Raw genomic sequence first — 115,343 nt, forward strand, 5'->3', positions numbered from 1 at the left:
CCACGGTCCACACCAATGACGCGGTCGGCGCGATCACCCGGATGCGTGACATGAAGGTGGAGCCGTTTCTGCTGGCTTCCACGCTGAGGGCGGTGATTGCCCAGCGGCTGGTCAGAAAATTATGCGAACATTGCCGTACGCCGATCCAAGCCGATGGCAGCCTTGCCTCCCTGCTGGGCTTTGACAATGGCACGGTGGTCTATCGTGAGACCGGCTGCGAGCATTGCAACCACACCGGCTTCCAGGGACGGATCGGGGTGTTCGAGGCCATCCGCATCGACGAGACCCTGCGCAAGCTCATCAACGACGGGGGTGATGAGGCCGCGATCAACGCCCATGCGTTCCGGAACCAGCCCCATCTGGGTGTCGCGGCGAGAGCCCTTGTTCGTGAAGGGTTGACCACAGCCGAAGAAGCTATCCGCATCTCCCGGCGCGACAGCGAGGCGGTCGATGCCTGAATTTTCCTATACTGCCATCGACCCCAAGGGACGACAAAAGACTGGACGGCTCGCCGCGGCCAGCGATGACGCGGCCCGGGCCAAGCTGTCCGAACGGAATTTCTATGTGGTCCGGATGGAACCGGCCAAGGGTAAACAAAGCAAAGCATCCGCTGGATTGCTGGGGCCAAAAAAGCTGACATCCAAGGAACTCACGCTGTTCACCCGGCAATTGTCCTCGCTGGTGCAGGTCAGTCCGCTCGAGGAAGCACTGCGGATCATCGGCAACCAGAATGAAAAGCCGCATGTGCGCGAACGGATCGGGACGGTTCATGGCGGAGTGATCGAGGGGCAACGCCTTTCCGAGGCAATGCGCCGCGAGCCGAAAAGTTTTCCACCGCTTTATCGCGCGATGATTGCAGCAGGCGAAACCTCGGGGACGCTGCCCGATATCACCGAACGTCTGGCTGACTTGCTTGAACGGCAGGCCGAGCTGCGCGGAAAATTAATTGGCACATTGGCCTATCCGGCTGTGCTGGCTCTGGTTTCGATCATCGTGGTCGCGCTGCTGATGATCGCGGTCGTGCCCAAAGTTGTCGAGCAATTTGACGATGTGAACCAGCAACTCCCGATGATCACCCGCATAGTCATCGGTATATCGAGCTTTCTGGCGGACTGGTGGTGGGCGATTGCGCTCCTGATCGGGGTCGCCTTGCTGATCGGCTGGCGTGCGCTCAAGGAGCCCCGGATCAAATATGGCTTCGACGGCTTTCTGCTGCGCTTGCCGTTTTTCGGGCGATTGCTACGGGATTTGCACGCGGCGCGTTTGGCGCGAACCCTGTCGACGATGGTGGCCAGCCGTTTACCGATTATCGAGGGATTGCGCCTAACGACCAATACGATCAACAATAGCGTGCTGCGCAAGGCTTCGGAAGATATGGTCGAGGCCATCCGCGGTGGCGGGAGTCTTTCCAGCGCACTTAAAAATACAGGCGTGTTTCCCCCCATGCTGGTCTATATGACCTCCAGCGGCGAGGCATCGGGACAGCTTGATGACATGTTGGCGCGGGCGGCGAGCTATCTGGAACGGGAATTTGACAATTTCAGCTCCACGGCCCTGTCGTTGCTCGAACCGATCATCATTGTGGCTCTTGGCGGGTTGGTCGCGCTGGTGATATTGGCGATCCTGTTGCCGATCTTGCAACTTCAGAATCTAGCCGGACTATAGGACGGAAAAAGGAATAATCATGACGACGGAAACGGAAATTGTGGCGGAAGATCTGGAGCCGGAAGCGAAACGGCGCCAAAAGCGCAACGGCTTCACGCTGGTCGAACTGATGGTGGTGATCTTCATTCTTGGCTTGCTGACAACAATTGTGGTGATCAATGTGCTGCCCAGTCAGGACCGGGCGATGGTTGAGAAGGCGCGCGCCGATATCGCCACTCTGGGGCAGGCGCTCGAAATGTACCGGCTCGACAATCTCAGCTATCCCGGTTCATCTGACGGATTGCAGGCGCTGGTTGCACCGCCCGCGTCGCTGGCGACCACCGCACGCTACCGGCAGGGCGGCTATATCAAGAAACTGCCGGAGGACCCTTGGGGGCGACCTTATCAATATGACAATCCCGGCCGCCAGGGTCCGGGTTATGATCTTTATTCGTTGGGCGCTGACGGTGCTCCGGGCGGCGAAGATGATAACGCCGATATCTACGCTGAATAAGACCGGAAGCGCGTGACCCGTTCCTTTCTTCTGACGGCCTTTCCGACCACGGATGACGAGGCACTCTATTGGTGGCACGTCGTCGATGGCAAAGTGCGCGCATGGGGATGTGATCCGGACCCGGTCATGGCTTCGCAAGCCGAGGCACAGGAAGAGCCGCCTTTGGATCTTGGCGTAATTTCTCTGCTCCCGTCATATCTGACCACGATTGCCGGTCATGAAGCGATCAGTGGCACGACCGAAAATCAGGCGCTTGCCGCCGCCGTTCTGGCAGCGAAAGCCGGGAGCCTCGATAGTGAAAATGTCCATATTGTTTCGACGATCGATAACACGGGTGCCGTAGTCACGGCTTCTGTCGGGCGCGATATATTGTCTGCCGGTCTTGTCCGATTGCAGGCACTGAATATGGATCCGGAGACAATTATTCCGTTGGGCTGGTTGCTGCCGGTTTCTGAAAATGGGCCGCTATCTGCGGATTTCGGATTTGACCGGGTGGTCCGTGCCAATAATATCATCGCGACCGACGATCCCGCGCTTACCGATATATTGTTCGCCGGTCAGGCGATCACGCCCATTACCGGTGATGCATTTGACGCCATGCTGGCTGATCCCGCCAACAAGAGCGATCTCAATTTCCGGTCGAGGATGTTTGCCAAGAAAACCAAGCGGACGATGGGTGCGGTACAAAAGCGCCGGCTCGGCTGGATGGTGGCCGCGCTGATCATATTATCGCTGGCCATTCCTTTGGTGCAACTGGTCCAATATCAATGGGCGGCCAATAGTGCTGATGAAGTCGCTCTTGCCCGGGCTTCTGCCGTCGTCGGTGCGGTCGAGAATCCGGATGTTGCGGAGCGGGCGCTCGACCAGCGGCTGATCTCCGAAAATCGCGGAAATATCATGTTTCCTGTCCCTGCGTCAGCTCTCTTCTCGGCTATTCAGCATGTACCCAATGTGTCGATTACCCGGCTGGGTTACGGCGAAAACGGGATCGTTTCGGCGACATTGTCGGGAATCCGGGCCGAAGATATCAATCCGGCCCTGATCGCGATTCAGGATGCCGGTTTCGTTATCACCGCGACTTCGCGAACCGATGCGACGGGTTCGGTGCAGGCAGATATTACGGTGAGGGCACCATGATCGATACTGCGAGAAACTGGTTTGTCGGCCTGAGCCGGAGAGAACAGATACTGGTCGGGATTGCCGGTTTGCTGTTGACCGGACTGGTCGGCTATTATGCCATTGTACAGCCGATGATCGGATCGATGACGGCGGCTGAGCAGCGATATATTGATGCGATTGAGCGGCAGGCCCGGATCGAGGCGAAGGTTGTCGCTCTCCAGCAGCCGCTGGACGGCGACACCACCAAATTTCGCGGTGCAATTGATATATATGTCAGCCAGAGCGCCGGAGAGACCGGGATTGCCGTGGGTTCGGTCGATCCACAGCCGGACAGCCGGGTCAATATGGTGGTGGAATCGGCCAAGCCTACGGCACTTTTTGGTTGGCTTGCGCGGATCGAACGCGAGGGGGTTGCGGTGGAATCGCTTAGCGTCAATCCGGCTGATAACGGGACCGTTTCAGCGACGCTGACCCTCCGGTCCCAATAGCGAAAATTTTGTTGGGGCGCGGTTATTGGGCCGGTTCGACATGACGCTGCTTGGACGCAGGGAACATCACGCCGCCGTCATCTGCTGACATGACTTCCGGTTCCGGAAGATCGGCTTTCGCCACTTTCATCGCCTTCTGGACCCATTCGCCATTTTTATTGCGAATATAGGCAGGTGCGCGCTGGACGTTCCACACCAGCCCCATTTTCTCCCACAGATAGATGATCTGGCCGTTCAGATCGAACTCCCACCATGCGACTTGCGATGACGCGGCGCGCGGGTGCTGGTGATGGTTATTGTGCCAGCCGTCGCCAAAGGTCATCCACGCCATGAACCAGTTGTTGCGCGACCCGTCCTTGGTTTTGAACCGCTGCGAGCCGAAGACATGGCCGATGCTGTTCACGCCCATGACGAAATTCAGGAAGAAGAAGTTGCGGAAGAAGCCGCCAATCAGGATGGTGCCGATAATATGCTCGGGTCCGCCGAAGGCCAGTGCCCACAGGGCCGGCAATATGATGCTCGAGAAGATGGCGATCGACCAGCGATGCTTGTGACACCACAAGACTTGCGGGTCGTCGATCAGCCCCTTGCCGTAAACGTTCATGTCCGACGTCGTGTTGTCGAACAGCCAGCCAAAATGGGCAATGCCAAGCCCCTTGAGTTTCCCCATTTTCTTGCCGTGGCCGTCGATATAGGGGCTGTGCACGTCACCCACATGATCGGAAAAGGCGTGATGGCGGCGATGGTCGGCTGCCCATTTCAGCACCGAAGCCTGACAGGCCATTTGCGCCATGATGCCGATGGCGAGGCGCATTTTTGGTCCCGCCTCGAATGCCTTGTGGGTGAAATAGCGATGATAGCCGATGCCGACACCCATATTGATCAGCGCAAAGCCGAACAGGAAGGCAGACCATTCGACCCAGCCCGTGGCATGGGTGAGGGTCCAGTAAAGCGCGCCGATAGAGCCCAGCACCATCGTGGAGAGCAAGATGCCATATTCGATGCGCTTTGCCCGCGCAGCCGGGCCGCCAATGATGACGCCATGCTGGGGGTGTTGCTCCGATGGTTGGAAATCATCGGGTTGAATGTCGCTAAATGCACTTGCCATCGACCAAAATCCTCGAAGCTTCACTCGAAACCCTAGGATATAGGCTTATTACAATGATTACAATTGTCTTAACCATTAGCCATTGAAGCAAGAAAAGCCATTGAACTAGCGGGACCTTCCGGCCCGATCTGTCCCGTTTCAACCGAATTACGGTGCGCCTTGTCCCGCTGCTGCGGCTATTCAGGAACGAGAAAGCGGCCTGGTCGTTGTCTGGCTGTTCCACTCAGTACGAAGGAGAATTTCGATGATATTTCGCAAACTGATGATTGGTATGCCTGCCGCTGCTCTGGCTGTGGCTCCCGCAATGGCCATGGCGCACCCGTCCGGTAATCAGGACCACGAGCCGATCCTGACCCGGCCGATTGGCGACAACCCCGATAATTACTGGTATGATTATCTCACCGATATCCGCGAAGCGGAACATGAACTGAAGAAGGATTTGCGCCGTGCGACCGACGAGGAAGACCGGCGGGATGCGCTCGAGGAATATCGCGCGGAAATTGCCGATGCGAACAAGGATTATAAAAAAGAAATGCGCGAACGCGGCTATCATGTCGGCCGCGTTACCGTAGGCAAGTGAATCCTGACCGGAACTAGTCGTCGCTGACTCGTTCCCGCGCGCTGCGGTTGGTCCTCGGTGAATAGCGAGGGCCTTCCGCGCGCGGTGGTCGGGATGCGTTGTCCGGCTGGTTTGCTGATGGCGGCTGAGCTTGCGGTTGCTCGGTCGCTATCGGTGGGCGCCGGTCGGCTCGCCTTGGCCGATCACTGCGGTTGCGAACGGGGGCGGCCTGATCCGTGCGGTCTCGACGCGGGGCTCTGCTTGCGGGACGGCTGTCCTGTCGGTCGCGAGTCCCTGGGCGAGCACGTGGATTGTCACGATAGTTGCGCCGCCTCGGGTCCCGTGCACGATCGCCGCGCTCATATCGTTGGTCACGCGGCACCGCGCGTCGTTCCGGAATGCGATCGCGCTCTCTGACATGGTGCCCGCCAAATTCTGCGCGCTGTCTGGCCCAATGGCGCCGGTGATAGTCGTGCATCGCGTGGCGTCTACCGCCGCGATCGAAAATATAGATGCCATAGCCGGGATAATAATATTGATCGTACCAGCCACCGCTGAAGCCGATATCGGCAAAGCCATAACCATAGTCACATGCATAATAATCATCGAACGGGGCATAGGGATCACAATCATAGCCACGATTGTTGACATAGCCGTCGCCATAGTATCCGGCGCCGCCGTACATGCAGCCGCCAACGCTCAGCAATGCACTCGCAGCTATTGCTGGTTTCAACAGCCGAAACATCGAAAAATTGATCATGGTCTTCATCCTCAGAACCACTCCCTGTGGCATCGGCCATGCAGGGCGTGATTCTTTTCCTGTTGGTGATACGGATAGGGCGGCGCGATTGAATAGCTTATGAATGGAGTAGCTTGCTGACATTGATGAAAGTAGCTAGTAAGTTACTGATAGCTTAGATCAGGAGTGCTCCCGTGGCCACTATAGCAGCGAAATCGCATGGATATCCTTATCAGGAAAGCGCCAACCCGCATTGGGTGACGCCGCCCAGTGAAGAGCAATTGGCGCATATCCCAGGCGAGCAGGGCTTGCCGATATTGGGGACGACGCTGAAGGTCATCAAGGATCCGATCGCTTTCGGCCAATATATGTTCGAACGTTATGGCTCGGTCTATCGCACCTATAGTTTCGGCAAGCAGAATGTCATGCTGCTCGGGGCCGATGCGACCGAACTGGTGATGTTCAACAAGGACAAGATTTTCTCCAGCGAACAGGGCTGGGGACCGGTGCTCAACAATCTCTTCCCGCGCGGGTTGATGCTGATGGATTTTGAGCGGCACCGGGCTGACCGCAAGGCGCTTTCGGTCGCTTTCAAACCCGGCCCGATGAAGCATCATTGCGAGGTTCTGGGGGACGGCATATTGGACCGTGTTGCCGACTGGAGCGGCACCGGCTTCAAATTTTACCCGGCAATCAAGTCGCTGTCGCTTGATACGGCGGCCAGTGCTATTCTGGGTATTCCCTGGGGTCCGGAAGCGGACAAGATCAACAAGGCCTTTGTTGACGAGGTGCAAGCGTCTGTTGGTATTGCGCGCGCGCCGATCCCGTTCACCAAGATGTGGAAAGGCGTGAAGGCACGCGAATATCTGCTCGAATATTTCACCCCGGAAGTGAAAAAGCGGCGCGCGAAGGGTGGCGAGGATATCTTCACCCAGATTTGCCTTGCTACCCATGAAAATGGCGAACTGCTGACCGAGGATGAAGTCGTTGATCACATGAACTTCCTGATGATGGCGGCGCATGACACGATCACCTCTTCGGCGACCAGCATGACCTATCTGCTGGCCAAGCACCCGGAATGGCAGGACCGGTTGCGCGAGGAATGCCTGTCGGTTGCCCCGGCCGGGAGTATTTTGACTATCGAACAGCTGGGCAAGCTGGAGCTCACCGAAATGGCGTTCAAGGAAGCACTCCGCCTGATTCCGCCGGTGCCGAGTATCCCGCGCCGCGCACTCAAGGATTTTACCTTCCGTAACTATACCATACCGGCCGGCACGAATATCGGCATCAGTCCGCAATTCGTCCACAAGATGGAAAAACACTGGCCTGATCCCGACAAATTTGATCCGCTGCGTTTCACACCGGAAAACAGCGCCGGTCGCCACAAATATGCATGGGTCCCCTTTGGCGGTGGTGCGCATATGTGCCTGGGCCTGCATTTCGCCTATATGCAGATCAAAATCCTGATGCACGCGATGTTGACCCAGAATCGCGTTGTCCTGCAGGATGGGCCAGAATACGAACCGGACTGGCAGGTATTTCCGATTCCGCAACCGAAGGACGGACTGCCGGTAAGGCTTGAGCGCCTCTAGTCACAAGGCCGGGCCGAATGGGCTGTGCAGGGCTTTGAGGGTTTCGGGAGAGAAGAGTTAAACAGGGGAAGCATATATGAACATCTTTCGCATTGTCATCCTATTGATTGGGATGATCCCGCTGTTTCTGGGCGTTACCGGTATCATTTTCGGCGCGGCGGACCATGCCGGCGGGGAAGCAGTCAGTGCCGCTCTCGATAGCCAGTATCGCTATCTCGCCGGGGTCTATGTGGCGGTCGGAGTGATGATCTTCTGGTCAGCCAGTGATATCAGGGGGCGGGCAAATTTCCTGCGCTTTGCCATGCTCGGCTGGTTCATCGGCGGCCTCGCCCGGGTGGTTTCCTGGCTGACGGTAGGTGAGCCGGCAAGCTGGCAGGTCAGCGGCATGATCATCGAACTGGCCGTGCCGATTTTGCTGCTATTATGGCAGCGGCGGGTTTTGCGGCGCTAGGAAAAATATGCGGGGAACCTGGCCTTGATGATCGCCACCAGATCGGGTTCCATGAACCTGTAATTGTCCGGAATGGCGAGATTGCGCACTGGCCTGTCTTTCAGCATCGTACCAAATTTCCGGGTGATCTTTTTCTTGTGACCGGTTTCCATCACATAGATTTCGTCAGCCCATTCAATCAGGTCACCGGACAAGGGCGTTTCCGCATCATTGTTCGTGCCGGCAGAAATGGCTGTCACTCTATCGACCCCGTTCAGCACGGCTTCGGCGGTCGGGCTGCGCAACCGGTTGCGGGAACAGACAAACAAAGGCTTCGTTTGTCCGCCGCTCACTTTGCCAGCATGTCCTTCAGATAGCCGCCGGTGTAGCTGCCCTTCACCTTGGCGACCTCTTCCGGCGTGCCCTGCGCGACAATTTCGCCGCCGCGCACGCCGCCTTCGGGACCGAGGTCGAGAATATGGTCTGCGGTCTTGATGACGTCGAGATTATGCTCGATCACGACCACGCTATTGCCCTGTTCGACCAGCCGGTGCAGCACCTGCAGCAGCTTGCGGACATCCTCGAAATGCAGGCCCGTCGTCGGTTCGTCGAGAATATAGAGCGTCTGCCCGGTTGACCGCTTCGACAGTTCCTTGGCCAGTTTCACCCGCTGGGCCTCGCCGCCGGACAGGGTGGTCGCCTGCTGGCCGACCTTCACATAGCCCAGCCCCACTTCATAGAGCATCGCCATCTTGTCGCGGATTGGCGGGACCGCCTTGAAGAAGCTCACCGCATCCTCGACCGTCATGTCGAGAATATCGGCGATCGACTTGCCCTTGAATTTCACTTCGAGCGTCTCGCGATTATAGCGTTTGCCGCCGCATTCCTCGCAGGTGACGTAGACGTCGGGCAGAAAGTGCATCTCGATCTTGATCAGCCCGTCGCCGCGGCAGACTTCGCAGCGGCCACCCTTGACGTTGAAGCTGAACCGGCCGGGCTTGTAACCGCGCGCCTGTGCCTCGGGCAGGCCGGCGAACCAGTCGCGGATATTGGTAAAGGCACCGGTATAGGTGGCCGGGTTTGACCGCGGGGTGCGGCCGATCGGCGACTGGTCGATATCGATGACCTTGTCGCAATATTGCAGGCCGGTGATCTTGTCATGCTTGCCGGCGATCACCCGCGCGCCGTTCAGCGTCCGCGCCGCTGCGGCGTAGAGCGTGTCGATGGTGAAAGAGCTTTTGCCTGAGCCGCTGAGACCGGTGACGCAGGTGAAGGTTCCGAGCGGGATCGAGGCGGTGACATTCTGCAGATTATTGGCGGTGGCGCCGTGCACGGTCAGCTTCTTGCCATTGCCCTTGCGCCGTTCGGTCGGCACCTCGATTTCCCGCGTCCCGTTGAGATAGGCAGCTGTCAGCGATTTTTTCGATTTCAATATCTGTTTGAGCGTGCCTTCGGCAACGACCTCGCCGCCGTGGACGCCGGCACCCGGCCCCATGTCGACGACCCAGTCTGCCGTGCGGATCGCATCTTCGTCATGCTCGACCACGATCACCGTATTGCCGAGATCGCGCAGCCGCTTGAGCGTGGTCAGCAAACGGTCATTGTCGCGCTGGTGCAGGCCGATGCTGGGTTCGTCGAGCACATAGAGCACGCCGCTCAGGCCCGAACCGATCTGGCTGGCCAGGCGGATGCGCTGGCTCTCGCCGCCGGACAATGTGCCGCTGGTCCGGTCGAGATTGAGATAGTCGAGCCCGACATTGTTGAGGAAACCCAGCCGCTCGATGATTTCCTTGAGAATCGGTTCGGCAATCTGGCTCTGGGTCTTGTCGAGCTTGGCGCCCAGACCTTCGAAAAATTCCAGTGCATCACCGACACTCCGCCGGGTCGAGATGGAAATATCCTCTCCCGCGATCTTCACCGCCAGCGCTTCCGGCTTGAGCCGTGCGCCGTGGCAGGTTTCGCAGGGAGCGGCGGCCTGAAACTTGGCCAGCTCCTCCTGCATCCAGGCGCTTTCGGTCTGCAGCATGCGGCGGTTGAGATTGCCGATCACGCCTTCGAACGGCTTTTTCACTTCATAGGATTTGCGCCCGTCCTGGAAGCGCAATGTGACGGGCAATCCCTGCGTCCCGTTGAGGATCACGTCGCGATGATGTTCGGACAGTTCGTTCCATGGTGTTTCGAGATCAAATTCGAAATGCCGCGCCAGACTGCCCAGTACCTGCATGTAATAAGGCGAGGGCGGGTTGGACTTGGCCCAGGGCACGACCGCGCCCTGCTTGATCGACAATGCCGGATTGGGAACAATCAGCTGGGTATCGAAATGGAGCTTCTCGCCAAGACCGTCGCAGGACGGGCAGGCGCCCTGCGGGGCGTTGAACGAGAAGAGGCGCGGGGCGATTTCCTCGATCGTGAAGCCGCTGACCGGGCAGGCGAAGCGTTCAGAAAAGACGATCCGGTTCGGTGGCAGGCCGGTGCCCTTCATTTTCTTGGTGGTGGCCTCCGGCTCCGGTTTGAATGCGGCGCTGGCTTCGGCAACTGTGTTCCCGGCCAAAGCCTCCTCAACTGTCCCGTCCGCGAGATCAACAAAAGCCAGCCCGTCGGCCAGCCGCAATGCGGTTTCGAAACTGTCGGCCAGACGCTGCTCCAGCCCTTCGCGCACCACCAGCCGGTCGACGACCACCTCGATGTCATGCTTGTATTTCTTGTCGAGCTTGGGCGTTTCCTCGATATCGTAAAATTCGCCATCGACCCGGACCCGCGTGAAGCCGGCCTTCTGCCATTCGAGCAGTTCCTTGCGATATTCACCCTTGCGCCCGCGCACCACCGGGGCAAGCAGATAGAAGCGGGTCTTGTCCGGCAGGGCCATCACCCGGTCGACCATTTGCGAGACGGTCTGGGCGGTGATCGGCAGGCCGGTCGCCGGCGAATAGGGCACGCCGGCGCGGGCCCAGAGCAGGCGCATATAGTCGTAAATCTCGGTCACCGTCGCGACGGTCGAGCGCGGATTGCGGCTGGTGGTCTTCTGCTCGATCGAGATCGCCGGAGACAGGCCCTCGATATGCTCGACATCGGGCTTCTGCATCATCTCCAGAAACTGCCGCGCATAGGCGCTGAGGCTCTCGACATAGCGCCGCTGCCCCTCGGCATAGATGGTATCGAAGGCGAGCGACGATTTGCCGGAACCGGACAGGCCGGTGATCACGATCAGCTTCTCGCGCGGCAGCTCGATATCCACGCCCTTGAGATTATGCTCGCGGGCGCCTTTTACTTTGATGTGGGTCAGACTCATGAGCGTGCTTTGCCGAAGATGCCGGAGAGAGTCCAGCGGGTGGGGGGATGGGCGTGAGCGCTCTATATGTTCTGTTTATGTTCGGTTTTCAAGGGGGGAGTTTTTGGGGGAGCGTGACGCGGGTCACGGGATTCTCAATCCCGAACAATTAAACGTCGTTTGAAGCAATCACAATTGCAGGAGGTATCCAATGACAGTATTCAGACTACTGACCATCACCCCAGTTTTAATAGCTACAACAGCGTGTTCTACATTGGAGAGTGTGAGGCCAGACATTGAAGCGCGACCAGTGCCGAGCAGATTAGATGAGACCGCATACATCAATGCACTTCGAGATGCATTTGAAGTAATTGACTCTGAAACCAATGAGCTGTGTTTTGATGGCAGTGGTTTGAAGCCATTTAAAGACAAATCTGCCCAAGGTTATTCCAACACAGCGTATAATGAAGAAAAGTTAAAAGCGCCACGATGTCTCAAATTCAAACAGGTTTCTGAAGATGAAAGAGAGGCCAAGATGAGCCAGTATATGTTGGCGGGGTTTGGCTTAACTGACCTATATTGTCAGCGGTTCTTTACAATAACAACGGCGTCAGAACGAAATCGAAGATTTGGCGAGAGCTCGGCGAATAGTTTAGATGTACTTGTTAATTCGGTGCTGACGTTGTCGAATGCTGGAAATACAGCGATTGGTGTCACCAACTCGGGATTTGGACTGATCGACAAGACATTTGAAGGATACGATGCAGCATATATGGTTTCTCCAGATATGGCTAACGTGCAGAAATTGGTATATTCCGCACAGAGTGAATATCGAGAGCGAGCTTTAAATTCGAAAGCGACAACTTTTCCTTCTGGCTACGGAGGAGCAAGATCAATAATTGAACGCTACGCAAATTTTTGTACATTTAATGGGATGAAAGCACTTCTGAATGAGTCAGTCAAAAATAAGATTGATGAGATTGACTCCTCGCTGCAGCAAAACCGCGATTCTGGAGATGAAGGAATAGAAGCAAATGGACCCAATACAGAGGTGAAGAAGAAAAACATCGAATCACCGATTCCCTAGATAAGATTATTAATATTGAGGCCGACGTTCCCGTCGAACCCGCCCAAAAGCCTCCCGATAGCGCTCAAAAAACCCGACCATCTCGGGCGACCGCTTGCTCTTCATGTCGCAGAAGAACTTCCGGTTCCAACCCTTTGCGGTGCCCAGATGGATCATCGCGTAGACATAGGCCAGCAACCCCGCTGAAAACGCAAAGGCCGCTCCCATGCCCGCCACCGCCCACACGACTGCCGCCACCAACGGATAGGCCAGCACCGGGAAACTGATCGCCTTGCGGTAATTGAATATGCCTTTGCTCTCTCTTGTCGGCAGGCCGAATTTTCCGACCAGTGTCGAGGTGAAGGGCAGGCGATTGTGGACGATCGCTGCCGGGATCTTGACCCACCAGGGCACGGGCGCCAGCAGGATAGTGGCGAGCGCCAGCAGTTCGAAAAACGGATAGCGGATGACGAGCAGCGCCAGCACCTTGTAGTCATGATATTGCTTCGCGGTGTGCTCGATCAGCTCGCCGACACCCTCTACCGCGTAACGGCCCTTTTCGCGGAAGCGGAAGACGTTGTTCGGGAACATATAATATTTCATCAGGCCCTTGATGCCCGGCGTATCGCTGCGCTTCGGCCGGATATCCAGCAGCCTGGCAACCTCGTCGGTAAAGGTACCGTACCAGACGAGATGGTCGGTCTTTTTCTCCGGCCTTCTGGCATAATAGGTGGCGTTATAGTCCGCGATCCTCTGGTCGATATTGCCGCAAATCTCGTCGCGGAAAGCCGGTTCGGTGATCATCCTGTGGGTCAGCAGGCATTGCATCTCGCTGATATTGTTGAGCCCGCCGGTAAACGGGCGGGTGAAACCGATGGTGTAGATATTGGCGAGCTTGGGGGAAACGACCCCGAGAAATTGCTCGCGGGTACGGTAGGCAAATTGCTCTCCATCGACGCTGCCCCGCATCCGTATCTCCGGGATGTTGGGCACTTCCTGATCGCCGTCGATGATCAGGTCAAAGCTGGTGGTCTCGTGGCCTTCGCTCAGTGTCATGGCCTCGCGGTCGATGGTGGTGGTACCCTTGTCCCACAGCTTCACATGGCCATGTTCCAGAAAGAAGGGCAGATCGTTGATCAGATAGCCGTCGGCGATCTTCTGCTCCAGCGTCTCCTCGCAATAGAGCTTGTAGACATCGATCGGCCAATATTTGATCGCGATATGGCCATTTTCAATCGGTGCCCTGGCCTTGAAAAAGCTGCGGATATCCTTGTGCGGCCGGATGCTCTTCGGGTGGCGCACGCCCAGGCTGTTGCGGTCGAAAATTTTGGCGAACCAGTGATGGATCAGGCCGTGGATATAGCCACCGTCGATAAAGGCGCGATAGCTCCATTTGCTGATTTCAGAAAAATTATGGCATTCGAGCTGGTCGAGCGGCACGAAGCGTGGCCCGTCATCCAGCGGCGAGAAGGTGGCGAACATCTTGTCGAGCATGATGAAGCCATTGGTGACCAGGTGGACCTTCGCACCATAAGCGACCAGTTTCGCGATCAACAGGTTGGAACTGTCGCCGGTCGAGGTGATCACCACGCTCTTGCCGGCATAGCTTTCGTCAATCCTGATCTGCTTGAGATTGGCGTTCATCTGCCGCCGGAAGGCGGTGGCGACAACGACATGGCTGGCGCGGAACTGCTCGCCGCTCTCGAGATGGACGATGCTGTGATCCGCATGATTGTCGATGCTGTCGACCCGGCCATGATGGATATTGTCGGCGTAGCGGGCCGCATATTTCTTGTGGATATCGTAAAATTCGCGTGCGGTCGGAAAACCGTCGGTGAAATTCTCGCCCTGCTCCCTGAGCATTTCGACCAGCTCGAAGGAATAGACGCTGCTCTGCAGCGAGCTCACCAGATCGAAATCCATCGCATCGGCCGCTTCCAGCTGCTGCCAGATCGGCAACATTTCCGACACCATCAGCCAGCTTGTACCGCTGGCCTCCAGTTCGCGGATCAGCGGCATGGTTGAAAAGCCACCGCCGACGATCAGGACGTCGATTGCCTGTGTTGCGATCACGTTTTTGTCCCCCTCAAGCGCTGTGCCGATCCTGCTTGTCGTAACCCGTCCGCCCGTCAAAACCAACGTTCTTTTCAGGACCAGGAGCCATCAACTGTCCCCATATTGCACGGCATGCAACCGCTTTGCACTTTCATCGACGGGCAATTGCCGTTCGTCGAATGACCGGCAGAGTCACGCCGGATTATGCTATCCGACAGATAGCTGAGTGATGATCCAGAAAAGCATAAAATGTTCTCGGGTCGCATCGAAGCTTAACCATGGGGGGTGGTGTCATGATGCGGAATCGCAAAAGGCTGAACCGGGATATATTGCCTACCGCATGGGCAAGCTCCTATTCCCGGAAAAGCTGGTCCACCGTCCGACCCCTATTGGACGTGGCCTTTGCGACGCTTCTTATGTCATCCCCCTTTTTTGTGCCGGTTCACGCGCAACCGGCACCACCGCCTGCGGCCAAAGCTCCTCCCGCCTGCGCTACCGGAGACCACCGCGCCTTTGATTTCTGGATCGGGCACTGGGAGGTGACCGCCGCCGGCCAAGACCAGCCGACTGCGGTAAACCGGATATCGCGCGAACATGGCGGCTGCGTCATCCGCGAGGATTATACCACCAAGGGCGGTTATACCGGCATGAGCATGAGCTTTTATGACGCTGCCCGCCAAAAATGGCATCAGACATGGATGGGGGCGGACGGATCGGCCCTGTTTATCGAGGGCGGACTGAATGCAGAGGGAGCGATGGTGCTCAGCAATCGCAACCCGCCTTATTACCAGGAGAATATGGCAATAAACCGGATCACCTGGACACCCAGGGCGGACGGCAGTGTCCGGCAGCACTGGCAATCCTCATCCGATGGCGGGGTGAGCTGGTCGACGGTGTTCGACGGCCTCTATGTCAGGAAGCTATCCTCGCCGGCGGGCTAGTCACTCTGCCATCAAATCCCGGACAAAGCCGATAAGGCCGGTTTGCCGCGAACGCCGCATGCGTTCGGTGGCGAGAATTTGCTTCACCTTGGCAAAGCAGGCGTCGAGATCATCGTTGATCAGGACATAATCATAGCCATCCCAGTGGCTGATTTCGCTGGCAGCGCGCTGCATCCGGTTTTCGATGATTTCGGACGCGTCGGTATTCCTGCTTTCCAGCCGATTGCGCAGTTCCTTGAGCGACGGCGGCAAGATGAAGACTCTCACGACATCCTGACCCGCGCGCTGATAGAGTTGCTGTGTTCCCTGCCAGTCGATATCGAACAGGACATCCTGACCTTCTTCCAGGCTCTGATTGACCGGCACGGCTGGCGTACCGTAACGATTGCCAAAGACCGTGGCATATTCGAGGAAGCTGTTGTCAGCGACCATTTCCTCGAATTGCTCTCCATTGACGAAATAATAGTCCTTGCCATGTTCTTCACCCGGCCGTTTGGGGCGCGTTGTCACGGAAACCGACATTGCGATTTCTTCGTCTGCCTGCAGCAACATACTGGCCAGCGTCGATTTGCCGGCGCCCGAGGGCGAGGACAGCACAAACAGCAGCCCGCGACGGTTTAACTCGCGGTGATCATTATCTATCGTCTGGGAGGAAATATTGTCGGCCATAGCGGCTATTGGCCGAGAAGGACGCACGGCGTCAAGATGCTTGTCCCGATGTTTTTCCATCTCGCGAGTTCCATGCAATCATCCTGATGACAGTCCTCCAAAAGGCAGCTATCCCAAAACCATGATTCAGGGACGCGTCAGCACGATATTTTATGCGATCGGTATTACGATCATGGTCGGCTGGCTGTTTTACGTCGGCAAGGACATCATATTGCCGATCGTGACCGCGATCATCTTGCTGCAGATTCTCTACGCCGCCAGCGCCACGGTTGCCCGGATACCCGGGCTCGGCCAGACGCCCTTGTGGCTCCGCGCCACGCTTGCCCTGATCGCCGTATTGGCCATGCTGTTCGCGATGACCCGGATGCTGGTTGCCAGCTTGCAGAATCTCGTCCCGTCACTGCCCGTCTATCAGCGCAATCTGGAAAATCTGTTCGCCGCCTGGTTCCCGACGCAAGGTGACGAGGGTATGGGTCGCCCGAAGATGTCCGAACTGATGGCGTCACCATCCGCGATATTTGACAGGGGCACCGAAGCCGTCGCCAAGGCGGTCAGCGAATTCGCAACGCGGTTTTTGACCGAGATTGATATCGCTGCGCTCGCCCAGTCGGTGCTGTCCTCGCTAACCAGTTTCGGCGGATTTGTCTTTATCACGATCCTCTACGCCTCGTTCCTGCTCAGCGAAATCACGGGCTTCCCCGAAAAGGTCCGCCGCGCTTTTGGTTCGGATGGCGATTCCACCGATACGCTCAACATGATCACCCGGATCAACCATGATATCGGAAGCTATCTCGCGACCAAGACGCTGATCAATATCATTCTCGGTGTGATCTGCTGGGTCATATTGCTGATATTGGGCGTGGAATATGCAGCGTTGTGGGCGATCATCATCGGTCTGCTCAACTATATTCCCTATATCGGTTCGTTTGTCGGCGTGGCTTTTCCGGTGCTGTTTGCCGTGGCCCAGTTCGGCAGCTTGACGATTCCATTGGTCGCCACCGGTCTGATGACGGCAGCACAAGTGATTATCGGCAATGTTGTCGAACCGAAAATGCTCAGCAAATCGGTCAATCTCAGCCCGATGGTGGTGCTGGTCTCGCTGGCGATCTGGAGCAGTCTCTGGGGCATTCCCGGTGCGATACTGGCGGTGCCGTTCACGACCATATTGATGATCGTGCTGGCGCGCCGTCCCGGGACCCGTCCGATAGCGGCTTTGCTGTCCAGCGATGGCAATGTCTAGTCGGGCGTAGCCGGCGGCTTCAGCAGAAATGCAGCGATCAGTCCGGTGATCAGCAAGCCGATGGCCGCCGCAAAGGCGATGTCATAGCTGCCGGTTGCTTCGAATATATAGCCAGCCCCGGCCGGTGCCGCCGCAGCAAAAGGCAGCATCACCGGCGCCAGCACCGAGTTGATGATCGGGAACGCACGCTCGCCGAAATAATTACCCGTCACCACCGGCCCGAGCACGAGCAAACCACCATAGCCGGCGCCAAAGACCATGCCCATGATCGACAGCAATATTACGCCCTGGCCGAGCCAGAATCCCGACAGGCCGATAATCATCAGGGAAATCGATCCGAACACCGTCCAGCGCAATTCAAACTGGTCCCCGAGCCAGCCTGCGGGAATGCGGGCCAGGCCGCTGCCCAATATCGTGATGCCCATGATCGATGCGGCCTCAAGACCCGACAGGCCGCTGTCGGTCAGGTGTAATATTCCGTGGTTGAGCAGGAAAAAAAAGGTCGCCAGATAACCAAGCGTGATCAGCATAACGAGATAGAGTATCGGCGTCCGGATGACCTGTTTCATCGTCCAGTCATGATCGGTCCTGTGAGTCTTCGGTCGCAAATTTCCGGCCAGCGGGTCACGCGCTGCCAGGGCGGGATCGACATTGTCGGGAAATTGCCCGATGTCTTGCGGCCGATTGACGATAAATTGCGCGGCGATCAGGGCAATCACAACCATCGCGGCCGCAATCATCCAGGCGGCGCGCCAGCTGTCGAACTGGTCCATCATGGTCGAGAGAACCGGCTGCGCCAAGGCACCGCCCAGCGCGCCGCCGGTCATGACAATACCGATCGTGGTCGATCGCTTGATACTGAACCAGCTGATCATGGCGGTTTGGGAGCAAATCGGGCCGGTCAGGGCAAAGGACAGACCCATGACGCCGCCCCAAACCAGGACCCATTGCCAGATTTCGGTGACGGCGAAGACCAGCAGCGTCAGGCCGGACAGCATGACGAGCAGGCCGATGGTGACAGCCTGTTTAACCCCGAAGCGGCTTAGCAAATAGCCGGTGAGCGGATAGGCCAGGCCGAGCATGATCAGCGCGATCGACTGGGCCAGGGATGCCGTGCCACGGTTCCAGTCCATTGTTTCGACCATCACCGGAAAAACCACCGAATAGGCGAAATAGACGAAGCCGGAGGCTGCGAATTGCAGGAAGAAGAGCAGGCCGACATTGGTCCAGCCATAAAATTTGCGGGGCGCTTGCCCGGATTGCGCGGTCGTCGCCAATATACTCTCCTGTGTCACGCTTTTCGCGTTTGACTGAGGCTAGTTTACAACAGTGTCAGTAGCAATCAATATTATCACCGTGGAGATAAACCGTTTCCGCGATGGCATCGGGCAATGAACCGGGGGCAGAAGGCCGCTCTTATGCCCCTTCGTTCTTTTCCGGTGCCGGATGGCCTTCGATGTCGATGACCGCTTCGGAGGCGGGAAGACTCTCGGCCTCTTTCTTATCATCATAGAGTTTTTTCGCGATCAGTACCCCGCCGACCAGCAGCGCGCCGGGGACAGACCGGGTCGCGACGCGGGCAGCCAGCATGCCGAGGCCAAAGTTCCGCAGGCCATGGCCCTTGGTGTGCCTGCGCGCTTCATAGCCGATGAACGTGGTAAATATATTTCTGACTAGCGACATTGCGTTCCTGTTCCCGGATCAGCCCTGATTGCCGATCATATTTTCAGGTTTTACATGGGCGTCATATGTTTCGGCGTCAACCAGACCCATATCCAGCGCGGTTGTGCGCAGCGTCTGGCCGGTGGCATGCGCATGCTTGGCGATGGCGGCAGCCTTATCATAGCCGATCACCGGGGCAAGCGCGGTGACCAGCATGAGACTATTGTCGACCAGTTCCCTGATCCGTTTTTCATTGGCCTCCAGTCCCTCGACACAGCGTTCGGAAAAACTCGACATACCGATGGAAATTATCTCGATCGAACGCAGCACATTGGCGCCGATCAGCGGCTTGAACACATTGAGTTCGAGATGGCCCTGCAGCCCGCCGACCGTCACCGCCTGATGATTGCCGATGACCTGCGCGGCGACCATGGTCAACATCTCGCACTGGGTCGGATTGACCTTGCCCGGCATGATCGAGCTGCCCGGTTCATTGGCCGGCAGGTCGAGTTCGCCGAGCCCGGAACGCGGGCCGGAGCCGAGCAGGCGGATATCATTGGCGATCTTGGTCAGGGACACCGCCAGCGTGTTCAGCGCGCCGGACAGTTCCACCATCGTGTCATGGGCGGCCAGTTCGGCGAATTTATTCGGGGCGGAGGTGAATTTCAGGCCGGTAATCTTGGAGATTTCCTTGGCGATATGCTCGCCGAAATTCTCCGGCGCATTGAGACCGGTTCCCACCGCTGTCCCGCCCTGCGCCAGTTTGAGCAGGCGTGGCAGGACGCTCTCGATCCGGTCCCGGGCGGCGACCAGTTGCGCCGCATAGCCGGAAAATTCCTGTCCCAGGGTCAGCGGTGTGGCGTCCTGCAAATGGGTGCGGCCGATTTTTACGATAGACTTCCACTGATGGGCCTTTTCCGCCAGCGCGTCGTGTAATTGTTCCAGCGCCGGAAATAGCTCAACCTCGAGAGCCCGGGCTGCCGCGACATGCATCGCGGTGGGAAAACTGTCATTGGACGATTGCCCGCGATTGACATGATCATTGGGATGGACCGGATATTTGCCGCCGCGGGTCCCGTAAATCGCCTCGTTGGCGATGCCGGCGATCACCTCGTTGACGTTCATGTTGGACTGGGTGCCGGAGCCGGTCTGCCAGATGGTCAGCGGAAACTGATTGTCATATTCGCCGGTGCGCACGGCATTGGCCGCTTTTTCTATGGCGGCGGCAATTTCCGGTTCCAGACCATGGATGCCATTGACCCGGGCTGCGGCCTGTTTGACGGTGGCAAGGGCGTGGATCAGCCGGATCGGCATGCGTTCCTGGCGGGGAAAGGGGAAATTCTCGATGCTGCGCTGTGTCTGGGCGCCCCAATAGGCATCCGCGGGAACCTCAATCTCGCCCAGAGAGTCGGTTTCGGTGCGGGTCCCGCTCACTTTTTCTTGCCGAAGTCCACCGTGACCACGTTGGAGCCATCGTCGACGACTTTGGTCGCTTCTGTCTCGCCGTCATTTTCTGCGGGATCATGATCATCAATGTCGCCTTCGATCTCCTCAACGTGGAACTGCAGCGCAAAATCAACCGCCGGGTCGACAAAGGATGTGATAGCCGCAAAGGGGATATGCAGCATTGAACTGATCTGGTTGAAACTCAGGCCGACTTCAAACCGGTCTTCATCAACTTTCAGGTCCCAGTAGCGGTTCTGAATGACAATCGTCATCTCGTCGGGAAATTTTGCAATCAGATGATCGGGAATATCGACACCGGGTGCACGGGTCTTGAAGGTGATGTAGAAATGATGGTCGCCAGGCAGGCCGTCTTTCTCGACTTCTCCCAGCACACGGCTAACTACAGCGCGCAGGGCTTCCTGTACGATTTCGTCGTAAGGAATCAGGCTATCGGGGGCATCATCGCTCATTTGCACTAGGTGGCGCGAAGCGGGCAGCGGGTCAAGGGCGTAAAATGAAATTCGCTTTGATCAAAGACCGCGAAATTCTTGCCTGATTTGGCCAAGCCATTATAGGCCAGTGGCATGAGAACAGCGACAATCGAACGAAACACCAAGGAAACCGAGATTTTTGTCGAGTTGAATCTCGACGGAACCGGCCAATATGACGTGTCAACCGGCATTGGTTTTCTTGACCATATGATCGAACAATTCTCCCGTCATTCGCTGATCGACCTGAAAATGCGGATAAAGGGCGATCTGCACGTGGATCAGCACCACACCACCGAAGATAGCGGTATCGCGCTGGGTCAGGCAATTGAAAAGGCGCTTGGCGACAAGGCTGGCATCGTGCGCTACGGCAGCGCCTATTCGCCAATGGACGAGACGTTGAGCCGGGTCGCGCTGGATATTTCCGGTCGGCCCTATCTGGTCTGGAAAGCCGCATTCACGCAGGAACGTCTGGGCGAAATGGACACGGAACTGTTCAAACACTGGTTTCACAGCGTCGCCGATGCGGCGGGAATCACGCTGCATATCGAACTGCTCTACGGAGAGAATAATCACCATATCGCAGAAAGTATCTTCAAGGGTTTTGCCCGCGCCATGCGCCAGGCGGTAGAACGGGATCCGCGCAAGGGCGATGCCATACCCTCGACCAAGGGGCAGCTGGGTGGCTGAAGCAATCGCGCTGATCGATTTTGGCGCCGGTAACCTGCACAGTGTGCACAATGCGCTGGAAGCGGCCGGAGCCGGGACTGTAACCGTGACTGCAGATCCGGGATTTGTGGCACAGGCCGACCGGATCATCCTGCCCGGTGTCGGTGCCTTTGGCGCCTGCCGCAATGCCCTGGCCGGAATCGAAGGCATGGTGGCAGTGATGGAGCGCCGCGTCCGCGATGACGGCGTGCCTTTCCTCGGCATTTGCGTCGGCATGCAGATGCTCGCTGACGAAGGCATTGAATTTGGCACACATGCCGGTCTGGGTTGGATTCCCGGCACCGTAAAGGCTATCGATCCGGTGGATGACACGATAAAAATCCCGCATATGGGCTGGAATGATGTCACCCCGACCGAGGGTCATGATCTGCTTGAGGCGGGCGAAGCTTATTATCTGCACGGCTATCATTTTGACGCCGCGCAAGAAGCGGATATATTGGCGAAGACGCAGCACGGCGGGCCGCTGGTTGCCGCCGTCGGCCACGACAATATCGTTGGCGTCCAGTTTCATCCTGAAAAGAGCCAGGCCTATGGTCTCGCCTTTCTCAAGCGTTTTCTGGAGTGGAAACCATGATCGTATTTCCTGCCATTGACCTGAAATCGGGTGAAGTCGTACGCTTGGCCGAAGGCGATATGGACCGCGCCACGGTGTACGGCGACAATCCGGCGGAACAGGCAGGCCTGTTCGCCGCTGCCGGTGCGGAACATATCCATGTTGTCGATCTTGACGGTGCCTTTGCCGGCTCACCAAAAAATGCCGAAGCGGTGGAAGCGATTGTCGCCAGCTTTCCCGGCTATGTGCAGCTGGGCGGCGGTATCCGCAATCGCGAGACGGTCGAGCGCTGGTTCGAACTGGGCGTGGCCCGGCTGGTGATCGGTACGGCGGCGCTCAAAGATCCCGATTTCGTCAAGGAAATGGCGAAGGAATATGAAGGCGGTATTGTCGTCGCCGTCGATGCGCGCGACGGCATGGTCGCCACCGAAGGCTGGGCCGATGTGTCGGATGTCAGTGTGCGCGACCTTGCTCGCCGGTTCGAGGATGCAGGCGTCGCCTCGATCCTGTTCACCGATGTCGGCCGCGACGGCATGCTGACCGGCTGCAATATCGAGGCCACGGTCGATCTGGCCCGCGCCGTCGATATCCCGGTGATCGCCAGCGGCGGGGTCAAGGGGCTCGACGATATCCATATGCTGGCTCAATTTGCCAAGGACGGGATTGAGGGCGTGATCACCGGGCGGGCGCTCTATGACGGACGGCTGGATCTGGCGACAGCAGTTGCGTTGGCCAATCGTGGTTGAGCGTTTGTTATCCGTTCGTGTCGAGCGCAGTCGAGACACTTTGGAATCGCGAGACAGTGTCTCTCGACTTCGCTCGAGAGGAACGGCGGAACGCGCATGACCGTCCGTATCCGCGTCATACCCTGTCTTGACGTCGCCAATGGCCGCGTGGTCAAGGGCGTCAATTTCGTCGATCTGCAGGATGCCGGCGATCCGGTCGAGCAGGCGCAGGCCTATGATGCCGCCGGGGCCGACGAGCTCTGCTTTCTCGATATTACCGCCAGCCATGAAAATCGTGACACGATCATCGATGTCGTCCGGCGCACGGCAGAAGTCTGTTTCATGCCGGTCACCGTCGGCGGTGGTGTGCGCACTGCCGATGATGCACGGGCGCTGCTGATGGCCGGAGCAGACAAGGTCGCGGTCAACAGCGCGGCTGTAACCCGGCCGGAAGTGGTCAGCGATATCGCCACCCGTTTCGGCAGCCAGTGCATGGTCGCCTCGATCGATGCCCGGCGCGTGGCCGACGGGCGCTGGGAAATCTTCACCCATGGTGGCCGCACCCCGACCGGTATCGACGCGCTGGAACATGCCGTGCGCATGGCCGAACTGGGGGCAGGGGAGCTGCTGGTGACCTCGATGGACCGCGACGGTACCCGCGACGGCTATGATCTGGACCTAACGCGGACCATCGCCGATGCCGTCTCCGTTCCGGTCGTGGCCAGCGGCGGAGTCGGCAATCTCGGCCATCTCGTAGAGGGGGTTACCAAGGGCCATGCCAATGCGGTGCTTGCCGCGTCGATATTCCACTTCGGCGAACATAGTATCGCCGATGCCCATGCTGCACTGCGCGCCGCGAAACTTCCGGCGCGCGCCTGATTCTGCGTCGCTTTCCATGCGGGCCGAGCAAACTTGTGTTGCTAGGACTTGACGAACGGGTGACCGGTCGCGCACACCGCCAGGGATGACCGATATTCTCAAATCTCTCGAGCGTACGATTGTGGCGCGCCGCGAAGCGGATCCCGATCAAAGCTATGTCGCTAGCCTGCGTGCCAAGGGGCGTGCCAAGATGGCTGAAAAACTGGGCGAGGAAGCCACGGAAGCGGTGATTGCAGCGGTGCTCGATGACAGGGCGGCGATGACCGGTGAAGCCGCCGACCTGCTCTTTCACCTGATGGTCCTGCTCGCCGACATGGACCTGTCTCTCGATGACGTGACCGCTGAACTGGCGCGCCGCGAAGGCCTGTCCGGTCTGCAGGAAAAAGCCACAAGAGGAGCAAGCTGATGGCGATCGACCCGACCCAGCCTTATGATGATGACAATATTTTCGCGAAAATTCTGCGCGGCGAAATTCCCAACAAGACCGTCTATGAAGACGAATGGGTGCTGGCCTTTCACGATATCAATCCGCAGGCTCCTGATCATATATTGGTGATCCCGAAGGGGCGCTATGTCAGCTGGGATGATTTTTCGGCGGAAGCGAGCGAAGCGGAAATCGCCGGTTTTGTCCGTGCTGTCGGCCATGTCGCCCGCGACGCCGGCATGGTCGAGCCCGGTTATCGCCTGCTCGCCAATGTCGGCCAACACGCGCATCAGGAAGTCGCCCATCTGCACGTCCATATATTTGCCGGAAAACCGCTTGGCCCGATGCTGATGCGCAGCTAGTAACGATGGTAACAAGACCGCAACCGGTCCAGAATATCGGGGAGTTCATAATATGGCAGGCGCAGTAGCACCGGGTGGTGAGGGCTGGTCCTCACGAACCGCATTTGTTTTGGCAGCGATCGGCTCGGCCGTGGGGCTCGGTAATCTCGTAAGATTTCCCGCCGAAGCGGGAGCCAATGGCGGTGGTGCCTTTGTCATATTCTATATTTTTTGTGTCCTGCTGATCGGCCTGCCGATCTTGCTGTCCGAAACGCTCATTGGTCGTCACGGTCAGGGGTCCGCGATTGAAAGCATGAAGAAGGTCGCGCTTGAATCCCGCGCATCACACTGGTGGTCGGTCGCCGCCGGTATCGGGATGATCGGTGCTTTCCTCATCCTCACCTATTATAGTGTGCTGGCGGGCTGGATTGTCCATTTCATCGGCGTGTTCGTCGGAGATTTTGCCGATGCCCTCGGTTCGGGCAACGTGGCTCAGGGCGCTTTGCAGGGCTATTCGGTCGATGAGGTTCAGGGCATATTGCCCGCTTTGCAAGCGAACAGCGGTGAGATGCTGGCGATGCACGCCATCTTCATGGCCCTCACAATATTTGCTGTCGGCCGCGGTGTCAGCAATGGCATTGAGAAAGTCGCCGTTTGGTTGATGCCGATCTTCTTCCTCTTGCTGATTGCCATCACCATCTACGGTGCGTTTACCGGATCATTTGCTGCGGCGCTCTCCTTTCTGTTTGATTTTGAACCGGCACGATTGCTTGATCCTTCGGTGCAGCTTTCGGCGCTTGGCCAGGCTCTTTTCTCGCTTTCTCTGGGGTCTGCACTGATGATTACCTATGGCGCTTATGCTGCGCGGGACATAAATCTCGCGAAAACATCCGCCCAGATTGCCACTGCAGATACGTCCGTGGCCATCATCGCCGGTCTCGCAATATTCCCAATCACCTTTGCGGCGCTTGCCCCTGCCAGCCTGACGGCCATATTGGACGGCCAGGAACAGGTGCAGGGCGGGCTCGGGTTGTTGTTCGTCAATCTGCCGGTCGCGTTCCAGACCATGCCGGCGGGTTCGCTGATCGGCTTGCTGTTCTTCATCATGGTCTTTTTTGCTGCGTTGACCAGCTCGGTTGCCCTGCTGGAGGCTTCTGTCAGCTGGGCTATCGGTCGCTTTAAAAAGCCACGTTGGCTGGTCACGATCATATTGGGCGGGCTTGCCTTTCTGATCGGCGCATGGGCAAGCTTCTCGTTCAACAGCCAGGCCGACTTTCAGCCATTGGATTTCATGATTTTTGCGGGGCAGCCGGTTTTCGGGATTCTCGATGAGCTTACCGCAAAAATACTTCTGCCCTCATCGGCGCTTCTCGTTGCCATATTTGTCGGCTGGGTAGCGGACCGGCGGTTGATTGACAGCGAAAACGGGCTCGACGGCAATTTGCATCGCACCTGGCTTTTTCTGGTGCGTTGGGTTTGTCCACTGGTCATATCGGCCATTCTGCTGTCCGGACTGTTCCCGGAACTTTTGGGGCATGGTTAGCAATTGGCTGGTACAAAACCCCCCAAATGTCCGGTATGTGGCAATCCAGGAACGGGCAAATGGACGCCATTCTGCAGCGCGGGCTGCAAGGATCGCGATCTGTTGCAATGGCTCGGGGAGGGCTATAAAATACCGGGACCAGCGGTTTCCCCGGATCAAATCGCCGATCATTTTGCCACCCATTCCGGCCGCGATGACGATGACTGAACAGCGGTAATAAAACCGCCATTTTTAGGCTGGACAAGCGGCAATCCCCCCGCCTATAGCGTCGCTTCCTAACGCGGCCAGCGCATTGCGCAGGTCCAGATGCCCGAGTAGCTCAGTTGGTAGAGCAAGCGACTGAAAATCGCTGTGTCGGTGGTTCGAATCCGCCCTCGGGCACCACGTTTTTCTCGAAATATGATATTTTGAGCAATATTCCGTGATGGCTAACGATAAACGGCGCCGATTGGCGGCGTTGCAGGGAAGCATGATGTGCGTTCATGACCCCAGAGACCTCACAAAATTAGTAATTTGGTCCTTTCCATGAAGAATCCTCCAGTCGCCAAAAGCGGCGTCACGGATCGATTTTGAAGGTATATTGTGTCAGGAGGGAATGAACTCGAACAGTCATCTTTATACCTCCCAGCGCATCGCCGGGCTTCCAATGACTGCCCGCTCTGCTGTCGATGAGGGATAACGACGCGAGCGCTTTATGTGCCGTTGTTGTTGTGGCCCGGGCACTAATATTGTAGCGCCAGCCAAACCTTACACTATAGCCTTTGTTTGTGATCGGATTCGCCGTGTACGAAGCAACCGAAACGACTCCCTTCAGGGATTTCGCGCCAGTCATTTCGCCTGTGACGCCTTTGCGCAGCGCGATTGCCGTTGCCTACCGGCGTCCGGAGGCCGATTGCATCCCGCCTCTTATTGAGGAAGCGCGCGTTTCTGATACCGAACGCAAGGCGATTGCCGAGACTGCACATGAACTTGTCAAAAGCATGCGCAAAAAGGGCCGTGGTGGTGGCATAGAAGGGCTGGTCAAGGAATATTCGCTCTCAAGCCAGGAAGGTGTGGCGCTGATGTGCCTGGCGGAAGCGTTGCTGCGCATACCCGACAATGCAACTCGTGACGCGCTGATCCGTGATAAAATTGCCAATGGCGACTGGCGTTCACACCTGGGAGACGGGCGTTCGGTCTTCGTAAATGCTGCTACGTGGGGACTGGTGGTCTCCGGGAAGCTCGTCTCGCCCATTAACGAACGGGGGCTGGGTTCGTCGCTGTCGGATCTACTCAAACGATCCGGCGAACCCGTGATCCGGAGCGGCGTCAATATGGCGATGCAGATGATGGGCGAACAGTTCGTGACCGGCGAGTCAATCGACAAAGCACTAAAGCGGGCCAACCGGAAGGAATCCGAGGGCTTCACCTACAGCTATGACATGCTGGGCGAGGCAGCGATGACAATGGCTGATGCCGACCGTTATTATGACGAATATGAGCGTGCCCTGCACGCCATTGGCACGGCATCTGACGGTCGTGGCGTTTATGCTGGGCCAGGCATTTCAATCAAGCTGTCGGCACTCCATCCGCGCTATGTCCGCGCGCAGGCCGGACGGGTGATGGATGAGCTGCTGCCGCGCGCGCGCGCTTTGGCCCTTCTCGCCAAGCGTTACGACATTGGCTTCAACATCGATGCGGAAGAGGCTGACCGGCTCGATCTGTCGCTCGATATCGTCGAAGCGCTCGCCCTCGACGAAAAGCTCGCCGGTTGGGACGGGCTGGGCTTCGTGATCCAGGCCTATGGCAAGCGCTGTCCCTATGTTATCGACTGGATTATTGATCTGGCACAGCGTTCAGGTCACCGGATCATGGTCCGCCTGGTCAAGGGCGCCTATTGGGACAGCGAGATAAAACGTACGCAGGTGGAAGGGCTGGCGTCCTTCCCGGTGTTTACGCGTAAGGTCCACACGGACGTCTCCTACCTTGCCAGTGCACGCAAATTGCTCGCCGCGCGCGACGTCGTCTTCCCGCAATTTGCGACGCATAATGCGCAAAGCCTGGCGACCATCTATCATCTGGCCGGAGATGAGTTTGCCATCGGCGATTACGAGTTTCAATGTCTCCACGGCATGGGTGAAGAGCTTTATGACGAAGTTGTCGGGCCCCACAAGCTGAACCGCCCCTGTCGCATCTACGCGCCGGTCGGAACCCATGAGACGCTGCTTGCCTATCTTGTTCGCCGCCTGCTTGAAAATGGTGCAAATTCGTCTTTTGTTAACCGGATCTGGGACGAGCATGTGTCGATAAACGACCTGATCGTCGACCCGGTGGCAGAGGCGGAACAAATCGAACCCGCTGGATCACGGCATCCGCTGATCTCGCTTCCGGCCGAGCTCTATCCTGATCGTCGCAACTCGCGCGGACTCGACCTCAGCGACGAAACGGTTCTTGCCAAAATGTCGAAAGGTCTGCGGGAAAGCGTTGCGGTTGACTGGCACGCGGAACCGATGATTGCCGGGCTCACAATTACCCGTGCGGCGGAAGATGTGCTCAATCCCGGCGACGAGCGCGATGTCGTTGGCCAGGTGATCTGGGCTACTCGGGAAGAAGCGGCTCAGGCCGCGCGTATATCGGCCGACGCATTTATTGATTGGTCGCAATCCGAGGTCGAGATGCGCGCTTGTGCATTGGAAATGGGGGCCGATTTGCTCGATCAGCGGATGGAGTCGCTGCTTGGGCTGATCATGCGGGAAGCGGGCAAGTCCCTGCCCAACGCTATTGCTGAAGTGCGCGAGGCGGTCGATTTTCTGCGTTATTATGCGGAGCAGGCCCGGGCGACGTTCGATGCGGATGTCGAACCACTCGGGCCGATCGTCTGCATCAGTCCATGGAATTTTCCCCTCGCGATCTTCACCGGCGAAGTTGCTGCAGCGCTGGTCGCCGGTAATAGCGTACTCGCGAAACCTGCCGAGGAAACGCCGCTGATCGCCGCACAGCTTGTGGCTATTCTGCATGAAGCCGGCATCCCGGAAAAGGTAGTGCAGATTGTGCCGGGCGACGGCTCGATTGGCGCCGCGCTGGTCGGCGCACCCGAGATCTGCGGCGTGATTTTCACCGGATCAACCGAAGTTGCCAAGCTGATCCAGCGGCAATTGGCCGAACGCACATTGCCGGATGGATCGCCGCTGCGGCTGATTGCCGAAACCGGCGGGCAAAATGCGATGGTCGTCGATTCATCGGCCTTGCCGGAACAAGTCGTGCGCGACGTTATTGCCTCCGCTTTTGACAGTGCCGGCCAGCGCTGCTCGGCATTGCGCATTCTGTGCGTGCAGGACGATATTGCCGACGAGCTGCTTTCCATGCTCAAGGGTGCGCTAGCCGAACTCAGGACAGGCCCGACCGACAAGCTGTGCGTTGATGTTGGTCCCGTGATAACCCGGTCGGCCAGCGAGACGATCACCGCCCATATCGAACGGATGCGCAAGGCAGGGTGCGCAATAGAGCAGCTGCAGCTGGACGAAACGACCCACAACGGCACATTCGTGTCTCCGACGATCATTGAAATCGAGGATATTGGCCAGTTGGGGCGCGAAGTCTTCGGCCCGGTCCTGCATGTGTTGCGTTATGGCCGCAAGCAAATCGGTGACGTCATGCGTCAGATTAACTCGACCGGATATGGCCTCACCTTTGGTCTGCACAGTCGCATCGACAAAACGATCGCCGAAGTCACCGCACAAGCACAGGTTGGCAATATCTATGTCAACCGCAATGTCATCGGCGCGATTGTCGGCGTTCAGCCTTTTGGTGGTCGTGACCTGTCGGGCACCGGACCCAAGGCGGGCGGGCCGCTTTATATTGGACGCCTGGTCAAAAATGCGCAGCGCAGCACCACAATTGAGCGCGGACCGGTTCTCGACCCCGATTATGAAGAACTCGCCCGCTTCGTTCGGCTCACTGAAGATGCGCCCGCGCCTTATGGCCACAAAGCGCCGCGGCTCGATTCCTTCGTCGAACTGCCTGGTCCGGTGGGTGAGAAGAACCTCTACGGGGTGCATCCACGTGGCCGTGTATTGTTGCTGCCGGCGACCGCGGAAGGGCTGCGCGATCAGCTGCTCGCTATTTTCGCGACCGGCAATTTGCCGTTTCTGCCCGACAGTGACGCGACCCGTGCGCTTGCGGCCGATCTTCCCCCATCGGTGGCCCAGCGTCTGCAATGGACGACGAACTGGCAGGCAGGGCGGCCTTTCGCACAGGTTTTGATCGAGGACACGGGCGGGGATATCCGTCCCCAGCTCAAGGCGGTGGCAGAGCAGAATGGGTCGATTCCGATCGTCCAGCTCGGGATCGGCAAAGGTGGATATCGGACCGACTGGCTACTCGAGGAAATCGCAATTTCCATCGACACCACCGCGGCGGGGGGCAATGCCAGCCTGATGGCGGCGGTGTAGTCGACTAAAAAGGCACTATATTTTTAAATCTTATGGCTGTGTACGGGCAATAATTTGCAGCCGCTGATCGTCTAGCTTTGGGCGCAAAGCAATCTTGCCTTGCGACGCTGAAGCCTCGTTACCGGTTTCTTCCAGAATAATGCACGGGCTTCACAAGTAAAACCGGTATTCTTCCCTATGTAGAATCACGCACTTTCCTTGGATTGAAAATCCGAGAACGGTAGAGTGGACCATGATCTGGTTTTACAATTCCGTTCGCCGGATATCGGGAATTGGAATAGGTCAATCAGGGGGCGGTAGAATCGGGAAAAGCAACGGTCAGCAAGATAAAGATCAGTGGCGGATAGCATATGCAGGATAATTCAAACGGCAATCAAACGCAGGAGGGACAGGTCGATCCTGTGCTGTTTGAATTCCTGAGCAACGGCAAAAGCTACGGTCTGCCCGATCATCCTGTCGAAATAATCGAAAGCCATATGTCGCTGGTCTTTCTGGTCGGCGACCGGGCCTATAAAATGAAGAAGCCGCTGCGGCTCGACTTTCTTGACAATCACGACTTGCCGGCACGCCTGTTGAACTGCCAGCGGGAATTCAAGCTGAACCGGATTTTCTCACCGGAAATATATCTGGATCTGGTTCCGGTGACCGCTAATGCTCGCGGGGATTTGGAACTCGACGGCGCGGGCGAACCTGTGGAATGGCTCGTTGTGATGCGCCGTCTGGGCGAGGAGAAGCTGCTCGACCATGCCATTCAAGCCCGTTGCGTGACGCCCGAGCATATTGCCGCACTCGCCGGGCTTCTCGGCAATCTCTACCGGCAGACCGAGAAAATCCCGATCTCGGGGCAGGAGGCGATTGATAACTGGTTATCCCTGATGGACCGGAATGAACAATCATTACGCGCTCCCGAATTTGGGCTGGACCTGACAGCAGTCAACAGGATTGCGACGGACCTCCGGCGATTTCTTGCCAGCAACAGGAATGTTATTTTTGACCGTGTGGAACAGGGGTGGATCAGAGATGGCCACGGTGACCTGCGTCCTGAACATGTCTATCTTGGGCCGCCGGTCCGGCTCATCGACCGTCTGGAATTCGACCCGCAACTGCGCTGGCACGACCCTTTTGAGGAAGTGGCCGATCTGGGGCTGGAATGCGAACGGCTTGGGGCACCCTGGATATATCCGCTGTTGAAAGAAAAGCTCGGTGATGAACTGGGGACACCGCCGTCCGAAGCCCTGCAGAATTTTTACGCCGGTGTGCACGGATGCGTACGCGCGCGGCTGGCCATTGAACATCTGCGTTTTGATCGGCAGCAGTCGGCCAAATGGCTGAAACGCACCGAAGACTGCCTGCGGATCACCGCCAAATATGCCTGCTCCTAATTATAAGGAAGCAGGTCATACAAAGCGTTGCCATTGTGCAGGCAGTCTATCGCATCGGCGAGCAGGCCAGCCACTGATATGATCTGCAAGCGATCGGATTGCACGCCGCTGGCAGCTTGTACGCTGTCGGTGACGATGATTCGATCTGGCCCCGCTTCACCGAACAATGTCGCAGCACCTTCCGTGAACAGACCATGGGTAGCCACAGCATAGATTTTTCCAGCTCCATGCTTGCGGCAAGCCTGCACCGCGCGCATGACCGTCCCGCCGCTGCCGATCATGTCATCAACAATAATCGCCGTCCGTCCCTTAACATCTCCGGCAAATAACGACCCGGAAACCACGTCTGCGCTGCGATGTTTTTCGAGCATTGCGTTGCCGACCGGCTTTCCCATATCCTTTTCGAGCACCGAACGGAACAGCTCGGCCCGCTTGGCTCCGCCAGCATCGGGAGAGACAACCACAACCGGACCGTCACCCAGGACAGGGCGGATATGGTCGGCCATTAATCGTGCCGTGGCCAGATTTTCTGCACGGCAGATAGGGAAGGCATTTTCAAAGGCCGCAATATTGTGAATCTCCAGTGTGACCAGAACATCCGTACGCATGGCCTCGAACAGGGCCGCTACATAACGGCTGTTTACCGGATCCCGCGATTTGGTGCGGCGATCCTTGCGTGAATAAGGAAGATAGGGCGCAATTGCCGTCACCCGCGCCGCGCCTGCCTGTTTCAGCGAGCCAATGAAGAAGAGCAGCTTTACAAGCTTGTCATTGGCCGATTGGCCAGCATCGCCTTCAAGCTGGTGAATGACATAGGCATCGCGATTACCGACCTCGATCAGGGACCGGGATTTGTGTTCGCCATTCTCAAAGTCTCGCTCCTCATGGGCGCTGATGGGCACCCCCAGGCGTTTCGATATAGATTGTCCCAGCGCCAGGCTGTCTTGCATGCAGAAAAGGAGCGGTGGTTCAGACACGGGCAAGATACCGATCCGCCGCGGCAACCGCAGGGTGCTCAGCTGCGGCAGCTTTTACCGCCGCAGGTATGTTGCTGAACGCGAAGGGACCCTCCAGAATCGCCCCGTCATTCAGTCGCTCGCGTGCGCGGAGGGGGTCCGTGGTAACCAGCAGCGCTGGCACATTATATTTTACGCAAATTTTGCGGGCTGCTTCCACCGGATCTCCGGAATCCAGGCCGTCGCCCACCAACAGCAAATCCGGCAGACGGGCGTCGGCAATCGCCACTGCATCCTCCTCGGTCCAAACATGGTCGAACGAGTCAAATCCAAGCTTCGACAGATGTTTCGTCAAAATGCTGCCGATGGCCATATTGCCTTCGATGATCAGTACATGCTTCATGATAGCTGCTCTTCATTCCGACCCTGGACATATCCGATATTGGAAATGGCATCGTAGCGGGATGATATCCGTTTTTCTCTAGGTAGAGTCCCTGACAATGATGCGTGGTGGCTTCATCACCAATCCAGAGCGCGACCGTGAAGATGGGCGGATGCGAGCGGACAATTGCCGGTGGTTAGTCGAAAGGCGGGTATGGCTATCGCACAGGCTGTCTCCGGAACGCTACAGCGCGACTCCGCCACTCGACTTTACGGCAGAGCGGCGTTGGTCCACGCGACGATCGAAGAGGTGGGCATGGCGCCAGCCGTCCGGGATAGCTCCTTGCCGTTCGCCAGAAGTATGAGCGACGGTATCGACTGAATGCGATATCTCGAAGCGATGGCCTGTTCCGCCTCGGTATCCAGTTTTCCCAATCTCACCCGGGGCTCGAGTTGCTGGGCTGCTGCTGAGAAGGCGGGGGCCATCTGACGGCATGGACCGCACCAGCTTGCCCAGAAATCCACCAGCAACGGTATGTCGCTCATCGCGGAATGTTTCTCAAAATTGACCGAGGTCAAGGTTACCGGCTGGCCGGAAAAAAGAGCGTTTCCGCATCGTCCGCATTTGCCGTGATCGCCCAATTTGTTCGGCGGAACGCGATTGGCGGTATTGCAGCTGGGGCAAATTATTTTCATGGTCTCGCGTGCTTTTCCTGTGTTTGTTTTTTCGCCTGATCACGCCGGATGAAATTATGTATTTCATTTCTTACTGGCGGTTCGCTGACCAGTTTCGCAATCAGGCGGTCACCGCCGCCCGATTCCGCACCTGATGAAAAAGGATTGATTCTGCGCATTATCTGGTTCGGTCTCGGTCTTGACCCTCGGCTGTCAAGAATCTCAGGCTGTATGGCAAATCAAGCACCCCTCAGCGAATCCATCAAGGAAATAATCTCGCTATCTTCCGTCTGATTGAAGTTTTGGTAAAATGCGCCGACAGCCCCGAAATCGACCGGTACGTGCAAGCATATGATTTCATCACACTGGCTTTCCAACTCTGCCAGCGTCGATCGCGGCGCAACCGGAACGGCGAGGATGGTCCGTCGGGGCCGGTTTTCCTGCACACCCTTGAGTGCGGCTTTAACCGTGCCGCCGGTCGCGATGCCGTCATCGACGATGATGATTGTCCTGTCGGCAAGATCGACGGGCTTTCGGTCGCCACAATAGATTTTCCGCCGGCGCTCGATTTCCGCGAGTTGCCGCTGCACCTCGTTGCGAATATATTCGGGGCTTGGCGCAATCTGCCGGACAATATCCTCATTCATGACCAATTGTGGATTCGCCCCGTCAATAACAGCGCCCATGCCATATTCCGGCCATCCGGGTGCGCCAATTTTACGCACCATCAGCAAATCAAGCTCAGCATCCAGCGCCTTGGCGACTTCATAGGCGACGGGAACACCGCCGCGGGGCAGAGCGAGTATCACCGGGTTTTCGGCGGCCTTGTCGGCCAACCTGGCCGCGAGCTGTCGACCGGCATCCCGGCGATCTGCGAATAATCTAGTCATTTGGTCCCTCGATGTTCCTTTGATATGGTCATTGGAAATATGCGCTAAACCATGCGCTGGTATGGACGATCACTTCTTCCAGTGTGCCCGGTTCTTCAAACAGATGGCTCGCGCCTCTGACGATGGTCATTCTCTTGGGTGCCGATATTGCATCAAATGCCTGTTTGTTCAGTTCAATTACCTGTTCATCAAGGCTTCCCACGAGCAGGAGAGTGGGCGTCTGAACATTGCCCAGCCATGCACCCGCAAGATCGGGCCGACCGCCACGCGAGACGACCGCTGCTACTTCCGGTTCATCCCGGGCTGCGGCAACGAGCGCGGCACCGGCACCGGTACTGGCACCGAAATATCCGATCGGCATCGCCGAAGCCGACCATTGTTCCCGGACCCATCGGCCCGCCATCGACAGGCGCGACGCCAGCAGCCCGATATCGAAAACATTGGCCCGTTCCTGTTCCTCTTCCGGCGTCAGAAGGTCCAGCAGCAATGTGCCAAAGCCATCGTCCCGGAGCGCGGAGGCAACATAGTTGTTGCGCGGGCTCAGCCGCCCGCTGCCACTACCATGCGCAAAAATGACCATGCCGATTGCATTGGGCGGAATGGCCAGAATCGCCCGTAGTCCGGCTGGCGCGATTTCTATTTCCATCGGTTTGATTTCTTCGGGGACATTACGGGTCATGCCAGCTCTCCTTACAGGCCGAAAGGATAGGTTTCGGGCGCGCCATGTGGCTTTTCATGGCCAAGGGGCGTGACCGCCCTGGTGGTTTCAAACCAGACATAGGCATCAAACTGGTCCGCCAGAATTGCTTCGAAATAGTGGCTGGCAAACTCGGTTTCCGGGCGGTAGACGACGCCGATCGCGCGTTCGAGCAGCGGTTCGCGCAACATATGGGCGAATTTCTGTTTCTCCCGTCCGCGCCAATCGGTCAGCGAGCGGGCATAGCCGGTCATGCGGAAGGCATGTTCGTAGCTGTCGGGCCGGGCCGGGCGTAGTTTCTTGATCTGCATGTCAGCGCCCCAGTCGCTGGCTGCGGCGACCGTACCATTGTCGGTCCCGAAGCCGATGCAGACAGCATCATCCCCGTAAGCGATGCGGGCAAGCTGTCCGATGTTAAACTCGCCGCGCCAACCCATTGCGGTTGCTGACGCATCGCCGATATGGGAATTGTGTGCCCAGACAACTGCCTTGGTGCCAACGCCGCGATGGGCAATAATCGCCTGCAGCGTTTCGAACATATGGCGATCGCGCAGGTTCCACGACGCTGCGCCGCCCTCATAGATGGCTCGATAGTAACGCTCGGCAGCGGCCACGATTTTCGCATTTTGCGCGGCATCAAACCATTTTTCGCCATCATCCTCGAGATATTTGAGCCGCTTGAAAAAGAGTTGCTGGATCTGTTCAACCGCTGCGTCTTCGCAGGCTTGCTGCTGCCCACGGACCACCGCCTTGCCATATTCGGCCGGATGGTCCTGCCAGGGTGTCAGGCAACCATAGCGCCAGCGGGCCCGCGAGGCTTCACCCGGGTCAACGGCATCAAGATATTCCAGCACGGACGCAATGGACTCGCTCAGGCTGTAAACGTCCAGGCCGTGAAACGAAGCCTGGGCGAAATCCTCTCTGCCTTCATTATGATGCCGGAGCCAGTCGGCAAAGGCCAGCACCTCCTGATTACGCCACATCCATGTCGGAAAGCGAACAAAGCTGTCTCCGCGACGGGGGCGCGGGTCATGATGGCGGACATAGCCGTCAATCCTGGCGGCATCGGGCCAGTCCGCTTCGACTGCGACAACCGTAAATCCGTGTTTTTCAATCAGTCGGCGGGTTATTGCAGCGCGCGCATTGTAAAATTCCGATGTGCCGTGCGTGGCTTCGCCGAGCAGAACCACCTGCGCATCGGCAAACCGGTCAAAAAATGCACCGAATTCGTCGTATTTTTCCGGCTGGGGGATGATCTCCGCATGGTCGCGCAGCGCTGCTACAAGCTCATCTGAAGCTGTTCGGGGCCTTCGGTCCAGGTTGATCGGTTGGTTCATCAGTCATACCTCGGCTAGCAATTTGACGATAGCCACCGTCAATCATTGATGGGCTGCCAGTGCCGGTGGCACACGATCAAGAATGACGATCTCATCATATAGGTTCATTGCTGTGCATGATATTTTTTCACGGTCAGCATTGTACCATTTTCAGTAACCTGACTCGATGGATACAGATGTTCTGTCCCGGTTGCAGTCGTGGATTCTACGTATTCGCAGAGTGGTCTTTATGGCAAGAACCGCTGCTTCGCCTTACGTCCCCTGTTGCCAATATTGCGGCAAATAGGGACTTTACCTAGCGAAATGGGTGCCAACGCGGTCTAGAATCCGAGTCGGGTTGGCAAATATAGAAGAGCAGAGATTAGTTGATGAGCCATGCATTCTTGCGATCAAGGGTCTGAAGAGGGCGATAGGACACAATGACATCCTATATTCTGGTCTGGTTGCAATTGGGTGGATGCGCTCTGGTCATCTGTCTGGCCGGCCCGTTTCTGGTACATTATGCGGAACGCATTTCCGCCAGTACAGGACTGTCGCAAAGCTGGATCGGGCTTTTTCTGCTGGCGACGGCTACATCCCTGCCTGAACTTGTTACCGGCATCAGCTCGGTTGCTGCCGCTGCCGCTCCCAATATCGCGGTTGGCGATGCCTTGGGAAGCTGTGTCTATAATCTGCTCCTGCTGGTCCTGCTGGATGCGTTCACGCGCGACGAATCCGTCTATGGCCGGATAGACCAGAGACACATATTGACGGCAGGATTCGGAGTCGTGATGCTCGCATTGGTCGGTATGCTGGTGCTTGTCGCGCGCGACGATCTGGACCTGCGCTTCTATCATGTCAGTATCTACACACCGTTGCTGATAGTGCTCTATTTCGTCGCCATGCGCGCTGCGTTTTTCTATGATAAAAAGCTCGCGATCATGTCTGACGGTCCGCCGTGGGAACCTGACGGTTCGCTTGGCAAGGCCATCCGCGGATATGCTATTGCCGCTGCGGTCGTCGTGATAATCGGAATCTGGTTGCCGTTTATCGGGCAACAGATAGCCGAGATCATGTCCTGGAAAACCAGTTTTGTCGGGACATTGTTCATTGCAGGTACCACCTCCCTGCCGGAGCTGGTGGTGATCATAACGGCGATGCGCCTCGGTCGGATCGACATGGCGATCGCCGGACTGCTGGGTAGCAATCTCTTCGATATCCTGATCATAGCCATTGATGATATCGCCTATGTAGACGGTTCGATCTATGCGGCTGCATCGCCGGTCCACGCGGTATCCGCGCTTGCCGCTGTCATGATGTCGGGAATTTTCACCGTGGCGTTGCTGTACCGCCCGGGCAACCGCTTTTTTGGGATTATCGGCTGGGTCAGCATTGCCTTGATCACGGTATTTCTGCTCAGTTCCTACATTCTCTATCTGCAAGGCGTGTAATCCCGATGCGTCGCAGGCCGTTCGCCGTGCGGCCTTGCCAGTCGGATGCGCTGCTGCCCCTCCATCGGATTTGCGGCAGATCGGTCCGTAACATTACGGAATGCGGTGCTTCCCGGAATCCGGTCCACTGTGGCCAGCAGGAACAGGGAGCATATTCTTGGTACAATGCACCATTGATGGAGAAAAGATATCGGTCGGCGCCGATACCAGCATCCTGGATGCAGCCCTGCGCGCGGGCATTGAAATCCCTGCCATCTGTCACGACGATCGCTGTGATCCGAATGGAAGTTGCCGGATGTGCCTCGTCCGGATTCAGGGGCGCGATGAACTCGTCACCGCCTGTCAGACCAGGGTCGAAGCAGGAAGCTGGATCGCCACTCACAATGCGGAGCTTGACCAGTTTCGCAAAACCGAGCTGCAATGGTATGCCGCGCATGTCTCGCCGCGTGATTTTGCAGAGTTTCCCGACAAGTTGCTCCACCGGCTGATGCGGGAATATAATGTCCCGCCGTCCGGGAAAATCTCGGCTCCGGAAGATCTTGATCTGTCGATGCCGCAAATCCGTGTCGACATGAACCAGTGCATAGATTGTCTGCGCTGCGTCAGTATTTGCGAGGAAGTACAGGGCGAAAGCGTCTGGCATGAAATCGCGCGCGGCGACGAAAGCCGTATCGTTCCCAAGCGCGGTGCGCTGCTCTCGGAAGGCGGCTGTGTCGCTTGCGGGGCCTGCGTCGACACCTGTCCCACCGCCGCACTGACGGACGCCGCAAGCGGGCAGGCAGAAAGCTGGACGCGCACCACCTGCGCCTATTGCGGTGTCGGTTGCGAACTCGAAATGGGTGTCTCGGCCGGACGGATCGTGGCGTCACGGCCCTGTCACCAGGCTCCGGTCAACAAGGGGCATGCCTGCGCCAAGGGCCGCTACAGCTTCGGCTTTACGCACAGCGAGGACCGGGTTCTGCAACCGCAGATTCGTGAACAGGGCCTCTGGAAAGCGGCCGGCTGGGACCACGCTTTAGCCGCGACGGCGGACGCGCTGCAATCGGTCATCAACGACCATGGCCCCGATGCAATCGGTGTGCTGGCGTCGTCGCGGTCGACCAATGAAGATAGTTATCTCGCCCAGAAATTTGCCCGGATGGTCATCGGCACCAACAATATCGATTGCTGCGCCCGCGTCTGTCACACGCCGACCGCGGCTGCGATGAAGGCTATATTGGGTGCCGGGGCGGCGACCAACAGCTTTGACGATATCGAGCGCGCCTCAACGATCCTTGTGGCGGGGGCAAATCCGCTGGAATGCCACCCCGTTGCGGGTGCGCGTATCCGGCAGCAGGTGCTCCGCGGCGATAGCAAGTTGATCGTCATCGATCCGCGCCGCACAGAGCTGGCGGAGATAGCCACCATTCACCTTGCGCTGAAACCGGGAACCGATATCGCGCTGCAAAATGCGATTGCCCATGTGATCATATCCGAGGGCCTTCATGACCGGGCGTTTATCGCGGAGCGGGTAGATGATTTTGACGCCTATGCGGAGAATGTGGCCGACTTGACACCCGCGCGCGCGGCCGAGATTTGCGAATTGTCTGCCGATGATATTCGCACAGCGGCGAGAATCTATGCAAGCGGCGGGCCCGCCTATTGCGCCCATGGTCTGGGCATAACCGAACATGTCCAGGGAACCGAGGGTGTGATGGGGCTGGTCAATCTGGCCCTGATTACCGGCAATATCGGCCGACCCGGTTCCGGCATCAATCCGCTACGCGGGCAGAATAATGTTCAGGGCACCGCCCATATGGGCTGCGATCCCGGCATATTGGCCGGAGCGCAGCCGGTCCGCGAAGCGCGGAAAGCTTTCGAACAGGCATGGGACACAAGCCTGCCGACTGGTCAGGGCCTTCATCTCATGCAGATGATCGACGCGGCGGCGGAAGGGAAGCTGAAGGCGCTGGTCGTGATTGGTTATGATATTGCTGCCACACTCGCCCACGAGAGCGAAGTCGCCAGGGCTCTGGCGAAAATCGATCACGTCATTGTGATCGATCTGTTCGAAACGGAAACGTCCAGACGGTTCGGCGATATTTTCCTGCCCGCAGCCTCCAGCTTCGAAAAAGACGGGACATTCATGAACGCCGAACGCCGGATTCAGTCTGTACGAAAACTGGTCGATCCACCGGGCACGGCCAGGGCGGACTGGCAGATTATCAGCGATCTTGCCGCCCAAATGGGCGCGGGTGAGGCTTTTGCCTATGCCTCACCCGAAGCGATATGGGACGAAATTCGCCAGGTTTGGCCGGCGGCGGCCGGAATCACCTACCAGCGGCTGGATGATCATGGATTGCAATGGCCATGCCCTCATGAAGACCATCCGGGAACCACCATCCTGCATGAAGAAGCTTTTCCGCATGGTCCAAAGGCGCGCCTGAGACCAATGCATTTCCGTCCCACGCCCGAGGAGACCGATACGGATTATCCGATCATGCTCAGCACGGGTCGCAATCTCTTTCAGTTCAATGTCGGGACGATGACCCGGCGTTCGAGTATTTTGCAGCTCCGGCCTACCGACACGCTTGATATGGCCGCTGCAGATGCGTCTGCCCGGGGATTGACCGAAGGCAGTTTCGCACGGGTCCAGAGCCGCTACGGTAAATCGAGGCTGCGCGTCCATATCAGCGAGCAGATCGCTCCCGGCCGGGCCTTTACCACCTTCCATGATCCCTCGCGCCACGTGAACCGGCTCACCGGTCCACATCGTGACCGGATGGTGGGCGCACCGGAATATAAGGTGACGGCGGTACGGATCGATCGATGCCGGAATGAGGAAGAGAGAAGGGACGTGAAATGACATTGTGGAGAAGGATCGCACCATGACAGTCGAACCGATCGGTAAATCTGCGGCTCAGCGCAACAGGGCCAATATGCGTGAATATAATCAGGCGGTGGCGAATTTTTCTTGGGAAAATGCCAGTCGCTCTCTGGGCGGGCCAAAGGCTGATATGCTCAATATCGCATATGAGGCGGTCGACCGTCATGTCGCAGAGGGAAAGGGCAATATTGTCGCGCTCCGCTGGATATCCCGTGACGGGGCAAGACGGGAATTTACCTATACTGATCTCAAGGTTGAAACCGACCGGTTCGCACGGATGCTGCAGGACCTGGGAGTGCAGCGTGGAGAGCGAGTTTTTTCGCTGCTTGGCCGGGTTCCCGAACTGTACTTCGCCGCTCTCGGCAGCCTGAAAGCGGGCGCGGTATTTTGTCCCTTATTCTCGGTATTCGGGCCGGAGCCGGTGCGGGCGCGGATGGAGATTGGGGAAGCCAGCGTTCTGGTCACGACCCGGAATTCCTACCAACGAAAGGTTGCATCCTCGCGCACTGACCTGCCCGCGCTCCGTCACGTCTTGCTTGTCGATGGCGGTGAAGACCTGCCAGAGGATACGATCGACATGGCCAGCCTGCTGGCCGAAACCGACACAGCTTTCGATATTGCGGAAACAGCGGCAGAAGATATTGCGCTCCTGCATTTCACCAGTGGCACCACCGGGAAGCCGAAAGGTGCACTGCATGCGCATGCCGCTGTCATCGCCCACAAGGAAACCGGTCGCATTGCGCTCGATTTGCACCCCGGTGACATTTACTGGTGCACAGCCGATCCCGGATGGGTGACCGGCATGTCTTACGGCATTATCGCGCCGCTCACCAACGGCATCACCATGCTGGTCGACTCGGGTGAGTTCAATGCCGAATCCTGGTACGGGTTTCTGGAGAAGGAACGCGTCACAATTTGGTATACGGCGCCGACCGCGATACGGCTGTTGATGATGGCCGGTGATGACCTGGTCGGCGCATATGACCTGTCCGCGCTCCGTTTCATGGCCAGTGTCGGTGAACCGCTCAACCCGGAAGCAGTGGTCTGGAGCCAACGTGTTTTTGGCCAGCCCTTTCATGACAATTGGTGGCAAACGGAAACCGGCGGTATCATGATTTCCAACTATGCCGCCATGGATGTGAAGCCGGGTTCCATGGGGAAGCCGCTGCCGGGTATTGAAGCTGCCATCGTGGACCCCGGTGACGGAGAAGTGAAAATCATCAGCAGCCCGATGACCACGGGGCATCTGGCACTGAAGCCGGGCTGGCCATCGATGTTCCGCGGCTATCTCAACGAAGAAGCGCGCTATCAAGCCTGTTTCAAGGATGGCTGGTATCTGTCCGGTGATCTGGCGATGCAGGATGAGGATGGATATTTCTGGTTCGTCGGCCGCGCGGACGATGTGATCAAATCGGCCGGTCATCTGATCGGTCCGTTTGAAGTGGAAAGCGCCTTGATCGAGCATCCCGCCGTTGCCGAGGCAGCGGTCATCGGCGTACCTGATGATCGTGCCGGCGAGATTGTGAAGGCCTATGTCCTGCTCAATCCCGGCTACCAGGGCGACGAACAGCTGCAAAAGTCCCTACTGGGACATGCCCGGAAACGTTTGGGGTCAGCCATCGCCCCCCGCCAGATCGTTATTGTTGACGATCTGCCACGGACCAAGTCAGGCAAAATCATGCGCCGCCTGCTCAAAGCGCGCGAACTAGGATTGCCGGAAGGCGATCTGTCGACCTTGGAAAGGGCATCGAAATGACCAGCCCCAAACTGAAACTCGATCATGCACATTGCCGGACGCTGCTGAAGCAGATGCTTCGCGTTCGCAGGTTCGAGGAAAAATGCGCGGAACTGTACACCACAGAAAAAATCCGCGGATTTCTGCATCTCTATATCGGCGAGGAAGCCGTTGCGACCGGCGTGATGCAGTCCCTGCGTGAGGAAGATGCGGTCGTGGCCACCTATCGCGAACATGGTCACGCGCTTTTGCGCGGGGTTCCGGCAACCGAAATCATGGCGGAAATGTATGGCAGGCAGGAAGGTTGCAGCCGGGGGCGCGGCGGTTCGATGCACCTTTTTCACGCGCCGACCCGCTTCTATGGCGGCAATGCGATTGTCGGCGGCGGATTGCCGCTGGCCGTCGGCCTCGCCCTTGCCGACAAGATGCAAGGCAAGCCAAATGTCACGACGGTCTTTTTTGGCGAAGGTGCTGCAGCGGAAGGCGAGTTTCACGAAAGCCTGAATCTGGCGGCATTGTGGAATCTGCCAGTGCTTTTCGTTTGCGAGAATAATCTTTACGCGATGGGAACAGCGCTCGAGATTTCCGAGTCCGAGACCGACATCCATGCCAAGGCCGCCGCATATAAAATGCCATCGGAGGCGGTTGACGGTATGAACGTGGTCGATGTGGAAATCGCGGCCAGAAAGGCGGTAAATGTCATCCGCCAGGGTGGCGGGCCGGTTTTTCTGGAATGTCGTACCTATCGATTCAGGGCGCATTCCATGTTCGATCCGGAACTATACCGGGAAAAGAAAGAGGTGCAGGAGTGGACCGAGGCCGGGCCGATCAAACGCTTTCAGTCATGGGCGATGCAGGCGGGTGAATTGAATCCGGATGATGTTGAGGAAATTGAAAGCGAGGTTGCTCGGGAAGTCGAGCAAGCCGTTGAATTTGCAGAAGCCGGAACCTGGGAGCCGGTCGAGAATCTGTTGGCCGACGTCGGTGCGGAGGCAAGGATATGAGCGAGCAGTTGACCTACCGGGAAGCGGTGCGCGCGGCCATCCGCGAAGCGATGATCGCGGATGAGCGCGTGTTTCTGATGGGCGAGGATGTCGGTCACTATGGTGGCTGTTATGCCGTCAGCATGGGCCTGCTGGAGGAATTCGGGGCCGAGCGGATCCGGGATACACCGCTATGTGAATCCGGTTTTACCGGAGCGGGCATAGGGGCAGCCCTTGGCGGGATGCGGCCGATTGTTGAAATCATGACCTGTAATTTTGCGCTGCTCGCTCTCGACCAGATCATGAACAGTGCGGCGACGCTTCGTCATATGTCTGGCGGGCAGTTCAATGTGCCGTTGGTCATCCGCATGGCAACCGGCGCCGGGAGGCAATTGGCAGCGCAGCATTCGCACAGTCTGGAAGGCTGGTTTGCCCATATTCCCGGCCTCAGGATATTGGCACCGGCCACGGTTGCCGATGCACGTTTCATGCTCGCGCACGCGCTCGAGGATCCCGACCCGGTACTGATCTTTGAAAATGCTTTGCTTTATAATCACACAGGAAATGTGCCCGATGATCGGGATGCCATAGACATTGATCATGCCAGCATCATGCGTGAAGGCAGCGATCTCAGTCTGATCACTTATGGTGGTTCGCTCTGGAAATGTCTGGAAGCCGCCGAAAAATTGTCTGGAATGGGTGTCTCCGCCGAGGTTCTGGATTTGCGCGTCTTGCGCCCGCTCGACGAGGCAACCATTCTTGCATCCGTATCGAAGACGCGGCGCACATTGATCGTCGATGAAGGATGGCGTTCCGGTAGCCTGGCCGCTGAAATCATGGCGCGCATCATGGAACAGGGATTCTGGACGCTGGACGCACCGCCGACCCGGCTGTGCAGCGCGGAAGTCCCAATACCCTATGCCAAACATATGGAAGACGCCGCGCTTCCGCAGGTGGCTACCATTGTCCAGGCTGCCCAGAAACTGTTGGGGGCTTAGGGGATGGGCGTGTTCACCATGCCGTCGCTTGGCGCCGACATGGCGGACGGCATCCTTGTCGAATGGCTGAAGAAGGCCGGTGAGACCGTTACCCGCGGCGATATTGTCGCTGTTGTGGAAACCGAAAAAGGCGCGATTGAAATTGAAATATTCGAGAGCGGAACGCTCGACGCCATATTGGTGGAAGAGGGCCGGAAAGTACCGGTCGGAACGCCGCTCGCGACAATATCGGGAGAAGGCGACACGGGAGTTTCGCAGCCATCCAAAGTTGCGCCGGCGACCACGCCATTGCCCGAACGGGGTGACGAAACGACAGGCATGCCTGTGTCACCCGTAGTGCCAAAGCCGGTCATGACAGCGGCGGGAACGGTTGTGCGCGCGTCTCCGGCGGCGCGGATATATGCAAGAGACAATGATATTGATCTGATGGAGATCGCCGGCACCGGCCCGGAAGGGGCGATCCAGTTGCGCGATCTGGAAAAGCGGCTCCGAACCGGAGCGCCACGCGGCATTGACCCGGACGCCATGCGGCACGCTATTGCTGCGGCGATGTCCCGCTCCAAACGGGAGATTCCGCATTATTATCTGACACAGCGGATAGATGTCTCTGACGCCACAAGCTGGCTGGAGGATTATAACCGGGACCGTCCGCCGCCGGATCGGATTCTCTTTGGCACATTGCTCGTCAAAGCCGTCGTGCTGGCGGTGCGTGATTTTCCTGAATTCAACGGCCTTTTCGAACAGGACGGGTTTTCCCATAGCGCTGCCGTCCATGCCGGTATCGCGATAACCATACGCGGCGGCGGCCTTGTCGCGCCGGCTATCCAGAATGCCGACAAGATGTCGCTTGCCGACCTGATGGTTCAGATGCGCGATCTGGTAGGGCGGGTCCGGCGCGGCAGCTTTCGCGCCTCCGAGCTGACAAGTTCCACCATTACCATCAACAGTCTGGGGGACCGGGGTGTCGAATCCGTCTTGCCGATCATCTACCCGCCCCAGGTTGCCATTGTCGGGTTCGGCAAGGTGATGGAACAGCCCTGGGTAGTGGACGGGAATATTGCCGTGCGCCCTGTCATCCAGATGACATTGGCGGCGGATCACCGCGTCAGCGACGGCCATCGCGGCGGATTGTTCGTGAACGCCATTGCAGACCGTCTCGCATCACCGGAGGGGTTATGACCCGAGAAGAATTACGAACAATATTCATCGACGAACTGACCGGGATCGCGCCGGAAATCGACGGGTCAAGCCTGGATGACACGGCAAATATCCAGGAGAGCTATGACCTCGACTCAATGGATATTTTCAATCTGCTGGCGGCGCTGCATCAACGGCTGGATGTGGATATACCGGACAATGATGCGGTCAAGCTTCTCACCGTGGAGGATGCCCTGAATTATTTGCAGCAGCGCTTGTCCGATAAGCGATGAAATCGATCAATCCCACCGGAATTGATGCCTACAAGCCATCCGAGATTTATGATCTCGTCGATCAACTGGGGGTAGCGAAGATAGGTTTATCTATCGTCCAGCTATTGATGCTTTCGGTGCTGGCGGGCGCATTTATCGCACTGGGTTCCGCCGCCTTTACCATGGTCATGACGGGAACAGACATGGCTTACGGCCCGGCCCGTTTTCTGGGTGGGATCGTATTTTCCCTGGGATTGATCCTGGTTGTGGTGGGCGGGGCGGAGCTGTTTACCGGAAATGCGCTCCTGATGATTGCGGCTGTCGACAAGCGGATATCGGCAGTCCAGCTGTTGCACAATTGGGCAATCGTATATGTCGGGAATTTTGCCGGTGCCGTGCTGATAGCCCTTCTTGTCTGGCAGGCAGGCCTGCTGGAAGGCGCTATGGGACATTCCGCTTCCGGCATCGCACAGTCAAAACTTGCCCTGAATATGCCTGAAGCTTTCGCACGCGGTATCGGCTGCAATATACTGGTGTGCCTCGCGGTTTGGCTGTCTCTCGCTGCGCGAACAATATCGGGAAAAATTCAGGCCGTCATCTGGCCCGTGTCCTGTTTCGTCCTGTTAGGGTTCGAGCATTCCGTCGCCAATATGTACTTTTTTCCGCAAGCTGTGCTGGCCGGCGCGTCCGTTGACTTTGTAGGTTTTGCGCAGAATCTGATCCTGGTCACATTGGGCAATATTGTCGGCGGTGCCGGGGGCGTGGCCATTGCCTATCGTCTTGCCTATGGCAGAAAGAACCCGAGACAGTAAGCGGAACGGTGATGGAATGACTGCAGCCCCGCCGGAACCGGTCCGGGCCGGTCGCCTGTTCAAACCGGCACCGTATTTTGCAGATCATTTTGCAGGCCAAGACTATCCACAATGATCCCGTCGGTCGCGCTCATTTGCCAGATGGACCCGTTCGGGATTTCGATCCATTCTTCATGAGTCAGTGGCTCGGATGCGACAACGATGGCGCGGTAATTTGCCTTGGGATCATGATGGATGTGCGGAAATCCGCATATCTCGCAATCATAGACGCCCTGCCGGTCAACATAGTGAAGGGTCCGGTTGAGCCGGGAACCCGCCATTCGCTGCCCGTCGGACAGGATGATATTGAAACCCAGTTTTTTCCCCGGTGCATGTTTTTCGGTCAGTTCGTACATCTCACCAACCAATCGTCTGATCGCACCCGCCAGATCGGCTTCCGGATCGACCGCGCCCGTTTCGACAAGAGTCAGGAAATAGCGAAAGACATGTTCGCTATCGGTTTCGCCTTGTATCGCCTGTCTGTGCCCGGGAGTCATGCGTTCGCGCAAAACCGGGCGGATATCGGCAAAGTTCGGAACGGTTCCGTTATGCGCAAAAACCCAGCGACCATCGGAAAAAGGATGGGTGTTTTCAATCGCAGCGCCGCCAACCGTAGCCCGGCGGACATGCGCAATAACCAGACGCGAATAGATCTGGGCCGCGGCTCTTGCGAAATGTTCGCCGTGATAGGCGGCCCAGGCCTGACGTTCTATATCCGGACCGGCATGGTCAAATGTGGCAACGCCCCATCCGTGGGAATGGCTATAGCCGGCAAGATCCGAACGACTCTGGGAGATGAGGGCATTTTGTGCGTGCACCAATGTACACTCGACCTTGGTCGGTTCGGTTCCGAAAAATCCGTATAATCTGCACATGACATGATCCGCATCAATTTACGTTGTCTTTCAGCCCTTATGATAGGGAAAAAGAAAGAGTGGATCATGACCCAGATCAATCACCCGCTATTTGACGCTTTCCGGGAAGATCATGCCGTACTGGGACGCGGACTGCATGAATTGCGGTCGCTGGTTCAGACGGACGATATCATGGCGTTGAAGACTGCGGCACAAAAGCTTGATCAAGCCGTCGGGGCGCATATTGCCTTTGAGGAGGAGGATTTCTACCCGGCCCTGCAGGCCTTCTTGTCCAGACAGGAAGTTGAGCAAATGTATGCTGAACATGCGCACGGAGCGGAAACCCTTGTGCAAATTGCAGCCCTTGATGACACTGCCAAGCTGGATGATGTGAGTCGCAATCAGCTGCTCGACCGGATCGATGAAATGGAGAAACATGTTTCGGAATGCGGGGAACTTTTCGGAGCGCTGGGCGGATTGGATGAAAAGCAAAAATCGGAGATTCTGGAGAAACTGATTCGTTGGCGGGAAGTCGCCCCGATATGGACGGAATATGCACAAGAAAAACCCGATAATGGATGACTGAGCTGCCTCCCTGCGACAGTGCTGACGGGGCGTCGGCACCATGGCCGATCGTGCCCGCTGCTCCGAGCGCGCTGCCGCAGGCCATTATGGACCGGATCGAACAATTGGCGAGGAAACAGTTGAGAGGTTTTCCCCGGTTGAATGATTGCTCGATTTTCGGGGAAAATCTGCGATCGGGATATCGCGAAGGGCCAACGCTCTTTCTGGAGGACCATCAGGGCATTGAACTCATGCCTCCGCACCGTGTGGCAAGTCACGAATATCGCATATTCGGATTGGCACGCTCGAAGGATTTTCTGCTGCTGTCCCGATCAAGGGCCCGGTCGTTCGAACAATATCTTGCAGGCATATTAAGTCAGGATAGCGCGCAAATATTGTGCGTCGACAGAGGAGATAGCAGAATCCCGATGGCATTGTCGGCCGCTTGCCTGAAAGATGAACCGGTCTTGTCAAAGCTTGCCGCTGCCGCATCCGCTGCGGGTACGCTGAATATCTGTCCTTATTTGTCCTCTGGTTACGATTGGTTGCTGGGAGCGGAAATTGCCCGGCGCTCGGGTTGCCCTGTGCAAATTTGCGGCCCGCTTCCGCAAATATCCCGGCGGGTTAACGACAAGCTGTGGTTTTCTGACCAGGTCCGGCAGATTCTCGGAGAAGCCTCGGTTCCACCCACCTATTCCGTTTATGGCCCGATTGCAGCGGCTTCAGTTCTGGCCAGGCTGGCGCGCACGCATGAGCGGGTCGTCATAAAGCTTCCCGCCAGCGCGGGGTCGATGGGCAATCTGGTTCTGGAAAGCGAATTTGTCCGCTCCCTTTCTCTGGCGGGGCTTCGCGACGAATTGCTCCGGCGCCTGCATGCGATTGGCTGGCAGGACCGGTTTCCGATTCTGGTCGGCGTGTGGGAAGCCGGCGCATTGTCCAGTCCGTCGGCACAAATGTGGATTCCGCAGCCAGGGGAGGGGTTGCCGGTTATCGAGGGAATATTCGGGCAGAATTTGACCGGCGTGAGACAGGCTTTTTCCGGCGCAATAGAGATTGAACTGCCGGATAATATACAGGACCGCTTGCGCCGTGAGGCATTGGCGATCAGCTATTATTTCCAATGCCTTGGCTATTTCGGGCGACTGAGCCTTGATGCCCTGCTGGTAGGAACGGAACCCGGAAATTCGGAATTGCACTGGATCGAGTGCAACGGCCGGTGGGGAGGCGTATCAATTCCGATGATGGTCGCTCGCAGATTGCCGACAGGAAATGACGCCAGGGCACTGCTGATTGTTCAGCGTTTTTTTTCGGATGCCGGGATCGCCAATTTTGATGAATTGTTGAAGCGGGCCAAGCCCTGGATTTATACAAAGACAACCGGCGAAGGCATAGTTTTTCTGGAGCCTACAGACTCGGAACAGAATAATGTGACATTTTTCGTTGTTGCCCGATCGCAAGAAGCCGCTGAGCAAATGGGCTCCGAAGCGCTGCAAGCCATTATTCCGGATTCGTCAATGCCACAGGTTACGAATATCTGACGGCAGGCTGGATTTTACGTCATCCATCTCGCCTTCCGAAATATGGTCGGCGATCACATCCAGAGCTGCTGAAACCGTAGTTTCCGGATCGGCATTGGGATCATTGCCAAAGGCTTGCTCGACCGCGGCGACAAATTCATCCTTGTGCCGGATATTGGACGGACCTTTTGCAGGGTTGTATCCTTCAAAGAATATGCCGCGGATCAAAGTCGGAAGCTGGGCGGAAAAATGCGCAGCTTCATTGGTTTGCAAGCGGTCACGCAAGACATGAAGCGTCGATCGCAAGAGCGTATAAGCCCGGTGTTTATCCTCCCAATCGAGTTCGTACATGATGTCGTTTACCCAGATATTGGCGTCCTGAATGGCTTTGTCGAATATCGGTAATCCCAGAGCGCTCATGATCCTATCCTTTCGTTTCAATATAGTGTTCGCAATATTATTGATGGGCCGTTCGTTCCAATGCATCGCGGTCACGGACGACCAGTAAATCATGGGTCGGCATTTCTATGATTCTATGCTCTCGAAGGCGTTTCAGCGAGCGACACACGGTTTCCGGCGAAAGTGCCAGATAGTCGGCAATATCAAGTTGCGGCATCGGCAGGTCAAAGCTGTTTCGATCACCCGGCAGGCGATCAATGATATTGCACAGGAAGGCGGCGACTCGAGGCATTGCGCCCTGACGCCCCAGCAACATGCCGCGACGGTAGATCGGATCCTGCTCGGCACCAATGGATCGAAGCATACCGCCATCGGTCCGGCAGCTTTCGATCAGTGCCAGACGCCAGTCATTGCACGGACGGCGCACATAGGTCACATTGGTGACGGCCTCTGCCGAATAGCGGTAGTTGGGTGTAATCGGCAGGCCGATTTGATCATTGGCGAAGAAAAAGGCGGTGACCTGCCGTTCTCCGTTTTCCGATAATGTCACGCCGCGGACGATACCGGAACATAGTTCATAGACATGCTGGCACTCGTCGCCTTCAAAGAAAAGCGTGCGTCCAGCCGCAGCGGTCGAACGTGGCTGGTGCGGAAACGCGCCTTTGGCAGTGATTTGAGTGGCAATTTGCATGATATGTTCCTTCACGCGGCCAGAACCGTTGGCGGCAAGCTCCGTACCTAGATACCGGTAATCATCGCCCACCGCAGTCGTGGATTCTACGTAGGGGGTGCCAGCCGGACCGGTCTGCGTTTATGAGGGGGCTTGGTCCAGGGCGCAGCGACATGCTTCGCGATCTCCCGAGTGTCGCGTATAGTCGGGAAATTATCAGGGAGACTACGTATGCCTTGCAGGCTATATTCAGCCTAGTTTCCGAGCGGCCTTTGATGCGGCCATGGCTGTCAATATTAGTGTGAGAAAGCGGATTATAGCAGGGAAATTGCGTGGCTGACCTTCGCCGTCCGGAGCGCCGTTGGCGCATCAAAAATCCATGGCGTGATCATGCGGTTCCTGATCGCGATGGCGACGATAGTGCACAAACCGACTGGTCGACCAAGTCCGGGTCCGAAGTCGGGGAAATTCTGGTCAGCGACGTGCGGACCGGGCTCTCTGATGCTGAGGCACAAGCCCGACTCCACCGGGACGGTCCCAATATTTTCGTGACACGCAAGAAACGGGGCATAGGCAGCCTGGTGTTGGCGCAGTTCAATGATGCGATGATCATCGTGCTGCTGATCGCGGCGGCTATTGCGGCCATGGCAGGGGAGTATAACGACGCTGCGATGATTTCGCTGATATTGCTGATCAATGCGGCGATCGGGTTGTTCCACGAATTGCGGGCCCAGAAAGCCGTCGAGGCCCTGAAGCTGCTGGTACCCCGCTATGTCACGGTGATTCGCGGCGCAATGGTGCGGAAACTCAAAGCGAATGAACTTGTCTGTGGCGATCTTGTCCAGATCGGGGCGGGAGATCAGGTTCCCGCCGACATTCGCCTGACCGAGATTGCCGATCTGGAGATTGATGAAGCGGCGCTTACCGGAGAATCGCTCAGTAACGAGAAAAATGCTGAAGTGATCGGGGATGGAAATCTGCCGCTCGGTGATCGTATCAACATGGCATTTGGCGGGACTTCGGTCACGCGCGGTACAGCCCGCGGTTTGGTCGTCGCGACCGGTGCACGAAGCGAGATTGGCAAAATTGCCGACCTGATGTCGCACGGCAGCCCAGCGCTCACACCGTTGCAACAGCGCCTCGCGCAGGTCAGCCGAAAACTCGCGGTTGCGGCGGTCTTTGTGTGTCTCGCCATTTTTGCGGTCGGATTGCTTCAGGGGCACCCGCCGCTGCTCATGTTCATGACCGCTGCCAGCGTGGCGGTCGCGGCGATGCCCGAGGCCTTGCCGGCGGTTGTTACTGTTCTGCTGGCAGCGGGAGCCCGAAAAATGGCGCGCCACAATGCCCTGATCCGGCGATTGCCAGCGGTCGAGACGCTCGGTTCGGTCACCTATATCTGCACCGACAAAACCGGAACCCTGACCGAGAATAAAATGCATGTCGCGGATTTTGTCTCCCAGGCTGAAGATGAAATGCTGGCTGCGATGGCCTTGTGTACCGAGGTAGACGGGGCGGAATCAGAGGGTGGTGAAGAGCGGCCGCAGGGAGAGCCGACGGAACTTGCCCTTGCCGCTTATGCGGCGGAAAAAGGATATGAACGGAGACAGCTTGAGCCATCCCGGCCACGGATTGCTACGTTCGCCTTCACTTCCGCGCGCAAGCGGATGACAACGGTTCATGCCGACAATGGAGGCTATCTGGCGTTCACAAAAGGCGCGCCGGAAATTGTGTTGGCTCATGCTTCCGAGTGGCGAGAAAAGGCTGATGCACTGGCGGAGCAGGGGATGCGGGTGCTGGCCTATGCCCAGCGACGCTCTGATGCGCTGCCGGTTTCGGATGAGATTGACGAAGATACCGAAATTTTGGGTCTGGTCGGATTGCAGGACCCTCCGCGTGCCGAATCTGCCGCCGCGATTGCGTCCTGCAAAGCCGCGGGCATTGAACCCGTGATGATAACCGGCGATCATCCAAAAACCGCCCGTGCAATTGCCATGAAAATTGGTCTGGCAGGGGTGGACGACAAGGCTCTGAGCGGTCCCGAGCTTGCCCGGCTGGATGACGAGCAATTTGCCGAAATTGTGCTCGACACGCGCATATATGCCAGAGTTGATCCGGCTCAGAAAATCCGTATCGTCGAAGCGCTCCAGCATGAAAACCAGTTTGTCGCGATGACCGGCGACGGGATCAATGATGCCCCCGCCCTCTCGCGGGCCAATATTGGTGTTGCGATGGGAAAAATCGGGACGGATGTCGCCAGAGAGGCGGCTGACCTGATCCTGCTTGACGATAATTTCGCGTCAATTATCGCGGCGGTGCGGGAAGGTCGCCGCGTCTTCGGCAACATCCGCAAGTTTGTCCGCTATGTGCTTGCCTGCAATCTGGCCGAGATTTTGACGATATTTTTTGCCCCGCTCCTGGGTCTGCCCCTGCCGCTTCTGCCGCTGCAGATATTGTGGATCAATCTGGTCACGGACGGCCTGCCAGGTCTCGCGCTGGCTGCGGAAAAAGCCGAGCCGGATATCATGCAGCGTCCACCGGTGCCGCCGGAACAGGGAATTTTCGACAGAGATATGTGGATGCATATATGTTTCTATGGTGCATTCATGGCGACGGTTGTGATCGGTGCCCAATATTGGGCTTTGACCGTTGGAAATGATAATTGGCAGACGATGGTTTTCACGATCCTGACCTTTTTGCAACTGGGCCAGGCCATAGCCGTGCGAAATGAAAAGCGGTCGGTCATCCGGTCGAACCCGCTCGACAACCCGTTCCTGCTCTCAGCGATATTGTTCAGTGTCGGCTTGCACTTGGGGATAGTCTACACGCCCCTGGGACAGGATTTGTTCCACACGGCAGCGCTCAGTCCGAAAGAACTGGTGATCTGCTTTCTGGCCTCTTTGGCAGGGATTATATTATCCGAGTTCTGGCGGATGATCCGTTCGCGGCGCGCCGACCCGCGCTGATCATCCTGTGCCCGTGCAACATCGCTTCCCCGGATCGGCTCCGCTCCGAGCTATTACGTAAAGACACCCGGCCGTATCGAATGGCAGCAAGGCAGGTGGAAATCGCGTTTCAATCACCAGATGGTGCAGGTGACAGCGTGTCGGCACAGATTGTTATCCGGAAGCAGCGAAGCGTCAGACAGAACCGGAGAAGGCAAACGGGTTGGAGAACTTATGGCACAGCACAAATATGTTCGTTGGCTTGACAAGATAAGCCTTGATGACTTGCCGCTCGTCGGCGGCAAAAATGCGTCTCTGGGAGAGCTGGCCGGTGCCTTGTCGGATAGCATCAAGGTTCCGGAGAGCTTCGCGGTGACCGCGACTGCCTATCGCGATCTTCTTGCACAGAACGCTATCTGGCCGGCAATCGACAAGATTCTGAAAGACACTGACTGGTCGGACATGCGTGTCGCCGGCCCGGCTTCGGCCACTATTCGCGACATGATCGTGGCCGCAGATCTGCCGGACGGCCTCGATAATGAAATCCGTGCAGCCTATCGCAAGCTCAGTCAGGAGCATGGCCGCAATGTTGCGGTCGCCGTACGCAGCAGCGCCACCGCCGAAGATTTGCCGGGGGCCTCTTTTGCGGGCCAGCATGAGACGTTTCTCAATGTCCGTGGCGGCAATGATCTGGTGGCTGCGGTCCGCAAATGCTTTGCCTCGCTGTTCACCCAGCGGGCCATTTCCTATCGCTCCAATAAGGGGTTTGAGCATCAGGAGGTCGCGCTCTCGGTCGGCGTCCAGCGCATGATCCGCGCGGACAAGGCATCCTCCGGCGTTATTTTTACTCTCGATACCGAAAGCGGCAACCGCGATGTGGTGATGATAACCGGCCTCTGGGGGCTGGGCGAAGCGATCGTTCAGGGTATTGCCGATCCGGATGAGTTTCTCGTCCACAAGCCGACGTTGAAACTTGGTTTTGACACGGTTTTGCGCCACCATATCGGGAGCAAGAAGACCAAGCTTGTCTATGCCAGTGGCAGGGCCGGGGAGCCGACATTATGGCGTTCCGTGCGTCTTTCTGATCAGGCAAGGCCCTGCCTGTCTGATCGGGAGATCGTCCAGCTGGCGAAACAGGCTGTGACGATTGAAGAGCATTATAGCCAATTGCACGGTCGTCCGACGCCGATGGATATTGAATGGGGCAAGGACGGGCCGGATGGCGATCTCTACATATTGCAGGCGCGACCGGAAACCATCCACGCCTCATCGGACAGTGGACTGCTGATCCAATATCATCTCGATGGCAAGGGCAAGGTCCTGGCCGAGGGTCAGGCCGTAGGCGACCGGATCGGCAGTGGCCACGCGCGGCTGGTGAGCGAAGCGAGGGATCTGGAAAAGGTGCAGGCTGGCGATATTCTGGTAGCAACGGCGACCACTCCGGATTGGGAACCGGTGATGAAACGCGCCAGCGCGATCATTACCGAACATGGCGGCCGTACCTGTCACGCGGCAATTGTCGCGCGCGAACTGGGAATTCCGGTGATCGTCGGTGTTGCCGATGCCTGCAGGATTCTGGCCGATGGTCAGGAGATCACGGTCGACTGTTCGCAGGGCATGACCGGACAGGTGCTGGAGGGCCAGATCGCCTTTTCCACCGAGCAGATTGATATTGAAAAACTGCAACCCGCCAACGTTGAACTGATGGTCAATATTGCCAATCCCGGGGCTGCATTCCGGGTCGCGGCCCTGCCGGTTGCCGGTGTCGGTCTGGCGCGTACGGAATTTATCATCGCCAATGAAATCCAGGCGCATCCGATGGCGCTGCTTTTCCCGGACCGGGTCGGGCATCGGGCGGTTGGCAGAAAAATTGACAAGCTGATATCCGGATATGCGGACGGTGCGGATTATTTCGTAACCCGCCTCGCGGAGGGGATCGGGACCATAGCAGCGGCCTTTTATCCGCGCCCGGTGATTGTCCGGACTTCCGATTTCAAGTCTAACGAATATGCTTCGCTTCTGGGAGGAAGCGATTTCGAGGATGCCGAGAATAATCCGATGATCGGGTTTCGCGGTGCCGCGCGCTATGTTCACCCTGCCTATCAACCGGCCTTTGCTCTGGAATGCGCGGCAATACGGCGTGTTCGTGATGATATGGGGCTGACCAATCTTGTCGTCATGATACCCTTTTGTCGCACGGTGGAAGAGGCGAAGCGCGTGATCGCGGTGATGGCGGAAAATGGATTGCGGCGCGGGGTCAACGGCCTCCAGCTGTACATCATGTGCGAGATCCCCAGCAATGTGGTCCTGATCGACGAGTTTGCGGAGCTGTTCGACGGCTTTTCCATCGGCTCCAATGACCTGACCCAGCTGGTGCTCGGAGTGGATCGCGATTCAGAGATACTGGCCGCTGATTTTGATGAAGAGAATCCGGCGGTGATCAGGATGATTGAACAGGCGATTTCGGGCGCGCATCGCAACGGCCGAAAATGCGGAATTTGCGGGCAGGCGCCTTCCGATCGTCCCGGTTTTGCTGACTGGCTGGTCTCCAGACAGATCGACAGCATCAGCCTCACTCCCGATAGTGTGATTGGTGTAATGCAACGACTTTCGGAGATGCAAGTTGAGCAGACAATAGATGAGCAGGGCTATGTGGTTGCATAGTCCCTGAGGGATGCTGGATGATAGGAAAGTGGCAAATGGATGGAGCAGTTCGGGCTCTTCGATAACCCAACGGATTGGCCTGACAAATTATTCAGGTGGCGGGAAGGTCGTCCGGACGAACTTGTCCGGGACGTCCAGGCCGGTCAAATATTATGTCATCAAGGCAGTGCGGCAGAGTATCTCTTCGAGCTTGTCAGCGGTACAATTCGATTGTCGACAGTAACGGAGGATGGCCGCAATATCGTTCTCGGTTTTCCTTCCTCTGGCGCAATTGTCGGCCTCACGGGTGCGAGTGAATATACATATAGTGCGAAAACAATAACAGCGGTGAAATTGCGATCAATAGGGCGCGTGAGATTCTACCGGGAGGTTATGCAAAACAAGCAGGCACGCGAAAGACTGATCCGCTGGATCGCCACTCAGGAGGCGGATGCACAGCAGCATATTTCGATGCTTGCGATGGCTCATCCGTCATCAAGGATAGCGGCATTTTTAATCAAAATGGCGGATCGACAAAATGCCGACGTCGGGGGACGTCCTGTCACAATCGACTTGCCGATGACCCAACGAGATATTGCAGCTCATCTCGCTATTGCGCCTGAGACGTACAGCCGGATCATCCGGAAGTTGAGAGAGGCCGGACTTGTGCAGGCAAAGCGCCTGGGTAAGGACAATAATAGTATAGAAATCTATGATATTGAGCAACTAAATGATATTGCGGGAGGGCAGAAAATTTAATTCTGAGCTTCGTGATGAAATAGATGAGCCGATCTTGACCACAATCAATTCGTGTCAGGCTCGAATCGTTAAAAGAAAAAAAGGGGGGGAATCGCAGTCAATTAAGAGGGATTCTCGCAATGCAACATAAGCCATCGACGATTATACCGCCTTTTGCCAAAAACCTGCCGGAATTCGCGCCGCAAAATGAGCGGCACGGGAACCCCCGGGGACTTCATGAAACCGCGGGTGCCAGCTTTCGCAGCGCGGTTGCTTGTGTCGATGATTCCGCTTTGGGAATATTGGTATTTCGTCATGCCAAAGCGGTCGCAGCGGGTCTGGAAATCCCGGTGAAGTTTATGCACGTCATGCCGCCCGAGACATCAGAAATTGCTCCCAGGGATCCGATTGAATGGCAACTCCGTCAGCGCGAGGCGCGGGATCATTTGTCCCATATTCTTGATTCCGAACCTGAAGGACTCGCCGCGAAGGACCAATATCTGCTGAACGGTATTGCTGGGGATGAAATTTCGCGCTGGGCAAGGGAGCATGTCGGAAACCTGTTGGTGATGGCGACAAAATGCGGATCGTCCAAGCGGGAAGCATGGGGATTAGAGGGGCAATCTTCGCTTGGGATAACGGTGCAGAAAGTTCTCGATGAAAGCGGCGCATCCATGCTGCTGGTCCCCCCTGACCAGGTCAGCGTTGACATTGTTCGTTATCACCGCATCATGGTCCCACTTGACGGATCGTGCCGGGCGGAAAGTGTGCTGCCATTCGCGGTTCGGATCGCTCGCAATTACGGCGCGGAATTGATCCTCGCTCACGTCGTGCCAAAGCCCGAAATACTGGAACCAAGTCTCCAGGACAGCGCAGCCAGAAATTTGCTTGCCGAACTGCAGAAGCATAATGAAAAAAACGCGCGCAGTTACCTCGATCGTCTGCAAACCAGATTGAGCAGCAAGGATTTAACCGTAACTGCCGTTGTTGAAAGCGACGGTGATGCCCGGGATCGTTTGGCGCATATTGCAGCAGACCGGAGGGCTGATTTGCTCGTCCTCTCCGCACGCGGCCGTGGTACGTTGACCGATATTTCCTGTGGTAATGTGGCGAGACATATTGCTGCGCATACCGCTGTTCCGGCATTGATAATTCGCCATCAAATAGCAGGACAAAAGGCTGGTTCCCAACGCTATGAAAACCAATATAATCGACATGACCGAGGAATCTTCTGGGCGCCAGCACATTAAAGCGTGATGGATAGCGCCACGGACGACGACTATATCGAATCCAGTGGCCACCAGGCCACTGTTTCCTCTGATCCGGACATTATAGTCGCAGACGATGAAGGTGTTGGCGGGCTGGAACGCGCAGCCGCCGTCCTTCATGACAGTCATAAATTGGCTGCTTTGCCGGCAAAACCCGTTCCAGCGTGGAAGAATATCGATCAGGCGGATGAATGGTTGACGCAGGCCCGAACGGCAGCAGCGCAAGCGTCAAGCGAAGCAGGGAAGGCCGCTGAATGGCTTCTCGACAATGACTATCAAATTTACCGGGCCATTCGCCAGATCAAGCAGGATTTACCATCAAGCTTTTATGAAAAACTGCCTGCCCTCGAAGCAGATTCCGATTCAGGATTTCCGAGAGTTTTCTCCCTGGCCCACGGCTTGCTCCTGGCGACCAAATTGCAGGTTACATTGCCTGGGACCATCCAGTTTATCTGTGCCTATCAGCGGATAACACCGCTCACCATTGCCGAGCTATGGGCCTTTCCAACGATGCTGCGCATAGCCTGTCTTGAAATTCTGGTTTCTTCGCTGACTGCGATATTCGAAAACCAGATTCCACAGCCTTTTGCTCCCACAAAAGCAGCAAATGCGCCTTATTCGCTGGACGATACTGAACGTGTGGCGCGATCAATTGCAAATCTGTCGCTGATCGCGTCGATTTCATGGGAAGATTTCTTTGATCAGACCAGCCACGTCGAGAAAATCCTGAAAGGCGACCCGGCACAATATTATTCAAGAATGGATTTTGAAACGCGTGACCGCTACCGGCGTGCGGTTGAAATACTCGCGTCCTATTCGGATATCAGCGAATCCGATCTTGCCACGGAGGTCATCAGGCAGGCGGATGCCGCCAATCCAGGACAAGGCAAGGATCATGTCGGCTACTGGCTGATCGGCAATGGCCGGCGTGTCTTTGAAAAGTCTCTAGGAGTAAGACCGCCGCTGGGGTTGCGGCTGAGACGGGCGGCTTTTGATCACGCAGGACCAATATATTCGATCGCATTATTGTCCTTCTGGATCGGCGCGCTTCTGATTCCCGCGCTCTATCTCCTGTTCATCGAGGTCAGCCTGGCCGAATGGATTGGTGCGTTGCTGGTCATGTTAATTCCAGCATCCATATTATCCATATCGTTGGTCCAGCGCCTCGTGACTCTTGTCGTGCCGCCCAAAGCCTTACCGAAGCTGGACTTTACCGAGGGGCTTCCGGATGATTGTTCGACTATCGTCATTATCCCGGCAATTGTCGCAAAACCGGACGAGGTGTCCGGTTTGATACAGCAGATCGAAACCCACTGGATTGCGAACAGGGATAGCAGGCTGCAGGTCGCCTTGCTCGCCGACCTGGCCGATGCCGACGCTGCCGAGATTCCGGGTGATGAGGACATAACCGGACAGCTGGTAGATCAGGTACGATCGCTGAACAGAAAGCATGGAAAGGCGCACATTTCCCCGTTTCATGTCCTGTGTCGCCCCCGCCAGTATAATCGCTCGGAAAACTGCTGGATGGCGTGGGAACGCAAGCGCGGGAAACTGGAGCAGTTCAACCGCCTGCTGATGGAAGATGATGATCGGGGTTTTTCGCTTCATGAAGGCGATCGTGCGGCCCTGGCCAATATCCGGTTTGTTGTCACCGTCGATGCGGATACCGTCCTTCCTACCGGCAGCGTGGCAAAAATGGCGGGAACCCTCGCCCATCCCCAGAACCAGGCCTATTTTGATGATGACAGCGGCCAGATGGTTTCCGGATATTCGATATTGCAGCCGCGGGTGGAAATGGCACCGCAAAATGTCAGCCGGACTTTTTTTACCCGCTTCTTTGCTGGTGATACGGCCATTGATATCTACAGCCGTGCGGTTTCCAACGTCTATCAGGATCTGTTTGGGTCAGGCAGTTTTATCGGCAAGGGAATTTATGATGTTGCCGCTTTCTATCGCTGTATAGACGGACGCATTGCGGAAAATTCAGTATTGAGTCACGACTTGCTGGAAGGCGCTCTCGGACGCGTGGGCCTTGCCTCCGATATCATCCTTTATGAAGGATTTCCCGGAACCTATCTGGAATATGTGAAGCGCTGGCACCGCTGGGTTCGGGGAGACTGGCAATTGCTGCCCTGGCTTCACCGATCGGTACGCGGGACGGCGGGACTGAAAAGGGCCAGCGGACTGTCCGGTCTGGATATCTGGAAGATCATCGACAATTTGCGCCGCAGTCTGGTCCAGCCGTCCTTGCTAATCATGGTGATCGTCGGTTGGCTGTTCCTGCCCGGTAATCCCTGGTTCTGGACGCTGCTCACGATATTCGCTCATGCCGGACAGCTGTTTACCGACCTCGTCACCGGTCTGGCACAGGGACGGAGGCGCGGGGCGGTGCGGGGGCTTTTTGCGCAGCTGACCGACCAGAGCGGGCGCTGGTTTCTGACAATTGCCTATCTGCCATATGAAAGCGTGATTGCCGTGCATGCTATAGGGATAACCTTATGGCGAAGCCTAATATCCCATAAAAACCTGCTGCAATGGACGACCGCGGCGCATGAAACAGAGCGTCAAAAAAACCTCAATTCGCGTGCCGCAATCTGGCGGAGAATGTGGCCTGGATCGGCAATATCCGTTTCTCTTGGGCTAGCGATCCAAATTATCAATCCATCATCCATGCTGGCGGCGCTGCCGCTTCTGATGCTGTGGTTCGTCGCACCGGAAATAACGGTCTTGCTCAATCGCCCGCGCCACAAACCGGCCAGACCGCTTGGAGAGACGGATAAATTATTCCTGCGCGAACTGGCCCGGCGGACCTGGCTCTATTTTGAAACTTTCGCAGGCCCGCAGGATAACTGGCTGCCACCCGATAATTTCCAGGGTGAACCCCATCCGGAAATCGCGCACCGTACGTCGCCGACGAATATCGGCATGATGATGCTCTCAACCGCAACTGCCTGGGATCTTGGCTATCTTGGTAAGGAAGAGCTGGCCGCCCGGACGGATAACAGCTTCGCCAGTCTCGACCGGCTGGAAACCCATCGCGGCCATTTTCTGAACTGGTATGATACGCTTAAACTACAGCCGCTTGAGCCGCGCTATGTGTCTGTCGTCGACAGCGGCAATCTCGCCGGATGCCTGCTTGCCTATGCCGTGCTGTTACGGGACATAGCGCATGCGCCCGCTATCGAGCCGCAACGATGGGCCGGGCTTGACGATGCGCTGCGACTGTTCGCGGGGGCATTGCAAAAACTTCCTGATGGTCTGGGCACGCTGGAAGCGGATGTAGCGACATTGCGTGCCGACCTGGATCAAATAGCGGCCAAACCACTGGAATGGCATGCGGCTTTGACCATGATTCTGGAAACAGAGATAGTCGAGTTTGAAAAACAGGTTGGGGAAGCTGCGATTGCATATGACTCCATTCCAACGGCCAGCCTTCGGGAATTGCACAGTTGGCTGGAGCGTTCCCGGCATCATCTTCAGGCGATGAAGCATGATATTGAGAATTATGCTCCCTGGTTGCGGATCGGTGACTTGCCATCGGGTCTTGTCGCGGTCCACCAAGAAGTAATGAACCTGCTGAACGCCGGTTCAAGCCAGCCGGTTTTTGACCGGGCGCTGGGATTGCTCATCAATCATCAAACCGACGACAGGCAAGAAAAATTGGGACTTCAGTCTCTTGGTGAGGCGTTGAAAACGGCACAAAAAAACCATCATCGGCTTTCGGTAAAGCTCAAAAAACTTTCGTTGAAGACGATGAAATATGCCGATCGAATGGAATTCGCACCCTTATATGATCGCGAACGCCGCCTGTTTCACATTGGCTATAACGTCAGTTCCGACCGGCTTGATCCCCATCATTATGATTTGCTTGCCAGTGAAGCACGACTCGCCAGCTATTTTGCCATTGCAAGGCAGGACGTCCCGGTGGAGCACTGGTTCCACCTTGGCCGTCCCGTGATGCGGAGCGACAATGGTCTGACGCTCATCTCCTGGAACGGCTCGATGTTTGAATATTTGATGCCACGCCTGTTGATGCGAAGCGGCCCGAATACCTTGCTCTACGAAAGTGAGAAAGTCGCGGTGAAGATGCATCAGGCCTATGGTCGATCAAATCAGCTGCCATGGGGTATATCCGAATCAGCCTATTCCGCTCGTGATCCGGACCATCGCTACCAATATCAGGCATTTGGCGTTCCCGGCCTTGGACTCCGTCGGGGGCTGGCCAAGGATGTCGTTGTCGCGCCCTATGCGTCTGCGCTTGCCCTGCAGATTACACCAGCGGACGCTGTCCAGAATCTCCGTTTGATGGATATGCAGGGGCTTTCCGGACTTTACGGGATGTTTGAGGCGGCGGACTATACGCCCGAACGTCTGCAGGATGGAAGGGACGTAACACCGGTTAACGCCTATATGGCCCATCATCAGGGCATGTTGATGTGCGCGATTGGCAATAGCCTGTGTGACGATATTCTGGTCAGGCGTTTTGAACAGGATCCGCGGGTCAGTGCGGTCTCCCTCCTCCTGAATGAACGTGTGCCGCAGGAACTTCCTTCCGAGGTAGAACGGATTGAGAGCATTGATCTCGCCAGTCGTCAGTCTGCGGCCATTCCGGCCCTGCAAAGCTGGAGGCCGGAACTTCAAACCGCCAGTCCTCAGACGCTGCTGCTCGGCAATGGCAGTCTTTCGAGCTGTATTTCAACCGGGGGCGGGGGCGGGCTGCGCTGGCGGCATCACGCTCTCACACGTTTTTTGGCCGACCCCGTGCAGGATGCCGAGGGCCTCTGGATTTATCTCTATGATCAGGATGAAGGGAGCATGTGGTCTGCGACCCGCCAGCCCACCGGTCATCGGTCAGACCAGTATGACGTGACGTTTCATTCACATATGGCGGAATATCATCGCCGCGACCATGATATCAGCCTGTCGATGGAGGTCGTGGTCGCGGTCGGCGATGACCTTGAAATCCGGCGTCTGAATATCGGCAATCTGAGTGACCACAAGCGCAATTTGCGGATCACGAGCTATGGTGAAGTGGTATTGGCGCCGCCGCTTGATGACGAACGACACCCGGCGTTCAGCAAGCTGTTTGTTGGCAGTGAATATATCCCCGAGATTGGCGGGCAACTGTTTACGCGAAGGCCGCGCAATCCTCGCGATGCTCCCCCTGTGTTGCTGCATTTCATCGTCAGCGATGACGAGAAGATAGTCCTCGCCGGGCATGAGTCGGACCGCCGCCAGTTTGTCGGTCGCAACGGAAGCCTGCGGCGGCCTGCGGGCGCGGGCAAGGAACTTTCCGGAACCACCGGCTGGACACTCGACCCGATCATGTCTTTGCAGGTGCAATGTTCCCTTGAACCCTTTGAACATACGCAGTTCTGCTTGGTCACGATAGCGGCTGCAACCCGTGAAGGGGCGATCGAAATTGCCGAACGTTACGCCACTGTGCCGTCGCTCGACTGGGCGATAAATGATGCAGAATCAGCCACCGCACACCAGATTAAACGGCTGGGTATTCCCTCCGGTAAACTCCCGGTCCTGCAGCAGCTTGGTTCGCTGCTGGCCTATCCCCATGGCAAATTGCGGGCTGATCCGGAAAGGATTCGGCAAAACCGCTGGGGTCAGCCGAATCTCTGGGGGTTGGCAATTTCCGGTGATTATCCGATTTTGATGCTGAAGGCAGCCTCGACACCGAGCGCGCTGCTCGCAGACGTGATCCGGGCGCATCAGTTGTGGCGCGCGCAAGGGCTGGAAGTGGATCTTGTGATCATGCAGTCTGCGGGGTCCGGATATATCGAGCCGGTGCGGGATGATTTGATGGAACTGCTCCACGAGGTCAACGGGCAGTGGATGCTGGGCCGCAATGCAGGTGTCCATCTTCTGTTTGCTGACCAGATTGGAGCGGATCAGGTGCGGCTGGTTGAGGCTGTATCTCGGGTCATCATCGATGATCAGCGCGGGCCGCTGGAAGATCAGCTCGCCAGAGCATTTCAGCTACGCCCCAGCTTGCCGCATTTTGAACCTGCCAGATTTCCGGTGCAAGAGACTGCAGCCCCCAAACTTTCCCGCCCGAAGAATCTGCTGATCGACAATGGGTTCGGCGGCTTTGCCCCGGATGGCCGGGAATATGTCATTCATCTGGAACCCGAGGACAGCACGCCAGCACCGTGGGTGAATATTTTGGCAAATGCTCAATTCGGATGTGCGGTTACGGAGGCCGGCGGCGGCTTTACCTGGGCAATTAACAGCGGTGAGAACCGCATCACACCGTGGACCAACGATGCCGTCACGGACGAACCGAGCGAGGTTCTGTATCTTCGCGACGAAGAAACAGCAGAGGTGTGGACCCCGACGCCGGAACCTCGTGGCCGGGAAGCCGCGTGCCAGATCCGCCACGGTGCCGGCTACACCGAGTGGCGCAAAATCTCGCATGGACTGGAACAGGAACTGCGAATTTTCGTGCCGGTCGACGATCCGGTAAAAATTGTCCGGCTGCATCTGACCAATCATACTGAGCGCCATCGCCGGGTGACGGCTACCTATTATGTGAACTGGTTGCTTGGCGCATTGCGCAGCGTTTCGCGGGAGGCTGTTCAATGCTCCTATGATCCTGAACTGCAGGCTATCCTGGCCAGCAATAGCTGGAATCCGGACTTTGCCGAGCGGGTCGCCTTTTTGACTGCGAACCGGTCGCCGCACGGATTGACCACCGACCGGCAGGAATTTGTCGGCAGAGAAGGTAATTTGGATGATCCGGCGGGCCTCCGGCGCTGGGGTCTCGAGGGGGCAGCGGAAACCGGGACGGATCCTTGCGGCGCATATCAGGTCCATATTGAGCTGGAACCAGGCGCAAGCGAGGAACTGATATTTCTTGTAGGCCAGGGTGACAATGACAAACATGCGCGATCCTTGATCGCGGAGTGGAAAAAACCTGATCAAGTCGATTCCGCCTTCCGCCAGTTGAACGGGCAATGGGATGATCTGCTGGGCGCGATTGAAGTCCACACGCCCGAGCCCGGGTTTGATTTCATGATCAATCGCTGGCTGCTCTATCAATCCATGGCATCGAGGATACTGGCTCGCGCAGGCTTTTATCAGGCGAGCGGTGCAATCGGATATCGCGACCAGCTACAGGACGTGATGGCGTTCCTCCACAATGATCCGCAGCGTGCCCGCGCCCATATATTGGCCTGCGCTGCCCATCAATTTGAGGAAGGCGACGTGTTGCACTGGTGGCACCCGCCGTCTGACCGTGGCGTACGGACACGCTGCTCTGACGATCTGCTGTGGCTCCCCTATACAGTCTGCCAATATGTTGAAGTGACCGGTGACGAGACCATATTATACGAAGAAATTCCCTATCTTCAGGCACCGATACTGTCGGCTGATGAGGCAGATCGTTATTCGAGCTTTGAGCGCAGCGTTGCTGGCCGCACCCTGCTTGACCATTGCATCCGCGCGCTGGATCGGGGGGTGACCCGGGGTCGCCACGGAATCCCGCTTATCGGAGCCGGCGACTGGAATGATGGTATGGACCGGGTGGGCGAAGAAGGAAAAGGCGAAAGTGTCTGGCTTGCCTGGTTCGCGATAGTAACGGCCAATGCTTTTGCGGCACTGGCGCGGCGAATTGGGCAGACACAAATTGCCGAAACCTGGTCGCAACGTGCCAACGAACTGCGCGGCAATGTTGAAGAAACCGGCTGGGACGGGGATTGGTATCGCCGTGCTTTTGACGATGATGGCCTGCCCTGGGGATCAGCCGAAAATGTCGAATGCCGGATAGACAGTATTTCGCAGTCCTGGGCGCTGTTTGCCGGAGCCGACCCGACCCGGACCAGAGCCGCTTTGGACGCGGCTTATCGCGAACTGGTCGATCATCAAGACCAGATTGCGCGTCTGCTCTGGCCACCTTTCGAGCATACACCGCGCGACCCCGGTTATATAAAGGCCTATCCTTCCGGAATCAGGGAAAATGGCGGGCAATATTCTCATGCGGCGACCTGGCTGGGTATAGCCTTTGCGCGATTGGGTGATGCAGAAAAAGCCATGGAGGTTTTCAATATGCTTAGCCCGATCAAGCGTGTGCAAAACCGTGAGCAGGCAGAACGATATCGTGTGGAGCCCTATGTTGTGGCAGCGGATATTGCCGGTGGCAGGCAACATGGCGGGCGCGGTGGATGGACCTGGTACACCGGGGCAGCGGCGTGGACCTGGCGATTGGGCGTCGAAGAAATTCTCGGACTGAAATTGCGCCACGGCAAGCTGGTGATCAATCCGTGCCTTCCCGGAGACTGGGACGGTTATTCCGCCATTTTGCGGCAGCCCGGTGGTTCCATTGCGCTCAAGGTCGAAAGGCATGCGGCCGGTGACAAAGTCGGCAAGCTCGTCGTAGACGGTGTCGCGCAATCGCTATCAGAGGTTCAATTCCCGGTTGACGGAAGCGAACGGAACGTCATCATTCGCATGGCCGGAGCGGCAAATGCATCCAAAAGCTAGTTTGCAATCCAATCGATGATCAATGCCTGGTGACAAACAGGGAATCTACCGGGTGTGACGTCGCCAATGATCGGGCATAGCAGTTCTGAACATACTGATTTTACAACATATGGCAGGAAATCATGCAGAAAATCCTCTCTATCTCACTGAACCCGGCCATTGATATCTCCTGTGATGCGACAAATATCCGGCCGACGGTAAAAATCCGGACCCATAATCAGGTGCAGCATCCGGTGGTTGCGGCATCAATGTGGCGCGTGTTATTGTGACGCTGGGCGGTTATCCGGAACTGGTCTATTTTGCCGGTGGCGCGACCGGTGCTCTGCTAGGCGACAGCATCGACCAGCTCCCGATCAAGCAGCATAAAATTGAAGCGTCGGGTCCAACCAGAATTTCCTACACTGTGCACGAAACGCAACTAGGGCTGGAATATCGTTTTGTCCCTGAAGGTCCGAAAATCGAGGAGAAGGAACTGGCTGCATTTATACGGCAGATAGAAAAGCTGGAATTTGACTATATCGTGGCAACCGGCAGCTTGCCCAAAAATGTACCCGATGACATTTACAAGTCGATTGCGAATATTGCGATCGGCAAAGGCGCGCGCATGATACTCGATAGCTCGGGACCGGCGCTAAAGAGCGCACTTGACGGATCCGGTGTTTTCCTTGTCAAACCCAGCCTCGCCGAACTGGAACAGCTGGTTGGCCAATCGCTCGACCGGGAGCAGGCAGGCGCTGAGGCGATCCGGCTGGTCAGGGCTGGTCAGGCCCAGAATGTAGCCGTCTCGATGGACAAGGACGGCGCCTTGCTTGCGAATGGAAACGGCCTGGTTCACGTGGCAGCGCCCCAAGTCACCGTGCGGTCTTCGGTAGGGGCTGGGGACAGTTTTGTTGGTGCCATGACCTTTGCCTTGGCTTCCGGCATTGCCGTGGAAGAGGCATTTCACTTCGCTGTCTCTGCGGGGTCTGCAGCGGTGATGACGCCGGGGTCCGAACTGTGCCGGAAGGAAGATGTCGAAAAACTCTATCGGCTGGAGCGAGAAAAAAGGGGCAAAAATGATGATGAGAATCTACAAAATATGCTGTTCCGGCAATCAAATCGAGCGGACGTGCTATAGTTCGCCCGTCGAACGGCGCGGAAAATTCTGTACCGGCTGATTATAGAAATCGGATGTCGGGCCGCAGCCGTCATGCAACCGGCGACGGGCCGTTCGGGAGCCCGATGAACACAAGCCGGCGATGAAAATCGCGGGCCGGTCCGGTTAGCCCTGATTGAAGGCTAGCCCTTCCAGAGCACCCGATACAAGTCGAAGCGGCGGTCTTTCAGATTTTGCACGGCGCCCGATTGTCTGCTGGTGAGCAGGCTGGTCATCGACAGATCAGCAATTGCGATGGTTTCGGTATTGGGTGCGGTATCTGCTGCCACACCGTCCCGTGCGAACGGGAAATCCGAGGGCGTCAGAATCGCGCTCTCGGCATAATGTATGTCCATATTCTCGACATTGGGCAGGTTCCCGACCACGCCCGACATCACGACATAGCATTGATTCTCCACCGCCCGCGCCTGGCAGCAATAGCGCACCCGCAAATAGCCACGCCGTTCATCCGTACAAAAGGGTACGAACAGGATCATCGCGCCCTGATCGACCAGATGTCTGGCCAGTTCGGGGAATTCGCTATCATAGCAAATCATCACGCCGATCGGTCCGCAATCGGTCGGTATTGCTTCCGCGCCATAGCCGCCCTTGATATTCCACCAGCGCACTTCGCTCGGGGTCGGGTGGAGCTTGTCCTGGGTGTAAATCGCACCATTGCGCAGGAACACATAGGATATGTTGCGAATGTCGCCATTTTCCATGCGCGTGGGGTGGGAGCCACCGATGATGTTGATATGGTAGGAAACCGCCAGTTTCTCCATCACTTCCTTGAACCGGTCGGTATATTCCGCAATTTTTTCAATTGCCTGTGCTGGCTGTAGCTTTTCGCCCTCCAGGGACAGCAACTGCAGCGTGAACAGTTCCGGAAAGGTGACGAAATCCGCGCCATAATCTGCGGCAACATCAACAAAATATTCTACCTGTTCTTCAAACTCGGACTGCGTGGCAATCTTGCGCATCTGGAACTGTACGGTCGCCACGCGCACCGATTGCGGCAGGCGGTCATGCGGTGTCTGTGTCTCGATCTTCGCTTCGGCTGCCAGCGGGTTTTCCCAGAACATATGCACCGCATGGCCACCGGACGCTTTGTCGCTTGGCATATAGTCTTTCAAAATTCCGATCGGAACAAAGCCCTGATTCAGCTGAAAATTGATCACCGGGTCGCGAAATTGCTTGTCTACCACTGCCGCCAGATAATCCGCAGGGTCGGGATATTTGCGCTTGCGCCGGGCATAGCCGGGCAGGCGCCCGCCGAAGATAATGCCCTTCAGTCCGAGATGCTGGCAAAGTTCCCGGCGGACTTTGTAGAAGCGCAGTCCGATGCGTAATCGCCGATAATCCGGGTCCACGCTGACTTCCATGCCGTAAAGAATTTCACCTTCGGGATCATGCCGCGCGGCAAAGCCGCCGCCGGTGATTTCCGCCCAGCTATGCGCTGCGCGCGCGGTTTTCTCAGAAATTTGGAAAGTGGCGCAATGGCCGACAATTTTCCCCTCATATTCCGCGACCAGCTGGCCGTCGGCGAAATTGTTGATCTGTCCGCGGACTTCTTCGGCTGTATAGCCTTCGCCCTTGCCGTATATCTTGCGCGACAAGGACGAGATTTTTCTGGCGTCTTCCAGCTCCGCCCGGCGGATGATTAGCTTTGGTTTTTCTGCCGTCATCCGCGCCCATTAGCGGGGTTTTAAACCGTGTGGAAGATTTGTCGTAAAAGTTCGCCGCGAAAGCCGGCCAAGCTCCCTCCAGCGGAAGCTTTCAGGTAGCAAGCGCGCCTTTCTTATTCCCGGACCGCGCTTAGCGCTGCGCCGGCGGCAAAGGGGGTAATCGCGACGAGCAGCAACGAAATTGCCGCGAGAAATAGCAAGGCGCTGCCACCTTGTGCCGAGAGGCTGCCAGCCCCGAAGATCAAAAGCGGAATGGCCAGCGGGATCATCAATAAACCGCCCAGGGCGCCTGCTCCTTTGAGGCCAGCGGTCAGCGCCGCAATCATCACCGAGAGACCAGCCAGGGCCGGCGTGGCGATCGCCAGACTGGCCAGCAACGTACCGAGGGCAGCTCCCTCCAGGCCCATCAGCCCGCTCGCCAGAAAGGCTGCGAGCAGCAAGGGCGGACCAAAGGAGAGCCAGTGCGAAACGAGCCGGACTGCAGCGATCAATTCATCGGACAGGCCGCGCACGATCAGCTGGTCATAAACCCCGTTGTCGAGATCGGGCTGGATCAGCCGGTCCAGCGGCAGCAAGGTTGCGAGCAGCGCTGCGATCCACAAAATACCGCCGCCGGTCTGCAGTAGCAGGTCGCGGTCTGGCCCCACGGCAAAGGGAAACAGCGTTGTCGCCGAAAGATAGAATATGACCGGTAGCCAGGTCCCGCCGCTGGCGTAGCTTTGCCGCACATCGCGCCAGATGATCGTGGCGATGCCCTTCATCATGAACATGTTTCCAATTCTTCCAATGGCGCGAGCTTCAATGTGAAATCAAAAGCGATTGGTAATGGTATGTGGCTCGTGGCGACAATGATCCCGCCGCCGTCTAGATGGCCTTGTAACGCGGTCCCCAGTTGCATGACTGAATCTGCGTCGAGACCATTGGCTGGCTCGTCGAGCAGCCATAATCTTGCATCTGCAAGATAGGTTCGTGCCAGCCGCGCCCTTTGTCTTTGCCCCGTCGAAAAATAGCGCACCGGGACCTCGGCGAGATGCTTGAGTCCTGCACGCGCCATGGCAGCATCGATATCCGTTTGCCCTTTGCCATCCAGCTTTGCCCAGAAGCGCAATGTGTCTTCGAGGGAAAGATGGTCATCCAATGCGAGCTTGTCGTCACATAATGCCCGGGTTTCCGGTGTTGTGCACGAACCTGTCGAGGGCGGGAGCAAGCCGGCCAGCAGGCGGAGCAGGCTTGATTTGCCGACGCCATTGGGTCCGGTCAGCAAGCCGGCCTGGCCCGGTGTCAGTGTAAAATCGAGGTTGCGGAACAATATCCGGTCGCCGCGGACGCAACTCAGCCCCTCGGCTTTTAGCTGATCGCTGCTTTCGGTTGACTGCCCCTCGCTCATGCCACAGACTTAAGACATGAATTGGCGCGAAAGCCAAGCAAGGAGCAATAAATATGGTGGCACGATTGACTGATGACGAACGCAAGGCGGCTTTCGCGAAGCTTTCGGACTGGGAATATGACCCGGCGCGCGACGCGATCAGCCGCTCGTTCAAATTTGCCGATTTTACCGAGGCATTTGCGTTCATGACTCGGGTCGCCTTGCACGCGGAAAAAGCCGACCATCATCCCGAATGGTTCAATGTCTATAATCGGGTCGACATCGTGCTGACCACGCATGACGCAGGCGAAAATGGCGGATTGTCGCAGCGCGATGTGGATCTGGCGCAGATAATAGAGCAGTGCGTCTAGGCGCTATTGTTCTTCCGATCCGGCCAGGACATCGCCAATGTTGCTGGCCAGACTGACCGACTGCTTGCGGACACGTCCGGGCATCCACCGTGCGGCAAAGGCCAGCTGTTTGGCCATTTTATTGACCGGTGTGTGAAGCTTGTCGCCATGGACAGCACCCCAGGCCGCAGGACCGATGATTGCAACCGGGCTAACCATGACGCCCGCTTCCTGAAGGCGTTCCTTGCCGCTCTGGTTGGTGCCTTCCACAACATTGGAAATGATGTTGGTGTCGATAAAGCCGGGCATTAGCGAACGGGACTTGATGCCATATTTGCGAAACTCGATGTCGTGCGATTCGGCAAGCCCGCGCACGGCAAATTTGGTCGCGCTATAGACGCTGAGATCGGATACGCCGTAAATCCCGGCCGCCGATGCAGTATACAGGACGCAGCTGTCCGGCGTGTTTTTCAGCATTTCAAAGCAGGCGCGCGTGCCGCTGATCACGCCGGTGAGGTTGATGGCGATCATCAGGTCAATATCCGCATCTTCCATTTCCTGGATCGGCCCGCCTTCGCCAATGCCGGCATTGTTGAACAGGACATTCATTGTGTCACCGGTGATCGCGCCGAAGTCGGCGACCGCCTGTTTCCACTGAGCGCGATCTGTGACGTCCAGCTTGTGGATCGAACTTTGACCTTCCGGAAGGAGCGCTGCGGTTTCGGCCATACCCGCCTCATTGACGTCAGCGATTCCAATGAACCAGCCCCGTTCGGCGAAATAGCGACCGACTTCACGACCGAGACCGGATGCCCCGCCCGTGATGAAAATCGTCTTTTGCCCACTTTGATAGCCCATGAATCCGCTCCAGTTTCGTTATTAACATTGATGTTCATTCGAGCGGTTTTTGCCGCGGACGTCAAGTGAAGTTGGACATGCAGACGAAAGCGCGTCACTATGCTCACCCATGCCCGTCTCCGGTCCTTCCATCCATCTGCAGAATGTCAGTCGCCACTATGGCGCAGTCCGGGCGGTGGATGCCGTGTCGCTGGACATTGCTGCGGGTAGTCTGGTGGCCCTTGTCGGCCTGTCTGGTTCGGGAAAATCGACCTTGCTCAAAATGATCAACCGGCTGGTTGAACCGACCGGTGGAACGATCCTCGTCGACAATGCCCCTGTCGAATCGGTCGATCCCCATATCCTGCGCCGCCAAATCGGTTATGTCTTTCAGAATATTGGCCTGTTCCCGCATATGACCATCGCCCGCAATATTGCCATCGGACTCGAACTGGCAGGCGAGAAAGAGGGCCGAGACGAGCGGGTCGCGGAACTGCTTGATCTGGTCGAACTGCCGCAGGAAATGGCGTCGCGAATGCCTGACCAGTTGAGCGGTGGCCAGCAGCAACGCATTGGCGTTGCTCGCGCGCTGGCGACACGGCCCGGGCTGATGCTGATGGACGAGCCCTTTGGCGCGCTCGACCCGGTGACCCGTGACAATCTGACCGAACAGTATAAGGCGCTGCATGAGAAGCTGGGACTGACCACCATCATCGTGACCCATGACATGGCCGAAGCGCTTTATCTTGCCGACCGGATTCTGGTGATGGAAGGCGGGCAGATCAAGGCCGATGCCACGCCTGCGCAATTATTGTCGGGCAAGGTCAGCGAAGAAGCGGAGGCGCTGGTGGCTATCCCGCGCGCGCAGGCGGCCCATCTGATCGCGTTGAGCAAAAAGATATGAGCGAGGCGTGGAAACAGGCCCTTGCGAGAGTGCCGGAGCTGCTCGCCGCCCATGTGCAGATCAGCGTATCCGCCCTGTGCCTCGCGATGTTCATCTGTCTGCCGCTGGCGATATGGGCGGCCCGCTCACCGAAGGTCGCTGCGGTCGCAATGACCGTTGCCAGTCTCATCCAGACCATTCCCGGACTAGCCCTGCTCGCGCTATTCTACCCGTTGCTGCTCGGCCTCTCGGCACTGATCGGCGGCGGTATCTCAGCATTTGGATTTTTGCCCGCGCTGCTGGCGCTGACGCTTTATGCCTTGCTGCCAATCTTGCGCAACGCGGTGACCGGCTTGTCCAGCGTCGACCCGGCGGCATCGGAAGCCGCCGACGGTCTCGGTATGACCAGCGCCCAAAAGCTATATCTTGTCGAAGCGCCACTGGCTGCACCGACGATCATGGCCGGTATCCGCACCGCTGCGGTCTGGACCATCGGTGCCGCGACGCTTTCGACCACTGTCGGACAGCCAAGTCTCGGCGATCTGATCTTTGCCGGATTGCAGACGCAGAACTGGACGCTGGTGCTGGCCGGCTGCCTGTTTTCGGCGGCTCTGGCTATTGCGGTCGACCTGCTGCTCGGTCTCATTGAACGAGGTATACGCGAGCGGCGGCGGATATTGGCCTGGGCCGGATCGGGGATGATTGCAGCGGGCCTGCTCATCGCCACGTTGCCGCTGATGATCGCGCGCGATAATATCGTGGTGATCGGGGCCAAGGGTTTTTCCGAGCAATATATTCTCGCCCGGCTGATCGGGTCACGGCTGGAAAAGGCGGGATATTCGGTCCGTTACCGCGACGGCCTCGGTTCTGCGGTTGTTTATCAGGCGCTGTCGGAGGGAGACGTAGACGTCTATGTCGATTATTCGGGCACGATCTGGACCAACCAGATGCAGCGCACCGATAGCCAGCCCAAAACGGCTATGCTCGACATGATTGCACAATGGAGCCATGCGAATCATGGCGTTAAAATGCTGGGCGCACTGGGATTTGAAAATACCTATGCCTTTGCTGTACGTCCCGAAGACGCACGAAAAAAAACGCTCCGGACACTTGATGATCTTGCCCGGGTGTCGAGCGATTTCAATTTTGGCACCGATGTTGAATTTCTTGAACGGCCAGAGTGGCAGATGGTGCAGGATGCCTATCCCATCCACTTTAAAGACGCTCGGTCTTTTAGTCCGACTTTCATGTATCCGGCCCTGGCCAGCGGCGAAGTGGACGTGATCTCTGCCTTTTCATCGGACGGTCGGATTGCGGCCAATGATTTTGTCGTGCTCGAAGATCCCAAAGGGGCGGTGCCATCCTATGAAGCGATAATGCTGCTGAACCCGGATCGTGGCAATGAAGATAAATTTGTCGCAGCGCTAAATCCGTTGATCGGTGCAATCACGGTGGAAGTTATGCGCGAAGCCAATTATATGGTTGATCGCAAAGATGACAAGAAGACACCAAGGCAGGCCGCACTCTGGCTGGACAACAAGGCGAGGGAATGACCGTGAAATTTGGTTTCGCATATTCATTGAGAATCGCCGGTCTGGCCGCTGCGCTTTTCATGGCATGTTCTTCGGTCACCGCGCGCGCGTATGTGACCGTCACTTTCTATTCGCATGATTTCGGCCAGAATTTCCCGCATGCCTTCTATGCGGCGAAAGGTGAGCTGGCGGACGGCAAAAAGGTTGATACCCGCTTTGGCTTCACCGCGATCAACGTGTCGCCCGGCATTTCGTTCGGCTCCGTCAAGGACCATGTAAAGGCGCCGTCTGCAGATTATATCGCCAGCAGCAATCCGCATTTTACCGTCAAGGTTGACGATAGCAAATATCGCCAGCTGATAGCTGTGGTCAAAAAACCGCAAACTGGAAGAAGCCCCGGTCCTTCATGGAAGAAGTCATGAAGCTCAGTTCCTTTCTCGAATAGCGGAAAAAAAGGTGCGTTATATGACGGATGTTTGCATGGTGGTCGGAGCTGGCGCGGGTATTGGCGGTCATGTCGGGAAACGCTTTGCCGAAGGTGGCTATCACGCCGCCTTGTGTCGCCGCAGCGATCAGGATGGGCTTGACCGGATGGTAGCCGAAATAACGGCGTCCGGCGGCTCCGCTTCGGGTCATTTGCTCAATGCCGTCGAAGACGGATCGATCGAGGAAGCGATTGCCCAGATTGAAGCCGAAGTCGGCCCGATCAAGACACTGGTCTATAATCTTGGCGCGCAGGTCGGCAACCGGCCGCTGGCGGATACTCATCATAAAATGTTCGAAATGGGCTGGCGATTGGGGACCTATGGGCTGTTCCGGGCTGCGAAAATCCTGATGCCGCTGATGGAAAAGCGGGGCGGAGGAACATTTCTGGTCACATCGGCCACCGCGGCTGTGCGCGGTAACAATGGTCAGCACAGCCATGCCGCCGCCATGGCTGGTCGCAGGATGCTGTGTCAGACTTTAAACGCCGAATTTGCGCCGAAAAACATCCACGTCGTACATATATTGATCGACAGCGCGGTCAACGCGCCGGATACGCTGGGCAAGCTGCTCGGGCCGGAGCGCTTTGCAAAATTGCTCGAGGCCAAAGCCCATGGCAAGGACGAGCTGATGGAGCCGAGCGCGATTGCCGATACCTATTTTCATATCGCCCATCAGCATCGCTCTGCCTGGACATTTGAACTCGACATGCGCACTTTTTCCGATACCGCCTGGTGGAACCACCCGGTCGATCTCTAGTGGCTACATCACCATCACATGATAATGGTGCCAGGTGAAAATCGCCACCGCACCACGGTGAGGGGACCAGCTTTCGGCGCGCTCGCGCACTTCCTTTTCGGAGGGACGTTCGGGCAAATCCAGAAAATTGCCAACACCGACCTGAATCGCCAGATCACCCGCTGGCCAGATATCGGGGCGACCCTGCGCGAACAGCAGATAGATTTCCGCTGACCAGCGGCCGATGCCCTTGACCTTTGTCAGCAGCGCGATCGCTTCTTCATCATCCTGCGGCAGGTTGGCGAGGTCGAGGCCGCCGGAGAGGATCAACTCCGCCAGACTACGGGCATAGCCCTGTTTCTGCCGCGATAGCCCGCAGGCGCGCAGTTCGTCAAATTCGGTGACGATCAGGGCTTCGGCCGGGCAACCGTCGCCGAGCCGCGCTTCCAGCTTGTCCCAGACCGCTGCCGCCGATGCCACGCTGACCTGCTGGCCAACAATGGTGCGAAGCAATGTCTCATAGCCTTGCGGGCGGATTCGCGGTTCAGGATAACCGGATTGTGCAATAGCCGCCGCCAGCCGCGGTTCGATTGCGCTGACATTGTTCAGTCCGGTTTTTATCATTTCTTTTGATAGGCCCATCGAATGATCGTCCCCGTTTCGGCCCTTGATTCTTTTTGACGGTCCAGACATAGCGTGCGGCAATCTTAATTAACAGTCAGTCCAAGGGGTAACTATGCCAACAATTCACGTAACCGGCCGCGATGGTGAAGAAAAAGCGGTTTCCGTCGATAGCGGAATCAGCGTCATGGAAGCGATTCGCGACAATGGCTTTGATGAATTGCTGGCGCTCTGCGGTGGCTGCTGTTCCTGCGCCACCTGCCATGTCCATATTGATGCCGACTGGAAAGCCAAATTGCCGCCAATGAGCGAAGACGAAGATGATCTGCTCGAAAGCAGCGACCATCGCGACGAGTTTTCGCGCCTCAGCTGCCAGATCGAATTGTCCGATGATCTTGAGGGATTGAAAGTCCGGATCGCCGAAGAAGACTGATTTTTTCTGACAGGTTACAAAAAAGGGAGCGCCGCGCGGCGCTCCCTTTTTTTGTGCCGGATTCCTATCGGTTCAGCTTGATGATCGCGCGTGGGCTGCGGCCAGCACTGCTGGCTTCGTCAACCTTCCAGTATAGATTTTTCATTGCACCACTGATGCTATAGCCATCCACGCTATTGTTGCTCAGAACCTCGCCATCGGTTTCGATGGTGAAATTCCCGTCAATCGGTTCCATTGTCTCGCCGCTGTCCCCGATCGGCATCGGGCCCATGGCGCCGGCCAATCCGCCCGGTCCAGCCATCGCGGGCGTCAATATTTCGATTTCTCCGCCGTTGCGACGGATGATCTGGACAAAGGGAAATTGCATCGTCGCGCCAGGCAGTGTGGGAAAGGCAAACATCTGGTCGAAATTCCCGCTGACCGCATATTCGACCTCGAACAGATTATTGCCCATATATTCAACCTTGTTCCAGCCGTCATATTTGGCGAGCTGCGCAGCGAATTTCGTCAGGCCTTCATCATCGCCCGGCACCATGCCGCCGAAAACGGAGCGCATAGCGGCGTTTTTCTGTTCATCGTCCTTCGTCCGGCTTTTGGAAGAATCATCGTCCGTCATTGAATCGGGAGAAGACATTGCGCTGTCATCCTCGTCAGCCAGCTGCATCTGGCCATTATAGGTAAAGCTGTAGGTCCCGTCGTTCATCAGCAGCAATTGCGATTCAAACTTGCCAGGAACGAGCAGGCAGCCCGCCAGCAACAGCGGCGCGATCAGGGCGAAGGCCCATTTATAATATTTTCCCACCGCTATTCTCCCCGTTTTCTGGTATATTCCGCATATAATGAGATGGCCGCAGCATTGGAAACATTCAGACTTTCCATCTTGCTGCTCATCGGCAATCGCGCCAGCGCATCGCAATGGGCCGCTACATTTTGCCGCAGTCCCTCGCCTTCGGCGCCCATGACCAGCGCAAGCTTGCTGCTTCCCATGGCGCTTTCCAGATCATCGCTGGCATCGCCGTCCAGTCCGATCCGCCAATAGCCGGCTTCGGCAATTTCCTCCAGCGCGCGCGACAAATTGACTACCCGCACCCAGGGGACGATTTCGAGGGCACCGGAGGCAGATTTTGCCAGCACCCCCGATTCGGGCGGGGCATGGCGATCCTGGGTGATGATCGCTGCGGCATCAAAGGCTGCGGCGGAGCGCAATATCGCGCCAACATTATGCGGATCGGTAACCTGATCGAGCAGCAGCAGTGGCCGGTTGCTCTGTTCGTCGAGGATATCGCCAAGCCAGAGATCGGGCAGGGGATCCACATCGGCGACCATTCCCTGATGCGGAGCGTCGCGCGGAATGACCCGGCCAAGATCGGCAACATCGCTGATCACAACCGGTATTTCCTTCGGAATATCAAGCGAAGCCAATGCTTCGCGCGTGCCCGAAATTTTCTTAATTACCCGGCGCGGATTGTTGAGCGCGGCTTCTATCGCGTGCCGCCCCCAGAATTTGAGTCCACCACCAGTTTTCTTGATTGATCTGTTCTTGCGTGCCATTTTTACACCCTAGCCGCTAAGCATCTTGCGAGCAGCCCTTTTTTTCTGCGAATTTGCATGGGCAGGCATTGACAGTTTGTATTCCCTTCGTCATTGAGCCGCTCTTGCCGGAAAATGGCAAGCCCGGGCAGCATCATGCCCATGGGGACAGGTGGCCGAGTGGTTAAAGGCAGCAGACTGTAAATCTGCCCGCGTAAGCGTACATAGGTTCGAATCCTATCCTGTCCACCATTACTCCTTACAACCGGTTGCAATCTTGCCCTTTTGATTCTGGCTTCCGTCTATGCCCGGGCTAATTTGTTTCAAAAGCAGAGAGGCAGGCCTTCGAAGCAGGCTTGTTTTCAGACGGCACAAGCTCTCACCGGCCCAATTTTGTACAGAGCGAAAAACTGGCCGGATTATTGGCTGAAGAGAGAAGGAACAATCAACGACTGGCCCGAATGATTGACGCCGCTTGCCAAGCTACGGACACAGGATGCCCGGACCATGGCTCCGCGCATATTAATCCGGAGCCTTATGGAATTTTAGGCAATTCTATTGCTTTTACGAGACCAAGCTTGCGATCGACGGCATAAATTACCTGACTATCGCCCGGGGCAAAGGCAAAGGCCTGCCCCTCGATCTCAAGTGTGATCGTGGCGACATGGATCAGATATGGCCCACTGCGGGGTGCTTCCAGAACATATATTTCGGGCCGGTCGTGGCCTGACACATATAGCCTGCCGTCAGGGCCGATTGCACCGCCAGATGCCGCATAGGGAGCCATGAGATCAGCTATGGCTTGCGGGAACATCCAGCCGCCTGTGCGCCGCCATTGTTTGTCAAAGGTTACGATGCTGGAAAAGCGATGGTCCTTATAAGGAACCCCGCGCCGGTCATAATGGGCAAAGGCTGCCAAATAGCCTTCATCCGTGGCCGCAAACCAGGTGAGCGAGCCTTCCTCCATCATACCCAGGCTGTGCGTGGCGCGGTGCTTCATGGTTTTCGTATCGAAAATTTCGATAGACGAGCCCATGGGCGCAGCTGGATAATTGGAATTTGCACACCAGAGCAACTCTGCATCAATATAGCAGCTGTTGAGATGCTCTATGCTGGGTGAAGGTAGATCGCTCCACTGCGCAACAGGCGATCCATCGGACAGCCGATATTTGCCGATAGTGCTGTTATCAATGGCATAGAAATATTGCCCATCCGCTGCTGCACCTTGATCGGCTTCAGCGGCGCTATATTCAGTCAGGGTTTTTGCGTTGAGCATGATCGGAGCCTGAACGCTATCGCTGCCATGCTGACGCAAGGCTGGCCCGCCAGTTACTTGGGCCGCTGCTTGCGCACATCCGGCCAGCAATGTGAATATGGCCCATGATAGCGTGGCTTTGATCACAATATGATCCTTCATATTAAAAAATTGAATCGGAAAGCCGGCAAATGGCGAGCGGCTTGCTAACCGCCCGCCATAAGCCGGATATGCAATCATGCCGGGTCAGAAACTGGCGCTGAACCCGAAATCAACGTTAACACCATAAGCTTCGCGCGCCGTGATCTGATTGCGCACTGCCTGATAGCCGATCAGCGGCTCCTCGGTGATATTGGACACGGAGCCAAAAAATTCCACACCCTTCATGACACGATAAGACAGGCGTGCATCCAATACGGTCCGCCCCGCAGCATAGCGATCAGTGGCGCTCGAACCGCCGACCGAAGTGAGGTAGGAATCGCGGTAGTTCAGCGCCACTCGCGCCTCAATCGGTCCCTTTTCATAGAACAGGGCTCCGCCGCCGATCCATTTGGACTGGCGGAAAAAAGGCAAATCGTCCGTCCGACCCGGAACGTTCACATTGCTGTCGACAAAGGTAACATTGGCGGAGATGCCGAGCCCATCAAACGGTGCCGGCAGGAACGTCAGCCGCCGCACAGCATTGGCCTCGATCCCCAATAGTTCGCCATCAGTTGCGTTTTGCGGCTGTGACAGACCAAGCAGGTCAATGCCCGCAAAGCTGGTGTCAACCAGACGCTGCGTGTAAACTGGATTTTTGATATGTTTGTAGAATAAGGCGAGCGAGAAAATGCTTTCGGCGTCCGGATAATATTCTGCCGAAAAATCCAGTCCCATCGACGTATAGGGTTCCAGCCCGGGATTGCCTGCCTCGCCTTCGCCATCCTCTTCTTCGAATGTTGGCACGACATCGCTATAATTGGGACGACCGATAGTATTGGTCCATGCTGCCCGAATCGCCACATTCGGCATCGGGCGATAGTTTAGCGACAGGCTAGGCAGCACATGGGTATAGTTTTGATCAAAGCTTAAGGGAGTGATATCGGAAACGGTGATTGAGCCATCCCCATCGGTGTCGCGGATAGCAAATGCATCATAGGTGCCCTCGGTCCGCTCAATCCGCGCGCCGCCAATTGCGGTGAGATCGCCCAGTTCCAGACTTGCCATCAGATAACCAGCATAGATTTTCTCGTTGATGCTATAATCTGAAGCTTTATCGTTAAAGCCTGTCGCTTCCTCGTTCAGGACTAGTGAGCCCGGATTTTGTTGGAAAAAATAGTCCAAGGTGCCGGTGTAATCCATGGCTGGCCCAAAGCGGTAATCACCATCATAGAAATTGGCAATTTCGGGCAGGGCCATCCCGGTGTCGGCAAAGGTTACGCCGACAGTCGGCGTCCATAGTTCCTGATAATTGTCGCGGTCCTTGGTCCGGTCGATATATTTCACACCAAATTTTACAAAGCTGTCGCTCACATCCGCAAAGTTCACAGTCAAGTCGGCTTTGATTGCGTGGAGATCCTCGTCAATTGTCTCGCGGCGAAGGCGAATGCGGCGCAGCGGGAAGGATGCCGGATCGAACAGACGTTCATCGATATCAACGAACGTGGGTAACTCTCCTTCAACGAGAATTGTCGAAACTGCCACGCTGCCCGAGCGATATTCGATATCGTCGCGTACCGGCGTGTGCTCCTGAGCGTGGGCATAGGTATAATTTAGCGCAAGATCTATATTGCCGAAGCTGAATTCGGCACCTGGCGAGATATTGTAAAGCTTTTGAGTTTGTTCATTCTGACGAAACTCGCGCGATGCCCGGCCAGATGAATAGGTAACCTGGTTCGGTGCCGGGAATGCTACGTCACCGCGCGCCATGTCATAGTCGAACTGATCGCGCCCTTCTACATCGGTAAACTCATTGTAGATATTACGAACATACAGGTGGGCCGCATCGCTTGGTCGCCAATCGAGGTTCAGGATGACGCCGATACGTTCCCGCACGATCGAGTAATCGAAATAGCGCATTGTCGTAGGAGCAAAAAAACCCTCCGCAACTTCTTCCCAGCCCAGTGGATCGACTAGTTGGCTATCAATGAACCGCTTGGAATAGCTGACTCCGGCGACAATTCCGAAATCGTTATTGGGGCCGACGACTTGGCCGTGCATTGCACTGGCCGCAAATCCGAATTTGTCAGAAGCGCTATTATAAATGCCGCGACCGGAAAGATACGTGAATGGCTTGTTCTGGTCGAACGCTGTCGGGGTGACGATATTGATCGATCCTCCGATGGCATTGGCGTCATAATCAGGGGTGACAGTCTTCACCACTTCAATCGCCGCCACCAAATCGGAGGGGATCGTGTCGAGGGCAACGCGCCGTCCTTCGGCCTCCGGAATGCCAACAATATTGCCATCGATGGTCACTTGATTCAGATTTGGATCGACGCCCCGGATGACCACATAACGCGGCTCGCCCTGATCAATTTCGACCGAGATGCCGGGCAGCCTTTGCAGGGCTTCGGCGGTGTTATAGTCAGGCAGCTTGCCGATACCATCGGAAGATACAATATCCGCGATGACAGGCAATGCCCGCTTGCGCTCTATCGCCAACAGGCGCGACGTGCGCGCACCAGTCACGATGATGGCATCGCCGGCGGCTTCGTTCGCGAGTTGGATGCTCGCGTTGGCAGTCACGGAGCCTTGTTCAGGGACCGTCACCGTTATGCGTTGTTCCTCATAGCCAGGCTGGAGGATACGCAGGGTATAGGTGCCTGCATCAAGTCCTAACATGGCATAGCGACCGTTTTGATCCGTGCTGACGGATTGACCGGTCTCTTCGACCACGACAGTAGCTCCGCGAGCCGGGCGGTCCAGTGATGCGCTGCTGATGGTGCCGGTGAGGTCGCCGGCCATCGCTGTACCGGGGATGACGACAGAAGCCAGAAATGCAGCGCGGATCAAGCGCATATGATGGCCTCTTCGGATAGAAATTTGATAACCCATTATAATCCCCAAGTTTTGTGTGAAACATTCTCGGGACGTCGGTTAGCTACCGATCGTGACGGCTTATTTACCGGATAGCGTAACAATTGTGAAAGTCGTGCGACCTTCGGAAAACCGCGGGGTCGATGTAATCAATATGTCATGCCTCGTTGATAGCCGCCGGACATGAGCACATCTATTTTTCCTCTGTCATATTCGGCTTTTCCTTCCCTTTCGCGCCGCTCGCTCTTGCGAGCATCGGCGGTTGGTTCGACCCTGTTCATGGCGAGTTCGCTCGAGGCCGGCGCGCGTTCCGCTTTCACTCATTCAGTCGCGAGCGGTGACCCCGGACAGCATAGTGTTACATTGTGGACCAGATATGTTTCGCCCGATGCCGAGTCCGCCTGGTTGCAGGTCGAAATCGCCGAGGATGAGCGATTCGAGCAGATTGTCTCACGCGCGGCAGTCTTGGCAGGCCCCGAGAAAGATTTCTGTGTCCATAGCAGACCGGAAAATCTGAAGCCGGGAAAATGGTATTATTACCGGTTCCGAGCCGATACTGGTGACGTCTCGCCAATCGGCCGTACGCGCACTCTGCCCGAAGGCGCGCTGGACCGGTTCCGGATTGGCGTCTTCTCCTGTGCCAACGCCACATCGGGCTGGTTCAATGCTTATGCCCATGCTGCAGCCCGCGATGATCTCGACCTGCTGGTGCACCTTGGTGATTATATTTACGAATCCAAGCTGGATCGCTCTGATGCTGTGGATGGGATGGCCGAGTTGCGGGGGATTGAGCCGGTCCATGAGGTGGTAAGCCTTTCCGACTACCGGAGACGCCATGCCAGCTATCGGGCCGACCCGGCTTTGCAGGAATTGCACCGCCGCTTCCCGATTATCGTCATGTGGGACGATCATGAAACCGTTAACAATAGTTGGAAGAACGGAGCGGCTAATCATGATCCGGACAAGGAAGGCCGATGGAAGACCAGAATGGCCGCTGGAATGCAGGCTTTTCACGAATGGCTGCCCATGCGCAGTGCGCCATATACGCAATATCAGATTGGCGATCTTGCCACGCTGTTTCGATTGGAAACCCGTCTGATCGCGCGTTCGCAACAGCTTGATTTGCGTGAGAGTATCAAAGGTCGCGAACAGGACGTCACCGCTGCGGCCCTAGCCTTCAGAGATGGGCCTCTCAATGATCCGGCACGCACAATGATGGGAGCTGAACAAGAGCGGTGGCTGGCAGAAGGGCTCGCCGCATCCACAGCATCGGGCCGTAAATGGCAAATTTTGGCGCAACAGGTCATCATGGGGCGGACCCGGACGCCCGAAGATTTTTCGGCTTTATTTGCTCCTGGCGCTCAGGCCAACATCAAGCAAATCGAGAAACTGCGGATGGCTGCGCGCCTTTCGGCGATCGATGTTCCTCAACATATGGACCGATGGGAAGGCTATCCTGCGGCAAGGCGGCGATTGTTGGAAGCCTCGCGCAAAGCGAATGCTGATCTTGTTGTGCTTAGCGGCGACAGTCACAATGCGTGGGCGTTCAACCTCGAACATGACGGTGAGCGGGTGGGCGTGGAATTTGCTGTGCAAGGAGTGTCTTCGCTTGGCATGGACAAGCGTTTCTTTGGCGATCCGCTTGCCATCGCGCAGGCGCTTGTCGGCGCCAGTCCTGATTTGGCCTGGTGCGATACCAGCCAGAGGGGTTATATGGTGCTGGATGTGCAGGCTGACCGTATTTCCAATGAATGGCTGTTCATTCCCTCACGTATTGCCCGCACGGTAGAGGTTCGCGGATCTCACCGAATGCAGGTGGAGCGGGGCGCGCGCAAGCTTTCGCCCGATAGTTTGCCCGTTCCTGGGAGTGCCCAGCCTGGCTAAGATAAAGCTGGTCTGGCTAGGATAAAATAAGTCCATTTTATTGCTCTGCAATTTTTGGCTTCAGTCTTCTTCCGGCGGCTCTTTGTTGCAAAATGATCCAGTGCCAAGCCCCAAAAACCGATGTTTTCCGAATTTTGCAGCATAATCCTATCTTGTCCACCATCACATCTTGACGCGCCAGAAGCTCTGATCCATGCGCAGCGCATGCGATTTTTCTCTGACAATGCTGCGTCGGTGCACCCCAATCTGCTGGAATCGCTGACCGCAGCGAATGGCCAGGACACTGCCTATGATGGCGACCATCTGAGCGCGTCGCTGAACACGGCCTTTTCCGATCTGTTCGAAACCGAGGTCGAGGCCTTGTGGGTGGCGACCGGAACGGCCGCCAATTCGCTTGCTCTCGCCGCGATGTGCCAGCCGCATCAGGGCGTGATCTGTCACAAGGAAGCGCATATCGAGCAGGACGAGGCCGGCGCCCCGGGCTTTTTCACTGGCGGAGCGAAGCTGATGCTGCTCGGCGGGGAGGGCGCAAAACTGTCTCCTGAAAGCGTGGACGCCCATTGCGCAGCGATCCGCGATGATGTCCATCAGGTTCAGCCCGCTGCCGTTTCGATTACCAATGCCAGCGAATATGGTCTGGTCTATCGTCCCGATGAAGTCGCCGGGCTGGCGGAAATTTGCCGCGCACGGGGGCTTGGCCTGCATATGGACGGCGCACGTTTTGCCAATGCGGTTGCATCCCTCGGCTGTTCACCCGCCGATCTGACCTGGAAGGCGGGCGTCGATGCGCTGAGCTTTGGCTTTGTCAAAAATGGCGGAATGAGTGCAGAGGCGTTGATATTTTTCGACAAGGCTTTGGCCGCCGATACCCGTTATCGCCGCAAGCGCGCCGGACATTTGCAATCCAAGGGCCGCTTTCTGGCGGCGCAGATATTGGCGATGCTACAGGATGACCTGTGGCTCGACAATGCACGGGCGGCCAATGCCGGTGCCCAGATCATTGCCGATGCTGCCAAGGAACGGCTCCTCTATCCCGTCGAGGCGAACGAGGTTTTTATCAAATTGGCAGCCGACGAAGCGGCGCATTTGCGCGGCCTGGGGTTTGATTTTTACGACTGGGGCAAAGGTCAGGCGCGGCTGGTCACCAGCTGGAACCAGAGCGCTGATGATATCCGTCCCCTTGCCGAGGCGATTGACGCCTTATGAGCGCCGACGAGAGTGCTGAAGTCAGCCTCCTGACCCCGCGCATCCTGATCCCGTTTCTCCTGGTCTCTTTGATCTGGGGCTCGACATGGCTGGTGATCAAGGACCAGATTTCCGAAGTGCCGCCCAGCTGGTCGGTCAGCTACCGCTTCCTGATCGCCGCCGCTGCGATGTTCGGGCTGGCGGCGTTCAAGCGCTTGCCGTTCCGGCTCGACCGGACCGGCTATATTTTTGCGCTCATCCTCGGGCTTTTCCAATTCTCCTTCAATTTCAATTTTGTCTATAATGCGGAGCTGTTCATCACTTCCGGGCTGGTCGCGGTATTATTCGCGCTGCTGATGGTTCCCAATGCGCTGCTTGGTCGGATTTTTCTGGGACACAGGATCAGCGCTCCCTTTCTCGGCGGATCGGCGATTGCCGCGGTCGGCATTGCCCTGCTGTTCTGGCACGAATATCGTGCGTCTCCGGCTAGCCTTGAACAGGTATTGCTGGGCGCGATGCTGGCCTTTGGCGGGATTATGTCCGCGTCGATCGCCAATGTGATGCAGGCAGGCGAACGGCTGAAATCCTATCCAATCATCACCCTTCTCGCCTGGGCGATGTTCTTCGGGGCGCTGATCAACGTCGCGGTCTCGTGGGGCACCGTCGGGCCGCCTGCTTACGAATTGCGCACGGCCTACTGGGCCGGGATCGTCTATCTCGGCGTTATCGGGTCGGTTGTCACCTTCCCGCTCTATTTCTCGATGATCCGCGAAGTTGGGCCGGGCAGGGCCGCTTATTCCAGCGTGCTGGTGCCGGTGGTGGCGATGATCCTGTCGACGATATTTGAAGGCTATGTCTGGACCTGGCTGTCCGCCGGAGGGGCGGTTTTGGCAATGACAGGACTGTTGGTGGCGCTGCGGGCACGCAAGCCGAAGCTACCCCGCATTCCTGCCTGAATATCAATCCAGCAAGGATTGCAGACCGGTCTTGTAATCCGGATATTGGGGTTCCCAATTCAGCAACCGTTTCGCTCTGCCATTGGCTATGCGGCGGTTTTCTTCATAGAAACCCAGCGCGGCCTGCGACAGATTGGCGTCCTCCAGTGACAGTAACGGCGGGACATCCACGCCCAATAATCGCGCGGCATGAGCGATGACCTCCTGTTGCGGTGCGGGCCGGTCATCGGCAATATTATACACCCCGGAGGGGCTGTCGAACGAAGCGATTAAGGCTGCAACAATGTCGTCGACATGGATGCGGCTGAATATTTGTCCGGGCATATCGACGCGTTTGGCTTTGCCTTCACGGAGCCGGTCAAGCGGGCTGCGACCCGGACCGTAGATGCCGGGCAAGCGGAAGATGTGCATATCATCGCGCAGGACCTGCCATCTTTGATCGGCGTCACTGCGGGCCTTGCGGCGACCCGAACCAATTGGCGCGCTCTCGTCGACCCAGGCACCGTCGACATCGCCATAGACGCCGGTGGAGGAGAGATAGCCGCTCCATCGCAATGAAGCAGACCCGATCGCTTTCCCATAATGTTCGAGCACCGGTTCGCTGTCGTCGTTCGCTGGTGGAACAGAGGACAAGACATGGGTCGCCGATTCCAGCGCCGCCAGAACGGATGGCGCATCATCGAAAGCCAGCGCGCCATCCCGCGCTTCCCGCCGGGTGCCAATCACCTCATAGCCTTCCGCCCGCAGCCGGTCCGCCAGCCGCGAGGCCGTATAGCCCATTCCAAAGATCAATATGCGCGGCATCGCTGGCTATTCCTGCTCCAGCTTGCCCGGCTTGACCATCCCGGGATTTTCCACATGGTCGGCCTTCCATTGCATCGCCATGCGCACCCGGGTCGCACCCGAAGGATGGTCGAAGAACAGCATTTCTTCCACCGGGCCCGGTTCGATCTTGCGATATTCTGACAGGCGCATCGACACTTTGGCAAAGCCATCCGGTTCTCTCGCTGTCTCGAGGCCGAACCGGTCGGCTTCACTCTCGTTGATCCGGATCAGGCTATTGATCGCCGGTGTCGCGGCGAAGAAATAGGCCGTCAAAATGAGACTGAGCACAGGAATGGCAGCCGGATCCGAAACGCTCCGCACGCCCCATCTCGTGCCATGGCGTTCAATAAGCTGCGGGGCGAGGCGAGCGGTGATGAACAGTCCGACGGCCATGATCAACGCCAGTATCAATACAGTGCGCCAGGTATGACCGAGCACATAGTGACCCAGTTCGTGGCCCATGACTGCGGCGACTTCCTCGGGCGCTGTGCGCTCGAGCAGATTGTCGTTCAGAGAAATCCGGATCGTCGGTCCAATGCCGGAAACATTGGCCGATATTCGTTTATGCTGGGTGGACTGGTCGAAAACATAGATATTGTCAGCGGGAATATCATATTCCGCCGCCATCGCGACAATCCGGTCGCGCATCGGCCCTTCGGCCATTTCCTGATAGTCGTTGAACAGTGGGGAAATGAATATCGGGCCGAGTAGCAGACCAATGAACAGGAAGATTGCAATCACGCCCGTTCCCCATAGCCACCAGATTTTGGGTGCACGCCGGATGACCGCAAAAATTGCCATGATGAGCAGTGGAAATATGATCAGTGAAATGGCCAGGCCGATCATCTGCTCGCCAAACCATGCGCCAAAGCCCTGATTCATCAATCCATATTGTTGTTCCCGGAAAAAGCCGGTGTAAATCGACCATGGCAGGGTGAGCAGGAAGCCGGCAATGACATAGGGAAGCGTATAAAGAGCGGGCTGCAGCCATTTGCGGCGGGTTACCCGTTCTGCCCAGTCGCGAAAGCGGGCGGACAGGCGCGACTGGAGGATCAGGAAATCTATCAATATGCCGATCAGCGCGCCCCACAGGATCAGCCAATAGCCGCCTTCGAAATATTGGTTGGATTTCTCCAGTTCGGCGCCCTGCAACGTGTCGATATAGGCGCGGCTCGCTTGTTCGACACCAAAGGCCGGAGCAGAGGCTTGGGCGAAAACGGTTTCCACTGACAAGCCGGTGAACAGCATCCCGGTGATCAGGATCATCAATATTCTAACCATGCCACTCTCCCTATTGCGCTTCAGTCCAAGCCATAAACGCAATTGCGCGGGGTGCAAATGGCTCTTATGGCAAGGGCCATGCTTGATGTTCAGAAAACCACCAATGACGAAATGGCCGATGCCGCGCCGGCCCCCAGAGACCCGGCAACGATCCGCCGTGAAGATTATCGCCCGCCCGCCTGGTTCGTTCCGGAAGTGGTTCTCGATTTCGATCTTGATCTGGAACGGGTGTTGGTGCGCTCGAAACTGGATGTCCGGCGGTCGCAAAGCGCCGGCCCGGACGAACCGCTGGTGCTTCAGGGCGATGATATCACCCCGACTGCGGTCAAGGTAGACGGCGCGGCCTTCACCGGCTGGAAATTGGTCGAGGGTGATCTGGTCGTGCCGTTGACCGGCGCGGCGCATATGGTGGAGATCGAGGTCGAACTTGATCCGTCGACCAACACGCAGTTGATGGGCCTTTATGCTTCCAACAACATGCTGTGCACGCAATGCGAGGCGGAAGGTTTTCGCCGGATCACCTTTGCTCCCGACCGGCCGGATGTGCTCAGCCGCTATCAGGTGCGGATGGAGGCGGACAAGGCGAAATTCCCGGTGCTCCTTTGCAATGGCGACAAGGTCGATCAGGGCGATGGCGAGAATGGCCGTCACTGGGTGCAGTGGAATGATCCCTGGCCGAAACCGAGCTATTTGTTCGCGTTGGTAGCCGGTGATCTGGTGGCGAATAATGACAGTTTCACCACCCGGTCGGGTAAGCCGGTCGAGCTCAATATATGGGTCCGCGACGGTGATCTTGATCGCACCGGTCATGCCATGCAGGCGTTGAAAGATTCGATGCTATGGGATGAAGAAACCTATGGCCGTGAATATGATCTTGGCCTGTTCAACATCGTTGCTGTTAACGATTTCAACATGGGCGCGATGGAGAATAAGGGGCTGAACATCTTCAACTCGCGCTATATTCTCGCTGATCCCGAGGTCGCCACCGACGCCGATTTTGACGGAATCGAAGGCGTGGTCGCGCACGAATATTTTCACAATTGGTCTGGCAACAGGGTCACTTGCCGCGACTGGTTTCAGCTTAGTCTGAAAGAGGGTTTTACCGTCTATCGCGATCAGAGCTTCTCCGCCGACATGGGCTCGGCGGCGCTGAAGCGGATTGAGGATGTTCGGATATTGCGGGCGGTACAATTTCCCGAAGATGCCGGTCCGCTGGCCCACCCGATCCGTCCGGAAAGCTATCAGGAAATCTCCAATTTCTATACCGCCACCGTCTATAACAAGGGCGCCGAAGTCATCCGGATGATGACCACGCTGATGGGGCCGGACCGCTTCCGAAAGGGCACCGATCTGTATTTCGACCGGCACGATGGCGAGGCCGCGACCTGCGAGGATTTTGTCACCGCGATGGAAGATGGTGGTGACATTGATCTCAAACAGTTCCGTAAATGGTATGAAACGCCGGGCACGCCCAGGGTGACCGCGAAACTGGCTCACAATCCGCAAACCGGGACTGCGACGCTCCACCTGACCCAAAAAATTGCTCAAAATGGTGAAATGCCGAAGGCCTCGGATCTCGTCATTCCGCTTAGAACGGCGCTGCTCGATCCGGAAACGGGTGCCCATCAGGGCGAGCAGTTGCTGCTGCTCGACAAGGCAGAACAAAGCTTCGTTCTCGACGGGCACAAGGACCATCCGATTCTGTCGATCAACCGCGGTTTTTCAGCGCCGATCATTCTCGAGAGCAATCAGACAGCCGAAGAGCTCGCGTTTCTTTCGGCCCATGACGACGATCCATTCTCCCGGTTCGAGGCGATGCAGCGCCTGATGACCGGCTATTTGACGGCCAAGGTTTCCGGCACCCCGGTCGACCGCGATATCATCTTGCAGGCGGTGGCGAAAATTCTCGCCGACACGTCGATTGATCCTGCTTTTCTCGCCGAACTGATCCTGCTCCCGAGCGAAGGCTTTCTCGGGGACCAGATGGTCGAGGTCGATCCGCAGGCGATCCACGAGGAACGCGAAAAATTGCGCGGGAAAATCGCGGTGCAGTTCGAACGGCAGTTCCGCAAGCTGTACAAATCCTGCTGGCCGGGTGAATTTTCGCTTGATACCGAAGCGCGGGCGAAGCGCAAATTGCGGAACGTTACATTGGGCTATCTCGCCGCTTCGTTCACCGAAGATGCGGCGGAAATCGCCTTTGACCAGTATCGCGATGCGGACAATATGACCGCCATGCAGGGCGCACTCGCTGTATTGTCCCATCTGGATTGCGAAGAGCGCAGCGCAGCATTCGATAATTTCTACAAGAGATTCAAGGGGAACCCGCTGGTTCTCGATAAATGGTTCAGCCTGCAATCAATGTCGCAGCGTGGCGACACGTTGAAACGGGTCGACAGCCTGTCGCGCCATCCCGATTTCACTCTGTCCAACCCCAATCGTGTACGTGCGCTCTACGGCGCATTCACCGGCAATCAGGTCCGCTTCCATGATCCGTCGGGCAAAGGTTACAGCTTGATCGCCGACATGGTGATCGCGCTGGACAAGCAGAATCCGCAAACTGCGGCGCGTTTCATCCCGCCGCTGGGGCGCTGGCGGCGCTACGAACGGGGGCGCTCGGAACTGATGCGTCTGGCGCTGGAAAAAATTGCCGGACAGTCCGACTTGTCGAAAGATGTTGCCGAACAGGTCCACAAAAGCCTTGCTTGATATCACCACGTCCCCTTTGCTTGATGGCACAATACATGGCTTTCTCGGCCGGGCAGGGGGCGCTTCGGAAGGTATTTACGCCGGGCTGAACATTGGTCTGGGCAGCGATGATGATCGCGAGATCATCATGGAAAACCGCCGCCGGGCGGTCGACGGCCTGATGCCGGGCGCAGAATTGGTGACGGTGCATCAGGTGCACAGCGCCGATGTTGTAACCGTGACCGGACCGATAGCGCTCGACCAGCGCCCGCAAGCCGACGCGATGGTGACCGACCAGCCGAACCTGCTGCTTGGTATCCTCACCGCAGATTGCGTGCCGGTGCTGTTTCACGATCCGCAAGCGGGGGTGATTGGCGCGGCCCATGCTGGCTGGAAGGGTGCGCTTGCTGGCGTGACTGACAATGTTCTCGCGGCAATGGAAACAATCGGGGCCGATCGCGGCCGGATTAACTGCGCCATCGGCCCCTGCATCGCTCAGGCCAGCTATGAGGTTGATGCGGCTTTTCGCGAGCGCTTTGTGGACGCCGATACGGACAATCAACGCTTTTTTGCGGCGGGCAAGCCGGAGCATTTCCAATTTGATATCGAGGATTATGTCGCGGCCCGGCTGCAAGCGGCGGGGGTGAGCCAGATCGAAAAGCTCGGGCTGGATACCTACGCCAATGAGGACTGCTATTTCAGCTACCGCCGCTCCTGCCATCGCGGCGAAGCGGGCTATGGACGGCAGATTTCGCTGATCGGCTTGAAAGGCGCGCGCGATGAAAGCTGATCGTCTTGGCCTGTTCGCCGGTTTGAGTATCTTCATCATCATGCTGCTCGTGCCAGCGCCGCAGGCGATGGTACCGCAGGCCTGGCATGTCGCGGCGCTAACCATCTTGATGGCAATCTGGTGGATGACCCAGGCTGTGCCGCTTACGGCTACCGCGTTGCTGCCGTTTCTGGCGCTGCCGACGATGGACGTAATGACTGCGGGAGAAACGGCGAGCCAATATTATTCGCCAATCCTGTTTCTCATTCTCGGGGGCGCTTTTCTGGCGCTGGCGATCGAGCGGGTCGGCTTGCACCGGCGGCTGGCGCTGGCGATCATCGGCCTGTCGGGAAAAAGCGCCTGGGGCATCTTGTTCGCCTTCATGATCGCAACCGCCTTGCTCAGCATGCTGATTTCCAACACCTCGTCGACGCTGATCATGATCCCGATTGCGTTGGCTGTGCTGGTCGCCGGCGGTATCAGGGACAAGGAAACCGAAGGCTTTGCCGGCGCCCTGATCATGGGTGTCGCTTTCGCAGCGTCAATTGGCGGTCTCGGCACTTTGGTCGGTAGTCCGACCAATGCTATTGCGGCGGGTCTGGTCAACAAGACGCTGGGCATGCAGCTCGATTTTCTGGGCTGGCTGAAATTCGGGTTGCCGATCGTGATCGTCGGAATTCCCGTTCTCGCTATCATTCTGATCGTCGTTCAGAAGGTTGGGCGGAACAGTTTTGACGGGGTCAAAGCGAAGATGGCGATCGGTTCTCCGGGGCCGTGGAGCGTTCCGGAAAAACGTCTGCTCCCGGTCGTGGCGATCGTGATGCTGGGGTGGTTGTTCCTGCCGGAAATAAAGACGCTGTTCCCTGACGGTGCGCTGCACGACGGGAGCATCGCAATTGTCGGTGGTCTGTTGTTATTCATGCTGCCCGATGGCACCGGCCGACGCCTGCTCAGCTGGGAGGAAGCCGATCGTGCGCCCTGGGGCGTGATCATGATGTTTGGCGGGGGGCTGGCGTTGGCTGCAGGAATTATCGAATCCGGGCTCGCGGACTGGCTGGGCGGTGCGCTGGAGCCGCTCAAGTCGGTGCCGGTGATCGTCATCGCTATCGCGCTGGTAGCATTGGTTGTTCTGGTGACGGAATTTGCTTCCAATGTTGCCACGGCAAGCGGCATCATGCCGGTGGTTGCCAGCCTGATCCTCGCCACCGGCGTCGATCCGGTGCTGCTTGCGGTGCCAGCGGCGATGGCGGCGAGTTGGGGCTTCATGCTGCCATCCGGTACCGGACCCAATGCGATAGCCTGGTCAACGGGTCATATCGATCTTCCGAAAATGCTGAAATCGGGGCTGTTGCTCGATCTTGCCGGAATCCCGATCATAATCGGCTGCATCTGGATGGTATCAGTTGTAACCAGTTAGCTTTTCAGGCATGGTTTATCCAGACTCATCAAGGGTGAAGGACGAAGATAATGGCGAAGCAGAATGATCCATCGGCGGCTGTGCCGGTTACTCGGCGGATGCCCAAGGCGCCGATTGACGAAATCGGCGGGCGCAAGCTGAAGCCGGCAACCTTGATGATGGGCCACGGCTATGATCCGGAACTATCCGAAGGCTCCCTCAAACCACCGATTTTTCTGACTTCGACCTTTGCGTTTGAAAATGCCGCCGCCGGCAAACGCTTTTTTGAAGGCATTACCGGCAAACGCCCCGGCGGCTCTGACGGTCTGGTCTATTCGCGCTTCAACGGTCCCAATCAGGAAATATTGGAAGACCGGCTGAGCATCTGGGACGAGGCAGAGGATGCGCTGGTATTCTCCAGCGGGATGTCGGCCATTACCACCGTCTTGCTCGCCAATGTCAATCAGGGGGATGTCGTCGTTCACAGCGGGCCGCTCTATGCCGCAACCGAAACGCTGATCAACAAGATATTGGGCCGTTTCGGCGTGACCTTCATGGATTTTCCGGCCGGCGCCGCACCGGCAGAAATCGCGTTGATGCTGGAACAGGCGAAGGCACAGGCCACGGCAAATGGTGGCAAGGTGGCGATCATCTATCTCGAAAGCCCGGCCAATCCGACCAACGCTCTGGTCGATATCGAAGGCGTCGCCGATGCCCGCAAACAGGTGTTTGGCGACGAAGCCGCGCCACCAATCGCCATCGACAACACCTTCCTCGGGCCGCTCTGGCAGCAGCCGCTCAAACACGGCGCCGACATCGTCATCTACAGCCTGACCAAATATGTCGGCGGGCACAGTGATCTGGTCGCCGGCGGCGTGCTCGGCAGCAAGGCCTATATGGACCCGATCCGCGCGATCCGGAACACCATCGGCACGATCTGCGATCCGAACACGGCCTGGATGCTGATGCGCAGTCTCGAGACGCTGGAATTGCGCATGACCCGCGCCGGTGAAAATGCCGAAAAGGTCTGCGCTTTCCTGCGCGATCATCCCAAGGTCGAGGGGCTCGGCTATCTCGGCTTTATCGAGGACGCGCGTCAGAAGGATATTTACGCTCGCCATTGCAGCGGTGCCGGCTCGACCTTCTCGGTCTTCATCAAGGGCGGCGAGGCGGAGGCCTTCCGCTTCCTCGACGCGATGAAAATTGCCAAGCTGGCGGTGAGCCTGGGCGGCACCGAAACGCTGGCCAGCCTGCCCGCCGCGATGACCCACATATCCGTCCCCGACGAGCGTCGCGCCGCACTTGGCATCACCGACAATCTGGTACGGATTTCCATCGGTGTCGAGGATCCGGATGATCTGATCGCCGATTTTGATCAGGCGCTGGCGTCCGTCTGACTGTCACCCGTTACCTGTCGCCCGTTACCCGTCGCGGCCTGTGAAGTTCGAGGCCAACGCGAATTGGATGGGTGCAAGATAACGTCCCGTGCGGGCGGCTGAACGGGTCGTCGTCAAGGTGCGGAATCCAGCCCGGTGAATCCAGCCAATATGCGGTGCAAGACGCTGCTAGCGGCCGGTCAGGGAGCCGATCACATGGGACAGTTTTTCCCGGACGGCTTCGGCTGCCTTTTTCAGCTGTGGATTGTCAATCGCCTGCATTGACGCCGTCGGGTTGATTGCGGCCACTTCCACCTGTCCGCTGCCTTTTTGCTGGACGACTATATTGCATGGTAGCATTGTCCCGACCTTGTCTTCCAATTGCAGTGCTTCGTGAGCCAGCACCGGATTGCAGGCACCAAGGATGGTATAGGGGCGAAAGTCCACGTCGATTTTGTCCTTGAGCGTTTGCTGGACATCAATGCGAGTCAGTACCCCGAAACCTTCGTGTTTGAGCGCCACTTCCGTCCGCGCAACGGCTTCGTCAAAATCGGCCTCCATGGTTGCGGCCATATAATAGCTCATAAATATCTCGTTTTCTGGATTGTCGTGGTCATTCGTCTTCCCGTGTTTCTTCATGCTCGTCGTCATTCTGGTACGGTTTGCCTGGATCATGTTCACCATATTCTGCGGATTCCGTTGAACGTGGCACAAATGCTTGCGGATCGATTCTCAGAATGCCGAACAGGGCGGCAACGACCACAGCAAAGCCGGCAAGATAGGCGAAAAGCGAAGGCGCGCGCGCGTCTCTGCCCTCCGGATGGTGCTTTGCAGGCTTGGCGCCGGTCACCATCGCCCGTATCAGATTTTCGCGGGTCAGGACCGACATGACGACCACTGCCAATATATGGACCGCCACTAGCGCGAGCAGGCTCCAGCCAATTACTTCATGCAGTTCTTCGGCGGCTTCCCCGCTACTGCTCACGATCATCGCGCCGGTCCAGATGACCGCTGCGGTGACGGCAATCAGCAGCAGGGCGGATATCCAGCCAAGCGGGTTGTGGCCAACGGCTGGGGCGGGCTTGAGCCGCACCATTTCCCCGATATGATGGCCGAGTCCGCCTTCTCTGAACATCCCTGAGAAGCGGGCATATTCGCCGCCGACAAAGCCCCAGAGAAGGCGAAAGGCGATCAGAATCGCTGCGGACCAGCCAGCCATGATATGCCAAGAGTTGAGCGGGCTATTTTCTTCGGCTGACAGAAATGCAACCGCGATCGCAACGACGAGGAGCCAGTGGAAAAGGCGCAAAAACCCGTCCCAGACTTGAATGCGCGAACCACCCGCGACGGGATTAGTTTCGGTCATTGATAGTTCCTCCGGCTGAGTGGCTTTTGATAACAGCCATTTTCTCGAATATTGGTCCCCTTTGATAAATAGGGGAATTTACGGAGGCTTGTCCGATGGCAGAGCGCAAGCAGTCTGATTATCGGTACCTTCCTTAAGTAACAATACGAGTTTGTTCTCGCCCGGTTGTGGGCGATTATCGGGGCGCTTGGTTGGAGTCGGCTCCTCTCCCTCTTCTCTTCGGGGGTTGAGCATTGCTTTGGCGAGGCAAATAATGGCTTTTCGCTGGCATTGGTGGCTGTTGATATATGCTCTCTTGACGCAATCAATGGCGGACCGTTCTGGCGCAAATTGTGGAAATCGGAGAATGAAATGTCCAACAATTCCTCGAATTTGATGAATATTTGTCTGGCTATCACCCTTGGGCTTGCCCTGACATCCCCCGTTTTGGCGCAAAGGGGCGGTCGCGCGTCTCCCACTCTCAGGCCGCCCGCGACGGGCATGCCGGCGGGGGACAATAGTCGGGATCGTACCCGCGACCGACTTGATACGCCCGATCAGGATCGTTTGCGTGGCCGGGACCGGCTCGATTCAGCCGACCGTGATCGCATACGAGATCGTGACACTCTCTATCTCGGCACCAGAGACCGGCTGCGGACATTTGACCGTGATCGCGACGGCAGCATTAATCGCTCCGAGTTTCATCAATGGCACGATTCCTCATTCGAAGCGCTAGACAGCGATGGCGATGGAGGATTCAGCTTGCAGGAATTTCAGGCGGTCGGGCTTGGCCCCGGCCCGATGGGCAGCGCTTCTCTCCAGCGTCAGCGCAGCGAAGAACGTGCCCAGCTTCGCAAGGCCGAACGGTTCCGGGTAATGGATGGCAATGATGATGGCACGGTTAGCCGCACCGAATATATGAAATTCGGAGAACTCAACTATCTTGATGCCGATACCAATGATGATGGCAAGCTGAGCTATGGTGAATTGCAGCAATTCCATCGCGGTTGGTGAGTGGATCGGGCGTTCGTTGCAAATCTGGCAAGGATTCGAAAAATAAGGCCAGCCGGAACCGCGCTGGGCGAGCTTATCGCCAGTCGACGATTTTCCAGCCGCGCATCTTGGCCATCCGGCGCAATTTGGGCGTCGGGGTCGTTGCAATTGCCTCGTCGGCAAATTCGAGCATCGCCCGATCGCTGACATGGTCGGAATAGGCGCGGACGTGGCTTTTGGCGCGCCGCCAGCCTTGTTCCGCGAAAAGTGCCTCGATCCGGTTGATCTTCTCGTCATCATAGCAATTCTCGCCGATAATATGCGGGCGCACACGTCCGTCTCCGTCAACTTCGAGACGGGTTCCGATGACATGATCCATATCGAGATGCCGGACGATCGCATCGACATAAAGCTCATAGGAGGCGGTCACCAATACCAGCGTCCGGCCATCGGCGCGATCCGCCTCAATCTGGTCGATCGCCTTGCGATGGATATTGGAACGCATGATCTTTTCAGCGAAACGTTCGATTTCGGGCTGCAAATCCGACAGCCTCGGAGCGCTGCCGAGTAACATCCTCTGGTTGAAAGTTTTGAGCTGGCCACGGCTGATCAGCTTGAGCCCATAAGCAATGAAGCCAAAGGGCAATATGGGCAGGAAAATCAGCCGCCACGGTGCTCTGGCAAAGATCATGTGGAGCAGAAAAGGCGTATAGGTTCCATAGACGGTGATCGTCCGGTCCATGTCGTAAAGCGATATTTTCTGCATTGCCGTCCTGAAATTCCCGTTCGCGCGCTGCTTAGCAGCGTGCGGCGAAAAGCGCCAAATATTTGAGCGGTTTAATCTCTTGAGCTTTGGGTTGTTTTCATTCACCTATAGACGCGATGTCGATACCCAGCGATTTTGTCGAAGAGACAGCCGAAGACGGAGCGGTGACGCTTCGTTTTTCTGGTGATCTTTCGATTGCCAGCATGGGAGATTTGCCGGAACGCTTGCGCGACCATGCTGATGAAGCGCAGCGGCTGGATATTTCTGATATCGGCTATATCGATACGGTGGGAGCCTGGCTGGTGCATCGCACCGCCCGCGATTTGGAGGCCGAGATTGTCGGCGCTGACGACGATGCGCAGCGACTGATCGCGGCCGTTGCCGGTGCCGATCAGCCAACCGACATCCGGCCGGGTACGATCAACCCGGTGCTCAGGGTGCTCAACGAAATCGGCGAGGCCACCACCATCGCCTTCACCACCCTGGCCGGATTGACCGGTTTTTTCGGAGCGATCATGATTGGCTTTTTCCGGCTGGTCCGCCATCCGGGAAAAATCAGATGGAATGCCGTGGTCGCGCGCTTTGACGTCGTGGGCGTACGGGCCCTCGGCATTATCGGGCTGATGAGCTTTCTCATCGGGCTGGTCATTGCGCAGCAGGGCGCGGTGCAGCTGCGCCAGTTTGGTGCCGAAGTATTCACGGTCAACCTCGTCGGTCGTCTGACCCTGCGCGAGTTGGGTGTGCTGATGACCGCGATCATGGTGGCCGGGCGCTCCGGTTCCGCCTTTGCCGCGCAAATCGGTACGATGAAGCTGACCGAGGAAATCGACGCGATGCGTACAATTGGCGTGTCCCCGGTCGAAGCGCTGGTGCTGCCGCGATTCATCGCCGCCGTCACCATGCTGCCGTTGCTCGGTTTCTATGCATCGATGGTGGCGATCATTGGCGGCGGCCTGCTCAGCTGGGTCGAGCTCGACATTCCGCCGGCAACCTTTTTCTCGCGCATTCGTGAAGTTGTTCCGCTCACTGACGTCTATGTCGGGCTTGTGAAGGCACCTGTATTTGGCGCGATCATTGCGATTACCGGCTGCTATCAAGGCATGCAGGTCAAGGGCAATGCCGAGGATGTTGGCAAGCGGACCACGGCAGCAGTGGTCCAGGCCATCTTCCTCGTCATCGTGCTGGATGCCTTTTTCGCAGTCTTCTTTACCTGGATCGGATGGGATTAATGCTCGAATCCAAGGCCATCGCTTATAATCCTGATTATGAAGGTCCGATCATCAGCGTCCATGGTCTGCGCAACGCCTTTGGCGATCAGGTCGTGCACGAAGATCTTCATCTCGATGTCCATCGCGGCGAGATCATCGGGGTGGTCGGAGGGTCCGGCACCGGCAAATCTGTCTTGATGCGCTCGATCATCGGGCTGCAGACTCCGCAGGAGGGCGAAGTCAAGGTATTCGGCGAACAATTATTGGGCAAATCCGACGCCGAGACGATCGAAATTCGCAAGCGCTGGGGCGTGTTATTTCAAGGTGGTGCGCTATTCTCGACGTTGACAGTGGCCGAAAATGTGATGGTGCCGATCCGCGAATTCTATCCGGACATGGATCGTGAATTCCGCCGCGAAGTCGCCAAATATAAAGTCTGCCTTTCCGGACTGCCACCCGATGCCGCTCCCAAATATCCGTCCCAATTGTCCGGCGGGATGCGCAAACGGGCTGGGATAGCGCGGGCGCTGGCGCTTGATCCGGAACTGCTTTTTCTGGATGAACCGACCGCCGGGCTGGACCCGATTGGCGCTGCTGCCTTTGACAATCTTACCAAGGAATTGCAGCAGACAATGGGGCTGACAGTATTTCTGATCACCCATGATCTGGATACGCTGCATGCTATTTGTGACCGGGTTGCGGTACTCGCTGACCAGCAGGTGATTGCGGTCGGTACGATTGATGAACTGCTTGCGCTCGACCATCCGTGGATACAGGAATATTTTAACGGTCCGCGTGGCCGGATGGCATCCGCCGGGAAAAAAATGCTGGGATGAGAATGGTGAACCGGTTCAGAGAATTCTTGCAGGCGACGGCGCCGCTCGTCATAGAGGTGAAATAAATGGAAACGCGCTCCAACCATATCCTTGTCGGTGTTGTCACTTTGGCGATGCTGGCTCTTGTGGCCGCCTTTCTGGTGTGGATCGTCCGCTTCGGCGAGGGTGAGACCAAACAATATGACATATTCTTTGCGCAGTCGGTAGGTGGACTGGCTTCGGGTACCGGCGTCACCTTTGCCGGCGTGCCTTCCGGCCAGGTGCTCAAGGTCGAGTTGTGGAAAAAGGACCCGAATTTTGTGCGTGTCCGCATCGCGGTAAGCAAAGATACGCCAATATTGGAGGGCACCACTGCAACCATCCAGAGTGTTAGCTTTACCGCACCGCCCAATATTCAACTCGACGGGGCGAAAAAGGGTGCGCCGCCGATTACCGATCTCGGCCCCGAAGGAGTGCCGGTGATCCCGACCAAACCGGGCGCGCTGGGGGAATTGCTGAACAGCGCCCCTTTGGTGGTCGAACGGCTCGCAACCCTGACCGACCGGTTGACCTTGCTACTGTCGGATGAAAATCAGAAATCGATCAGCGGCATATTGGCCAATACCGACCAGATGACGAGCAGCTTGGCGAAACAGGCGCCGGCGCTTGAAGCCTTGATGGAAGAGTCGCGGATCGCCATCCGCAATGCCGGGCAGACTGCCGAGAAGCTTTCGCTTGTGGCGGACAGTGCCAATGATTTCCTGACCAGCAACGGTCAGCCGGTGGCCAAAAATCTTGCCAATACGCTCGACGCCGCCGACAAGAGCCTCCGTGCCTTGGAGGGCGTATTGAAAAATGCCCAGCCAGGCGCCGAGCGTTTCTCCAACAAGACTTTGCCGGAAGTGGATCAACTGGTGGAAGATATGCAGGCGCTGACCAAATCCCTGACCAACGTGACCGACCGGCTTGATCAGGGCGGGGCGGGATCATTATTGTCGGCACCAGCGTTGCCCGACTATGAACCAGGGCAGTGAAGGGGCAGATATGATGCGCGAATTTCGACCTTTGAAATCTGTTGGCCTGCTGGCGGTGACTGCCGCGCTCAGCGCCTGTGTCAGCTTTGGTGGCGCCGAACCGCCACCATCGCTGCTGTCGTTGTCTCCTGACCAGAAGCTGACGGCAGGGGCCATGCGCAGCGGGCCGCAATCCGGCTCGCTGGTGGTTGCTCTGCCAGCTGCCCCTCAGAAGCTTAACACGATCCGGGTGCCGGTGCAGACCACCACTACCGGTATTGCCTATTTGAAAGAGGCTGTCTGGGTCGACAAGCCGGCGCGCCTGTTTCAGGATTTGCTAAGCGAAACCATTGCCGCGCGAAATAACCGGCTGGTGCTGACCGCAACCGAAGCGGGCGGCAATGCGCAGACCTATATCACCGGCGAACTGGTCAATTTCGGCCTCGACGGTCCCAGCCTGACGGTCAGGGTCACCTATGATGCGGTGAAAATGACCAAGGACAAGCCGGTTGAAAAGAAACGCTTCGAGGCTAGCGCACGTGTTTCTGCGGCGGAACCGGGTCCGGTTGGCAATGGCCTTAACAAGGCCGCCAATGACGTAGCAGCCCAAGTTGCCGAATGGGTCAGTTGACGGCATTACCGCCGGGCTTCTAGATTCGCAGCGCCTCCACTACTCCGCCGCGTAACTGAACCCTTCCGGTTCCGGCCAGTCGATCGGGGTTGCCGCCATCACCCGGAACAGTCGCCCCATTTCGTCGACATGGGTGAGCCGCTGATGCGCGGCGCGGATGCTATGGGCCAGTTTCGGGCTTGCTTTCATCAACGCCTCGGCGCGCTGGTCTATCCCCAGCGACTTGAGCCACTGCCCCTGTTCTGCCGGTCCGTGCACTGCCAGCAAGCGCGTCCGCACGATATTGGCCAGCGTGTGGAAATCGACATGGGCGGTGAGATCGGATGTTCCCGGGCTGTCATAAGGGCTGATCGGCAAATGGTCCTTTACCGCTTGGAGGGTGCTGCCGGTTCCCGGTCGATCATAGCCATAGTCGATGACCAGCAATGCGCCGCCCTGCTTGGCCAGACGATTGGCAAGCTTGCCAGTCCATTCCACGCTGACCGGCGAGCGCTCCAATATTGTTCCTTCCGGAAAGCCGCTGGTGACACTGCCGATCTGCTTTTCGGCAACCTGTTCGCTGGCCACCGCGACAAATTTGCTGCGATCACGCGCGACCATCTGCTGACGCCAGCCATCAGCGGCTGCAATGAATTGTTCGATGGGCAGGGCATCAAAAAATTCATTAGCGACGATCAGCAGCGGTCCGTCTTCCGGCAGGCTTTCGATATCGTCATGCCATTTGGCATCCGGGTGCAACGCCGCCTGTTTGGCTTTCAATACCGGGCTGGTCTCGATGAAATGCACCGTTGGATTGCAGCCGAATCTCGCCATGGATCGCAGCGCGTCTTTCGCCAATGTGCCGCGTCCCGGTCCAAGCTCGATATAATGGCAATGATCCGGAGACCCTTTGCGCAACCAGAGATCGGCCAGCCAGATACCGATAATCTCGCCAAACATCTGGCTGATTTCGGGGGCGGTGACGAAATCCCCGTCTTCGCCGAGCGGGTCTTTGCTGGCGTAATAATGAGTATTGGCAATAGCCATATAGTCGCCGAGCGGGATCGGGCCTTCGCGGTCGATCCTGTCCGCGATTATATGGGCAGCACTGGGGGAGTCCGCTTTGACGCCGTCAGGCAACGCTCTTGTCTCCGGCCACCGGTTCGATACGCGCGCGCCGGCCTTTCGCGGTAAACACCAGCCAGGTGCCAAGCAATATCATCGGGACGGTCAGCCATTGACCCATGCTGAAACCCGATTGCTCGACCAGCCAGGTGAGCTGGGCGTCGGGCTGGCGGAAAAATTCGACGGTGAAGCGGCTGAAGCCGTAAACCAGCAGTCCGGTGCCAAGCAGCTTTCCCGGCTGGTAACGGGCGTCGGTCTTCCAGAAGAGCAACGACAGGATGATGAAATAGAGCAGACCTTCGAGCCCGGCCTCATAAAGCTGGCTTGGGTGGCGTGCGACTTCGCCGCCCATCGGGAATATGATCGCCCAGGGAACCTCCGTTGCCCGGCCCCATAGCTCTCCATTGACGAAATTGGCTAGCCGCCCGAAGAACAGGCCGAACGGGATGACGCAGGCGATATAATCGCACATCCGCAGAAAGCTGAGCTTCTCTCGCCGCGCAGTCCACCATAGGGCAAGTATAACACCGATCGTGCCGCCGTGCAGCGACATGCCGCCATTCCATACCTGCAATATCTTGAGCGGTTCCGTCAGAATCTCGGGATTGTAGAAAAACACGTAGCCCAGTCTGCCCCCGACAATGATCCCCAGGGTCGCCCAGAAGATCAGATCATCGGCATGGCGCCGCGCCATGGGTGAACCGGGCTGGGCAATCAATTTGGTCAGATACCAGTAGCCGATCAATATCCCCGCCAGATAGGCCAGCGAATACCATTTCAGCTGGAAAAAACCGAGATCAAGCGCATTGGGGGAGAGGCCAAGCTCCTCAAACCGCGTAAACTGCGCCGCATTGGCCAATATAATATCAATCAACTCTTTTCCCCGCGTGGTTTCCTGTCCATATAAAGGGAAATTCCCCTAGACCAAGAGGGAACAACGGGAGACTTGAATAATGGCGACTTCGGAATTGGATGCGGTAATCGACAAAACGCTGGAAGCGCTGACGCAGCCAGGTCAGCTGCTCGAGCTTGACACGGTGAATAAATATGGCGTGGATATGCCTATTTTTAAGAACGCGCCGCAGAATGTGTCCGACTATCTCGCCTATTTTTGCCATCAGCACGCGGACAAGGAATTTCTTGTCGATGGCGATATCCGCCTGACCTTCGGTGAGACTTATGCAGCAGCGCGCGCGCTGGCCGGTGGACTGGTCGATGGCTATGGCGTGCAGAAAGGCGATCGCATCGGAATAGCCGCGCGCAATTCGGCCAACTGGGTTGTTCTCGATATGGCGATTACGATGGCGGGCGGCGTTTCCACCAAGCTGAACGGCTGGTGGCAGGGCGATGAACTGGCCGACGGAATTGAGGATGTCGGTTGTTCCCTGGTCTTCGCTGACTATCAACGGGCCCAGCGTCTGGTTGAATCCGAGCGCAATCACGGCGCCCAGCTGCTGGTGTTCGAACATGACAAGGTCCCCTTGGAAGGGCTGAAGGTGATGTTGGAAAAAGGGGGCGGAGCCGAGACTCCGTTGCCGCAAATGGCCCCCGAAGATAATGCGACAATCCTGTTCACTTCCGGCTCCACCGGTCGCTCGAAGGGTGCTTATGCCGAACATCGGTCGGTTGTTCAGGGCGCGATGAGTTTCGTCGGTACAGTGCTGGTGCTGGTCAATATCATGGAAAAACAGGGCAAGATGCCTGAGGGGCAACCAACGGCAATGGTGTGCGTGCCTCTGTTTCACGTTACCGCTTCGGTGCCGCTGGTGCTGGTAAGCTATGCAATCGGACGGAAGCTGGTGTTCCTCAACAAATGGGATGCAGAAGAGGCGATGCGTCTGATCGAAAAGGAACGCGTTACCTATTTCGTCGGCGTGCCGCTGATGAGCATGGAGATTTATTCGCATCCCCATTTCGACAAATATGATCTCAGCAGCTGCGTCACCATGGCGGCTGGTGGCGCGCCGCGTCCGGCCGAGCATGTGAAGCGGATCAAGGATAAAATGGGCGATGGTTTTCCCGTAATCGGCTATGGCCTGACGGAGACTAACGGGGTCGGCTGTTCCAACCAGAATGAAAATTATCTCGCCAAGCCGGACAGTACCGGGCGGGCCACGCCGCCGATTGTTGAAGTCGCGATCCTTGATGATGACGGCAACAAGGTGGCGCAGGGCGAGCGCGGCGAAGTGTGTATCCGCACCGCTGCCAATTTCACTGGCTACTGGAATAATGAACAAGCCACCCGGGATGCCTTCACCGATGACGGCTATTTCCGCACTGGTGATATCGGCTATCTCGATCCCGAAGATTATCTCTTCATTGTCGACCGCAAAAAAGAGATCATCATCCGCGGCGGCGAGAATATCAGCTGCCAGGAAGTGGAGGCTGCGGTCTATGCGAATCCGGCGGTTGCCGAAGCCTGTATCTTCGGCGTGCCGGATGAACGTTTTGGCGAAGTTCCGGCGCTGGTTTATCATACCAAGGAAGGTCATAGTCTAACCGACGAGCAACTGCTGGAATCGCTCCAGCACCAGTTAGCCCCCTATAAAATGCCAGTTCATATTTGGCAGTATGACGAACCGTTACCGAAACTCGGTACCGCAAAAATCGCAAAGATTGTCCTCGCTAAAAAGCATCGTGAGGAATTGGCGGCAACGGGATGAATATACGCGCCAATATCCCGGCCGCGCCGGCTGATCCGGGGAAGCGGATCGTCCGGCAACGGGATATTATCAACCGCCGGGAGCTGGCGGAAGAAATTGAGGCGCTGATCGCCGAACATGGCATGCCTAGAGCCCGGGAGAAGATTCTCCCGCTCCTGCAGGATGCGCTGGCAAATGGCCGTGCGGAGATCAGCAAACGGCTGCTGGAAAAACCGTCGGCCGGCCATGAAATGGCGGCGGCCCAGTCTTTCCTGATCGATCAGCTGGTGCGGCTGATCCACGATATTGCCGTGCAACATCAATATCCGGTGGGCAATCCATCATCCGGCGAGCGCATAGCGGTGATGGCCGTGGGCGGCTATGGTCGCGGCGAAATGGCACCCCATAGCGATGTCGATATCGCCTTTCTGACCCCGTATAAGGCGACAAGCTGGACCGAGCAGGCCGTCGAAGCGATGCTCTACTGGCTCTGGGATCTCGGATTGAAGGTCGGGCAGAGCAGCCGCTCGATCGACGAAATGGTGCGGATGGCGAAGGACGATCTTTCGATCCGGACCGCGCTGTTGGAAGGCCGCTATATCTGGGGAGATACCGGTGTTTATGAAGAAGCGAAGCAGCGGTTTTTCAACGATGTCGTAGCCGGGACTGACAGCACGTTCGTAGCAGAAAAACTCGCCGAACGCGACGCACGGCACAAGAAAATGGGCGACAGCCGCTATGTCGTGGAACCCAATGTCAAAGAAGGCAAGGGGGGGATGCGCGATCTGCAAACGCTCTACTGGATCGGCAAATATATCTATCGCGTGGCCTCTGCGGAGGATCTTGTCGATGTCGGCCTGCTCACCGTTGACGAATTCAAGCGCTTTCGCAAAGCGGCCAATTTTCTCTGGGCGGTGCGCTGTCACATGCACGATATTACCGGTCGCGCAGAAGACCGGCTTACCTTCGACCTGCAGCCAGAAGTGGCCCGGCGGATGCACTTTGCCGACCGGCCCGGCAAATCGTCGGTTGAGCGGTTCATGCAATATTATTTTCTGAACGCAAAAGTCGTTGGCAATCTGACCGGTGTGTTTCTTGCACATCTCGACGAGACGCATAACGCCGGAGTACGCCGGTTCCTGCCATCGCTGACCCGCAAGCCGAAAAAGCTCAATGGCTTTGTGCTCGATCGCGGCCGGCTTGCACTGCCGGACGAGAAATTCTTCGAGGAGGATCCTGTCCGGTTGCTGGAGATTTTCTGGCTCGCCGACAAGCACGGACTGGAAATTCATCCTTTAGCGATGCGGGCGGCGCGGCGGGATGCCAAGCTGATCGACAACAAGGTCCGCAAAAATCCCCGCGCCAACAAGCTGTTTCTGGATGTGCTCTGTTCGCCGCGCGATCCCGAACTGGTCCTGCGCTGGATGAACGAGGCAGCGATTTTCGGCCGTTTCATCCCTGATTTTGGTCGGGTCGTCGCGCAGATGCAATTTGATATGTACCATCATTATACGGTTGACGAACACACGATCCGGGCGATTGGCCTGCTTGCCAAGATTGGCAGGGGCGATCTGGCCGACGACCATCCCAACAGCACTGCGACGATGGAAAAATTGCAGAACCGGCGGGTAGTTTTTGTCGCGACGCTGTTGCATGATATTGCCAAGGGACGCGGCGGCGATCACAGCATATTGGGTGCGGAGGTGGCGATGAAGCTGTGTCCGCGGCTGGGTCTGAGGCCGCATGAGACCGAACTGGTCGCATGGCTGGTCCGCAATCACCTGCTGATGTCGGCTGTTGCATTCAAGCGGGATTTGTCCGACTTCAAGACCATTCAGGACTTTGCCAGCCAGGTCAAAAGTGTCGAGCGTCTCCGCCAGCTCACGGTGTTGACCGTCGTTGATATCCGCGCGGTAGGACCTGGTGTCTGGAATAGCTGGAAACGACAGCTGCTGACCGATCTGTTTGAATCCGCACAGGAAATGCTGCTGCTGGGTCATAAACAGCGCGGGCGCAAGGAACGGATTGACGAGAAAAAAGCGATTCTGGGCGAAGCGCTGAACCTGCCGGATGACGAATTCAGGAAGCTGGTCAAGCGATTCTCTGACGCCTACTGGATTGCCGAACCGGATGACATCATTGCCCAGAATGCCCAGCTTGTTCTGGAATCCGGGGATACAAATCTGGCGATTTTCGCAGATGTCTATCCCGAGCGCGGGGCCACATTGATAACGGTTTATGCAGCAGATCATCCCGGTCTGTTCTACCGGATCGCCGGTGGCATCCATGTGTCGGGCGGAAACATCATAGACGCGCGAATCCACACCACCCGCGACGGCATGGCTTTGGATAATTTTCTTGTCCAGGATCCCCAAGGCAAGGCTTTTTCCGAAAAAGCGCAGCTCGAACGGATCAAGCAGGCGGTTGAAGATGCACTGGCCAACCGGACAAAACTATCCACCAAGCTTGATGCGCGTCCATTGGCACATTCGCGGGCCGGTGCCTTCCGCATCACGCCTTTCGCGCTGGTCGACAACGACGCCTCCAACCGGTTCACGGTCGTCGAAGTCAATGCCCAGGACCGGCCAGCATTGCTCAACGCCCTGGCCTATGCGCTGTTTGAATCGAAAGTCACCGTGCATAGCGCTCATATCGCGACCTACGGGGAGCGCGCAGTGGATACGTTTTACATCACCGATCTGTTGGGTGGCAAGATTACCAGCAAGCAGAGATTGAAGGGCCTGCAAAAACGCCTGACTGCTGCTGCCGCAGACAAGTCCGACGAAAAAACGGCTTAGCCAAGCTTGTCCTTGAGCGCCGCCAGAGCGCCAAACGGACCGGCTTCCTCTTCGGACTTCAGGCCTTTTTCCCGGGCAACCGCATCGGCGTCCGGGCTGCGCGGATAGGGATCGAGCGCGAGATACAGCGTTTGCGCAATCGCTTCGCCGAGATCGATCTGGGCTTGCTCAAATTCGATGATGTCGCAATCTTCTTCACTCAGCTCGACCTCTTCCTCGGTATCGGCCGCCGCCATTCGGGGTACGAACAATATGTCAAAATCTTCGCGCACCCGAGTCGGGAAGGAATTCCCCGTTATCACGCAGTTTTGCTGCAGATCGGATTCCAGTACGCCGGTGAAGATTATGCCGCGTTCACTGGCTACCAGCTTATATGTCGCTGTCAGTGAGGCAATCTCTGGCAGGTCGAACCTGTGTGCAAGTTTTTGCCGCTCGCCCTGGCTGGGCTCCAGTTTGCCGGTTGCCGGCTTCGAACCGATTTCTGATAGCTTGCGGATATGGGAAAATTCAGGCGCATCCATTATGCTATCGCTCCGCTGTCCGGGATATTGCCGGTTACGATGGCGCTGGGATCGCAGGCCTGCAGCGTGGCATGATAAGCGGTCAGGCCTTTGGCAAGATAGGTCAGCGCCGTGTCATCCGGCGTCTCGCCGCGAAAAATATTGCGGATTATCGTATCGCGAAGGTCCGCACCATTTTCCAGCGCTTCGCGATAGGCGCCAACCCGGCCGCCGAGCGCGCCCATCATCCGCCCGACATGTTTGCCGACCACCATGTCGCCAATGCCGATCTGGCGCAATTGTCCGTCCATGTCGGCGATAAAGATTTCCGTTAGCCATGCAATTTCCTGACCAAGAGTCTCATCCTTTTCGAGCCGGATCATCACCAGTGAAAATATCGCCGCAATCATGTCGAACCGGCCGTCGATACTATCCGGTACCTGGCCCTCTTCATACCAGCCGAGCCGTCGTCCCTCCCGGACAATCGCCTGGTATAAGGGACGCATGCCCGCGTTGGACTTGTCCCTGGAAAATATCTTGCTGAAAAATGACATTGCTGGTTCCGCTGGTTGGATCGCAAGTTTATGGACGATCGGGCCACTTGTTAAGTCTGGATACAGGGCATATTGATATTTATCGCGCGAGATGCAATGGGCGATGGCTAGTCAGCCAACCGATATGGTGCTGGCTGCATAGTGGAGAATGAGTTCGATGGTCGGCAATATCAAAAAACACAGTCTGTGGCTTGGGCTCATGGCCGGCGCCATGACAATGGCCGGATGTACCCAGGTGCGCGGTCATCAGGGATATATCTCCGATGAAGTGCTGATGTCCGCCATTCAGGCCGGCGTCGACAACCGCCAGTCGGTTGAGGCATCGCTCGGTCGGCCAACCTTCACGGGCCAGTTTGATGATAACACCTGGTATTATCTGTCTCGTGACACGCGCCAATATGGCTTTAATAATCCGCGACCGCGTGATCAGCAGGTCATGCGGGTGACATTTGATGCCGCTGGCAATGTCACGGCCGTGGACCGCACCGGACTGGAACTGGTTGCAAGCATCAGCCCGGATGGCGACAAAACGCCGACTCTCGGGCGAGATCGCTCCTTTTTTGAAGAATTATTCGGCAATATCGGCGCGGTCGGTGCACCGGGTGTCGGCGGGGCCAGCAACGATCCGACCAAGCCTTAGCAACTTTTCCTCAATTCAGCCCTAGGCGGTCGCCTTTATTTGGCGATACCGCTGGCGGCCAGTACTGCAAGCGTCACCAATTCCGATGCGGCGGATGCCATGGTGGCAATCTGTACCGATTTTTCCAGACCGACCAGCATCGGCCCGATAACCGAATCGCCACCCAGTTCGCGGAGCAATTTTGCTGACAGGTTGGCCGATTGGAGGCCTGGCATGACCAGCACATTGGCGGGCTGTGACAGTCGGCTGAACGGATAGTTCGCCATAAGCTTGGGATTGAGCGCGACGTCAGGCGCCATTTCACCTTCATATTCGAAATTGACGCGCCGTTGATCGAGCAGCGCCACGGCTTCCCGCAGATTCTCCAGCCACCGGCCTTCCGGATTGCCAAAGGTCGAATAGCTGAGGAAGGCGACGCGCGGCTCGTGCCCCATTTGCCGGGCAACCGCGGCGGTCTGTTCGGCAATATCCGCCAGTTCGTGGGCCGTGGGGCGCTCGTTGACGGTGGTGTCGGCCATGAAAACCGTATGATGCTGGCCGACCATGATATGAATGCCAAGGGCGGTGCGGCCTTTCTCGACATCGATTACTTTGGCGACATCGCGGAAGGTTTGCGAATAGGGGCGGGTTACGCCAGTGATCATGGCTTCGCCCTGATCCATGGCGAGCAGCGCAGAGCCGAAGATATTGCGATCCTGATTGACCATGCGCTTGATATCGCGCTCCATATAGCCGCGGCGGTGGAGGCGTTCGTACAGCATGTTCACCATATCGGGCACCAGCGGGCTGTTGCGGCTATTATGTATCTCAAAACTGTCCGGATCGCTCACGCCCAGCTCCTGGAGCTTGTCGCGAACCCGATCATCGCGTCCAACCAATACGGGTGTGCCATAGCCGCCATCACGGAACTGGATTGCCGCGCGCAGCACGACCGCTTCTTCAGCTTCGGCGAAAATGACCCGTTTTGGGGACAAACGGCAGGCTTCATAGGCCTGCGTCAGAACCGAAGTCGTCGGGTTGAGCCGTGCCTTGAGATTCTGGCGATAGGCGTCGAGATCCTCGATCGGTTTCTGGGCCACGCCACTATCCATCGCGGCCTTGGCGACCGCGGCAGAAACCACATCCATCAAGCGCGGATCAAAGGGGGCGGGGATGATATATTCGACACCAAAACTTGGCGCCTTCCCGCCATAGGCGGCGGCCACTTCTTCCGGAACCTGCTCGCGGGCGAGCTCGGCAATGGCGTGTGCCGCAGCCACTTTCATTTCCTCGTTGATACGGGTCGCCCGGACATCCAGTGCGCCCCGGAAGATGAATGGAAAGCCGATGACATTATTGACCTGATTGGGATAGTCCGAACGCCCGGTGGCGATAATGGCATCGGGCCGGGCTGCTTTTGCATCAGGCGGGGTGATTTCCGGATCGGGATTGGCCATAGCGAAAATAATTGGCTGGGCGGCCATGTTCTTGACCATTTCCGGCTTCAGGGCTCCGGCGGCGGACAGGCCAAGAAAACAGTCGGCCCCCTGAAGCGCATCCGTCAAGTCTCGCGCGTCCGTATCGATGGCATGGGCGGACTTCCACTGGTCGACATCGTCGCGGCCCCGATAGATGACGCCCGACCGGTCGCACATGATAAGATTGTCATGCGGAACGCCGAGGCTTTTGATCAGGGATGCACAGGCAATGGCGGCAGCACCGGCGCCGTTGACCACGACCTTGATATCCTCGATCTTGCGATCGGTCAGCAGGCAGGCGTTGATAAGCCCGGCGGCGGCGATGATCGCTGTGCCATGCTGGTCATCATGGAAAACCGGGATATTCATACGATCGCGCAAAGTTTGCTCGATGATGAAGCAATCAGGCGCGGCAATATCTTCGAGATTAATGCCGCCAAAGCTTGGTTCCATGATTTGCACGGCATTGATGAAAGTCTCGGCATCCTCGGTGTCGAGTTCGAGATCGATGGAATCGACATCGGCAAAGCGTTTGAAAAGCACCGCCTTTCCTTCCATCACCGGCTTGGAAGCCAGCGCGCCAAGATTACCGAGGCCAAGGATTGCGGTGCCGTTGGAGATCACTGCGACCAAATTGCCTTTAGCGGTATAATCATAGGCTTTCGACGGATCTTCGGCGATGGCCCGGACGGGCACGGCGACACCGGGAGAATAGGCGAGGCTCAGATCACGCTGTGTCGCCATCGGTTTCGAGGCGATAATCTCGATCTTGCCGGGACGGCCATGGGAGTGGAAAAGCAGAGCTTCCCGCTCGGAAAACTCTACATTGCTATCATTCTTGTCAGCCAAATCATTCCTCCGCAAATCAGGGCTCGGCTTGATCAAGCCGATCGCGCGTCGCGTTCCGGCTCAACGCCTACCCGCTTTGGTGATGGGTCGCAATATCAAGTAAATTTCAATGGCATCTGATCGCTACTCTTTTATGTATCGCAACAGTCGGCTATCGCGATGCCATGGCAAGCCGGACTCAGGACAAAGTAACAAGCAAGGCAAAAGACCCTGCGCCGATCGCGGCCAAGATCACGCCGATGATGGAGCAATATTTCGCGCTGAAGGAAAAGGCGGACGATTGTCTCCTCTTTTACCGGATGGGCGATTTTTTCGAGCTGTTCTACGATGATGCAAAGGCGGCGGCGGCGGCGCTCGACATCGCGCTGACATCGCGCGGGAAAAATGCCGGGGAATCGATCCCGATGTGCGGGGTGCCGGTCCATGCGGCGGAAAGCTATCTCGCCAAACTGATCCGGTCGGGCTTCAAGGTCGCGATTGCCGAACAGACAGAAACCCCGGCGGAGGCGAAGGCGCGTGGCGGCTACAAGGCTTTGGTCGCGCGGGATATCATCCGCTATGTCACAGCTGGAACCTTGACCGAGGATACATTGCTCGATGCAAGGAGCGACAATATACTTGTAGCGCTGGCACAGGTGCAGGGCGAGATCGGGTTGGCAGCAGCCGATATTTCGACCGGAAATTTCGAACTGGCTACGATTTCCGACGATATCCTGGACGCAGAGCTGGCCCGGCTCGCGCCATCGGAAATCATCTGCCCGCCAGCGCTGCTGCCAAGGCTTGTGCAGGCGACCGGCTGGGGCAAAGAGCATTTCGAAAGCACCGGCGCGGAAACGCAGCTGCGGGAGCATTTCGGGGTAGCAACGCTTGACGGCATGGGGGAGTTTTCGCGGGCCGAGCTTGCTGCAGCCGGCGGTCTGGTCGCTTATGTCGAGCATGTATCCCAGGGCAATGCCCCCTATCTGCATCCGCCCAAACGGCGCGAAACGCGCGAGTTTCTCTCGATTGACGGCCCGACCCGCGCGAGTCTGGAGATCGACCGGACGCTGGCCGGTGCGCGCGAGGGCAGCTTGCTCCACGCTATTGACCGGACCGTCACTCCCGCCGGTGCCCGGATGCTGGCCCGGGATTTATCCGCACCGCTGTTCGAGGAGCACCGGATCAACCGGCGGCTGGGGCTGGTGCAATGGTTCCATGAAGGCTCGGCGGTGCGCGATGATATCCGTACGGCGCTCAAGGCATTGCCCGATATTGGCCGCGCGCTCGGGCGGGTTTCGGCCGGGCGGGGCAGTCCCCGGGATCTCGGCCAGATTCGCGATGGCCTTGGCGGCGCGCGCATTCTCAGGGAACGGCTGACAAAAATGGCAGGCTTGCCGGAATTGCTCAACACGCTTCTGCCCGCGCTCGACGGACATGGCGCGCTGGTCGATCTGCTCGAGCGCGCGCTTGTCGAGGCCCCCCCAACCGATATGACCAATGGCGGCTATATCGCGGCTGGCTTTGATCCGGCGCTGGACGAATTGCGCAGTGCCGGTTCCGATGGTCGCAAGGCGATTGCGACGCTTGAAGCGCGCTATCGCGAGGCGACCGGCATCAGTACGCTGAAAATCAAACATAATGCCGTGCTCGGCTATTTCATCGAGGTCCCCGCCCGGCACGGTGACAGCCTGATGGCGGAAAATAGTGGTTTTACCCATCGCCAGACGCTGGCCGGTGTCGTCCGGTTCAATTCGACCGATCTGCACGAAGAGGCGGTGCGCGTATCGCAAGCCGGCGCTCATGCTCTGGCCGCGGAAGCCGCGCATTTTGAAGCGCTGGTCGACAAGGTTTTGGCGCGCAAACAGGAAATTGCCGAAAGCGCCGATGCGCTGGCGCGGATTGATGTTGCCGCAGCGCTCGCCGAGCGCGCAGCCGAAGGGCAGTGGTGCCGTCCCGAATTTGTCGATGGCAATATGCTTGATATCCAGGCTGGTCGCCATCCAGTCGTCGAGGCGGCGCTCTCGGTCAAAGGTGATCCCTTTGTCGCCAATGATTGTAGCCTGTCCCAGGATGAGCGGCTGTGGCTGGTCTCTGGCCCCAATATGGGCGGTAAATCGACCTTTTTGCGGCAGAATGCGCTGATTGTCATATTGGCGCAGGCAGGCGGATTTGTTCCGGCGGCCTCGGCGAAGCTCAGTCTTGTCGACCGCCTGTTCAGCCGCGTCGGTGCTTCCGATAATCTCGCGCAGGGCCGTTCGACTTTCATGGTCGAGATGGTGGAGACGGCAGCAATATTGTCCCAGGCGACCGAGAAAAGCTTTGTCATTCTTGATGAAGTGGGCAGGGGGACGTCTACCTATGACGGGCTGGCGCTGGCCTGGGCGGTGGTCGAGGCGGTGCACGAAACCAATCGCTGCCGCTGCCTGTTCGCGACCCATTACCATGAGCTCACCCGGCTGGCCGACAGGCTCGATGCCCTGTCGCTGCACCATG

At 57.2% G+C, this 115,343-nt stretch carries 97 protein-coding genes and 2 tRNA genes (1 of these 99 running past the window's edge); 61 read left to right on the top strand and 38 right to left on the bottom strand.

Annotation, left to right across the window (positions count from 1 at the left end; translation table 11 throughout):
• The 5 genes from ACN0WX_RS11370 to gspM all read left to right on the top strand — a co-directional run.
• The coding region (locus tag ACN0WX_RS11370; RefSeq protein WP_417622449.1) for a GspE/PulE family protein at positions 1–458 on the top strand (458 nt) is incomplete at its 5' end.
• Positions 451–1,665 (top strand): type II secretion system inner membrane protein GspF, encoded by a 1,215-nt coding sequence (gene gspF, locus ACN0WX_RS11375; RefSeq protein WP_417622450.1) that lies wholly within the window; start codon positions 451–453, stop codon positions 1,663–1,665. The genes ACN0WX_RS11370 and gspF, both read left to right, overlap by 8 nt.
• Before the next feature lie 19 nt (positions 1,666–1,684).
• A complete protein-coding gene (gene gspG, locus ACN0WX_RS11380) occupies positions 1,685–2,158 on the top strand; it encodes a type II secretion system major pseudopilin GspG (RefSeq protein ID WP_417622451.1) in 474 nt (157 codons plus the stop codon).
• A 12-nt stretch (positions 2,159–2,170) separates the two neighbouring features.
• Positions 2,171–3,295: a hypothetical protein gene (locus tag ACN0WX_RS11385; protein WP_417622452.1), complete on the top strand. Its 1,125-nt coding sequence runs from the start codon at positions 2,171–2,173 to the stop codon at positions 3,293–3,295.
• Positions 3,292–3,765 (top strand): type II secretion system protein GspM, encoded by a 474-nt coding sequence (gene gspM, locus ACN0WX_RS11390; RefSeq protein ID WP_417622453.1) that lies wholly within the window; start codon positions 3,292–3,294, stop codon positions 3,763–3,765. The genes ACN0WX_RS11385 and gspM overlap by 4 nt, the downstream gene beginning before the upstream one ends.
• Before the next feature lie 22 nt (positions 3,766–3,787).
• On the opposite strand, the gene ACN0WX_RS11395 is transcribed toward gspM, so the two are convergent.
• The gene (locus tag ACN0WX_RS11395; protein WP_417622454.1) at positions 3,788–4,873 is read right to left on the bottom strand and encodes an acyl-CoA desaturase; all 1,086 of its coding nucleotides are present in this window, start codon (positions 4,871–4,873) and stop codon (positions 3,788–3,790) included.
• Positions 4,874–5,117: 244 nt separating this feature from the next.
• Between ACN0WX_RS11395 and ACN0WX_RS11400 the strand changes: the two genes are divergently transcribed.
• On the top strand, positions 5,118–5,453 hold the full coding sequence (locus ACN0WX_RS11400) for a hypothetical protein (protein ID WP_417622455.1): 336 nt from the start codon (positions 5,118–5,120) through the stop codon (positions 5,451–5,453).
• 13 nt (positions 5,454–5,466) lie between these two features.
• Here ACN0WX_RS11400 and ACN0WX_RS11405 read toward each other — a convergent pair whose 3' ends face one another.
• On the bottom strand, positions 5,467–6,192 hold the full coding sequence (locus tag ACN0WX_RS11405) for a hypothetical protein (RefSeq protein ID WP_417622456.1): 726 nt from the start codon (positions 6,190–6,192) through the stop codon (positions 5,467–5,469).
• Between the two features lie 173 nt (positions 6,193–6,365).
• Between ACN0WX_RS11405 and ACN0WX_RS11410 the strand changes: the two genes are divergently transcribed.
• Positions 6,366–7,763 carry a cytochrome P450 gene (locus ACN0WX_RS11410; RefSeq protein WP_417622457.1) on the top strand — a complete coding sequence of 466 codons (1,398 nt, stop codon included), beginning with the start codon at positions 6,366–6,368 and terminating at the stop codon, positions 7,761–7,763.
• A 76-nt stretch (positions 7,764–7,839) separates the two neighbouring features.
• Complete coding sequence (locus tag ACN0WX_RS11415; RefSeq protein WP_417622458.1) at positions 7,840–8,214, top strand: DUF4345 domain-containing protein; 375 nt, start codon at positions 7,840–7,842, stop codon at positions 8,212–8,214.
• On the opposite strand, the gene ACN0WX_RS11420 is transcribed toward ACN0WX_RS11415, so the two are convergent.
• Positions 8,211–8,546, bottom strand: a complete 336-nt coding sequence (locus tag ACN0WX_RS11420) for a low molecular weight protein tyrosine phosphatase family protein (protein ID WP_417622459.1) — start codon at positions 8,544–8,546, stop codon at positions 8,211–8,213. The genes ACN0WX_RS11415 and ACN0WX_RS11420 overlap by 4 nt on opposite strands.
• Positions 8,543–11,482, bottom strand: a complete 2,940-nt coding sequence (gene uvrA / locus ACN0WX_RS11425) for an excinuclease ABC subunit UvrA (protein ID WP_417622460.1) — start codon at positions 11,480–11,482, stop codon at positions 8,543–8,545. The genes ACN0WX_RS11420 and uvrA overlap by 4 nt, the downstream gene beginning before the upstream one ends.
• Positions 11,483–11,672: 190 nt before the next feature.
• On the opposite strand from uvrA, the gene ACN0WX_RS11430 reads away from it, so the two are divergent.
• The gene (locus ACN0WX_RS11430) at positions 11,673–12,548 is read left to right on the top strand and encodes a hypothetical protein (protein WP_417622461.1); all 876 of its coding nucleotides are present in this window, start codon (positions 11,673–11,675) and stop codon (positions 12,546–12,548) included.
• A 9-nt stretch (positions 12,549–12,557) separates the two neighbouring features.
• Here ACN0WX_RS11430 and ACN0WX_RS11435 read toward each other — a convergent pair whose 3' ends face one another.
• Positions 12,558–14,600 (bottom strand): hypothetical protein, encoded by a 2,043-nt coding sequence (locus tag ACN0WX_RS11435; protein WP_417622462.1) that lies wholly within the window; start codon positions 14,598–14,600, stop codon positions 12,558–12,560.
• Between the two features lie 398 nt (positions 14,601–14,998).
• Here ACN0WX_RS11435 and ACN0WX_RS11440 point away from each other — a divergent pair, with 398 nt between their 5' ends.
• Positions 14,999–15,523, top strand: coding sequence for a hypothetical protein (locus ACN0WX_RS11440; RefSeq protein WP_417622463.1), 525 nt, complete (start codon positions 14,999–15,001; stop codon positions 15,521–15,523).
• On the opposite strand, the gene gmk is transcribed toward ACN0WX_RS11440, so the two are convergent.
• Positions 15,524–16,192 (bottom strand): guanylate kinase, encoded by a 669-nt coding sequence (gene gmk, locus ACN0WX_RS11445; protein WP_417622599.1) that lies wholly within the window; start codon positions 16,190–16,192, stop codon positions 15,524–15,526. It abuts the gene before it with no gap.
• Positions 16,193–16,313: 121 nt separating this feature from the next.
• On the opposite strand from gmk, the gene ACN0WX_RS11450 reads away from it, so the two are divergent.
• A complete protein-coding gene (locus ACN0WX_RS11450; protein WP_417622464.1) occupies positions 16,314–17,432 on the top strand; it encodes an AI-2E family transporter in 1,119 nt (372 codons plus the stop codon).
• On the opposite strand, the gene ACN0WX_RS11455 is transcribed toward ACN0WX_RS11450, so the two are convergent.
• From ACN0WX_RS11455 to ACN0WX_RS11470, 4 genes are all read right to left on the bottom strand, one after another.
• Entirely contained in the window at positions 17,429–18,727 is a 1,299-nt protein-coding gene (locus ACN0WX_RS11455; RefSeq protein ID WP_417622465.1) for an MFS transporter, read from the bottom strand. The two genes, ACN0WX_RS11450 and ACN0WX_RS11455, sit on opposite strands and share 4 nt — an antisense overlap.
• A gap of 121 nt (positions 18,728–18,848) precedes the next feature.
• Complete coding sequence (locus ACN0WX_RS11460) at positions 18,849–19,115, bottom strand: hypothetical protein (RefSeq protein ID WP_417622466.1); 267 nt, start codon at positions 19,113–19,115, stop codon at positions 18,849–18,851.
• A gap of 18 nt (positions 19,116–19,133) precedes the next feature.
• Positions 19,134–20,528, bottom strand: coding sequence for a class II fumarate hydratase (gene fumC, locus ACN0WX_RS11465; protein ID WP_417622467.1), 1,395 nt, complete (start codon positions 20,526–20,528; stop codon positions 19,134–19,136).
• The gene (locus ACN0WX_RS11470) at positions 20,525–21,010 is read right to left on the bottom strand and encodes an SspB family protein (RefSeq protein WP_417622468.1); all 486 of its coding nucleotides are present in this window, start codon (positions 21,008–21,010) and stop codon (positions 20,525–20,527) included. The genes fumC and ACN0WX_RS11470 overlap by 4 nt, the downstream gene beginning before the upstream one ends.
• Positions 21,011–21,124: 114 nt before the next feature.
• Here ACN0WX_RS11470 and hisB point away from each other — a divergent pair, with 114 nt between their 5' ends.
• The 11 genes from hisB to ACN0WX_RS11525 all read left to right on the top strand — a co-directional run bounded on the left by hisB (position 21,125) and on the right by ACN0WX_RS11525 (position 32,034).
• The gene (gene hisB, locus ACN0WX_RS11475) at positions 21,125–21,718 is read left to right on the top strand and encodes an imidazoleglycerol-phosphate dehydratase HisB (RefSeq protein ID WP_417622469.1); all 594 of its coding nucleotides are present in this window, start codon (positions 21,125–21,127) and stop codon (positions 21,716–21,718) included.
• Complete coding sequence (gene hisH, locus ACN0WX_RS11480; protein WP_417622470.1) at positions 21,681–22,331, top strand: imidazole glycerol phosphate synthase subunit HisH; 651 nt, start codon at positions 21,681–21,683, stop codon at positions 22,329–22,331. The genes hisB and hisH overlap by 38 nt, the downstream gene beginning before the upstream one ends.
• A complete protein-coding gene (hisA, locus tag ACN0WX_RS11485; protein WP_417622471.1) occupies positions 22,328–23,056 on the top strand; it encodes a 1-(5-phosphoribosyl)-5-[(5-phosphoribosylamino)methylideneamino]imidazole-4-carboxamide isomerase in 729 nt (242 codons plus the stop codon). The genes hisH and hisA overlap by 4 nt, the downstream gene beginning before the upstream one ends.
• Before the next feature lie 96 nt (positions 23,057–23,152).
• On the top strand, positions 23,153–23,914 hold the full coding sequence (hisF, locus tag ACN0WX_RS11490; RefSeq protein ID WP_417622472.1) for an imidazole glycerol phosphate synthase subunit HisF: 762 nt from the start codon (positions 23,153–23,155) through the stop codon (positions 23,912–23,914).
• 85 nt (positions 23,915–23,999) lie between these two features.
• The gene (locus ACN0WX_RS11495) at positions 24,000–24,320 is read left to right on the top strand and encodes a phosphoribosyl-ATP diphosphatase (protein ID WP_417622473.1); all 321 of its coding nucleotides are present in this window, start codon (positions 24,000–24,002) and stop codon (positions 24,318–24,320) included.
• Complete coding sequence (locus tag ACN0WX_RS11500; RefSeq protein ID WP_417622474.1) at positions 24,320–24,700, top strand: histidine triad nucleotide-binding protein; 381 nt, start codon at positions 24,320–24,322, stop codon at positions 24,698–24,700. Before ACN0WX_RS11495 ends, ACN0WX_RS11500 begins: the two co-directional genes overlap by 1 nt.
• Before the next feature lie 52 nt (positions 24,701–24,752).
• A complete protein-coding gene (locus tag ACN0WX_RS11505) occupies positions 24,753–26,222 on the top strand; it encodes a sodium-dependent transporter (RefSeq protein WP_417622475.1) in 1,470 nt (489 codons plus the stop codon).
• Positions 26,223–26,225: 3 nt separating this feature from the next.
• Positions 26,226–26,429 carry a DNA gyrase inhibitor YacG gene (locus ACN0WX_RS11510; RefSeq protein WP_417622476.1) on the top strand — a complete coding sequence of 68 codons (204 nt, stop codon included), beginning with the start codon at positions 26,226–26,228 and terminating at the stop codon, positions 26,427–26,429.
• A 101-nt stretch (positions 26,430–26,530) separates the two neighbouring features.
• Positions 26,531–26,606: transfer RNA gene (locus ACN0WX_RS11515), tRNA-Phe, on the top strand.
• Between the two features lie 398 nt (positions 26,607–27,004).
• Complete coding sequence (gene putA / locus ACN0WX_RS11520; RefSeq protein ID WP_417622477.1) at positions 27,005–30,652, top strand: trifunctional transcriptional regulator/proline dehydrogenase/L-glutamate gamma-semialdehyde dehydrogenase; 3,648 nt, start codon at positions 27,005–27,007, stop codon at positions 30,650–30,652.
• A gap of 350 nt (positions 30,653–31,002) precedes the next feature.
• The gene (locus tag ACN0WX_RS11525) at positions 31,003–32,034 is read left to right on the top strand and encodes a hypothetical protein (protein ID WP_417622478.1); all 1,032 of its coding nucleotides are present in this window, start codon (positions 31,003–31,005) and stop codon (positions 32,032–32,034) included.
• On the opposite strand, the gene ACN0WX_RS11530 is transcribed toward ACN0WX_RS11525, so the two are convergent.
• The 6 genes from ACN0WX_RS11530 to ACN0WX_RS11555 form a co-directional block, all read right to left on the bottom strand.
• Positions 32,031–32,984: a ribose-phosphate diphosphokinase gene (locus tag ACN0WX_RS11530; protein WP_417622600.1), complete on the bottom strand. Its 954-nt coding sequence runs from the start codon at positions 32,982–32,984 to the stop codon at positions 32,031–32,033. The genes ACN0WX_RS11525 and ACN0WX_RS11530 overlap by 4 nt on opposite strands.
• Before the next feature lie 19 nt (positions 32,985–33,003).
• A complete protein-coding gene (locus tag ACN0WX_RS11535; protein WP_417622479.1) occupies positions 33,004–33,393 on the bottom strand; it encodes a hypothetical protein in 390 nt (129 codons plus the stop codon).
• 248 nt (positions 33,394–33,641) lie between these two features.
• On the bottom strand, positions 33,642–34,067 hold the full coding sequence (trxC, locus tag ACN0WX_RS11540; RefSeq protein WP_417622480.1) for a thioredoxin TrxC: 426 nt from the start codon (positions 34,065–34,067) through the stop codon (positions 33,642–33,644).
• A 218-nt stretch (positions 34,068–34,285) separates the two neighbouring features.
• Positions 34,286–34,936 carry a phosphoribosyltransferase gene (locus tag ACN0WX_RS11545; RefSeq protein ID WP_417622481.1) on the bottom strand — a complete coding sequence of 217 codons (651 nt, stop codon included), beginning with the start codon at positions 34,934–34,936 and terminating at the stop codon, positions 34,286–34,288.
• Positions 34,937–34,964: 28 nt separating this feature from the next.
• On the bottom strand, positions 34,965–35,615 hold the full coding sequence (locus tag ACN0WX_RS11550) for a dienelactone hydrolase family protein (protein ID WP_417622482.1): 651 nt from the start codon (positions 35,613–35,615) through the stop codon (positions 34,965–34,967).
• Positions 35,616–35,626: 11 nt separating this feature from the next.
• Entirely contained in the window at positions 35,627–36,970 is a 1,344-nt protein-coding gene (locus tag ACN0WX_RS11555) for an erythromycin esterase family protein (protein WP_417622483.1), read from the bottom strand.
• Positions 36,971–37,389: 419 nt separating this feature from the next.
• Here ACN0WX_RS11555 and ACN0WX_RS11560 point away from each other — a divergent pair, with 419 nt between their 5' ends.
• The 8 genes from ACN0WX_RS11560 (at position 37,390) to ACN0WX_RS11595 (ending at position 47,203) form a co-directional block, all read left to right on the top strand.
• On the top strand, positions 37,390–38,400 hold the full coding sequence (locus tag ACN0WX_RS11560) for a sodium:calcium antiporter (RefSeq protein WP_417622484.1): 1,011 nt from the start codon (positions 37,390–37,392) through the stop codon (positions 38,398–38,400).
• Positions 38,401–38,557: 157 nt separating this feature from the next.
• Complete coding sequence (fdhF, locus tag ACN0WX_RS11565; RefSeq protein ID WP_417622485.1) at positions 38,558–41,245, top strand: formate dehydrogenase subunit alpha; 2,688 nt, start codon at positions 38,558–38,560, stop codon at positions 41,243–41,245.
• A 22-nt stretch (positions 41,246–41,267) separates the two neighbouring features.
• Positions 41,268–43,022, top strand: a complete 1,755-nt coding sequence (gene acsA / locus ACN0WX_RS11570; RefSeq protein ID WP_417622486.1) for an acetate--CoA ligase — start codon at positions 41,268–41,270, stop codon at positions 43,020–43,022.
• A complete protein-coding gene (gene pdhA, locus ACN0WX_RS11575; protein WP_417622487.1) occupies positions 43,019–44,005 on the top strand; it encodes a pyruvate dehydrogenase (acetyl-transferring) E1 component subunit alpha in 987 nt (328 codons plus the stop codon). Before acsA ends, pdhA begins: the two co-directional genes overlap by 4 nt.
• Positions 44,002–44,982: an alpha-ketoacid dehydrogenase subunit beta gene (locus ACN0WX_RS11580; protein ID WP_417622488.1), complete on the top strand. Its 981-nt coding sequence runs from the start codon at positions 44,002–44,004 to the stop codon at positions 44,980–44,982. Before pdhA ends, ACN0WX_RS11580 begins: the two co-directional genes overlap by 4 nt.
• Positions 44,983–44,985: 3 nt before the next feature.
• Positions 44,986–46,161 carry a dihydrolipoamide acetyltransferase family protein gene (locus tag ACN0WX_RS11585; protein WP_417622489.1) on the top strand — a complete coding sequence of 392 codons (1,176 nt, stop codon included), beginning with the start codon at positions 44,986–44,988 and terminating at the stop codon, positions 46,159–46,161.
• Complete coding sequence (locus ACN0WX_RS11590; protein WP_417622490.1) at positions 46,158–46,412, top strand: acyl carrier protein; 255 nt, start codon at positions 46,158–46,160, stop codon at positions 46,410–46,412. The genes ACN0WX_RS11585 and ACN0WX_RS11590 overlap by 4 nt, the downstream gene beginning before the upstream one ends.
• On the top strand, positions 46,409–47,203 hold the full coding sequence (locus ACN0WX_RS11595; protein ID WP_417622491.1) for a formate/nitrite transporter family protein: 795 nt from the start codon (positions 46,409–46,411) through the stop codon (positions 47,201–47,203). Before ACN0WX_RS11590 ends, ACN0WX_RS11595 begins: the two co-directional genes overlap by 4 nt.
• Before the next feature lie 59 nt (positions 47,204–47,262).
• Here the strand turns inward: ACN0WX_RS11595 and ACN0WX_RS11600 are convergent, their stop codons facing one another.
• Entirely contained in the window at positions 47,263–48,117 is an 855-nt protein-coding gene (locus ACN0WX_RS11600) for a class II glutamine amidotransferase (protein WP_417622492.1), read from the bottom strand.
• Between the two features lie 66 nt (positions 48,118–48,183).
• Between ACN0WX_RS11600 and ACN0WX_RS11605 the strand changes: the two genes are divergently transcribed.
• A complete protein-coding gene (locus tag ACN0WX_RS11605; RefSeq protein ID WP_417622493.1) occupies positions 48,184–48,678 on the top strand; it encodes a hemerythrin domain-containing protein in 495 nt (164 codons plus the stop codon).
• Positions 48,675–50,198, top strand: coding sequence for a hypothetical protein (locus tag ACN0WX_RS11610; protein WP_417622494.1), 1,524 nt, complete (start codon positions 48,675–48,677; stop codon positions 50,196–50,198). Before ACN0WX_RS11605 ends, ACN0WX_RS11610 begins: the two co-directional genes overlap by 4 nt.
• Here ACN0WX_RS11610 and ACN0WX_RS11615 read toward each other — a convergent pair.
• Together ACN0WX_RS11615 and ACN0WX_RS11620 are read right to left on the bottom strand one after the other, a co-directional pair.
• On the bottom strand, positions 50,172–50,597 hold the full coding sequence (locus ACN0WX_RS11615; protein ID WP_417622495.1) for a DUF2267 domain-containing protein: 426 nt from the start codon (positions 50,595–50,597) through the stop codon (positions 50,172–50,174). The genes ACN0WX_RS11610 and ACN0WX_RS11615 overlap by 27 nt on opposite strands.
• Before the next feature lie 37 nt (positions 50,598–50,634).
• Positions 50,635–51,267 (bottom strand): Crp/Fnr family transcriptional regulator, encoded by a 633-nt coding sequence (locus tag ACN0WX_RS11620; RefSeq protein WP_417622496.1) that lies wholly within the window; start codon positions 51,265–51,267, stop codon positions 50,635–50,637.
• Positions 51,268–51,578: 311 nt separating this feature from the next.
• Here ACN0WX_RS11620 and ACN0WX_RS11625 point away from each other — a divergent pair, with 311 nt between their 5' ends.
• The 6 genes from ACN0WX_RS11625 (at position 51,579) to ACN0WX_RS11650 (ending at position 68,447) form a co-directional block, all read left to right on the top strand.
• A complete protein-coding gene (locus ACN0WX_RS11625; protein WP_417622497.1) occupies positions 51,579–54,209 on the top strand; it encodes a cation-translocating P-type ATPase in 2,631 nt (876 codons plus the stop codon).
• Between the two features lie 213 nt (positions 54,210–54,422).
• On the top strand, positions 54,423–56,852 hold the full coding sequence (gene ppsA / locus ACN0WX_RS11630) for a phosphoenolpyruvate synthase (RefSeq protein ID WP_417622498.1): 2,430 nt from the start codon (positions 54,423–54,425) through the stop codon (positions 56,850–56,852).
• Between the two features lie 39 nt (positions 56,853–56,891).
• Positions 56,892–57,590 (top strand): Crp/Fnr family transcriptional regulator, encoded by a 699-nt coding sequence (locus ACN0WX_RS11635; RefSeq protein WP_417622499.1) that lies wholly within the window; start codon positions 56,892–56,894, stop codon positions 57,588–57,590.
• Between the two features lie 119 nt (positions 57,591–57,709).
• Positions 57,710–58,819, top strand: a complete 1,110-nt coding sequence (locus ACN0WX_RS11640) for a universal stress protein (RefSeq protein ID WP_417622500.1) — start codon at positions 57,710–57,712, stop codon at positions 58,817–58,819.
• A gap of 6 nt (positions 58,820–58,825) precedes the next feature.
• A complete protein-coding gene (locus ACN0WX_RS11645; protein ID WP_417622501.1) occupies positions 58,826–67,330 on the top strand; it encodes a GH36-type glycosyl hydrolase domain-containing protein in 8,505 nt (2,834 codons plus the stop codon).
• A gap of 250 nt (positions 67,331–67,580) precedes the next feature.
• Positions 67,581–68,447, top strand: coding sequence for a 1-phosphofructokinase family hexose kinase (locus ACN0WX_RS11650; RefSeq protein WP_417622502.1), 867 nt, complete (start codon positions 67,581–67,583; stop codon positions 68,445–68,447).
• Between the two features lie 161 nt (positions 68,448–68,608).
• On the opposite strand, the gene ACN0WX_RS11655 is transcribed toward ACN0WX_RS11650, so the two are convergent.
• The 3 genes from ACN0WX_RS11655 to ccmA form a co-directional block, all read right to left on the bottom strand.
• A complete protein-coding gene (locus tag ACN0WX_RS11655) occupies positions 68,609–70,150 on the bottom strand; it encodes a nitrilase-related carbon-nitrogen hydrolase (RefSeq protein WP_417622503.1) in 1,542 nt (513 codons plus the stop codon).
• Positions 70,151–70,263: 113 nt separating this feature from the next.
• Entirely contained in the window at positions 70,264–70,911 is a 648-nt protein-coding gene (locus tag ACN0WX_RS11660) for a heme exporter protein CcmB (protein ID WP_417622601.1), read from the bottom strand.
• Complete coding sequence (gene ccmA, locus ACN0WX_RS11665; RefSeq protein WP_417622504.1) at positions 70,911–71,537, bottom strand: heme ABC exporter ATP-binding protein CcmA; 627 nt, start codon at positions 71,535–71,537, stop codon at positions 70,911–70,913. Before ccmA ends, ACN0WX_RS11660 begins: the two co-directional genes overlap by 1 nt.
• Positions 71,538–71,557: 20 nt before the next feature.
• Between ccmA and ACN0WX_RS11670 the strand changes: the two genes are divergently transcribed.
• The gene (locus tag ACN0WX_RS11670) at positions 71,558–71,887 is read left to right on the top strand and encodes a 4a-hydroxytetrahydrobiopterin dehydratase (RefSeq protein ID WP_417622602.1); all 330 of its coding nucleotides are present in this window, start codon (positions 71,558–71,560) and stop codon (positions 71,885–71,887) included.
• Between the two features lie 3 nt (positions 71,888–71,890).
• On the opposite strand, the gene ACN0WX_RS11675 is transcribed toward ACN0WX_RS11670, so the two are convergent.
• On the bottom strand, positions 71,891–72,724 hold the full coding sequence (locus tag ACN0WX_RS11675; RefSeq protein ID WP_417622505.1) for an SDR family oxidoreductase: 834 nt from the start codon (positions 72,722–72,724) through the stop codon (positions 71,891–71,893).
• Between the two features lie 109 nt (positions 72,725–72,833).
• On the opposite strand from ACN0WX_RS11675, the gene ACN0WX_RS11680 reads away from it, so the two are divergent.
• The 4 genes from ACN0WX_RS11680 to ACN0WX_RS11695 are packed head-to-tail and all read left to right on the top strand — an operon-like array spanning position 72,834 to position 76,360.
• Positions 72,834–73,607 (top strand): ATP-binding cassette domain-containing protein, encoded by a 774-nt coding sequence (locus tag ACN0WX_RS11680; RefSeq protein ID WP_417622506.1) that lies wholly within the window; start codon positions 72,834–72,836, stop codon positions 73,605–73,607.
• Positions 73,604–75,139, top strand: a complete 1,536-nt coding sequence (locus tag ACN0WX_RS11685; RefSeq protein ID WP_417622507.1) for an ABC transporter permease/substrate-binding protein — start codon at positions 73,604–73,606, stop codon at positions 75,137–75,139. Before ACN0WX_RS11680 ends, ACN0WX_RS11685 begins: the two co-directional genes overlap by 4 nt.
• A complete protein-coding gene (locus ACN0WX_RS11690) occupies positions 75,136–75,540 on the top strand; it encodes a hypothetical protein (protein ID WP_417622508.1) in 405 nt (134 codons plus the stop codon). The genes ACN0WX_RS11685 and ACN0WX_RS11690 overlap by 4 nt, the downstream gene beginning before the upstream one ends.
• 43 nt (positions 75,541–75,583) lie before the next feature.
• Positions 75,584–76,360, top strand: a complete 777-nt coding sequence (locus ACN0WX_RS11695) for an SDR family NAD(P)-dependent oxidoreductase (RefSeq protein ID WP_417622509.1) — start codon at positions 75,584–75,586, stop codon at positions 76,358–76,360.
• Between the two features lie 3 nt (positions 76,361–76,363).
• Here the strand turns inward: ACN0WX_RS11695 and ACN0WX_RS11700 are convergent, their stop codons facing one another.
• Positions 76,364–76,981 (bottom strand): DNA-3-methyladenine glycosylase family protein, encoded by a 618-nt coding sequence (locus ACN0WX_RS11700; protein ID WP_417622510.1) that lies wholly within the window; start codon positions 76,979–76,981, stop codon positions 76,364–76,366.
• A 94-nt stretch (positions 76,982–77,075) separates the two neighbouring features.
• On the opposite strand from ACN0WX_RS11700, the gene ACN0WX_RS11705 reads away from it, so the two are divergent.
• Positions 77,076–77,393 (top strand): 2Fe-2S iron-sulfur cluster-binding protein, encoded by a 318-nt coding sequence (locus ACN0WX_RS11705; protein ID WP_067198048.1) that lies wholly within the window; start codon positions 77,076–77,078, stop codon positions 77,391–77,393.
• A 64-nt stretch (positions 77,394–77,457) separates the two neighbouring features.
• Here the strand turns inward: ACN0WX_RS11705 and ACN0WX_RS11710 are convergent, their stop codons facing one another.
• Together ACN0WX_RS11710 and rlmB are read right to left on the bottom strand one after the other, a co-directional pair.
• Entirely contained in the window at positions 77,458–78,195 is a 738-nt protein-coding gene (locus ACN0WX_RS11710; protein ID WP_417622511.1) for a hypothetical protein, read from the bottom strand.
• Between the two features lie 2 nt (positions 78,196–78,197).
• Entirely contained in the window at positions 78,198–78,944 is a 747-nt protein-coding gene (gene rlmB, locus ACN0WX_RS11715) for a 23S rRNA (guanosine(2251)-2'-O)-methyltransferase RlmB (RefSeq protein WP_417622512.1), read from the bottom strand.
• A 145-nt stretch (positions 78,945–79,089) separates the two neighbouring features.
• Between rlmB and ACN0WX_RS11720 the strand changes: the two genes are divergently transcribed.
• Positions 79,090–79,175 (top strand) — tRNA-Tyr (locus ACN0WX_RS11720).
• 283 nt (positions 79,176–79,458) lie between these two features.
• Here the strand turns inward: ACN0WX_RS11720 and ACN0WX_RS11725 are convergent.
• Positions 79,459–80,325: a hypothetical protein gene (locus tag ACN0WX_RS11725; protein WP_417622513.1), complete on the bottom strand. Its 867-nt coding sequence runs from the start codon at positions 80,323–80,325 to the stop codon at positions 79,459–79,461.
• Between the two features lie 99 nt (positions 80,326–80,424).
• On the bottom strand, positions 80,425–83,178 hold the full coding sequence (locus ACN0WX_RS11730; RefSeq protein WP_417622514.1) for a TonB-dependent receptor: 2,754 nt from the start codon (positions 83,176–83,178) through the stop codon (positions 80,425–80,427).
• Positions 83,179–83,379: 201 nt separating this feature from the next.
• Between ACN0WX_RS11730 and ACN0WX_RS11735 the strand changes: the two genes are divergently transcribed.
• The 3 genes from ACN0WX_RS11735 to ACN0WX_RS11745 all read left to right on the top strand — a co-directional run bounded on the left by ACN0WX_RS11735 (position 83,380) and on the right by ACN0WX_RS11745 (position 87,221).
• Complete coding sequence (locus ACN0WX_RS11735) at positions 83,380–85,080, top strand: alkaline phosphatase D family protein (RefSeq protein ID WP_417622515.1); 1,701 nt, start codon at positions 83,380–83,382, stop codon at positions 85,078–85,080.
• A 204-nt stretch (positions 85,081–85,284) separates the two neighbouring features.
• Complete coding sequence (locus tag ACN0WX_RS11740) at positions 85,285–86,286, top strand: threonine aldolase family protein (protein WP_417622516.1); 1,002 nt, start codon at positions 85,285–85,287, stop codon at positions 86,284–86,286.
• A complete protein-coding gene (locus ACN0WX_RS11745) occupies positions 86,283–87,221 on the top strand; it encodes a DMT family transporter (RefSeq protein WP_417622517.1) in 939 nt (312 codons plus the stop codon). Before ACN0WX_RS11740 ends, ACN0WX_RS11745 begins: the two co-directional genes overlap by 4 nt.
• Before the next feature lie 3 nt (positions 87,222–87,224).
• Here ACN0WX_RS11745 and ACN0WX_RS11750 read toward each other — a convergent pair whose 3' ends face one another.
• Complete coding sequence (locus ACN0WX_RS11750) at positions 87,225–88,025, bottom strand: SDR family oxidoreductase (protein WP_417622518.1); 801 nt, start codon at positions 88,023–88,025, stop codon at positions 87,225–87,227.
• Positions 88,026–88,031: 6 nt separating this feature from the next.
• Positions 88,032–89,327, bottom strand: a complete 1,296-nt coding sequence (locus ACN0WX_RS11755) for a M48 family metallopeptidase (RefSeq protein ID WP_417622519.1) — start codon at positions 89,325–89,327, stop codon at positions 88,032–88,034.
• A 111-nt stretch (positions 89,328–89,438) separates the two neighbouring features.
• Between ACN0WX_RS11755 and pepN the strand changes: the two genes are divergently transcribed.
• The 4 genes from pepN (at position 89,439) to ACN0WX_RS11775 (ending at position 95,577) form a co-directional block, all read left to right on the top strand.
• Positions 89,439–92,036, top strand: a complete 2,598-nt coding sequence (gene pepN, locus ACN0WX_RS11760) for an aminopeptidase N (RefSeq protein ID WP_417622603.1) — start codon at positions 89,439–89,441, stop codon at positions 92,034–92,036.
• A complete protein-coding gene (gene pgeF / locus ACN0WX_RS11765) occupies positions 92,029–92,805 on the top strand; it encodes a peptidoglycan editing factor PgeF (protein WP_417622520.1) in 777 nt (258 codons plus the stop codon). The genes pepN and pgeF overlap by 8 nt, the downstream gene beginning before the upstream one ends.
• Positions 92,795–94,201: an SLC13 family permease gene (locus ACN0WX_RS11770; RefSeq protein WP_417622521.1), complete on the top strand. Its 1,407-nt coding sequence runs from the start codon at positions 92,795–92,797 to the stop codon at positions 94,199–94,201. Before pgeF ends, ACN0WX_RS11770 begins: the two co-directional genes overlap by 11 nt.
• A 98-nt stretch (positions 94,202–94,299) precedes the next feature.
• The gene (locus tag ACN0WX_RS11775; RefSeq protein ID WP_417622604.1) at positions 94,300–95,577 is read left to right on the top strand and encodes a cystathionine gamma-synthase family protein; all 1,278 of its coding nucleotides are present in this window, start codon (positions 94,300–94,302) and stop codon (positions 95,575–95,577) included.
• Between the two features lie 168 nt (positions 95,578–95,745).
• On the opposite strand, the gene ACN0WX_RS11780 is transcribed toward ACN0WX_RS11775, so the two are convergent.
• Positions 95,746–96,141 (bottom strand): DUF302 domain-containing protein, encoded by a 396-nt coding sequence (locus ACN0WX_RS11780; protein WP_417622522.1) that lies wholly within the window; start codon positions 96,139–96,141, stop codon positions 95,746–95,748.
• A 28-nt stretch (positions 96,142–96,169) separates the two neighbouring features.
• Positions 96,170–96,922 (bottom strand): cytochrome b/b6 domain-containing protein, encoded by a 753-nt coding sequence (locus tag ACN0WX_RS11785; protein ID WP_417622523.1) that lies wholly within the window; start codon positions 96,920–96,922, stop codon positions 96,170–96,172.
• A 351-nt stretch (positions 96,923–97,273) separates the two neighbouring features.
• Between ACN0WX_RS11785 and ACN0WX_RS11790 the strand changes: the two genes are divergently transcribed.
• Positions 97,274–97,915, top strand: a complete 642-nt coding sequence (locus ACN0WX_RS11790; RefSeq protein ID WP_417622524.1) for an EF-hand domain-containing protein — start codon at positions 97,274–97,276, stop codon at positions 97,913–97,915.
• A gap of 73 nt (positions 97,916–97,988) precedes the next feature.
• On the opposite strand, the gene ACN0WX_RS11795 is transcribed toward ACN0WX_RS11790, so the two are convergent.
• Complete coding sequence (locus ACN0WX_RS11795) at positions 97,989–98,660, bottom strand: HAD family hydrolase (RefSeq protein WP_417622525.1); 672 nt, start codon at positions 98,658–98,660, stop codon at positions 97,989–97,991.
• A gap of 116 nt (positions 98,661–98,776) precedes the next feature.
• Here ACN0WX_RS11795 and ACN0WX_RS11800 point away from each other — a divergent pair, with 116 nt between their 5' ends.
• The 4 genes from ACN0WX_RS11800 (at position 98,777) to ACN0WX_RS11815 (ending at position 102,327) form a co-directional block, all read left to right on the top strand.
• A complete protein-coding gene (locus ACN0WX_RS11800) occupies positions 98,777–99,889 on the top strand; it encodes an MlaE family lipid ABC transporter permease subunit (protein WP_417622526.1) in 1,113 nt (370 codons plus the stop codon).
• Positions 99,889–100,704, top strand: a complete 816-nt coding sequence (locus tag ACN0WX_RS11805; RefSeq protein ID WP_417622527.1) for an ABC transporter ATP-binding protein — start codon at positions 99,889–99,891, stop codon at positions 100,702–100,704. The genes ACN0WX_RS11800 and ACN0WX_RS11805 overlap by 1 nt, the downstream gene beginning before the upstream one ends.
• Before the next feature lie 65 nt (positions 100,705–100,769).
• Positions 100,770–101,717, top strand: a complete 948-nt coding sequence (locus ACN0WX_RS11810) for an MlaD family protein (RefSeq protein ID WP_417622528.1) — start codon at positions 100,770–100,772, stop codon at positions 101,715–101,717.
• 10 nt (positions 101,718–101,727) lie between these two features.
• Positions 101,728–102,327, top strand: coding sequence for an ABC-type transport auxiliary lipoprotein family protein (locus tag ACN0WX_RS11815; protein ID WP_417622529.1), 600 nt, complete (start codon positions 101,728–101,730; stop codon positions 102,325–102,327).
• Between the two features lie 39 nt (positions 102,328–102,366).
• Here ACN0WX_RS11815 and ACN0WX_RS11820 read toward each other — a convergent pair whose 3' ends face one another.
• Entirely contained in the window at positions 102,367–103,446 is a 1,080-nt protein-coding gene (locus tag ACN0WX_RS11820) for a class I SAM-dependent methyltransferase (protein WP_417622530.1), read from the bottom strand.
• The gene (gene lgt / locus ACN0WX_RS11825; RefSeq protein WP_417622531.1) at positions 103,439–104,305 is read right to left on the bottom strand and encodes a prolipoprotein diacylglyceryl transferase; all 867 of its coding nucleotides are present in this window, start codon (positions 104,303–104,305) and stop codon (positions 103,439–103,441) included. Before lgt ends, ACN0WX_RS11820 begins: the two co-directional genes overlap by 8 nt.
• A gap of 79 nt (positions 104,306–104,384) precedes the next feature.
• On the opposite strand from lgt, the gene ACN0WX_RS11830 reads away from it, so the two are divergent.
• Positions 104,385–106,094 (top strand): class I adenylate-forming enzyme family protein, encoded by a 1,710-nt coding sequence (locus ACN0WX_RS11830; protein WP_417622532.1) that lies wholly within the window; start codon positions 104,385–104,387, stop codon positions 106,092–106,094.
• Positions 106,091–108,871, top strand: a complete 2,781-nt coding sequence (locus ACN0WX_RS11835; RefSeq protein WP_417622533.1) for a [protein-PII] uridylyltransferase — start codon at positions 106,091–106,093, stop codon at positions 108,869–108,871. The genes ACN0WX_RS11830 and ACN0WX_RS11835 overlap by 4 nt, the downstream gene beginning before the upstream one ends.
• Here ACN0WX_RS11835 and ACN0WX_RS11840 read toward each other — a convergent pair.
• The gene (locus ACN0WX_RS11840; protein WP_417622534.1) at positions 108,868–109,392 is read right to left on the bottom strand and encodes a YceD family protein; all 525 of its coding nucleotides are present in this window, start codon (positions 109,390–109,392) and stop codon (positions 108,868–108,870) included. The genes ACN0WX_RS11835 and ACN0WX_RS11840 overlap by 4 nt on opposite strands.
• Entirely contained in the window at positions 109,392–109,925 is a 534-nt protein-coding gene (locus ACN0WX_RS11845; RefSeq protein ID WP_417622535.1) for a ubiquinol-cytochrome C chaperone family protein, read from the bottom strand. Before ACN0WX_RS11845 ends, ACN0WX_RS11840 begins: the two co-directional genes overlap by 1 nt.
• A 157-nt stretch (positions 109,926–110,082) precedes the next feature.
• On the opposite strand from ACN0WX_RS11845, the gene ACN0WX_RS11850 reads away from it, so the two are divergent.
• Complete coding sequence (locus ACN0WX_RS11850) at positions 110,083–110,565, top strand: outer membrane protein assembly factor BamE (protein ID WP_417622605.1); 483 nt, start codon at positions 110,083–110,085, stop codon at positions 110,563–110,565.
• 35 nt (positions 110,566–110,600) lie between these two features.
• Here ACN0WX_RS11850 and ACN0WX_RS11855 read toward each other — a convergent pair whose 3' ends face one another.
• Positions 110,601–112,871: an NADP-dependent malic enzyme gene (locus ACN0WX_RS11855; protein ID WP_417622536.1), complete on the bottom strand. Its 2,271-nt coding sequence runs from the start codon at positions 112,869–112,871 to the stop codon at positions 110,601–110,603.
• A 239-nt stretch (positions 112,872–113,110) separates the two neighbouring features.
• Between ACN0WX_RS11855 and mutS the strand changes: the two genes are divergently transcribed.
• Positions 113,111–115,343, top strand: partial view of a DNA mismatch repair protein MutS gene (gene mutS / locus ACN0WX_RS11860; protein WP_417622606.1) — the 5' portion only. It continues 347 nt past the right edge of the window; the window shows 2,233 of its 2,580 coding nt (coding positions 1–2,233); it begins with the start codon at positions 113,111–113,113; its stop codon lies beyond the right edge, outside the window.

The sequence above is a fragment of the Parasphingorhabdus sp. genome, assembly GCF_048269915.1.
GTDB lineage: Bacteria > Pseudomonadota > Alphaproteobacteria > Sphingomonadales > Sphingomonadaceae > Parasphingorhabdus.

Bases quoted from the DNA above. Each gene is read 5' to 3' on its own strand.
- ACN0WX_RS11800 (WP_417622526.1), top strand. From the start codon at position 98,777: ATGTCGATACCCAGCGATTTTGTCGAAGAGACAGCCGAAGACGGAGCG.
- ACN0WX_RS11780 (WP_417622522.1), bottom strand. From the start codon at position 96,141: ATGAGCTATTATATGGCCGCAACCATGGAGGCCGATTTTGACGAAGCC.
- ACN0WX_RS11680 (WP_417622506.1), top strand. From the start codon at position 72,834: ATGCCCGTCTCCGGTCCTTCCATCCATCTGCAGAATGTCAGTCGCCAC.
- ccmA (WP_417622504.1), bottom strand. From the start codon at position 71,537: ATGAGCGAGGGGCAGTCAACCGAAAGCAGCGATCAGCTAAAAGCCGAG.
- uvrA (WP_417622460.1), bottom strand. From the start codon at position 11,482: ATGAGTCTGACCCACATCAAAGTAAAAGGCGCCCGCGAGCATAATCTC.
- ACN0WX_RS11845 (WP_417622535.1), bottom strand. From the start codon at position 109,925: ATGTCATTTTTCAGCAAGATATTTTCCAGGGACAAGTCCAACGCGGGC.
- ACN0WX_RS11735 (WP_417622515.1), top strand. From the start codon at position 83,380: ATGAGCACATCTATTTTTCCTCTGTCATATTCGGCTTTTCCTTCCCTT.
- ACN0WX_RS11645 (WP_417622501.1), top strand. From the start codon at position 58,826: ATGGATAGCGCCACGGACGACGACTATATCGAATCCAGTGGCCACCAG.
- ACN0WX_RS11835 (WP_417622533.1), top strand. From the start codon at position 106,091: ATGAATATACGCGCCAATATCCCGGCCGCGCCGGCTGATCCGGGGAAG.
- ACN0WX_RS11615 (WP_417622495.1), bottom strand. From the start codon at position 50,597: ATGAGCGCTCTGGGATTACCGATATTCGACAAAGCCATTCAGGACGCC.
- ACN0WX_RS11495 (WP_417622473.1), top strand. From the start codon at position 24,000: ATGACCGATATTCTCAAATCTCTCGAGCGTACGATTGTGGCGCGCCGC.
- ACN0WX_RS11810 (WP_417622528.1), top strand. From the start codon at position 100,770: ATGGAAACGCGCTCCAACCATATCCTTGTCGGTGTTGTCACTTTGGCG.
- ACN0WX_RS11605 (WP_417622493.1), top strand. From the start codon at position 48,184: ATGACCCAGATCAATCACCCGCTATTTGACGCTTTCCGGGAAGATCAT.
- ACN0WX_RS11595 (WP_417622491.1), top strand. From the start codon at position 46,409: ATGAAATCGATCAATCCCACCGGAATTGATGCCTACAAGCCATCCGAG.
- ACN0WX_RS11635 (WP_417622499.1), top strand. From the start codon at position 56,892: ATGGAGCAGTTCGGGCTCTTCGATAACCCAACGGATTGGCCTGACAAA.
- ACN0WX_RS11550 (WP_417622482.1), bottom strand. From the start codon at position 35,615: ATGACCCGTAATGTCCCCGAAGAAATCAAACCGATGGAAATAGAAATC.
- ACN0WX_RS11695 (WP_417622509.1), top strand. From the start codon at position 75,584: ATGACGGATGTTTGCATGGTGGTCGGAGCTGGCGCGGGTATTGGCGGT.
- gmk (WP_417622599.1), bottom strand. From the start codon at position 16,192: ATGGCCGACAATATTTCCTCCCAGACGATAGATAATGATCACCGCGAG.
- ACN0WX_RS11450 (WP_417622464.1), top strand. From the start codon at position 16,314: ATGATTCAGGGACGCGTCAGCACGATATTTTATGCGATCGGTATTACG.
- hisB (WP_417622469.1), top strand. From the start codon at position 21,125: ATGAGAACAGCGACAATCGAACGAAACACCAAGGAAACCGAGATTTTT.
- ACN0WX_RS11840 (WP_417622534.1), bottom strand. From the start codon at position 109,392: ATGGATGCGCCTGAATTTTCCCATATCCGCAAGCTATCAGAAATCGGT.
- ACN0WX_RS11785 (WP_417622523.1), bottom strand. From the start codon at position 96,922: ATGACCGAAACTAATCCCGTCGCGGGTGGTTCGCGCATTCAAGTCTGG.
- ACN0WX_RS11525 (WP_417622478.1), top strand. From the start codon at position 31,003: ATGCAGGATAATTCAAACGGCAATCAAACGCAGGAGGGACAGGTCGAT.
- gspG (WP_417622451.1), top strand. From the start codon at position 1,685: ATGACGACGGAAACGGAAATTGTGGCGGAAGATCTGGAGCCGGAAGCG.
- ACN0WX_RS11610 (WP_417622494.1), top strand. From the start codon at position 48,675: ATGACTGAGCTGCCTCCCTGCGACAGTGCTGACGGGGCGTCGGCACCA.
- ACN0WX_RS11620 (WP_417622496.1), bottom strand. From the start codon at position 51,267: ATGCAAATTGCCACTCAAATCACTGCCAAAGGCGCGTTTCCGCACCAG.
- ACN0WX_RS11655 (WP_417622503.1), bottom strand. From the start codon at position 70,150: ATGACGGCAGAAAAACCAAAGCTAATCATCCGCCGGGCGGAGCTGGAA.
- ACN0WX_RS11400 (WP_417622455.1), top strand. From the start codon at position 5,118: ATGATATTTCGCAAACTGATGATTGGTATGCCTGCCGCTGCTCTGGCT.
- ACN0WX_RS11395 (WP_417622454.1), bottom strand. From the start codon at position 4,873: ATGGCAAGTGCATTTAGCGACATTCAACCCGATGATTTCCAACCATCG.
- gspF (WP_417622450.1), top strand. From the start codon at position 451: ATGCCTGAATTTTCCTATACTGCCATCGACCCCAAGGGACGACAAAAG.
- acsA (WP_417622486.1), top strand. From the start codon at position 41,268: ATGACAGTCGAACCGATCGGTAAATCTGCGGCTCAGCGCAACAGGGCC.
- ACN0WX_RS11705 (WP_067198048.1), top strand. From the start codon at position 77,076: ATGCCAACAATTCACGTAACCGGCCGCGATGGTGAAGAAAAAGCGGTT.
- ACN0WX_RS11740 (WP_417622516.1), top strand. From the start codon at position 85,285: ATGCGATTTTTCTCTGACAATGCTGCGTCGGTGCACCCCAATCTGCTG.
- ACN0WX_RS11440 (WP_417622463.1), top strand. From the start codon at position 14,999: ATGTCATCCCCCTTTTTTGTGCCGGTTCACGCGCAACCGGCACCACCG.
- ACN0WX_RS11815 (WP_417622529.1), top strand. From the start codon at position 101,728: ATGATGCGCGAATTTCGACCTTTGAAATCTGTTGGCCTGCTGGCGGTG.
- pdhA (WP_417622487.1), top strand. From the start codon at position 43,019: ATGACCAGCCCCAAACTGAAACTCGATCATGCACATTGCCGGACGCTG.
- ACN0WX_RS11430 (WP_417622461.1), top strand. From the start codon at position 11,673: ATGACAGTATTCAGACTACTGACCATCACCCCAGTTTTAATAGCTACA.
- ACN0WX_RS11500 (WP_417622474.1), top strand. From the start codon at position 24,320: ATGGCGATCGACCCGACCCAGCCTTATGATGATGACAATATTTTCGCG.
- pepN (WP_417622603.1), top strand. From the start codon at position 89,439: ATGGCCGATGCCGCGCCGGCCCCCAGAGACCCGGCAACGATCCGCCGT.
- rlmB (WP_417622512.1), bottom strand. From the start codon at position 78,944: ATGGCACGCAAGAACAGATCAATCAAGAAAACTGGTGGTGGACTCAAA.
- ACN0WX_RS11805 (WP_417622527.1), top strand. From the start codon at position 99,889: ATGCTCGAATCCAAGGCCATCGCTTATAATCCTGATTATGAAGGTCCG.
- ACN0WX_RS11795 (WP_417622525.1), bottom strand. From the start codon at position 98,660: ATGCAGAAAATATCGCTTTACGACATGGACCGGACGATCACCGTCTAT.
- ACN0WX_RS11700 (WP_417622510.1), bottom strand. From the start codon at position 76,981: ATGGGCCTATCAAAAGAAATGATAAAAACCGGACTGAACAATGTCAGC.
- hisA (WP_417622471.1), top strand. From the start codon at position 22,328: ATGATCGTATTTCCTGCCATTGACCTGAAATCGGGTGAAGTCGTACGC.
- trxC (WP_417622480.1), bottom strand. From the start codon at position 34,067: ATGAAAATAATTTGCCCCAGCTGCAATACCGCCAATCGCGTTCCGCCG.
- ACN0WX_RS11790 (WP_417622524.1), top strand. From the start codon at position 97,274: ATGTCCAACAATTCCTCGAATTTGATGAATATTTGTCTGGCTATCACC.
- ACN0WX_RS11530 (WP_417622600.1), bottom strand. From the start codon at position 32,984: ATGCAAGACAGCCTGGCGCTGGGACAATCTATATCGAAACGCCTGGGG.
- hisH (WP_417622470.1), top strand. From the start codon at position 21,681: ATGCCATACCCTCGACCAAGGGGCAGCTGGGTGGCTGAAGCAATCGCG.
- ACN0WX_RS11580 (WP_417622488.1), top strand. From the start codon at position 44,002: ATGAGCGAGCAGTTGACCTACCGGGAAGCGGTGCGCGCGGCCATCCGC.
- ACN0WX_RS11505 (WP_417622475.1), top strand. From the start codon at position 24,753: ATGGCAGGCGCAGTAGCACCGGGTGGTGAGGGCTGGTCCTCACGAACC.
- ACN0WX_RS11535 (WP_417622479.1), bottom strand. From the start codon at position 33,393: ATGAAGCATGTACTGATCATCGAAGGCAATATGGCCATCGGCAGCATT.
- ACN0WX_RS11545 (WP_417622481.1), bottom strand. From the start codon at position 34,936: ATGACTAGATTATTCGCAGATCGCCGGGATGCCGGTCGACAGCTCGCG.
- ACN0WX_RS11405 (WP_417622456.1), bottom strand. From the start codon at position 6,192: ATGATCAATTTTTCGATGTTTCGGCTGTTGAAACCAGCAATAGCTGCG.
- ACN0WX_RS11585 (WP_417622489.1), top strand. From the start codon at position 44,986: ATGGGCGTGTTCACCATGCCGTCGCTTGGCGCCGACATGGCGGACGGC.
- ACN0WX_RS11415 (WP_417622458.1), top strand. From the start codon at position 7,840: ATGAACATCTTTCGCATTGTCATCCTATTGATTGGGATGATCCCGCTG.
- ACN0WX_RS11460 (WP_417622466.1), bottom strand. From the start codon at position 19,115: ATGTCGCTAGTCAGAAATATATTTACCACGTTCATCGGCTATGAAGCG.
- ACN0WX_RS11750 (WP_417622518.1), bottom strand. From the start codon at position 88,025: ATGCCGCGCATATTGATCTTTGGAATGGGCTATACGGCCTCGCGGCTG.
- ACN0WX_RS11675 (WP_417622505.1), bottom strand. From the start codon at position 72,724: ATGGGCTATCAAAGTGGGCAAAAGACGATTTTCATCACGGGCGGGGCA.
- ppsA (WP_417622498.1), top strand. From the start codon at position 54,423: ATGGCACAGCACAAATATGTTCGTTGGCTTGACAAGATAAGCCTTGAT.
- gspM (WP_417622453.1), top strand. From the start codon at position 3,292: ATGATCGATACTGCGAGAAACTGGTTTGTCGGCCTGAGCCGGAGAGAA.
- ACN0WX_RS11850 (WP_417622605.1), top strand. From the start codon at position 110,083: ATGGTCGGCAATATCAAAAAACACAGTCTGTGGCTTGGGCTCATGGCC.
- ACN0WX_RS11830 (WP_417622532.1), top strand. From the start codon at position 104,385: ATGGCGACTTCGGAATTGGATGCGGTAATCGACAAAACGCTGGAAGCG.
- ACN0WX_RS11660 (WP_417622601.1), bottom strand. From the start codon at position 70,911: ATGAAGGGCATCGCCACGATCATCTGGCGCGATGTGCGGCAAAGCTAC.
- hisF (WP_417622472.1), top strand. From the start codon at position 23,153: ATGACCGTCCGTATCCGCGTCATACCCTGTCTTGACGTCGCCAATGGC.
- ACN0WX_RS11560 (WP_417622484.1), top strand. From the start codon at position 37,390: ATGACATCCTATATTCTGGTCTGGTTGCAATTGGGTGGATGCGCTCTG.
- ACN0WX_RS11745 (WP_417622517.1), top strand. From the start codon at position 86,283: ATGAGCGCCGACGAGAGTGCTGAAGTCAGCCTCCTGACCCCGCGCATC.
- ACN0WX_RS11640 (WP_417622500.1), top strand. From the start codon at position 57,710: ATGCAACATAAGCCATCGACGATTATACCGCCTTTTGCCAAAAACCTG.
- ACN0WX_RS11690 (WP_417622508.1), top strand. From the start codon at position 75,136: ATGACCGTGAAATTTGGTTTCGCATATTCATTGAGAATCGCCGGTCTG.
- ACN0WX_RS11555 (WP_417622483.1), bottom strand. From the start codon at position 36,970: ATGAACCAACCGATCAACCTGGACCGAAGGCCCCGAACAGCTTCAGAT.
- ACN0WX_RS11775 (WP_417622604.1), top strand. From the start codon at position 94,300: ATGCCCAAGGCGCCGATTGACGAAATCGGCGGGCGCAAGCTGAAGCCG.
- ACN0WX_RS11755 (WP_417622519.1), bottom strand. From the start codon at position 89,327: ATGGTTAGAATATTGATGATCCTGATCACCGGGATGCTGTTCACCGGC.
- ACN0WX_RS11590 (WP_417622490.1), top strand. From the start codon at position 46,158: ATGACCCGAGAAGAATTACGAACAATATTCATCGACGAACTGACCGGG.
- ACN0WX_RS11685 (WP_417622507.1), top strand. From the start codon at position 73,604: ATGAGCGAGGCGTGGAAACAGGCCCTTGCGAGAGTGCCGGAGCTGCTC.
- ACN0WX_RS11600 (WP_417622492.1), bottom strand. From the start codon at position 48,117: ATGTGCAGATTATACGGATTTTTCGGAACCGAACCGACCAAGGTCGAG.
- ACN0WX_RS11470 (WP_417622468.1), bottom strand. From the start codon at position 21,010: ATGAGCGATGATGCCCCCGATAGCCTGATTCCTTACGACGAAATCGTA.
- ACN0WX_RS11770 (WP_417622521.1), top strand. From the start codon at position 92,795: ATGAAAGCTGATCGTCTTGGCCTGTTCGCCGGTTTGAGTATCTTCATC.
- ACN0WX_RS11730 (WP_417622514.1), bottom strand. From the start codon at position 83,178: ATGCGCTTGATCCGCGCTGCATTTCTGGCTTCTGTCGTCATCCCCGGT.